This is a genomic window from Sulfuriferula sp. (assembly GCF_054605375.1).
Window position 1 is genome coordinate 1 of sequence record NZ_JBTSEG010000005.1, and the last position, 115343, is coordinate 115343.

At 54.7% G+C, this 115343-nt stretch carries 98 protein-coding genes and 2 tRNA genes (1 of these 100 running past the window's edge); 34 read left to right on the forward strand and 66 right to left on the reverse strand.

What is annotated here, in order from left to right; all coding sequences use genetic code 11:
- The 9 genes from ACYCZJ_RS04640 to smc form a co-directional block, all read right to left on the reverse strand.
- A partial coding sequence (locus tag ACYCZJ_RS04640) for an MMPL family transporter (RefSeq protein WP_461553053.1) occupies positions 1-769 on the reverse strand: 769 nt, incomplete at its 3' end.
- Positions 766-1374, reverse strand: coding sequence for a LolA-related protein (locus ACYCZJ_RS04645; protein ID WP_461553054.1), 609 nt, complete (start codon positions 1372-1374; stop codon positions 766-768). The genes ACYCZJ_RS04645 and ACYCZJ_RS04640, both read right to left, overlap by 4 nt.
- Positions 1371-2252: an LpxL/LpxP family acyltransferase gene (locus tag ACYCZJ_RS04650; RefSeq protein WP_461553055.1), complete on the reverse strand. Its 882-nt coding sequence runs from the start codon at positions 2250-2252 to the stop codon at positions 1371-1373. Before ACYCZJ_RS04650 ends, ACYCZJ_RS04645 begins: the two co-directional genes overlap by 4 nt.
- Positions 2253-2308: 56 nt before the next feature.
- Positions 2309-2614: a 3-hydroxyacyl-ACP dehydratase FabZ family protein gene (locus ACYCZJ_RS04655; RefSeq protein ID WP_461553056.1), complete on the reverse strand. Its 306-nt coding sequence runs from the start codon at positions 2612-2614 to the stop codon at positions 2309-2311.
- Complete coding sequence (locus ACYCZJ_RS04660; protein ID WP_461553057.1) at positions 2611-3951, reverse strand: AMP-binding protein; 1341 nt, start codon at positions 3949-3951, stop codon at positions 2611-2613. Before ACYCZJ_RS04660 ends, ACYCZJ_RS04655 begins: the two co-directional genes overlap by 4 nt.
- Before the next feature lie 25 nt (positions 3952-3976).
- Positions 3977-4615 carry a COG4648 family protein gene (locus ACYCZJ_RS04665; protein ID WP_461553058.1) on the reverse strand — a complete coding sequence of 213 codons (639 nt, stop codon included), beginning with the start codon at positions 4613-4615 and terminating at the stop codon, positions 3977-3979.
- Entirely contained in the window at positions 4616-4906 is a 291-nt protein-coding gene (locus tag ACYCZJ_RS04670; RefSeq protein ID WP_461553059.1) for a phosphopantetheine-binding protein, read from the reverse strand.
- Between the two features lie 297 nt (positions 4907-5203).
- A complete protein-coding gene (locus ACYCZJ_RS04675) occupies positions 5204-5401 on the reverse strand; it encodes a hypothetical protein (RefSeq protein WP_461553060.1) in 198 nt (65 codons plus the stop codon).
- A 24-nt stretch (positions 5402-5425) separates the two neighbouring features.
- Positions 5426-8932: a chromosome segregation protein SMC gene (smc, locus tag ACYCZJ_RS04680; RefSeq protein ID WP_461553061.1), complete on the reverse strand. Its 3507-nt coding sequence runs from the start codon at positions 8930-8932 to the stop codon at positions 5426-5428.
- A gap of 66 nt (positions 8933-8998) precedes the next feature.
- Between smc and ACYCZJ_RS04685 the strand changes: the two genes are divergently transcribed.
- The 6 genes from ACYCZJ_RS04685 to ACYCZJ_RS04710 all read left to right on the forward strand — a co-directional run bounded on the left by ACYCZJ_RS04685 (position 8999) and on the right by ACYCZJ_RS04710 (position 15245).
- Positions 8999-10222, forward strand: a complete 1224-nt coding sequence (locus tag ACYCZJ_RS04685; protein ID WP_461553062.1) for an FGGY-family carbohydrate kinase — start codon at positions 8999-9001, stop codon at positions 10220-10222.
- On the forward strand, positions 10219-10644 hold the full coding sequence (gene arfB / locus ACYCZJ_RS04690) for an alternative ribosome rescue aminoacyl-tRNA hydrolase ArfB (protein ID WP_461553063.1): 426 nt from the start codon (positions 10219-10221) through the stop codon (positions 10642-10644). The genes ACYCZJ_RS04685 and arfB overlap by 4 nt, the downstream gene beginning before the upstream one ends.
- Positions 10645-10743: 99 nt before the next feature.
- Entirely contained in the window at positions 10744-13173 is a 2430-nt protein-coding gene (locus ACYCZJ_RS04695; protein WP_461553064.1) for a thioredoxin domain-containing protein, read from the forward strand.
- A gap of 97 nt (positions 13174-13270) precedes the next feature.
- Positions 13271-14143, forward strand: a complete 873-nt coding sequence (locus ACYCZJ_RS04700) for a cytochrome c oxidase assembly protein (protein ID WP_461553065.1) — start codon at positions 13271-13273, stop codon at positions 14141-14143.
- 2 nt (positions 14144-14145) lie between these two features.
- Positions 14146-14634 (forward strand): copper chaperone PCu(A)C, encoded by a 489-nt coding sequence (locus tag ACYCZJ_RS04705; RefSeq protein ID WP_461553066.1) that lies wholly within the window; start codon positions 14146-14148, stop codon positions 14632-14634.
- Positions 14631-15245, forward strand: coding sequence for an SCO family protein (locus tag ACYCZJ_RS04710; protein ID WP_461553067.1), 615 nt, complete (start codon positions 14631-14633; stop codon positions 15243-15245). The genes ACYCZJ_RS04705 and ACYCZJ_RS04710 overlap by 4 nt, the downstream gene beginning before the upstream one ends.
- A gap of 20 nt (positions 15246-15265) precedes the next feature.
- On the opposite strand, the gene ACYCZJ_RS04715 is transcribed toward ACYCZJ_RS04710, so the two are convergent.
- Together ACYCZJ_RS04715 and ACYCZJ_RS04720 are read right to left on the reverse strand one after the other, a co-directional pair.
- The gene (locus tag ACYCZJ_RS04715; RefSeq protein WP_461553068.1) at positions 15266-15838 is read right to left on the reverse strand and encodes a cytochrome b/b6 domain-containing protein; all 573 of its coding nucleotides are present in this window, start codon (positions 15836-15838) and stop codon (positions 15266-15268) included.
- 89 nt (positions 15839-15927) lie between these two features.
- Complete coding sequence (locus ACYCZJ_RS04720; RefSeq protein ID WP_461553069.1) at positions 15928-16737, reverse strand: polyphosphate kinase 2 family protein; 810 nt, start codon at positions 16735-16737, stop codon at positions 15928-15930.
- Between the two features lie 169 nt (positions 16738-16906).
- Between ACYCZJ_RS04720 and ACYCZJ_RS04725 the strand changes: the two genes are divergently transcribed.
- The 7 genes from ACYCZJ_RS04725 (at position 16907) to ACYCZJ_RS04755 (ending at position 24732) form a co-directional block, all read left to right on the forward strand.
- Entirely contained in the window at positions 16907-17887 is a 981-nt protein-coding gene (locus ACYCZJ_RS04725) for an AAA family ATPase (protein WP_461553070.1), read from the forward strand.
- Positions 17884-18879, forward strand: coding sequence for a DUF58 domain-containing protein (locus ACYCZJ_RS04730; RefSeq protein WP_461553071.1), 996 nt, complete (start codon positions 17884-17886; stop codon positions 18877-18879). The genes ACYCZJ_RS04725 and ACYCZJ_RS04730 overlap by 4 nt, the downstream gene beginning before the upstream one ends.
- On the forward strand, positions 18876-19367 hold the full coding sequence (locus ACYCZJ_RS04735; protein ID WP_461553072.1) for a DUF4381 domain-containing protein: 492 nt from the start codon (positions 18876-18878) through the stop codon (positions 19365-19367). The genes ACYCZJ_RS04730 and ACYCZJ_RS04735 overlap by 4 nt, the downstream gene beginning before the upstream one ends.
- Positions 19364-20350 carry a vWA domain-containing protein gene (locus ACYCZJ_RS04740; protein ID WP_461553073.1) on the forward strand — a complete coding sequence of 329 codons (987 nt, stop codon included), beginning with the start codon at positions 19364-19366 and terminating at the stop codon, positions 20348-20350. Before ACYCZJ_RS04735 ends, ACYCZJ_RS04740 begins: the two co-directional genes overlap by 4 nt.
- Before the next feature lie 4 nt (positions 20351-20354).
- Positions 20355-22253 carry a VWA domain-containing protein gene (locus ACYCZJ_RS04745; protein ID WP_461553074.1) on the forward strand — a complete coding sequence of 633 codons (1899 nt, stop codon included), beginning with the start codon at positions 20355-20357 and terminating at the stop codon, positions 22251-22253.
- Positions 22247-23992, forward strand: coding sequence for a BatD family protein (locus ACYCZJ_RS04750; RefSeq protein ID WP_461553075.1), 1746 nt, complete (start codon positions 22247-22249; stop codon positions 23990-23992). The genes ACYCZJ_RS04745 and ACYCZJ_RS04750 overlap by 7 nt, the downstream gene beginning before the upstream one ends.
- A 71-nt stretch (positions 23993-24063) precedes the next feature.
- Entirely contained in the window at positions 24064-24732 is a 669-nt protein-coding gene (locus tag ACYCZJ_RS04755; RefSeq protein ID WP_461553076.1) for a tetratricopeptide repeat protein, read from the forward strand.
- Here ACYCZJ_RS04755 and ACYCZJ_RS04760 read toward each other — a convergent pair.
- The gene (locus ACYCZJ_RS04760) at positions 24685-25107 is read right to left on the reverse strand and encodes a VOC family protein (protein ID WP_461553077.1); all 423 of its coding nucleotides are present in this window, start codon (positions 25105-25107) and stop codon (positions 24685-24687) included. The genes ACYCZJ_RS04755 and ACYCZJ_RS04760 overlap by 48 nt on opposite strands.
- On the reverse strand, positions 25104-26009 hold the full coding sequence (locus ACYCZJ_RS04765; RefSeq protein ID WP_461553078.1) for a DMT family transporter: 906 nt from the start codon (positions 26007-26009) through the stop codon (positions 25104-25106). Before ACYCZJ_RS04765 ends, ACYCZJ_RS04760 begins: the two co-directional genes overlap by 4 nt.
- A gap of 31 nt (positions 26010-26040) precedes the next feature.
- Between ACYCZJ_RS04765 and dapC the strand changes: the two genes are divergently transcribed.
- The 4 genes from dapC (at position 26041) to ACYCZJ_RS04785 (ending at position 30818) form a co-directional block, all read left to right on the forward strand.
- Complete coding sequence (gene dapC, locus ACYCZJ_RS04770; protein ID WP_461553079.1) at positions 26041-27249, forward strand: succinyldiaminopimelate transaminase; 1209 nt, start codon at positions 26041-26043, stop codon at positions 27247-27249.
- A 12-nt stretch (positions 27250-27261) separates the two neighbouring features.
- Complete coding sequence (gene dapD / locus ACYCZJ_RS04775) at positions 27262-28083, forward strand: 2,3,4,5-tetrahydropyridine-2,6-dicarboxylate N-succinyltransferase (RefSeq protein WP_461553080.1); 822 nt, start codon at positions 27262-27264, stop codon at positions 28081-28083.
- A 52-nt stretch (positions 28084-28135) separates the two neighbouring features.
- Positions 28136-28609: a hypothetical protein gene (locus ACYCZJ_RS04780; RefSeq protein WP_461553081.1), complete on the forward strand. Its 474-nt coding sequence runs from the start codon at positions 28136-28138 to the stop codon at positions 28607-28609.
- A 403-nt stretch (positions 28610-29012) separates the two neighbouring features.
- Positions 29013-30818 carry a putative bifunctional diguanylate cyclase/phosphodiesterase gene (locus tag ACYCZJ_RS04785; RefSeq protein ID WP_461553082.1) on the forward strand — a complete coding sequence of 602 codons (1806 nt, stop codon included), beginning with the start codon at positions 29013-29015 and terminating at the stop codon, positions 30816-30818.
- Between the two features lie 96 nt (positions 30819-30914).
- Here ACYCZJ_RS04785 and ACYCZJ_RS04790 read toward each other — a convergent pair whose 3' ends face one another.
- From ACYCZJ_RS04790 to ACYCZJ_RS04855, 14 genes are all read right to left on the reverse strand, one after another.
- The gene (locus tag ACYCZJ_RS04790) at positions 30915-31490 is read right to left on the reverse strand and encodes a protein-tyrosine phosphatase family protein (RefSeq protein ID WP_461553083.1); all 576 of its coding nucleotides are present in this window, start codon (positions 31488-31490) and stop codon (positions 30915-30917) included.
- The gene (locus ACYCZJ_RS04795; protein WP_461553084.1) at positions 31487-32908 is read right to left on the reverse strand and encodes a glycosyltransferase family 2 protein; all 1422 of its coding nucleotides are present in this window, start codon (positions 32906-32908) and stop codon (positions 31487-31489) included. Before ACYCZJ_RS04795 ends, ACYCZJ_RS04790 begins: the two co-directional genes overlap by 4 nt.
- 4 nt (positions 32909-32912) lie before the next feature.
- Positions 32913-34004 (reverse strand): HEAT repeat domain-containing protein, encoded by a 1092-nt coding sequence (locus ACYCZJ_RS04800; protein ID WP_461553085.1) that lies wholly within the window; start codon positions 34002-34004, stop codon positions 32913-32915.
- The gene (locus ACYCZJ_RS04805) at positions 34005-35588 is read right to left on the reverse strand and encodes a YaiO family outer membrane beta-barrel protein (RefSeq protein ID WP_461553086.1); all 1584 of its coding nucleotides are present in this window, start codon (positions 35586-35588) and stop codon (positions 34005-34007) included. It lies immediately after the preceding gene.
- Positions 35581-36684 (reverse strand): hypothetical protein, encoded by a 1104-nt coding sequence (locus tag ACYCZJ_RS04810; RefSeq protein ID WP_461553087.1) that lies wholly within the window; start codon positions 36682-36684, stop codon positions 35581-35583. The genes ACYCZJ_RS04805 and ACYCZJ_RS04810 overlap by 8 nt, the downstream gene beginning before the upstream one ends.
- Before the next feature lie 538 nt (positions 36685-37222).
- Entirely contained in the window at positions 37223-38239 is a 1017-nt protein-coding gene (locus tag ACYCZJ_RS04815; RefSeq protein ID WP_461553088.1) for an SIS domain-containing protein, read from the reverse strand.
- Positions 38236-39078, reverse strand: a complete 843-nt coding sequence (locus ACYCZJ_RS04820) for a PIG-L deacetylase family protein (protein ID WP_461553089.1) — start codon at positions 39076-39078, stop codon at positions 38236-38238. Before ACYCZJ_RS04820 ends, ACYCZJ_RS04815 begins: the two co-directional genes overlap by 4 nt.
- Positions 39075-40358 (reverse strand): family 4 glycosyl hydrolase, encoded by a 1284-nt coding sequence (locus tag ACYCZJ_RS04825; protein WP_461553090.1) that lies wholly within the window; start codon positions 40356-40358, stop codon positions 39075-39077. The genes ACYCZJ_RS04820 and ACYCZJ_RS04825 overlap by 4 nt, the downstream gene beginning before the upstream one ends.
- Complete coding sequence (locus ACYCZJ_RS04830) at positions 40355-41236, reverse strand: carbohydrate kinase family protein (RefSeq protein ID WP_461553091.1); 882 nt, start codon at positions 41234-41236, stop codon at positions 40355-40357. Before ACYCZJ_RS04830 ends, ACYCZJ_RS04825 begins: the two co-directional genes overlap by 4 nt.
- 651 nt (positions 41237-41887) lie before the next feature.
- Positions 41888-43633 (reverse strand): putative bifunctional diguanylate cyclase/phosphodiesterase, encoded by a 1746-nt coding sequence (locus tag ACYCZJ_RS04835; RefSeq protein WP_461553092.1) that lies wholly within the window; start codon positions 43631-43633, stop codon positions 41888-41890.
- 99 nt (positions 43634-43732) lie between these two features.
- Positions 43733-45310, reverse strand: coding sequence for an ATP-binding protein (locus ACYCZJ_RS04840; RefSeq protein ID WP_461553093.1), 1578 nt, complete (start codon positions 45308-45310; stop codon positions 43733-43735).
- A gap of 29 nt (positions 45311-45339) precedes the next feature.
- Entirely contained in the window at positions 45340-46800 is a 1461-nt protein-coding gene (locus tag ACYCZJ_RS04845) for an ATPase domain-containing protein (protein WP_461553094.1), read from the reverse strand.
- A complete protein-coding gene (locus ACYCZJ_RS04850) occupies positions 46790-47215 on the reverse strand; it encodes a hypothetical protein (RefSeq protein ID WP_461553095.1) in 426 nt (141 codons plus the stop codon). Before ACYCZJ_RS04850 ends, ACYCZJ_RS04845 begins: the two co-directional genes overlap by 11 nt.
- 85 nt (positions 47216-47300) lie before the next feature.
- Positions 47301-56246, reverse strand: a complete 8946-nt coding sequence (locus ACYCZJ_RS04855; RefSeq protein ID WP_461553096.1) for a GH36-type glycosyl hydrolase domain-containing protein — start codon at positions 56244-56246, stop codon at positions 47301-47303.
- A 268-nt stretch (positions 56247-56514) separates the two neighbouring features.
- Between ACYCZJ_RS04855 and nirK the strand changes: the two genes are divergently transcribed.
- From nirK to ACYCZJ_RS04870, 3 genes are read left to right on the forward strand one after another with little or no spacing between them, the layout of a single operon-like run.
- A complete protein-coding gene (gene nirK / locus ACYCZJ_RS04860) occupies positions 56515-57930 on the forward strand; it encodes a copper-containing nitrite reductase (protein WP_461553097.1) in 1416 nt (471 codons plus the stop codon).
- A gap of 50 nt (positions 57931-57980) precedes the next feature.
- A complete protein-coding gene (locus ACYCZJ_RS04865; RefSeq protein WP_461553098.1) occupies positions 57981-58727 on the forward strand; it encodes a formylglycine-generating enzyme family protein in 747 nt (248 codons plus the stop codon).
- Positions 58724-59338 (forward strand): SCO family protein, encoded by a 615-nt coding sequence (locus ACYCZJ_RS04870; protein ID WP_461553099.1) that lies wholly within the window; start codon positions 58724-58726, stop codon positions 59336-59338. Before ACYCZJ_RS04865 ends, ACYCZJ_RS04870 begins: the two co-directional genes overlap by 4 nt.
- Before the next feature lie 61 nt (positions 59339-59399).
- Here ACYCZJ_RS04870 and ACYCZJ_RS04875 read toward each other — a convergent pair whose 3' ends face one another.
- The 4 genes from ACYCZJ_RS04875 to tadA form a co-directional block, all read right to left on the reverse strand.
- Positions 59400-60041, reverse strand: coding sequence for a 4'-phosphopantetheinyl transferase family protein (locus ACYCZJ_RS04875; protein ID WP_461553100.1), 642 nt, complete (start codon positions 60039-60041; stop codon positions 59400-59402).
- The gene (locus ACYCZJ_RS04880; RefSeq protein ID WP_461553101.1) at positions 60038-64027 is read right to left on the reverse strand and encodes a Pls/PosA family non-ribosomal peptide synthetase; all 3990 of its coding nucleotides are present in this window, start codon (positions 64025-64027) and stop codon (positions 60038-60040) included. The genes ACYCZJ_RS04875 and ACYCZJ_RS04880 overlap by 4 nt, the downstream gene beginning before the upstream one ends.
- A 71-nt stretch (positions 64028-64098) precedes the next feature.
- Positions 64099-64596 (reverse strand): L,D-transpeptidase family protein, encoded by a 498-nt coding sequence (locus ACYCZJ_RS04885; protein WP_461553102.1) that lies wholly within the window; start codon positions 64594-64596, stop codon positions 64099-64101.
- Entirely contained in the window at positions 64593-65057 is a 465-nt protein-coding gene (gene tadA / locus ACYCZJ_RS04890; RefSeq protein ID WP_461553103.1) for a tRNA adenosine(34) deaminase TadA, read from the reverse strand. The genes ACYCZJ_RS04885 and tadA overlap by 4 nt, the downstream gene beginning before the upstream one ends.
- Positions 65058-65362: 305 nt before the next feature.
- On the opposite strand from tadA, the gene ACYCZJ_RS04895 reads away from it, so the two are divergent.
- Positions 65363-66382 carry a DUF481 domain-containing protein gene (locus tag ACYCZJ_RS04895; protein ID WP_461553104.1) on the forward strand — a complete coding sequence of 340 codons (1020 nt, stop codon included), beginning with the start codon at positions 65363-65365 and terminating at the stop codon, positions 66380-66382.
- Positions 66383-66404: 22 nt separating this feature from the next.
- Here ACYCZJ_RS04895 and ACYCZJ_RS04900 read toward each other — a convergent pair whose 3' ends face one another.
- Positions 66405-67721 carry a cation:proton antiporter gene (locus tag ACYCZJ_RS04900; RefSeq protein ID WP_461553105.1) on the reverse strand — a complete coding sequence of 439 codons (1317 nt, stop codon included), beginning with the start codon at positions 67719-67721 and terminating at the stop codon, positions 66405-66407.
- A gap of 235 nt (positions 67722-67956) precedes the next feature.
- Here ACYCZJ_RS04900 and ACYCZJ_RS04905 point away from each other — a divergent pair, with 235 nt between their 5' ends.
- Together ACYCZJ_RS04905 and ACYCZJ_RS04910 are read left to right on the forward strand one after the other, a co-directional pair.
- Entirely contained in the window at positions 67957-68811 is an 855-nt protein-coding gene (locus tag ACYCZJ_RS04905; RefSeq protein ID WP_461553106.1) for a cytochrome b/b6 domain-containing protein, read from the forward strand.
- Positions 68798-69568 carry a molybdopterin-binding protein gene (locus ACYCZJ_RS04910; protein ID WP_461553107.1) on the forward strand — a complete coding sequence of 257 codons (771 nt, stop codon included), beginning with the start codon at positions 68798-68800 and terminating at the stop codon, positions 69566-69568. The genes ACYCZJ_RS04905 and ACYCZJ_RS04910 overlap by 14 nt, the downstream gene beginning before the upstream one ends.
- 37 nt (positions 69569-69605) lie before the next feature.
- Here ACYCZJ_RS04910 and ACYCZJ_RS04915 read toward each other — a convergent pair whose 3' ends face one another.
- From ACYCZJ_RS04915 to ACYCZJ_RS04950, 8 genes are all read right to left on the reverse strand, one after another.
- The gene (locus ACYCZJ_RS04915; protein WP_461553108.1) at positions 69606-70631 is read right to left on the reverse strand and encodes a class I fructose-bisphosphate aldolase; all 1026 of its coding nucleotides are present in this window, start codon (positions 70629-70631) and stop codon (positions 69606-69608) included.
- An 87-nt stretch (positions 70632-70718) separates the two neighbouring features.
- Positions 70719-70967 carry a hypothetical protein gene (locus ACYCZJ_RS04920; RefSeq protein WP_461553109.1) on the reverse strand — a complete coding sequence of 83 codons (249 nt, stop codon included), beginning with the start codon at positions 70965-70967 and terminating at the stop codon, positions 70719-70721.
- A gap of 138 nt (positions 70968-71105) precedes the next feature.
- Positions 71106-72452 carry a glutathione-disulfide reductase gene (gene gorA / locus ACYCZJ_RS04925; RefSeq protein ID WP_461553110.1) on the reverse strand — a complete coding sequence of 449 codons (1347 nt, stop codon included), beginning with the start codon at positions 72450-72452 and terminating at the stop codon, positions 71106-71108.
- A 29-nt stretch (positions 72453-72481) separates the two neighbouring features.
- Positions 72482-73123, reverse strand: a complete 642-nt coding sequence (locus ACYCZJ_RS04930; protein WP_461553111.1) for a thioredoxin fold domain-containing protein — start codon at positions 73121-73123, stop codon at positions 72482-72484.
- 171 nt (positions 73124-73294) lie between these two features.
- The gene (locus tag ACYCZJ_RS04935) at positions 73295-74890 is read right to left on the reverse strand and encodes a DHA2 family efflux MFS transporter permease subunit (RefSeq protein WP_461553112.1); all 1596 of its coding nucleotides are present in this window, start codon (positions 74888-74890) and stop codon (positions 73295-73297) included.
- Positions 74891-74898: 8 nt separating this feature from the next.
- Entirely contained in the window at positions 74899-76155 is a 1257-nt protein-coding gene (locus ACYCZJ_RS04940; protein WP_461553113.1) for an HlyD family efflux transporter periplasmic adaptor subunit, read from the reverse strand.
- Positions 76148-77632 (reverse strand): efflux transporter outer membrane subunit, encoded by a 1485-nt coding sequence (locus ACYCZJ_RS04945; RefSeq protein ID WP_461553114.1) that lies wholly within the window; start codon positions 77630-77632, stop codon positions 76148-76150. Before ACYCZJ_RS04945 ends, ACYCZJ_RS04940 begins: the two co-directional genes overlap by 8 nt.
- Positions 77629-78129 (reverse strand): MarR family winged helix-turn-helix transcriptional regulator, encoded by a 501-nt coding sequence (locus tag ACYCZJ_RS04950; protein WP_461553115.1) that lies wholly within the window; start codon positions 78127-78129, stop codon positions 77629-77631. The genes ACYCZJ_RS04945 and ACYCZJ_RS04950 overlap by 4 nt, the downstream gene beginning before the upstream one ends.
- 373 nt (positions 78130-78502) lie before the next feature.
- Between ACYCZJ_RS04950 and ACYCZJ_RS04955 the strand changes: the two genes are divergently transcribed.
- Genes ACYCZJ_RS04955 through ACYCZJ_RS04965 form a run of 3 tightly spaced genes read left to right on the forward strand, consistent with a single transcriptional unit; the run spans position 78503 to position 80731 of the window.
- Complete coding sequence (locus tag ACYCZJ_RS04955) at positions 78503-79012, forward strand: universal stress protein (RefSeq protein ID WP_461553116.1); 510 nt, start codon at positions 78503-78505, stop codon at positions 79010-79012.
- Positions 79013-79049: 37 nt separating this feature from the next.
- Positions 79050-79976, forward strand: a complete 927-nt coding sequence (locus tag ACYCZJ_RS04960; protein ID WP_461553117.1) for a sulfite exporter TauE/SafE family protein — start codon at positions 79050-79052, stop codon at positions 79974-79976.
- On the forward strand, positions 79973-80731 hold the full coding sequence (locus tag ACYCZJ_RS04965; RefSeq protein WP_461553118.1) for a TIGR02186 family protein: 759 nt from the start codon (positions 79973-79975) through the stop codon (positions 80729-80731). Before ACYCZJ_RS04960 ends, ACYCZJ_RS04965 begins: the two co-directional genes overlap by 4 nt.
- 48 nt (positions 80732-80779) lie before the next feature.
- Here ACYCZJ_RS04965 and ACYCZJ_RS04970 read toward each other — a convergent pair whose 3' ends face one another.
- The 5 genes from ACYCZJ_RS04970 to ACYCZJ_RS04990 form a co-directional block, all read right to left on the reverse strand.
- On the reverse strand, positions 80780-82708 hold the full coding sequence (locus tag ACYCZJ_RS04970) for an ATP-dependent DNA helicase (protein ID WP_461553153.1): 1929 nt from the start codon (positions 82706-82708) through the stop codon (positions 80780-80782).
- Positions 82709-82865: 157 nt separating this feature from the next.
- Positions 82866-83597: an RNA polymerase sigma factor FliA gene (locus ACYCZJ_RS04975; RefSeq protein WP_461553119.1), complete on the reverse strand. Its 732-nt coding sequence runs from the start codon at positions 83595-83597 to the stop codon at positions 82866-82868.
- A 290-nt stretch (positions 83598-83887) separates the two neighbouring features.
- Positions 83888-85321, reverse strand: a complete 1434-nt coding sequence (thrC, locus tag ACYCZJ_RS04980) for a threonine synthase (RefSeq protein WP_461553154.1) — start codon at positions 85319-85321, stop codon at positions 83888-83890.
- A gap of 47 nt (positions 85322-85368) precedes the next feature.
- A complete protein-coding gene (locus tag ACYCZJ_RS04985; RefSeq protein ID WP_461553120.1) occupies positions 85369-86682 on the reverse strand; it encodes a homoserine dehydrogenase in 1314 nt (437 codons plus the stop codon).
- A gap of 20 nt (positions 86683-86702) precedes the next feature.
- On the reverse strand, positions 86703-87938 hold the full coding sequence (locus tag ACYCZJ_RS04990; RefSeq protein ID WP_461553155.1) for a pyridoxal phosphate-dependent aminotransferase: 1236 nt from the start codon (positions 87936-87938) through the stop codon (positions 86703-86705).
- 140 nt (positions 87939-88078) lie between these two features.
- Between ACYCZJ_RS04990 and ACYCZJ_RS04995 the strand changes: the two genes are divergently transcribed.
- Entirely contained in the window at positions 88079-88462 is a 384-nt protein-coding gene (locus ACYCZJ_RS04995) for an Mth938-like domain-containing protein (protein WP_461553121.1), read from the forward strand.
- Positions 88463-88480: 18 nt separating this feature from the next.
- Here ACYCZJ_RS04995 and yrfG read toward each other — a convergent pair whose 3' ends face one another.
- The 15 genes from yrfG to ACYCZJ_RS05070 form a co-directional block, all read right to left on the reverse strand.
- A complete protein-coding gene (gene yrfG, locus ACYCZJ_RS05000) occupies positions 88481-89131 on the reverse strand; it encodes a GMP/IMP nucleotidase (RefSeq protein WP_461553122.1) in 651 nt (216 codons plus the stop codon).
- A 6-nt stretch (positions 89132-89137) separates the two neighbouring features.
- Positions 89138-90064 (reverse strand): RNA polymerase sigma factor RpoS, encoded by a 927-nt coding sequence (gene rpoS, locus ACYCZJ_RS05005; protein ID WP_461553123.1) that lies wholly within the window; start codon positions 90062-90064, stop codon positions 89138-89140.
- A 2-nt stretch (positions 90065-90066) separates the two neighbouring features.
- On the reverse strand, positions 90067-91047 hold the full coding sequence (locus tag ACYCZJ_RS05010; protein ID WP_461553124.1) for a peptidoglycan DD-metalloendopeptidase family protein: 981 nt from the start codon (positions 91045-91047) through the stop codon (positions 90067-90069).
- A 4-nt stretch (positions 91048-91051) separates the two neighbouring features.
- Entirely contained in the window at positions 91052-91714 is a 663-nt protein-coding gene (locus ACYCZJ_RS05015) for a protein-L-isoaspartate(D-aspartate) O-methyltransferase (RefSeq protein WP_461553125.1), read from the reverse strand.
- On the reverse strand, positions 91711-92454 hold the full coding sequence (gene surE, locus ACYCZJ_RS05020) for a 5'/3'-nucleotidase SurE (RefSeq protein ID WP_461553126.1): 744 nt from the start codon (positions 92452-92454) through the stop codon (positions 91711-91713). Before surE ends, ACYCZJ_RS05015 begins: the two co-directional genes overlap by 4 nt.
- Positions 92455-92523: 69 nt before the next feature.
- Positions 92524-92600 (reverse strand) — tRNA-Pro (locus ACYCZJ_RS05025).
- 56 nt (positions 92601-92656) lie between these two features.
- Positions 92657-93031: a MerR family transcriptional regulator gene (locus tag ACYCZJ_RS05030; RefSeq protein WP_461553127.1), complete on the reverse strand. Its 375-nt coding sequence runs from the start codon at positions 93029-93031 to the stop codon at positions 92657-92659.
- Positions 93009-93314: an integration host factor subunit alpha gene (locus tag ACYCZJ_RS05035; protein WP_461553128.1), complete on the reverse strand. Its 306-nt coding sequence runs from the start codon at positions 93312-93314 to the stop codon at positions 93009-93011. The genes ACYCZJ_RS05030 and ACYCZJ_RS05035 overlap by 23 nt, the downstream gene beginning before the upstream one ends.
- 7 nt (positions 93315-93321) lie before the next feature.
- Complete coding sequence (pheT, locus tag ACYCZJ_RS05040) at positions 93322-95679, reverse strand: phenylalanine--tRNA ligase subunit beta (RefSeq protein WP_461553129.1); 2358 nt, start codon at positions 95677-95679, stop codon at positions 93322-93324.
- A 9-nt stretch (positions 95680-95688) separates the two neighbouring features.
- The gene (pheS, locus tag ACYCZJ_RS05045; protein ID WP_461553130.1) at positions 95689-96708 is read right to left on the reverse strand and encodes a phenylalanine--tRNA ligase subunit alpha; all 1020 of its coding nucleotides are present in this window, start codon (positions 96706-96708) and stop codon (positions 95689-95691) included.
- A gap of 123 nt (positions 96709-96831) precedes the next feature.
- The gene (rplT, locus tag ACYCZJ_RS05050; protein WP_147073447.1) at positions 96832-97191 is read right to left on the reverse strand and encodes a 50S ribosomal protein L20; all 360 of its coding nucleotides are present in this window, start codon (positions 97189-97191) and stop codon (positions 96832-96834) included.
- 12 nt (positions 97192-97203) lie between these two features.
- Positions 97204-97401 carry a 50S ribosomal protein L35 gene (gene rpmI / locus ACYCZJ_RS05055; RefSeq protein ID WP_087446232.1) on the reverse strand — a complete coding sequence of 66 codons (198 nt, stop codon included), beginning with the start codon at positions 97399-97401 and terminating at the stop codon, positions 97204-97206.
- Positions 97402-97570: 169 nt separating this feature from the next.
- Positions 97571-98089: a translation initiation factor IF-3 gene (gene infC / locus ACYCZJ_RS05060; RefSeq protein ID WP_124705711.1), complete on the reverse strand. Its 519-nt coding sequence runs from the start codon at positions 98087-98089 to the stop codon at positions 97571-97573.
- Between the two features lie 45 nt (positions 98090-98134).
- Positions 98135-100057, reverse strand: coding sequence for a threonine--tRNA ligase (gene thrS, locus ACYCZJ_RS05065; RefSeq protein ID WP_461553131.1), 1923 nt, complete (start codon positions 100055-100057; stop codon positions 98135-98137).
- Between the two features lie 167 nt (positions 100058-100224).
- A tRNA-Val gene (locus ACYCZJ_RS05070) sits at positions 100225-100301 on the reverse strand.
- Positions 100302-100507: 206 nt separating this feature from the next.
- Here ACYCZJ_RS05070 and ACYCZJ_RS05075 point away from each other — a divergent pair.
- The gene (locus tag ACYCZJ_RS05075; RefSeq protein WP_461553132.1) at positions 100508-101209 is read left to right on the forward strand and encodes a pirin family protein; all 702 of its coding nucleotides are present in this window, start codon (positions 100508-100510) and stop codon (positions 101207-101209) included.
- 48 nt (positions 101210-101257) lie between these two features.
- Complete coding sequence (locus tag ACYCZJ_RS05080; RefSeq protein WP_461553133.1) at positions 101258-101533, forward strand: DoxX family protein; 276 nt, start codon at positions 101258-101260, stop codon at positions 101531-101533.
- On the opposite strand, the gene ACYCZJ_RS05085 is transcribed toward ACYCZJ_RS05080, so the two are convergent.
- The 3 genes from ACYCZJ_RS05085 to ACYCZJ_RS05095 form a co-directional block, all read right to left on the reverse strand.
- On the reverse strand, positions 101519-101767 hold the full coding sequence (locus ACYCZJ_RS05085; RefSeq protein ID WP_461553134.1) for an RNA-binding S4 domain-containing protein: 249 nt from the start codon (positions 101765-101767) through the stop codon (positions 101519-101521). The two genes, ACYCZJ_RS05080 and ACYCZJ_RS05085, sit on opposite strands and share 15 nt — an antisense overlap.
- 72 nt (positions 101768-101839) lie before the next feature.
- Entirely contained in the window at positions 101840-104026 is a 2187-nt protein-coding gene (locus ACYCZJ_RS05090) for a RelA/SpoT family protein (protein ID WP_461553135.1), read from the reverse strand.
- An 8-nt stretch (positions 104027-104034) separates the two neighbouring features.
- On the reverse strand, positions 104035-106392 hold the full coding sequence (locus ACYCZJ_RS05095) for a DNA internalization-related competence protein ComEC/Rec2 (RefSeq protein ID WP_461553136.1): 2358 nt from the start codon (positions 106390-106392) through the stop codon (positions 104035-104037).
- Between the two features lie 425 nt (positions 106393-106817).
- Between ACYCZJ_RS05095 and ACYCZJ_RS05100 the strand changes: the two genes are divergently transcribed.
- Both ACYCZJ_RS05100 and ACYCZJ_RS05105 read left to right on the forward strand, forming a co-directional pair.
- Positions 106818-108002, forward strand: a complete 1185-nt coding sequence (locus ACYCZJ_RS05100) for a GGDEF domain-containing protein (protein ID WP_461553137.1) — start codon at positions 106818-106820, stop codon at positions 108000-108002.
- A gap of 317 nt (positions 108003-108319) precedes the next feature.
- Positions 108320-109117, forward strand: a complete 798-nt coding sequence (locus ACYCZJ_RS05105; RefSeq protein ID WP_461553138.1) for a hypothetical protein — start codon at positions 108320-108322, stop codon at positions 109115-109117.
- A gap of 321 nt (positions 109118-109438) precedes the next feature.
- Here ACYCZJ_RS05105 and lolD read toward each other — a convergent pair whose 3' ends face one another.
- Together lolD and ACYCZJ_RS05115 are read right to left on the reverse strand one after the other, a co-directional pair.
- Positions 109439-110119, reverse strand: coding sequence for a lipoprotein-releasing ABC transporter ATP-binding protein LolD (gene lolD, locus ACYCZJ_RS05110; RefSeq protein ID WP_461553139.1), 681 nt, complete (start codon positions 110117-110119; stop codon positions 109439-109441).
- A complete protein-coding gene (locus tag ACYCZJ_RS05115; RefSeq protein WP_461553140.1) occupies positions 110112-111356 on the reverse strand; it encodes a lipoprotein-releasing ABC transporter permease subunit in 1245 nt (414 codons plus the stop codon). The genes lolD and ACYCZJ_RS05115 overlap by 8 nt, the downstream gene beginning before the upstream one ends.
- A gap of 110 nt (positions 111357-111466) precedes the next feature.
- Between ACYCZJ_RS05115 and ACYCZJ_RS05120 the strand changes: the two genes are divergently transcribed.
- The 3 genes from ACYCZJ_RS05120 (at position 111467) to ACYCZJ_RS05130 (ending at position 114211) form a co-directional block, all read left to right on the forward strand.
- On the forward strand, positions 111467-112483 hold the full coding sequence (locus ACYCZJ_RS05120) for a phosphoglycerate mutase (RefSeq protein WP_461553141.1): 1017 nt from the start codon (positions 111467-111469) through the stop codon (positions 112481-112483).
- Between the two features lie 49 nt (positions 112484-112532).
- On the forward strand, positions 112533-113381 hold the full coding sequence (locus tag ACYCZJ_RS05125; RefSeq protein WP_461553142.1) for a PA4780 family RIO1-like protein kinase: 849 nt from the start codon (positions 112533-112535) through the stop codon (positions 113379-113381).
- A 140-nt stretch (positions 113382-113521) separates the two neighbouring features.
- Complete coding sequence (locus ACYCZJ_RS05130) at positions 113522-114211, forward strand: GntR family transcriptional regulator (protein WP_461553143.1); 690 nt, start codon at positions 113522-113524, stop codon at positions 114209-114211.
- 5 nt (positions 114212-114216) lie between these two features.
- Here the strand turns inward: ACYCZJ_RS05130 and uca are convergent, their stop codons facing one another.
- Positions 114217-115343, reverse strand: partial view of an urea carboxylase gene (uca, locus tag ACYCZJ_RS05135; protein ID WP_461553144.1) — the 3' portion only. 2497 nt of this gene lie beyond the right edge of the window; the window shows 1127 of its 3624 coding nt (coding positions 2498-3624); its start codon lies beyond the right edge, outside the window; it ends in the stop codon at positions 114217-114219.

Below are 115343 nucleotides of genomic sequence, written 5' to 3' on the forward strand. Positions count from 1 at the left end.
CAATGAGCACGACGCTGATGATGGACAGCCGGGTGACCTGACTTTTAATGGTATCGCGCGAGGTAACTGAAAACACACCGGGACCGGTCATCACCAGTTTGGCGGCAGGCGTTGCGCTCGGTGCGCTATCAAAAGCATGCTGAATGGCGGCCATGTCGCGCTGCTGGGCATCGGTATCGGAACCGGAAGCACGAGTCTGCATTAATAATAAGGCACGATTTCCGTCGCGAGACGCCCAGGCACCGTTGATCAATTGCGGATGCGAGCCACCATTCAATTGGTCGAGTAATTGCACCATTTCGCCGGTCGGATCGCGTGGTAATAAGGATTTCACCAGCAACCCGGCGGGCGAGGCAAGCAGATCGATGCTGTCGCTCAAGGCAGCATGCAGGCCGGCTACGGTGAAGCGCGCGGGCGTTACTGCCGGGCTAAGCAGATAACGATGATTGAACAGAAATGCACGATCGCGTTCGGCACTGACCGGCTCGCCGTTGTTGACGCTCGCAAAGGCGGGATTAGTACGCAACTTCTGGGCAATTTGTTTGGAAAGTTTGGCGCGTGTGGTGGCATCAGCACCTTCGATACCCACCAGAATCAGGCGTGAGGCCAGGCCGTCGCGTATCTGTTCCAGCAGTAATTGTTGTTCAGGGGTAGGGCTACGCGGTAAGAATGCGGATAGATCGGTGGTGAACTGGGTGCGGCTTATAATAATGCCGCAAACAAGAATAAAAACCAGCCACAGCGCAATGATTACCCGGGCATGCTTCACGGAGTGACCAACTTTTCGATGAGCATTTTCGAGCTGTCTCCATCTGCCTGATTGATTTCCATGCTGCGCACTGCGTCCCGCACCCCGGCGATCTGGATGCGTTTTACCACTGCCTGCATTTTTTCATCGATCGGTACAAGTTGCAGCGTCCAGTGTTCGGCAGTGCCATCGAGGCTGAGTCGATAATTACGCTCCAGCGCCTTGCGGTCACCCGCCAGCGTGCCGCGTATGCTGTCGATAAAAGCAGCCAACTCCGGGTAATCCTCCAGTTGCAGGCGATATTTCTTTTGCCCGCGTTCGATGACGAGCTTGCCGCCATCCACAATCATGGATTCTGGTTTGGGTTTGAGGGTGCGTTTTTCCAGATGGTCAGGCGCCCTGTAAAACAGTTCGCCGGACGATTCCACCGGCCGGTCGAGCATGGCGATGGTTTTCTTTTCGACAAAACTGGCCTGGCCGGTGCGAATTTGCGCCAACCCCTGCATCAGTTGGTCGATATCCCAGTTGGCGGCGTGACTTATCGCAGGCAATAACATCATGGCCAGTGCAACGAGCAGGCGAATGGAGGCAGTCAGTGAAAGAGAGGAGGGCGGTGTTGTAATCATGATGACTTTGGAGGCATGGTTGTGGGTGCGGTCTGCCAGAAATCGAAAAAGTTAAACCAGTTATAGGGTGTCTTGCGGCAATATTGATCGAGCAGTGCTGCGTAACGACTGATGGCCGTCTGTAGGGCAGCGTCCCGTTGATCTCGGGGAACGTCCGAAAAATCCGCCAGCGCATCGAAATGGATGGCATAACGGTTGCCGCCCAGGTACAGACCTGTCATGAAGACCACCGGTCGTTGCAGCAACGCCGCCATGCGAAATGGCCCGATGGGCAAGTTTGCGCTGGCGCCGAGAATATTCACCGGATACAGGGTGTCATTGCCTGGAGTGCGGTCGGCGAGCATGCCGACGACACAGCCTTCATCCAGACGCTCGCGCACCTGGAGCATGGAATCGATGTGCCCCAGGCCGATGATATCCTGTACCGCTTCAGGATTGATAGCCGCCAGCATGGCATTGATTTTTTGGGCGTTATCTTCGTGCATGACCATGGCGACGCGCAAATCCGTGTCTTTCCGGCCGAGTGCACGGATCACTTCAAAGCTGCCCAGGTGCGCCCCCATCAGGAACACGCCATTGCCGTCGGCGATCAGGTGACGCAGCGTGTCTTCGCCATGCACCTCAAAATCGAACAGGTCGAAGCGACGGTTGACCAGATAGACACGGTCATGGATGGTGGCGGCAAAAGTAAAAAAATGCCGGTACATATCCGTCCAGCGGACCGGGCGGTCGAGTGCGCGCTGGAGGTAATTCCTGGAAGCACGTCGGCTGCCGGGGGAAAACAGCACAAAATAGCTGGCGATCAGGTGCAATACCCCGCGTGCAATACGCCGCCCCAGACGCAATGAAATCCACGTCATGATCCGCAGCATGAACATGTTGCTGCGCTCCGGTGTGCGTGCCCAAATAGTTTGGTTGGAGGTTGATGGTGCTGTCATGCAGACGATTTTGCCACAATACTTCCGCTGGCTATTTTGCGCGTACCGGCGGCGATTTCGAAACGGATTACGCCGCTGGCTGAAATGATGTGCTGGATCACCAGTTCATCGCCCGGATTTGCCGGGCTTAGAAATTTGACCGAGCTGATCTCGCAATCATTTAATTCGATTCCACTCGCCTCAGCAATGGCGTGCAGCGCTGTGTCCAGCAGCACCACGCCGGGCAGGATGGGCGTACCTGGAAAATGGCCGGCAAAGGCGGGATGATCGAGCGGGACGGTCCAGTGAATGGCGTTATTCATGTGGATTTTTGTGCGGCATGTGCCTGAAACAGGGCCTGCAATGCTGCGCGCGGCAGTTTTCCCGTGCAGTTGCGCGGCAATTCCTCGACAAACAATAATGGCCGCGGCAGGAAAACCGGGTCGATATGTTCGCGTAACGCTGCCAGCAGACAGGGCGCCTCCAGCCCCGGCGCCACCACGAAAGCCGCCAGCCGCGTAATGTGGCCATGGCCGGATTCATCCGGCATGTAAAAAGCGCCGTCCACGACACCGGGAATGGAATTGAGCAGGTGATTGAGACTGGCCAGCGAATGGCGTTTGCCGGCGATATTGACCAGATCGGCCAGGCGCCCATGCAGTAAAAAATGCTCGTCCGAGACCGGTTCCAGCATGTCGCCCATGGCAATCATGGTCTCGATGTGACCCCCGCAAGCGCGCACGCTGGCGCCATCCGCAATCAATTTTATCCCGGGAAGCAAGCGCCATTCCTCGCTTTGGGTAGGGCGGCGGGTGGCAATCAGGCCGGTTTCGGTGCTGCCATAGATTTCCATGAGCGGCGCATGGCAACGCGCCTCGACGTCCTGCGCAAGCTGGGCAGACAGCGGGGCAGTGGCGGATACCACCAATGCCAGCTCCGGCAATACCAGCCCCGCATCCAGCGTGGCGCGCAGATGCACGGGCGAAGAGACCAGCACGCGCGGCGTGGGTACCGCCGCCAGCGTCTGGCAAATGTCGGCCGGATAGAATGGCTGCGCATGGCTGAGTGCGTTGCCGCTATGCCATGCCATCAGTACCGTGGATTCAAATCCATACATGTGTTGCGGTGGTACGGTGCCAATCAGTGTGTGAGGGATATTGTGCAGCCTCAGTCGTGCTGCCTCGGCCTGCACGCTGCTGACCAGCGCACCCCAGGTTTTGGGATGCGGTTGCGGCGTACCGGTGGAGCCTGAAGTGAATACCACCGCAATGCGCTGGCTGGCGTCAATTTGCGGAATGGCAAATGCTTCAGCCTGACTCGCGCTCATGGCCGGATAGCGCAGTAACGGCAGGTCGACCGTGCACACGTCGCTATCCGTCAAACAAAACACATCCGGGGCAAAAACCTTGATCTGGCGCACGGTTTCCGGTGTGTGGGTTGACGGCAACAGACTGACTTTTCCGGTCACAATAGCGGCCGCCAGACCCACGCTGAAGCGGTAACGGTCGCTGCACATATTGAGCAGATACCTCCCTGCGGGAAACCGGGCGGCAAGCTGACTGACTTCGGCAAGAAACTGCCGCAATGTGACGGCACCCTCGGTGCGCCAGGCGACGATGCTGTCAGGGGAGACGTGAGATACCAGCGGAAATTGTGACATGATCAAGGCTACGGGCTACGGCAAGCTAGCGTGGGCGCGCCGCGTGATTCCGGAATGCACGCACCGCATCAAGGATGCGCATATTCTGGGTATCGGGTAATACCCACCTGCGTACCCAGTATTCGGCAATAAACATCAACGCAACCAGGGGGAGGGTCAGAAAATTGGAAAAAACCGACCATACAGCCAGCGGTGCCAGAAAAAACAGCAAAGTCGAAATCAACGCCATCGCGGCAAAAAACAGGGTCCAGGCTACGGTCACCTGGCGTGCATAATTTTCGTGCTGTGGGGTCAAGGGCGCATGCACGGCTTCTGCAAATCGGGTACACAGCGGTTGACGTCCGGCGACCAAAGTGCGGGCAAAAGTCATGAACAGGATGAGCTGCATAGCCATATATTGTAGCCAGTAAACCAGGCCAAAATGGTGCTCCAGCGTCGACCAGCCAAACCACAATGCCGCACACGCCAGCACCAGCACGCCCAGCATCACGATACGCCGAGATGAGCGCCAGGCCAGGATCAGTGCGATCAAGACTATCGGAGCAATGGCTACCAATGCACCCAAATTAGGGTTGCTTGCGGATTCATTGGTGTAATGAGCCAATACCGGATAGCCGATCACCAGCGCAGCAATGCCCAGCCAGCGCAGGACGCGGAACATCATTTAGCGGGTTCTCTGCGTTGCGATATAGTCTGCAAGACTGCGCAGCGAGCTGAAAATATGCTGATTGTCGGCACTGTCAGCACGCAGTTGGAGACCATAACGCTTGGATACCATCAGCGCGACTTCCAGCACGTCAATGGAGTCCAGGCCCAAGCCCTCACCGTACAAGGGGGCATCAGCGGAGATTTGATCTGCAGTAACTTCAAGGTTTAAACATTCAATCATCAGTTCAGCAACTTCATGTTGCAACTCGGCGGTACTGGATACAGGTGGTTTATGATTATCTTGCATAGTATTAAGAATCGTAATGTTTAAGTGTCGGAAGCAGTAGAGCAGACAGGTGTTTATCGAAGGCGCATTTTACTCGCTGGAACCGCATCGCTTCAATAAATTACATGATTTAACATAATATACATTATGCGAAGTCTAGAATGGCAAACAGATCGGATTTTTCCTCTGTTTGCCTGCGCTCGGCAATACTGCCAAGGCTTATTCCAGCATATTAAAATTCGTTTGCGAAACTTTTGGCAAGCTTATCTTTTTAAGTCGGCGTGATCTGTGCGTTACCGCACCTTGTACAGCTAATTGTCACGCCTTGTGGTTGAAAATGGATGCGGCATCACGCTGAGCTTGATCCTGGTTGCGTAGCGCCGGGACTTCATCGTGCTGGATGAAAAAATCATCCGCTTGTGCCTGCATGACCAGCTTGATCGCCGCATCATCACTCAGGCCGTACAATTCAGTAATCAGCGTGGTAACTTCGTCCAGGTACTCTTCATAGGTCATGCGTCAGTTCCATATTGATGGTGGTCAGGCGGCGGCCAGATTGGCAGCCTGTTCCAGATCCACGGTCACAGTGCGTGAAACACCGGATTCCTGCATGGTGACGCCGATCAACTGGTGCGCGGCTTCCATGGTGATACGGTTATGCGTGATGAACAGGAACTGCACGTGCTCAGACATCTGTTTGACCAGGCGGGCGTAACGCTCTGTATTGCTGTCGTCCAGCGGCGCATCCACTTCGTCCAGCAGGCAGAATGGCGCCGGGGTGAGCTTGAACAGGGCGAATACCAGCGACAGCGCAGTCAGGGCTTTTTCGCCGCCCGACAAAAGGTGAATCGAGCTGTTTTTCTTGCCGGGTGGCTGGGCAAACACCTGCACGCCCGCATCCAGCAGTTCATCGCCGGTCAAGATCAATTGCGCCTGGCCACCGCCGAATAGTGTGGTAAATAATTCGGACATGGATTGATTGACGGTATCGAATGTGGTTTTGAGCAGTTCGCGCGTTTCGCCGTCGATTTTCTGGATTGCTGACTCCAGGGTTGCAATGGCCTGATTCAAGTCATCGCCTTGGGCAGCAAGATAGGTCCTACGCTCCTGCGCGTGCTGTAATTCGTCCAGAGCCGCGAGATTGACGCCGCCCAGGTCTTCTATTGCGCTGGTGAGCCGGGTGATTTCGGCATTCAGGCCGCTGACTCTGGCTCCTTTTTCCATGCTGGCAAGCAATGCGGCTTCGTCAGCCTGCAAAGCCTCCAGTTGTTCTATACACTGAGCTTCCAGCAATCGCGACTCCTGCTCATTTAAACGCAATTCTTCCATGCGGTTGCGCAAGGGTGTTAATTTTTGTTCGAGGTGCATGCGAGCTTCTTCCAGTGCGCGTAATTGGGCATTGGCACTTTCCAGTTCATTACGACGTGCAGCGAGTGCATGTTCTTGCGTCTGTCGTTCGGAAATCGCTTGCTGCAGTGCTGCCTGCTGGTCTGATTCGTCGATATAAGCCTGTTCACTGTCAAGTTGCGCGAGTTGTGTATTCAATCGCTCTTTATTCTCAGAGCTCACTTTCATTGCATTGTTCAAATCATTGATTTTGCTGTCACATGACTGGAGCGTGAAGCGAATTTCTTGTAACTTGCGCTCGCTTGAACGCTGCGCTTCGCGTTTCTGGTTGAGCAGGTTTTCCGCATCACTGCGCGCGCGTCGCGCATCATCCAGATGCTCGCGTACAAAGCCAGCCTGGGTGCGGTGCTCGTGCAGCCGTTCGCTGGCTGCCTGCTGTTCAGTGCGCTCCTGTTCCATCTGCGCTTCGACTTCGCCCAGTTCGGCGGTAATTTGTGCGCTACGCTGGGTGACGCGCTCCAGCGCCTGCTGCACACGCATGGTATCCATCTGTAACTGATGCTGACGCTGCTGAGTCTGGTTGAGCTGGTTACGCAATACACCGAGACTTTGTTGTGCATGGTGCAACGCGTCTTCGCTTTGGGCCAATTGCTCTGCCAGCGTCTCTTTTTGTAATGCTGATTCTTCGGTTGCTAGGGTGAGCCGTTCGATTTCTTTCTGGCGTGCGAGCACGCCCTGCACGGCAGATTGCTCGGCATGAAAGCTCACTGTATGGCGCGTAAATATGTGACCTTCCGGACACACCAGGCAGGCATTGGCAGGCAATTGCTCGCGCAATGTCAAGGCGTCTGCCGCGTTATCGGCTACGTAAACTTCGCCAATCCAGTCCGCCAGCGCCCCGCCCTGCCCTGTTTTCCAGCGTACTTTATCCAGCAGCGACGGCAGACGACGATGGGTAGCTGCAGCTTGCATGGCATGTGGATCATAAAAACTCACCCGGCTGGGAGGGATGTCATTGATGGCGCTGGATATATTCGAGCCGGATTCAGCCAGCGCATTGATGCGTTCCCGTAGAACAGCCTCCAATGCAGTTTCCCAGCCACTCTCCACTTCGATGTGTTGCCATAGGCGCGGTAGTGAGCTGAGTGCGTGTTGATTGAGCCAGCCATCGAGTTTGGTATCGGCATCCAGATGTGCCTGAATCTGGTTGAGGCCGGCGAGTTGGCCTTCTGACTGGTGCTGGCGACGCGTGATCTCTTCCAGTTGAGTGCGCAGATGCTGGCGCTGCGCTTCCAGTGCCGGGAGTTGCTGCTGGGCCCTGTCAGTCTGTTCGCGCAGATTTTCGAGCGTCGTGGTAATGGTTTCGAGTTCGGCCTCGGCCACATTCAGCGCCGCCCGGTCGGGTTCAGGCAGGCCGCGTTGCTCATGGGTCAGGCGTGTATGGCGCGTTTCCAGTTGCTGCAATGTTTTCACGCTATGTTGATGATGCGTTTCATCAATTTGATGCGATTGCTCGCTTAGCGTGAGTTCGCGTTGTAAATCTGCGACGCGTGTTTGGGTATCCGCAAGCAGGCTTTCCATCTCGGGCAAGCTATCGCTGGTTTCGGCAAAGGCGATCTCGGCATCCGCCAATGCGGCATTCGTATCCTGCAAGCGTTGCTGCCATTGCGCCAGACTGGCTGCCATGTCTGCATACTGCTTTTCCAGGCTGTCGCGTTGTTCGGTGAGCTGATGGATTTGAGCCGCCAGGCGCGCGCGCGTGTCGGCAAGATGGCGCAGGTTTTGTTCCAGTCGTGAGACTTCCGCAGATGCAGCGTAAAAATCGCCTTGAGCTGCATTCAGCGCATCGGTAGCTGCATAGTGCGCCGTGCGGGTTTCCTCGATTTGCAGTTCGGTTTGGCGAAATTGGGCGGTTTGCGCTTCAATTTGATTGCTGGTGTCGTCGATCTGGCGCGAAAATCGTTCACGGGCGGCTTCAGCATCCCGTTTTTTGACCAGCCATAACATCTGTTGCGCATGCTTCAGGTCGTTTTGCAGCGTGTGGTACTGCTGTGCAACCAGCGCCTGCGCCTGCAGTCGTACGACCTGCTCTGTCAATTCGCGGCGAATATCATCAACCCGTAACAGATTGTCGCGCGTGTCTTTCAAGCGGGATTCGGTTTCACGGCGGCGCTCCTTGTATTTGGAGATACCGGCCGCCTCTTCCAGAAAACCGCGCAATTCATCCGGTTTGGCCTCGATAATGCGCGAGATCATGCCCTGCTCGATAATGGCGTAGGAAGTTTTGGTGCCGAGACCGGTACCCAGAAAAATATCCGTCAGGTCGCGGCGTCGTACGTGCTGATTGTTGACGTAATAGCTTGAATCGCCATCACGGTTAAGCACGCGTTTGACGGAGATCTCGGCATACTGCGTCCACTGACCGGCGGCACGCCCCAGACTGTTGTCAAACACCAGTTCCACGGAAGCCCGCGACACCGGCTTGCGCGTGCTGGAGCCGTTAAAAATCACATCCTGCATGGATACGCCGCGCAATTGCTTGGCCTGCGATTCGCCCAGCACCCAGCGTACGGCATCTATCACATTGGATTTGCCACAACCGTTCGGCCCCACCACACCGACCATTTGGCCGACAATGGGGATATGAGTAGGGTCAACGAAGGATTTGAACCCGGCGAGTTTGATGGCAGTTAAACGCAATTTTTACGAAGTGGTGCGAGAATGGTTCTTATAATTTTGTAATTTTACCTGAAACGGGCCCATTTGATGTTCTACCTCGGACTGGATTTTGGCACATCGGGTGCGCGCGCTTGTGTCATCAACGCTGCCGGACAAGAGATGTTTGAGGCCAACATTGATTATGTTGTTCCACAACAACAGGATACAGCGGATTGGCGCACCGCTTTATTCGATCTGCTGGCAAAAATACCCCCTGCGCAACGTGCAGCCCTGGCAGCAATTTCCGTGGACGGCACCTCCGGCACTGTATTGCTGACAAATGACGAACTGGAGCCGATAACACCGCCATTGCTTTATAACGATATGCGCGCTGGTACAAACGCTGATGGCGTGGTGTTGCCGGGTAGCCTTGCCAAAGGCGTCTGGTTGATGGCGCAACCGGGTACTGCGCACGCACGCTATTTTTTCCATCAGGCCGACTGGCTGGCAGCCCTGCTGACTGGGGCTGGCGGCGTGAGTGATTATCACAATGCGCTTAAAACCGGTTTTGATCCGCAACAGCTGAATTGGCCAGCTTGGATACAGGCGCTGCCCATTGCGCAATTGCTGCCCCAGGTAGTTACTCCCGGCACCAAACTGGGACGCATTAACCGCCACACGGCCCGCCATTTCAACCTCAACCCTGCCTGTATCGTGCGGGCGGGCACCACCGACAGCATTGCCGCTTTCATTGCCACCGGCGTTGACCAGCCTGGGCACGCGGTGACTTCGCTGGGCACCACACTGGTGCTGAAGCTGCTCTCGACCACGCGAGTCGAATCAGCGGAATATGGGGTATACAGTCATCGCTTTGGTAATTTATGGCTGGCAGGTGGTGCCTCCAATAGCGGCGGCGGGGTATTGCGGCAATTTTTTAACGACGAGGATTTGGTCGCGCTCAGCATGCAAATTCGCTTTGAACAGATCAGTGGTCTCGACTACTACCCTTTGCCCCGTCCCGGCGAGCGCTTCCCTGTCGCTGACCCTGCGCTGCTGCCCCGTTTAACGCCACGTCCACCCAATGACGCGTTATTCCTCCACGGCATGCTGGAAGGCATAGCGCGTATCGAGGCCCAGGGTTATGCGAGACTGGCTGAATTGGGCGCAACGCCTTTGCAGCGCGTGATCAGCGCGGGCGGCGGCAGCAAAAATGAAGCTTGGCGCCACATCCGTGAAAATCTGCTGGGTGTGCCCATTGAGACAGCTCAACAGGGTGCAGCCGCATTTGGTGCCGCCAGACTGGCCCAGGCAGGCGTAGAATTATTGCCATGATCCGCATCACCCGCACACTCGCCATCCCTGACAGCGAAATTCAGGAACAATTTATCCGCGCTTCCGGACCTGGCGGGCAAAACGTCAACAAGGTTTCCTCAGCCGTGCAATTGCGTTTTGATGTCGCCCATTCGCCTTCCCTGTCTGAAGAAGTACGTGCCCGACTGATCGTGCTGGCCGGTCGACGTATCAGCCAGGATGGTGTACTGACCATCGAAGCGCAGCGTTTCCGGACCCAAGGCCGCAATCGTGATGATGCGCGGGTGCGTTTGGTCGAACTTATCCGCAGCGCCACGGAAGTACCTGAACTGCGCCGCGCAACCAAACCGACACGAGCCTCGCAGCGACGCCGTCTGGATAGCAAGCAGAAACGTGGCGATACCAAAAAACAGCGCAGGCCGGTTGGTCAAACGGAAGGATGAGCGCCGGCGCTGTTAACATCAAACCGCTGCACAATTTTTGTAAGCTTGATTCACGCTGTCCGACTAGCGCTAATGGCCCGGTATCGGAAGAAGACAAAAATGAAACCGACTATACAGAATGCGATTCAGTTGAATAGCCCATCAATATGGAAGCACCCTGGCCGGATACTGTCCGGCCTTACGCTGGCAATGGTGCTGATGGTGGCAGGCAGCTGGGTAGCAGGCGCAAATGCAGCTACGACAGCCTCCCCTACCCCGGCAGTAAAGTTTGATGGCAAGACTTATACCAATCGCCTGATCAATAGCCATGATCCCTACCTGCTGTTGCATGCGCATAATCCGGTGGACTGGTATCCATGGGGTGCGGAGGCGCTGGAAGCAGCCAAGCATGAGAACAAACCCATCTTCGTCTCCATCGGTTATTCCACCTGTTACTGGTGCCATGTAGCCGAACGGGAGATTTATTCCAATCCGGAGATCGCCAAACTGATGAACCAATGGTTCATCAATATCAAAGTCGATCGCGAACAACGACCGGATATCGACCGCATCTATATGTTGGCCACGCAGATCATGACCAGCGGCGGCGGCTGGCCCAATAATGTATTTCTCACGCCGGATCTCAAGCCATTTTATGCCGGCAGCTATTTTCCTCCTGAAAATCAGGGCAATCTGCCCGGGTTCCCAACTGTACTGAAAAGCATGCACCATGCCTGGACGGATAATCACGCGGAAGTCGTGGCGCTCGCAGATCAGGTATATCTGGCCTTGCAGCAAGCTGAACGTGGCCAGGGCACGACCGGCTCGGTTGCACTGGCGCCGCCGCAATGGCTGGATAAAGCAGTTGCCGAAGCTGCCAACGGTTTCGATGTGTTCGACGCAGGTTTTGGCAGCGGTGCCAGCAAATTTCCGCAGTCGCCGCTGTTGTCGATGCTGCTGAGTACCTCCGATCGCCATGCAAAGGCACAAGATATGGCCATACAAACGCTGGAGGCAATGGCGGAAGGCGGCGTCATGGATCAGCTGGGCGGTGGTTTCCATCGTTATAGTATCGAGCCGAGCTGGTCCATTCCGCATTTCGAGAAAATGCTTTACGACAACGCGCAGCTTCTGGGTCTGTATGCGCAAGCCTATGCGATCACAAAAAAACCGCTTTTCCGTCAGGTTGCGCTGCGTACTGCGCACTACATGACGACCGAGATGCAGGCGCAGAGCGGTGGATTCTATAGCGCACAGGATGCCGAAGTGGATGAGAACGAGGGGGCCAGTTATGTATGGACACGCCAGCAGATCGAAGCCTTGCTGGGAGCGGCAGATACGCAGCGTTTTCTGTCGCTATATCAATTAGTGCCCATGCCACCGGCACCTGCAGGGCACAAGCAGCCCGAGGGAGATGTGTTGCGCCTGCAACGCGACAAGGCTCAGAAACTGGAACAGAAAAACCAGCTGGCGGCCGCCATCGAAACATTGCGGCCACTGCGTGACAAGTTGCTGGCCGCGCGCCAGAAACGCCCGCAACCGGCGCGCGACGAAAAAATCGTTACCGCCACCAATGCGCTGGCGATCATTGGTTTTACCCAGGCGGGTCACTGGCTGCGCCATCCCGCGCTGACGAGGGTGGCGCTGCGTAATGCCAGCTGGCTGTGGCAACATGCCTTCGATGCAAAGACGGGCGATCTCAAGCATCAATTTTTTGCGGGCCGTGCAGCAGGTAGCGGTTTTCTGGATGACTATGCCTTGCTTGGACAGGCTTTTTTGACCTTGCACAGACAAACCGGGGATGCAGCATGGCTGGCGCGCTCGCGTCTGATTGCCGATGCCATGCTGCAACGTTTTGCACGCCCGGATGGCCGTTTTCTGGAAACACAGGAACAGCACGACCTGTTGCTCGCTCCGCCTGCAGAGGGCGATCCAGTGTTGCCGTCCGGACAGTCTTCTTCCATCGTTCTGTTACTCGAATTATCCGTTGCCACGGGTGATGGGCGTTATGCAAGTGCCGCGCACGGCGGGCTCACCTCAATGTCGGCACAGATCGCTGCCGATCCTTTCATCTGGGGCGCTTTGTTGGCACCGCTCAATCAACCGCAACTGATTGCTGCACTGCAAAAAGCAGCCTCATCGGGTACGGCCAAAGCGGCGACACCGGGTTTCCCGGATTCCGCTGATCATGTACGCGCCAAGGCAAGTCTGGTGCCCACGAAAGCCGGTGCCGATTTGATGGTGAGCATTGATATCGAGGCGGGCTATCACATCAATGCCAACCCCGCATCCGATCCGAATCTGATCCCCACGCAATTCTCGCTGCCGGGCTATCCTGATCTGAAAATGGATTATCCGGCTGCAAAAATGTTCAAGGCACCGTTCGCGCCGCAAGGCATCGCGGTGTACGAGGGGCACATCACCCTGCGCGGACGCGTAACGAAAAAACAGATTCGTTTACCCATCAACGCAACTCTGCGGATACAGGCTTGCAATGACCAGGTTTGCCTGGCTCCGGCAACCGTGACAGTGCCAGTTCAGAGACAGTAATCCGAATGCAAGTTAGGAGGTTTCATGCTGCTGGCCTGATGATCGAGGAAGTGTATAATTCTTGCGCATGTCAACCGTACTGACACATAGCTGATTGATGCAATCCATCATCACCTTTCTGCGCCCATGGGAATTCTCCCCTACCGTACTCGCCAGTTGTGTGATACCGGCAGCAGCGTATATTCGCGGTCTGGCGCTCACTAAACATAAGCACGAAGCGACCGGATTCTGGCGTCCCCTGTCGTTTTTTCTGGGGCTGGGTCTGATCTATATTGCGTTGCAGACGTATTTTGATTTCCTGTCGCAGCATATGTTCTGGGTGCATCGGCTGCAACACCTTATTCTGCATCACGTTGGCCCGTTTCTGGTTGTACTTGCCGCGCCGATGGATATGATGTCTCGTGGTGTGCCGATACGCTTCCGGGAACGGGTTCTGAATCCGCTATGGCACAACCGGGTGGTGCAAGGCATCTACACTTTCCTGCAAAACCCGATCATCGCGCCCGTGTTGTTTGTGGGCCTGATCTATTTCTGGCTGTCTCCGGCAATTCATTTCACCGTCATGCTCAATGAAGACCGTTATCGGCTGATGAACTGGAGCATGGTTGTTGACGGCATTCTGTTCTGGTGGCTGATGCTTGCCCCGCGCACTACCGACGGCCATGCCAATATCAGTTATATGAAACGTATCCTGATCCTGTTCATTGTAATGATTGGTCAGATATTGCTTGGTGCCTATATTTTCATGCACAAGACCATGCTCTACGACGTGTATGGCATCTGCGGGCGTGCCTGGGAAATCAGTCCGATAACCGATCAGCAAATCGGCGGCTTGATTACCTGGATTCCGCCATCCATGATGTGCGTGATTGCCGTTCTTGTCGTGCTGCGCCGCATTCTGCATGAAGAGGAAGAAATTGTGCCGGCATCCCCCGCCCTGGCAGGCGTTACTACTCCGAAAGCAGGTTAACCATGGCCGCATCCCAGCCCGCACTCAATACCCGGTTCGTACGCGAGCGCCGCATCCATCCGCTGGGTATGGTGATGGCGGTGATCATCACCCTGCTCACCTGTTCACTGGCCTTTGCCGCCCCACAAATCAACGTAAGCAATGCACGCATTCGCCTGCTACCGGGAAATCTTCCTCTGGCGGGATATTTCGACTTGATGAACCGCGGGGACGAAGATCTGGTTTTGGTGGGGGCAACCAGTGCTGCTTTCAAAATGGTCCATATGCATCGCAGCATGGAACATGACGGGATATCAAGTATGGCCCCGGTTGGACGACTTGAGATCAAACGGGGCGTCACTGTGCATTTTTCACCCGGCGGTTATCACCTGATGTTGATGCAAGCCGTTGCACCGTTGAAAGTTGGTGAAAAAGTACCGGTGGCACTGCAGTTCGCAGGCGGTCAAACACAGCAAGTGATGTTTACAGTCAACGGCGCGGGGACTGAATGAGCGGAAAATTCCGGAGGTCCCTGAGCCAGGGACGCTGGCTGGCAATCGTCTCGACCTTCGTGTTGTTCAGTCTGACTGCCTGCCAGCAACAGGAACCCTGGGCGCTGGACAACATTACCGGCCTGATGCCCAAACTCGAATTCAATCTGACTAACGATAACGGACAAGCAGTCACTGCGGATGCATACCATGGCAAGCTGGTACTGCTCTACTTCGGCTATACCAATTGCCCGGATGTGTGCCCGACAACACTCGCCACCCTGGCCCAGGCTGTACGCGGTTTGGGTGCAGATGCGGACAAGGTGCGCGTGCTGTTCGTGTCAGTTGATCCGGCTCGCGATACCGCGCCAGTCCTCAAAAGCTATACTGGCGCATTCGGCCCGCAATTTGTCGGATTGAGCGGTAACGAGAAGGCGCTGGATGCACTCACCCGGCGCTATCGTGTGGTTTACAGTCTCGACAAACCTGACGCTGAGGGCAATTACGCGGTCAATCACAGCAGCGGTGTATTCATCTTCGATGGTAGCGGCAACGCGCGTTTATTGGGTTCGAGCACCAGCAAGGCACCGGAAATTACCCAGGATTTACGTCAATTACTCGCCTCCGGCTAAGAAGGCAGTTTCTCCAAGACTCAGCGCCAACTGAACATTTTGGCAATGCTGGCATGGCCGACGAACTGATGCCACAAGGCGATAATCACATGGCCATACAGATAAATCCACATGATTGTCGCCAGGGTCGAATGCACCTCCATCATGTTGCCCACGTTAGGCGTTACAACATCATTAGGCCATAAGCCGATGTAGAGAATGCTGCCGGTGAGGGCCATTGCCGTGGCAATCAACAATCCCAGGCCATGTATGGTCCCGGCCAGCGCTCCGGTATCAGCCAGGGCTTTCCATTTTAATGTCAGAAAGTGACCAGTTTCAGTCATCAATGCTCGACGTCCTGCAGCATTCATCCACGGAAACAGTTGCCCCTGTCCCTCACGCTTGAAATTCGCCAGCCGGTAAATCCAGCTTGCCAGTAAGACGGCCATTGCAGCCAGGCCCACCCATTCGTGCCATTCGAACCAGAATGCACCGGCCTGACTCATTGGTCGTCTGGCGGAAGGGTGTTCCATCACCAGGCTGACGATAAGTTGGAAGGTAATAGTCAGTGCGATCAACGCATGCAGAATGCGTGTTGTGCGGCTGTACGTCATGCAAACTCCTGTTTATTAATTGATATTTAAAATACACATTACACTGCATGCGCTAAGTCAAAGTTGGACAACGCCAGATAAATTAAATTTTACTTCACCATAATTTTCTCAAGTCCTTCTACCGCTTTCGGGTAATCCATTTTCAGGTTTTCCAGCGCGTCACAAATCACATTTGAAATAACCAGGTTACGTTGTAATTTTGAATTGGCAGGCACAATGTACCACGGCGCATGCTCGGTACTAGTGGCAGAGATGGCGTCAGTGTAAGCCTGCATGTAATCACCCCACTGGGCTCGGCTGGCGAGATCGCTGGGGTTGAATTTCCATTGTTTTCTTGGCGTGTCGCGGCGTTCCAGCAGGCGCTCTTTTTGCTCATCCTTGGAAATGTGCAAATAGAGTTTAAGGATCGTGGTCCCATTTTCTGCCAGAAATCGCTCGAAGTCATTGATCTGCTGGTAGCGTGCCTTGCAGGTATCAGCATCAATCCAGCCGTTGACACGGGTGATCAGCACATCCTCATAGTGGCTGCGATTGAATATGACGATTTCACCTTTGGCCGGCGTTTTTGCGTGTACACGCCACAAGAAGTCGTGGGCTAACTCCTCCGCTGTGGGCGCCTTGAAGCTGGCGACTTTGACACCTTGCGGATTGACACCGTCGAACACCATGCGGATGGTCGAGTCCTTGCCTGCGGTATCCATCGCTTGCAGTACGATGAGCAACTTGTGTTTGCCTTCCGCATAAAGCAACTCCTGCAAGGCTTCTAGCCTGACGCGCAAGGCTTCCAGTTCAACTTGCGCATTGTTCTTGTCGCCGTTGATAAGCGCCTTGTCACTGGTTTCGAATTGGCTCAGCTTGAATTTTTTACCGGGTTTGATTTTGTATGCTTTGGTATTCATGTGTACGTGCCTGTTAAAAATTCGGGTCGACGTGAATCTCTCAAGAATACACATAAACTGCACTTCTGGATTTTTAAGGGAATCGAATTACATCAAGGCTACGGAACTATCCAAAAACTCATGAGTCCTGCTATCCATAGTATCCACCACCAAATTGGACACCATTACCATGCCGGGAATATCACTCGCTCACCAAGCATTTCAGTCATTACAGAAACATGTTTCACAACATATCATTGGCCAGGAAGTCCTTGTAGAGCGGCTCCTGATAGCGCTTCTGGCCGATGGGCACCTGTTGGTGGAAGGTGCGCCGGGTCTGGCTAAAACACGCGCCATCAAGGTCTTGAGTGAAGGCATCGACGCCGATTTCCATCGCGTGCAATTCACCCCGGATCTGTTGCCTGCTGATCTGACCGGCACCGATATTTTTCGTCCGCAAGACGGCTCTTTCCAATTCCAGCGCGGCCCGCTATTCCATAACCTGGTGCTGGCCGACGAAGTGAACCGGGCGCCGGCCAAGGTGCAATCCGCCTTGCTCGAAGCCATGGCCGAGCGACAGATCACGGTCGGCACGACGACTTATCCGTTACCCAAAGTATTTCTGGTCATGGCCACCCAAAACCCTATCGAACAGGAAGGTACCTACCCGCTGCCGGAAGCGCAACTGGATCGTTTTCTGCTGCATGTGAAGGTTGATTATCCCAAGGCCGAAGCCGAGCGGCAGATATTGCAACTGGCACGCAATGAAGCGTCGCAACAGTTGCGCAAAACAGCACCGGCAACGATCAAACTGAGTCAGGAATCGCTGCTGGCCGCACGCCAGGAAGTGCTCGAAGTTTATATGGCGGATAATCTGGAACGCTATCTGGTCGAGATCATTCTTGCCACGCGCAACCCGTCTTCCTATAACCCGGATCTGGGTAGCTGGGTGCAATGGGGAGCCAGCCCGCGCGCCACCATTGCGCTCGACCGCTGCGCACGTGCTCATGCGTGGCTGGCTGGACGCAATTACGTGGGGCCGGAAGATATTCAGGCGCTGGCTTTCGATGTGCTGCGCCATCGTGTCTTGCTGAGCTACGAGGCCGAAGCTGATGGCCATACTCCTGACCACTTTATCGAGAAATTGATCGACTTGATTCCGGTGCCATGATGCCTGCATTCGGGCGTAGCCAGCCCTCCTCTATCAGTCAAAATTCCACACCAGCAGGCACGCCGGATCCAGATGATGGCGTGGTATCCGTCAGTTTGTCTTCGCTGATCGCACTGCATCATGATGCAGAGTCGCTATCGCTCAAACCGGGGCGGATTCGTTCGTCCATCAGCGGGGGTTACCGTTCGCCATTCAAGGGGCGGGGCATGGAATTCGATGAGGTGCGGCCCTACATGCAGGGCGATGATGTGCGCATTCTCGACTGGCGCGTTACCGCGCGTACCGGCCGCCCGCATACCAAACTGTTCCGCGAAGAACGCGAACGCGCCGTACTGCTGTGGGTCGATTTGCGCCACAGCATGTTTTTTGCCACCCAGGGTGCGTACAAGGCGGTACGCGCAGCCCAGGTAGCAGCTTTGCTGGGATGGCGGGCAGTCAGTCTTGGCGACCGGCTAGGCGCCCTGCTGTTTTCTGAAGCTTCACATATCGAGTTGCGCCCCAAGCGCGGCAAAGCGGCGCTGCTGCATGTGCTGAGCCAGATTGCCAATCATGTGGCCTGGAAACAGCAAACGGCACACGATGATACGCGATCGGCAACTCACGTCCTGAATCAGACGCTGGTCAGGCTGCGCCGGGTTGCGCAACCCGGCAGCCTGATTATTCTGATCAGCGACTTTGCTCACCTCAACGGCCAGGGAAGCGCGCATCTGGCCCAGTTGTCTCGACACAGTGATCTTATCCTTGCCGACATTCACGATATGCTTGAGATGGAATTGCCGCCACCCGGACATTACCGGGTAAGCGATGGTGCGCGTTTTTTGACCCTGGCAACCGAAGACAGGGATTTGCGTGAAGGCTATCGTCAGCGCTTTATCCAGCAGCAGGCCATGCTGCAACAACTCTGCCGCAAATATGGCATGACCCTGCTATCACTGACGACGGCGCAAGACCCGCTGGCAGCCCTTCGGCAAGGGCTTGGGAAGCGCGTATGAATCCGGCATTGAGCCAACTGCACGACATTCATCTACCGGCGCGAATTTCATGGTGGCCGCCGGCACCGGGCTGGTGGCTGCTGTTTGCACTGGTCCTGCTGCTGGCTGTGGTTTCATATGTGTTGTACCGGTTGCGCAAACGCAACCATTGGCGCCGCTTTGCGCTCGACGAATTGACCCGCCTGCGTGAACAGAATGCATCGCGCCAATCCGACCCGCGCACTGTGATCAGTGAGCTATCCATTCTGTTGCGCCGGGTGGCGGTGAGTCGTTTCCCGCGCGAAGAGACAGCGGCGCTGAATGGAGACAATTGGCTCGCTTTCCTTGATCGCAGCCTGGATGAAAGCACAGCGTTTCAATCGGATACCGGACGCCTGTTGATCACCATTCCGTATCGCCCGGAAATGGTTGTTGATGCCAGTGCGCTGAGCGCTTTGTTCACGCTGGCTGAACGCTGGTTGAAAAAACTGCCGCGAGGCAAAAAATGATCCACTTCGAGTGGCCCTGGCTGTTCCTCATTTTGCCGCTACCCTTGTTATTGCGGCTGCTGATACCGCGTGCCGATGAAGCAAAGGAAGCTGCGTTACGGGTACCGGGGCTTGATCCATTTGCAATGGAAAGCAGCCCGAAACCCGCTCGGCTGACACAATGGCGCGGCCGTGCATGGATCGGCGCGCTGGCATGGTTACTGTTGGTAACCGCTGCGGCACGTCCGGTCTGGGTGGGCGACCCTATCGATTTGCCGGTCAGCGGACGCGACCTGATGTTGGCGGTGGACCTTTCGGGCAGTATGCAAACGCCGGATTTTGCCATTAATGGGCACCGGGTGAGCCGTCTTGATGCGATCAAGGCGATTGCAGGCGACTTCATTGATCGTCGCGTCGGCGACCGTATTGGACTGATCCTGTTTGGCACCCAGGCCTATCTGCAAACACCGCTGACTTTTGACCGGCAAACGGTACATGACATGCTGGACGAATCCGCTATCGGTCTGGCGGGTGAACAAACGGCTATCGGCGATGCCATTGGTCTGGCAGTCAAACGTTTACGCGAGGTGCCGGCAGGAAACAAGGTGCTGATTTTACTGACTGACGGCGTCAGCAATACGGGCGTACTGACCCCGCTCAAGGCGGCGCAACTGGCTGCCAAGGAAGGCGTTACCATTTACACCATCGGTATCGGTGCCAGTGAGATGCAAGTCCCTTCCTTTTTCGGGATGCAAAGCGTCAACCCTTCCAGTGATCTGGATGAAGATACGCTGCGTGCCATTGCCAAAGAAACCGGCGGTCGCTATTTCCGCGCGCGCGACACTGAACAGTTGAACCAGATATACAGCATCCTGGATCAACTACAGCCGCTCGATCAGCAGAAACAAACTTTCCGGCCGCACAAGACACTGTTCTATTGGCCTCTGGCCATCAGTCTGTTGTTGTCCACGCTGCTCCTGATGCCGCTGGCGAGACGGAGATGACGCCATGGAGATGATTTCAGCATTTCATTTTTTACGCCCCCTTTGGTTGATAGCGCTATTGCCTTTGGGCTTGATGCTGTGGATGATGTGGCGGCGGCGCCTGCTCAGCCGCAGCTGGCAGCGGGTGGTGGATCCGCGCTTGCTCGCGCATCTGTTAATTGGGAAAAATGCCCGGCAGGGTCCATGGGCAATGTTTGCAGTGGGCCTCGGCGGTCTGCTGGCGATTCTTGCGCTGGCCGGCCCAGCCTGGCAGAAATTGCCGCAGCCGGTATTCCGACAGCAATCGGCATTGGTGCTGGTGCTTGACCTGTCACTCTCGATGAACGCGACCGATATCCAACCCAGCCGCCTGGAACGGGCAAAACTGAAACTGCGCGATATTCTGAACCGGCAAAAGGAAGGCCAGACAGCACTGATTGTGTATGCGGCTACCCCATTTGTGGTGAGCCCGCTGACCACCGATGCGCAGACTATCGTCAGTCAACTGGAGGTGCTCACCCCCGCACTGATGCCGGCGCAAGGCTCTCATCCCGGACAGGCAATCAGTCTGGCACAGAAACTGTTGAAGCAGGCCGGTGTTGCGCATGGCGGCGTGCTGCTGATTACCGATGGCCTGAACGGCAGCGAACCGGATTCACTCAAGACAGCCATCAGCCGTCTGGTCGGGGCCGGCGACCGATTATCAGTATTGGGTGTCGGCACGACTTCTGGCGCGCCGATCCCGAATCCTGCGGGTGGATTTGTGACCAACGACAGCGGTGCCATTGTCATTCCCCGGTTGGACGATACCAGTCTGGCCGCACTGGCCAGCCAGGGTCATGGGGTCTATCGGCGCCTCAGTCCGGATGACAGCGATTTTCATGCTTTGCTGGCGCCCTTCAAACCTTCCTTTGACCAGCAGCAGGATACCAGGGTCCATGGTCTGATGAGCGATCAATGGCGCGATGAAGGTCCATGGTTGCTGCTGCCGCTACTGCTGCTTGGAGCGCTGGCTTTTCGTCGTGGTTATCTTGTCATGTTGCTGCTGATCATGTTGCCGCAGACGCATCCCGCCTATGCATCAGGATGGAGCAGTCTGTGGCAACGCGACGATCAGCGTGCACAACAAGCCATGGACGCCAATCAGCCACAACTGGCTGCCAAACTTTTCCATGATCCCCAGTGGCGTGCGGTCGCCGATTATCGCGCCGGCAATTACCAGGCAGCGCTGGATAATTTGAAAGGTATCGACAGCGCAGAAGCCGATTACAATCGCGGCAATGCCCTGGCAAAAATGGGCCGCTTGCAAGAGGCGATTCAGGCTTATAACGCAGCCTTGAAACGCGATCATGAATTGGGAGATGCCAGCTATAACCGCAATCTGGTCGAAGCGTTATTAAAAAAACAGCAACAAAAAAAGCAACAGAATCAACCTGAAAAGCGGCAGAATCAGCAAGGCAAAAACAACCAGCAGCCATCTTCCAAAGGCGATCAACAGAAAAAATCCGCAGGACAATCGCAACAGATGCCGCCAAAATCTGCGCAGGGAAATCAGCAGCCCGATCAGAAATCCGGCCAGTCCAAGCAAAGTCAGAGCGAGGCAGGCAAACAGAAACCGGATACCGGTCAGCAGCAGGATAATGCCGAAAATAAGGCCGCGTCGCCACAACAGAACACAGCCACCCAAAAGCAGGCGCAAGATCAAGCTCAGCCACAACCGCAGACGACAGAGCAGCAGTCGGCACCGTCAGGCAGCGCACAGGCAGCAGCCGATGCACAGACACAGCGCAAGCAATTGCAGCAAGCAGATGAACAATGGTTGCGGCGTATCCTTGATGATCCCGGTGGCCTGTGGCGGCGCAAATTTCTTTATCAGTACAAACAGCAACAGCAATTTCAACAGAGTGAAAAACAGCCATGGTAAAAGCTCGTTTTAATCAATTTCTGATTTTTCTGATCGCCGCATTTTGTGTGCTGTACTACACATCGGCATCGGCCACGTTACAGGCTCAGGTTGACCGTAATCCAGTCGCCATGAACGAGTCGTTCAACCTCACACTGCAAAGCAGTGACAGCAATAGCGGAGACCCCGACCTGAGTGCATTGAAGCGTGACTTTGCCGTGCTTGGACAAAGCAAAAGCAGCAATTTTCAGATCATCAATGGTCAGATATCACACAATACCCAGTGGCAGATCAGCCTCATGGCGAAACAGGCCGGGCAATTCCAGATTCCCGCGCTCACCATTGGCAACCAATCCAGCGCGCCGATCAATGTCACTGTGACCGCAGCAAACCAGACAACCACTTCTCAACAAAATAAAGACGTGTTTCTGGAAGTCAGCGCTTCACCGCAGACAGTGCATGTGCAGCAACAGATCATCTTTACCGTGCGTCTGTATAGCGCACTCAGTCTGGGCGATAACAGCAGCCTGAGCGATCCGACGTTCCCCGATATGGATGCGGTGGTCGAACGACTGGGTAAGGATCATCCGTTTCAGGTGATGCGCAATGGCCAGGCTTATTCTGTGATTGAACGGCGCTTTGCCGTATTCCCGCAAAAAAGCGGGCAATTCAGCAGTGCCCCTATCGTATTTGATGGCAGCGTCGTCGAGGCCAACCAGAACGGCGGTTTCTTCGCAATGAATCCCTTCAATCAGAGCACACGGCCGCTGCGTCTGAATTCAAAAACGATTGCGTTCACGGTTAAACCAGTTCCCGCGGGTAATGAAATTAGCCAATGGCTACCGGCCAGCAACCTGCAATTGACGGAGAAATGGTCAGCCAACCCACCCAAATTTACGGTGGGCGAGCCGATCACACGCACGCTGACCATCACCGCAAACGGTCTGACCGCAACCCAGCTCCCGACACTGGATAGCGGAAAAATTGATGGGCTCAAGCTTTATCCCGATCAACCCACGCTGAAAAACGGCCAGGATGGCGACGGCATCATCGGTACACGTGAACAAAAAATTGCCTACATTCCAACGCGCACAGGGAATATCACTCTGCCTGCTATCGAGATCAAATGGTGGAACGTCAATACCCATCAAGCCGAAATAGCACGTTTGCCTGCACGTAGCGTAATGGTTCTACCCGGCAGTGCGAATCCGGCATCCGCTCCGCCCTCCTCGCCTGCTGCGCCCACGATCACAGCCTCGGCACCGGCCACTGCATCCGTTCACGCGCCCCCGTCTTCCGGCGTTTTGACCAGCAGTTCGCAGCGCTGGTGGGTGTGGCTGGCACTGTTGCTTGGAATCGCCTGGCTGATCACGCTGCTTGTCTGGTGGTCGCGCACACGCAGGCAATCGCCTCGAACCCTGAACAATGCTGCAGCTGAAGAACCACTTGGGCAACTGGAAAAACGATTCAGAAAAGCCTGCATGGAGAACAACGCCCCACAGGCCAAAACCGAACTTCTGGCCTGGGCAAAACAACGTTGGCCGCAGACATCGCCAGCCAGCCTGACTGCCATGGCTCGGCTGTGCGAACCTGCGCTGGCCGAGGCAATTGCACAACTGGATAGCGCCTTGTATTCGAATACCCAGGCGCAGTGGCATGGCGATATCTTGTGGAACTTATTTAATCAACATAAACCGGATGGTGCCCGGATTAAAAAAGGAAAGCCTGATTCTCTGGAACCGCTATATAGAAATTCATAAGAATGATGTAGCGTGGTTGGGTATCCGCACCTCGCCTATTCGTGGTTTTATCCACTAATATGAATAAATATATGAAAATGCATTTTATTATTGCGACATTTTGCCTGCTTGGCTTGGCGTCGCCTACGTTTGCAGTCGATGCCGGTTTGATGGCTGGCATTGACGCGCTGAGCCACGGTTTCGCCAAGGTCAATTATCAAACGCCAAAAGAGGCGCGCGTAGCTGCATTTCAACCACTGATCATTAAGGCGAAGCATCTTCTCAAAACCTATCCTGACGCGCCAGAAGCCATGATTATGGATGCGCTCATCCTGTCCAGCACAGCCGCAGTCGAAGGCGGTGTGGATGCGCTGATCAAAGTGAGGGAAGCCCGTGAGTTGCTGCTGCATGCGGAAAAAATCAACCCGCAGGCACTGGATGGTGCTGTTTACACTTGCCTGGGGAGTTTGTACGCCAAGGTGCCGAGTTGGCCAATTTCCTTCGGCGACCAGGATAAAGCCCGCAAGTACCTGAAAAAGGCGTTAAAACTCGATCCGGTCAGCATCGATGCGAACTATTTCTACGCCGATTTTTTGGCTGATCAAGGCGAATATGTCCAGGCCGTTTCTCATCTTCATCTGGCTTTGCAAACCCCGCTGCGCGCGGGCCGCGAAGATGCCGATACTGGGCGTCGCGATGAAGCGGCCAAACTGCTAGCCAAAATCAATATGGCGCATAGACAGGAAATCGCCGCGCACTGAAACGCAGCTCTCGACAAATTCCAGCGCATTGCCATCCGGGTCGCGGCAAAATAGCGCAGACCGGCCGGACTGACTGATGGTGTAGGCCACACCGGCATTGTCGAGACGTGCCTTGAGTTGGGAAATATCTGTGACGGCAAGCGCGATATGGCGGTCGCGCCCGCCATGTTCGGGGCGCGCCAGGCCCGTCTCCGGGTTGGGCAGGCAGATTAAATGTATCTGACATGCACCGATGTCGTACCAGACCCCTGTAAAACTCATCTCCGGACGCTGAGGGCTGGCGCTCAGCCCCAGCACACCTTCGTAAAAATCTCGAGCGCCGCTCAGGTCATCGACCAGTAGCGACGCATGCAGCAAGCGCGTAACAATCGTCATACCGTTTCTTCCTTGTGTTCCATGTGGCCGGAAAACAGGCTGGCGACCACAATCATCGCGGCGCCCAGCCATTCCTTGCCGTGCAGCAATTCGCCCGCCAGAAAATAGGCAGACAGCGCCGCTACCACCAGTTCAAACAGCAGAATCACAATGGCGCGGTTGGCTGCCACCTGCATCAATCCATACTGAATCAACAACGTGACGCCCAGCATGGCAAAAGCCACCAGCACCAGGCCGCCCCAGATCATCGGGCCCAGGTGCGTCAAGCCGGCAAAAGAATACGGTTTGAGCAACAGCAACGGCAGCGAAATCAGGGTTGCACCCAGCCATACGCCGAGCGATTTGGCCTCGATGCTGATATGGCTGGCGCGGCGCGACAACACATTGGTCAGGGCAAAACTGAAACCGGCGGAGAGCCCCATCCATTCCGCCCAATTCGCCGGCAGCGGCAAGCGCCCGTCCGGCTGCCAGAGCATGATCACGGCTCCACCCAACGACAGCAGCATGACGAGGTAACCCACGCGCCCCAGACGCTCGCCCAGAATCAGGCGCGAGAACGCAATGGTCCACAATGGCGCCAGGTAAAACAGCAGCATCACGCGCATGATCTCGCCGTCGATGACCGCCAGCACATACGCGATATTGGTCCAACCCGAACTGAACACAATCGCCAGCCACAGCCACATGCTGCCGCGCAGGGTGCGCAAAGCCTTGAAATAAAATGGCACGCCAATCAGCAGCGCCAGCCCGTAAGTGATGAAGGACGCCATCAGGCCGGACACCCCCGCCTCACTCAGCAGGCGGTAGGGATACCAGATCAATCCCCACAAAGTGGCGCTGGCAAGCAACGCGAGAATAGGTAAAACCGGGTTTTTGTTTGGGTGCTTGGTTGTGTGCTGCATTATAATTACGCTTTTTCCATCGTTTGCGGCCATGAACCCATACCTCGACCGCCTCCAGCCTTATCCGTTCCAGAAATTACGCGAGCTGTTTAACGGCATCACGCCGAACCCGCAATATACGCCGGTCAATCTTTCCATCGGCGAGCCCAAGCATGCCACGCCGCAGTTTATCAAGGATGCGCTGATTGCCAACCTGGACGGACTGGCGAGCTACCCGCTCACCGCGGGTGTGGAAGCCTTGCGTCACGCGATTTCCGCCTGGATCGCCCGCCGTTACGGTATTCCCGCGCCCGATGCCAGCACCCAGGTGTTGCCGGTGAACGGCAGCCGTGAGGCGCTGTTTGCGTTTGCGCAGACGGTGATCAACCCGTGCTTCGCCAGCCCGGTGGTGATTTCGCCCAACCCGTTTTACCAGATTTACGAAGGCGCAGCATTGCTGGCCGGCGCGCAACCGCATTATCTGCCGACACTACCGGAAAATGGTTACCGCATGGATTTTGCCAGCGTACCGGAAACCGTGCTGGCACGCACCCAGCTGGTTTATGTGTGTTCGCCCGACAATCCCACCGGCCGCGTGATGGACATGGACGATTGGCGCGAACTGTTCGAATTGTCCGACCGTCACGGTTTCATTATCGCCGCCGACGAGTGTTATTCGGAAATCTACTTTGACGAAACCCTGCCCCCGCTGGGCGCGCTACAGGCCGCGCAGCAACTGGGGCGCAGCGACTACAGGAATCTGGTGGTGTTCTCCAGCCTGTCCAAGCGCTCCAATGTGCCGGGCATGCGTTCCGGCTTTGTCGCGGGCGATGCGGCGCTGCTCGCCAAATTCCTGCTCTACCGCACCTACCACGGTTCGGCGATGTCGCCGACCATCCAGATGGCCAGCGTGGCTGCCTGGAACGATGAGGCGCATGTGATCGAGAACCGCCGCCTGTACGCGGAAAAATTTGCCGCTGTGCAACCGCTGCTGGCGCAAGTGATGCCGGCGTCGATGCCCGACGCAGCGTTCTACCTGTGGGCACAGGTGCCGGGCGGCGACGACACCGCCTTCGCCCGTGACCTGTACCGCGATTACCATGTCACGGTGCTGCCGGGCTCGTATCTGGCGCGCGATTTTGCCGGGGTGAATCCGGGCAAGGGTTTCATCCGCATTGCCTTGGTCGCTGCGCTGGCCGAGTGCGTGAACGCTACGCAAAAAATTCATCAATTACTCGAACAACACACTTCAACCAATTAAAAGGAAACAAAAATGACCGAAATCCAGCAACTCATTGAAGAAGCCTTCGAGCGCCGTGCCGACATCAACCCGCGTAACGCCGATGCCAAGCTCAAGGACGCCGTCGCCCACGTGATTGAAGAACTCGACAAGGGCCGTCTGCGCGTCGCCAGCAAGGAAAACGGCGAATGGGTCACCCACCAGTGGCTGAAAAAAGCCGTGCTGCTGTCGTTCCGCCTGGAAGACAACTACTTCATCAAGGGCGGCTTCACCAACTATTTCGACAAGGTGCCGTCCAAGTTCGCCGACTACAACAGCCGCGATTTCCGCGACGGCGGCTTCCGCGTGGTGCCGCCCGCAGCTGCGCGGCGCGGTTCATTCATCGGCAAAAACGTCGTGCTGATGCCGTCCTACATCAACATCGGCGCATATGTCGATGAAGGCACCATGGTCGACACCTGGGCCACCGTCGGCTCCTGCGCGCAGATCGGCAAGAACGTCCACCTGTCCGGCGGCGTCGGCATCGGCGGCGTGCTCGAACCGGTGCAGGCCAACCCCACCATCATCGGCGACAACTGCTTCATCGGCGCCCGCTCCGAAGTGGTCGAAGGCGTCATCGTCGAAGACAACGTGGTGATTTCCATGGGCGTGTACATCGGCCAGAGCACCAAAATATACGACCGCGAAACCGGCGAAGTCATGTACGGCCGCGTCCCCGCCGGCTCCGTCGTGGTCAGCGGCAACCTGCCCTCCAAGGACGGCAGCTACAGTCTCTACTGCGCGGTGATTGTGAAGAAGGTGGATGAAAAAACGCGCAGCAAAGTAGGCATTAACGAATTGCTGCGCGGAATTTAAGGTTGTTGTTTGGCTGAAGGATGGTCGCGATTTTTGCTGGAGAAGATCATCCTTGGCCTCATTTATTCATAACCAGCAGATATTGCGTATTTACAAAACGGATATGCTAAAAAATATGAAATGGGCGGCCTTCTCTCTGTTACCCGGTATTCCACTGCTAATAGGGCTAGTGAATTCAACGCAGGCCCAATGGATCCAGGAAACGCAGAAAGCTCAGAATATCCTCGCTACTATCTCGGCCGCTCACCACCTGACGGTTTGGGGAGTCATCGTAGAAAATAAGATTATTTTCAAACAAGGCATGATTGATATTATTGCTCAACCCATACCAAACCAATTGTTTAATACCGGGGATACTACTCTGGATATTTTCTTTGATACTCACCCGCCTGCAGCGCTTGAAATATCAAAAGAAGCAACCACGGATCTTCATGCCCGTTTTGTGAAGCGCAAAGGCGCTCTGAAGTGGGCAGCGGTCAATGGTTGGGCAAAAGCGCTGATCCAGGACAAAATGCCTTGGAAATAGTTGATACCAGTTCCGGATAAAAAATATAAATCCTGGAAGCTTCACGAAATAAATCACGGATTATAAATAATAAGAGGCGATCTACAGTCCCCCGTGCCATCTTTCAAGAACGCCTTGTGACTGAGTGATATGAATAGCTCGCTCAGTTCACCTACATGCCAGCCTGTTGCTGGCAAAGTGTTATCCTGACGAAGAGTTATATACTTATAACTTGTAACCACACTATTTCTTGATGGTTCGTTTCGAGGCCAGTGGCACTAGAAATTGCCACCTGCAAATCACAAAAAACGCTAAAATGTCATTTTAAAACAATGCAATAATAGATAAATTTCGAGGCAACACTTTGTCAAATGGTCCGCTATCCATGGATTACCCATAACCAATAAGACGAAATCCGCCGACAATGGAATTTACTCAAGAACAGCTCTCAATATATAGGGCCCTCCTTACAGCGACTAAAAGTTTGGCTCAGGGCAATACGCCTAATGAGGTATTGAGTGCTGCTTGTGATGCGCTGGTGGCGTCCTCCGCACATATATGTCTGGCTTGGATGTACTTGGGGAATCCCGCATCTGAATCAATTACACCGTCCTATTCTGTAGGCAGAGCATCCGGGTATACCCATGGTTTGGTACTTGATCTTTCTGAAGAAGCGAAGAAAGGCCCCGGCCGTCGTTCATTGGAAAATAACGAACCGGTTCTGGTAAAAATACACACCGATCTTAGTTTTGGTATTTGGCGGGATAATGCAATTCAATATGGTTTACAAGAAGGCCTCACCTTGCCGATTGGTGACCCAAATCATCCTTTTCGGGGATTGATAGTAGTTTTTGTTGACACACCAGATTACTTTGAGCAGGTAGGCATCGAGCCGTTCATAGCTTTTTCAGAGTTGGCAACGGTGTCATTGGATCAGGCGCGTTTAAAAATATCTTTAGAAGAAATGGCTTCAATTGATCCTTTGACTGCGCTTCTCAACCGCCGGGCATTTCAGGAGGTCATTAACCGCGAATACGCGAATTCACAAAGAACAACAAAATCTTTTAGTTTTATTCTCTTTGATCTTGACCGGTTCAAGATGCTTAATGACAATTACGGGCACGACATTGGCGATAAATTTCTGCTCGGTGTCAGCGAAGTAGCTAAGCAAACGCTACGCACCAGCGATTGGTTATGCAGATGGGGCGGTGAAGAATTCTTGGCACTTCTTCCTGATACAGATGAGCAAGACGCTTTCAAAATTGCTGAACGGCTCCGTAATAAAATTGAAAAGCTGTCAATTCAGTTCAATGCGCAAAAAATCAAGGCAACTGCAAGCATGGGTATCGCCAGCTATCCACGTGATGGTGATTCATCTGAATTCCTGATTAAAGCAGCGGATGCTGCGCTGTATGAAGCTAAAAAAACCGGCCGTAATCGCGTGGTAGCCGCTAAAGATAAGCGCGAAATTTATTCCATAGCGGCCAAGCTTAGCCAGGCCATTGAATCGAATCGACTGGTGCCAGCATATCAGGTGATTGTGGACCTGAAAACAAGAATTCCCGTTGCAGAAGAGGCCTTGGCCCGGCTCATTGATGAATCCGGCAATGTGATTGCCGCTGCGGACTTTATTTCGGCCGCAATGGAGTTACAGCTAACCCACCTGGTGGATTATCAGATCATTCGGCAAACCATGCGGCACTGTGCGGAAAATATAGCGGGCGGTGGTGAACAGATCGCCCACTTCGTCAACATTTCCGCGGATCTTATGCTGCATCAAAATTTGATCCAGAATTTGTTCGATGAAGCTCAAGCCGCTTGTATATCGTGCGGGGTGGATATGGGTCCCATGAAACCATTGGTGCTGGAAATCACGGAAAGACAATTGCTCGGTGATGCAAAGGCGGTAAAAGCAAAACTTGCACCATTCATTGATTATGGAATGCGATTGGCTATTGATGATTTTGGTAGTGGTTATTCTTCATTCCAGTATCTTGCCGACCTGCCAGTTTCATTTCTAAAAATTGAAGGCAGTCTCATCAGGCAGGTAAAAGACAAGCGCATTAGAAAAATCGTTAAACGAATAAGCGACATCGCAAAAGACCTGCAGTTGATCTCCGTAGCCGAATTTGTTGAAGATGAAGAGACTGTCGAGATTCTTTGTGATCTGGAGATTGACTGGGCTCAGGGTTATTTCTTTGGCCACCCGACTCTGATTAAGAATTTATAGGATTGCACAGAAAAAATACGCAGATAGATAGCCTCTTGGCATCGTCATTGCAGTAACCCAAAACATCGGGCTCTACAAACGCTCAATACCTTAGCGCTATCTGAGAACCGCATCAGTCAGATCATTTTTTGATCGTACAGCCAGGTCGTTACCCGATCGCTGAGAATGGGTTAGCATCTGTGCAACTTGAGCCGCCCTGTGTTTCCCTAGATAGCAGTGGATATACACTTTATCGTGCGGATGATTTCGTAAAATTTCCTGAATCCTGGTGAGGGCTGTCGCGTTGAGCAAGCTATTGGATGGCTGGCTACTATTCATCGGAGTATTGTATTCAGTGATATCCAATTGACTGGATAGCGCGTTCTCACGTCGGATTAGGGACTTCTCATAAATGAGATTCTGGTCAAGCAGAGAGATGACGACTGTCACACCGCGGTGGCGCAAATTGGTCAATAGGCTCACATCTGGATATGGACCGACGATGACGTTAGGCATGACCTGACGAACCCTTCCCTGAAGTGAATGCAAGGGAAAAAGATAAGGCTCAAACACTGCAAAATTTGACAGCGCAAAGTAAACCGGTGCTGACGCAATCACCATTAGCAATACAACACGCAGCAACACACCGGGAAATCTGGCGAGAATCGATACAGTTTTATTAAAAAATTTCACGGCTTCGCCACTTCGCTGGCTGATTCCACGATGGCTTCACGCTTATGTACGCCCCAATGGCTGCGCCATATCTGGAATGTGCCGATAAGCCGTTCTACAGTTACCAATTGCCTGTAACCAAGATATTCGAGCGTTCCCAGAATGGCAATCTTGTACGAGTCGCGGATTCTGGGATATTTATGCAAGGTGAAGTTATCCAACAATACGGCCGCTGCGTTCAACCACATTCCCCAGGCAATAGAGAGCACAAAAAACAGCGCGGCGTAGGTTGGATTGAGTAAATTAAACAAGAAAAACAGTATAAATCCGAAGTAGCCAATAAATTCAATAATGGGACCGAGTAATTCCACGAAGAAAAAATACGGCATGCCGATCATGCCAGCCTTGCCATATTTGGGATTAAAAAGCATGACCTTGTTATGCCAGAGGCTGTCGACCAGGCCACGCTGCCAGCGATTGCGTTGGCGCAGCAAAGACAGCAGATCTCCCGGTACCTGAGTCCAGCACACGGGCTCCGGAACGTAACGCACCTTATACTTGATTTTATTTTCCACGCAGTGTCGGTGCAGGCGCAAGACCAGATCCATGTCCTCCCCCACCGTCTTGCGGAAGCCTGAAATGGCCAGTACCAGATCCTTCCGAAAAATCCCGAATGCCCCGGAGATGATAAGCAGGCTCTCCATTTCATTAAAGGCTACCCGACCGGCCATGAATCCACGCAGATACTCGGAAATCTGGATGTTACTTAAAATCCCTTTCGGTGCTCGTACCTCTACTACCTGTGAATCCTTCACAGTACAGCCATTAAGCACACGCACAGCACCCCCAGCCGCAATGAGTTCTTTGTCGATCAGGAATTGTTGCCCCATGCGCAACAGGGAGTCTGGCTCCAGCAGAGAATCGGCGTCGATAGCGCAAAAGAGTGGATAGCTGCTGTAGTTTAAGCCAACATTGAGCGCGTCAGCTTTGCCGCCATTGGTTTTATCCACCACCCATAGCCGGGGGTCGCTCCTGGAGCGCAAGACGTTATGAACAGCTGCCGTTTCAAGGGTTTGTTTAGGTGGGCGGTCGATTTGTACAAGATTGAATGCCGCATGTAATTCCTGCATTGTGTTATCGGTCGATCCATCATTAATCACAATGATCTCGAATTCCTCATACTGCAGTTGAAGCGTACCGCGCACGGAATTAACAATGTTCAGTTCTTCATTGTAAGCAGGAACCAGAATGCTGATGGGTCGCAAATTACTTAGGCTGACCAGGTCATTCAGACGGGAAAGGCCCGGAGTCGCTTCAGATGATTGCTTGATAAACAAAAATGCGTAAATTGTGATAATGGTGTATGTGATATTCAGAAACAGAAAATACAGCAGGATGAGTACCTGATACACAATCAAGAATAAGGCGGCTGTTTCCATGCAATTAACCCAAAGCCAATGAAAAAATTGCCATTGTTTTGGCATAAGGATCGGTTTTGTTCTCACCTACTTCGAGCAAGACTCGCTTGCCTCGCTCCTGCATGGAGCGCAGGGTCATCGCGGTCGCGTAACGTACATCGAAGCTTGGTGAGTTCAACAAACTGCCGAGACTGGATTCAACTTGACCGTCGTGGTATTCGCAACTGCGAATGGCAGCAATCTGGACAATGGTGTTGCCGGAGCTCAAGCCTTCGATAATCAGGTCGTCGCAAAGCTTCATGGCGTGCAACGCGCGCATGGCGGAAACCTTGATGATGGTATCTTCGGACTTGATGGCACAGGCAACGATAGCCGGGGCCAGAGCATGAATGTGCTCCTTGCCGATCGATAGAATCAGCGCCGAAAGATTGCCGGGGCTGGTTTCCTTGCGTTCCAGGCTGGCAACAAGAACGGCGTGCACCTGATCGGCGCTATGGGCATCGAGCAAGGCGCGAATAGACGTGCGGAACACGCCTTCGGCAAAACTCGCCGATAATTCCGGCCGGGCATCCATCACAATGGACAGACGCTGGAAATCCTCGGGCTTACCAAGACTGCTGGAACAAGCGTAAAGACAATTGCCATAGACTCGAAGATTTTCTTCATGCTCAGCATATTCAAGCAAGGCGTCGAAAAAAACCGGCATGTGCAAATCGTGTATGGCACTCATGCATTGATAGCGCCTGCCCCAGTCCTTGGCGCTTATGGTTTTCAGCATAATCGTTTTGATGCCTGTTTCGACAATGTCCTGTTGTATCGCAAGCCGGGTATTTACGTCCTTATAGTCCTGATCGCGCAATGCTTCTGCCAGACAAAGCGCCTGCTCGAAAGTCTCCACGTGAGATAAGTTCGATGAGGAACCCGATGCAATGGATATCAGGATGCCCCGATTATGCGCGATCAGTGCAGTGCGTTTTTTCATCTGGCGCAGTACGTGATGTTTGTGCAATCCCAGTCCCACAAATAACGTCAGCAGCGAAATCAAGAAAAAATAGATACTGGCATGCATCACCCACAAGGTGAGCGCAGGAAATACAAGACCGTCAATCGTCTCCACTTACCACCTCTTCGTCACGGCAAATTCAAGGCCGGAACGGTTGTACAGCGCCGCCCGGTGCTCATAAAACGCATCCAGCATCAATGCCACATCCGGCCTGATGTTAAACACGCGACCAATTTTGATGCTGTAGGTGGGCGTCTTCACAACAGACGAGGCAATGCCAAGCTGTTCTCCAGCCATACCACCCGTCAAATAGGCAAATGTGCGACCACCATCGGCGTTCAGCCAGACAGGGTTGAACATGAGGCTGTAGGCGTTGGTTTCCGGCACATAGAACATGCCGGTGCGTAAATTGAATGTGTCATTGATGGGAAAACTCACGCCTGCAAACAGCACATTGGCAACCGTATTATTGAAAACCAAATGTCTGACACTGCCTTCCAGGCTGAGACTGCCGAGTTCCTTGGACAATGCCAGGGTAATCGATTCGCGCGCAAGAAAAGTGCCGGACGGGCTATAAGTGACGGCAACTTCGCCGCTATAGCCGTTACCAAGTGCCCGATAGATATGTACGCCATAGGCAGTGGCGGATTGTCCAAAGCGGCGGGCCTGGTCTATCGTACCCACGACCGTCCCCAGGTGGGTGTCCATGCGCAGTTGCAATCCAAAATTGTTGTCGCCCGGCAGATTGCCGGTAGAGGATGCGACGCTGCCGCTGACGGTCACAGCCATGGGATACAGTGCGCGCGTATCGCCGGCCAGAGCAGCCAGTACCGGGCGCTGTTGCTCTGCAGAAAGCCTGGAGAAGGCTTGTTGAGCCTGTCTGGAATGATGACCTTGCGCCAGAAGGATGACGGATTGCACCGCAAAATCCGTATCTTTTGGATAGCGTTGGGCCATCGCAGCATAGATTTGTTGTGCCTGATCGGCCTGGTGGTTCGCCATATAGGCCTTGGCCAGAATCAGGCCCGCCCGGTAGGCATCCGGCCCTGAGGTATACAGTGGTTCAGTAATGATGATCGCCCCCGCCGCATCGCCGCTATCAAGCAGGTGCCGGGCTTGAGTCAGTGCCAGATCGGATTCGAGTAACCGAGCTTGCGTGGCAAGCCCGGTATCTTTCGGATAACGTTGAGCCATCGCAGCATAGACTTGTTGCGCTTGCTCGGTCTGTAGATTCACCATATAAGCTTTGGCCAGAATCAGGCCTGCCCGATAGGAATCCGGGCCCAGGAGATACAAGGGCTTGGCGAGACCAATCGCACCCGCAGCATCACCGGCATCAAGCAGATGTTGGGCTTGGGTCAATGTCATATCTTGACTGCAAGACTGTAGAACTCTTTGTAATTCCGGATACCGGGTCTTGCGCTCTTTCAGACTGAGTTGCTGGTAACCCTGGAATTGTCCTTGTGCGCACTGCAGCCGTAACCAGATAGCGGTGACCTCCGGATTTCCCGGGTATTTTTTGCGCAGCTGCTGAGCAAGACGATTGGCTAAATCAGCCTGCTGCGTCTGCAACGCGTGCGAAATTGCCCGGATATCATGGTCGTAACCCTTTACCGGTGCGGCTAGAGCGAAGGGAGCAACCGGCAGGCTAAGGGCGGCACTGGCCAGATACGCGCAAATTTGTTTGAATTCAATCATGGGTCCATACCTCATCAAGACCATTGATGATCCATCCGTGAAAACTGCGATAGGGCACGGGCGAATTGGTCATCGCAAACAACTTTTGTGTGTCAGGAAAGAAAGACAGCCGGGAGGCAGGAATATCCACACGCTGCACGACGGGATGCAGGTCGCGAGGATCGCGGGTAAGGAAAATTTGATCACCTTGAGTACGGATGGCTGTATCGATCAGTGCTTTGCTCAACACGATGCTGGATTCATCCGGCAGCCGGGTAACTTCCAGGCCGAGGTCAACCGGTTTGCCGAACATCTCCCCGATGCACAAGGCATTGTTGGCTATATCCAGAACCTGGTTCAATTGCGTGCGATAACTCATGATGGCGAGACGATCCACATTCGCGGCGACCAGCCCCATCAGATTGTTGCCGTGCAAAGTCTTGTGAGCAAACCAGAAAGGGACAGCGGCACCAAGTTCGATGCGCCCCGCAGCCGCGGCTTTCAGGGAGGCGAGTAACTGGATGTATTGATCAAGAATTAAGGTTTCCTGCGCTCTATAGGATTTGATCAGATAGGGCTCAATATCGAACTGGATTCCGGAAAACCCTTGCTGATGAGTGGCGTTGTACTGCAGTACGTTGTGCACTATACGCAGTGGCGCCTTTGGGTCCAGAACGTCGTCTGGTGAGCCGGCAAGCGCCACTACCCGGATACCTGACTCGTTGGCCAGATTCAGCAAATGCGCGAACGAAGCCAGATCGGGCTGAACCTGGACGTTGATTTCATTGATGCCGTGTGCGTGTGCTCGCTGAATAAATAGCACGGCTGCCTCATTGTTTCGTACAAGTTCCGAAGAGCGCCACACCCAGGCACTGAGGTTTCTGGCTTGGCCCGGAGCTGGCGATACTTGTGTGCATGCCATGCGTGGTACGGATTGCTCGGCTTGCGGCTGCTGATCCAGGTAGCTTACTTTTTTGAGTTGGTGATCAAGATAGGAAAATTCGACAAATCGGGCTTGCTGCAGTGGCCTGGCTTCCAGTGCGATAGAAGGTGATGAAGAGGATGGGATGTTGCTGGCGCAACCTTGAAGAAGCACAAGACAGATAATCCACAGCATCCCCAAAAATCCATCTGCTTTTGACCTGCTTTTTATTATGTTCGCTCGAAACAACATTATTATTATCCAGTTATGAATGCATTCACTTGCTACTTACGGCACGTCAAAATCAGTAAATCAAAGACCGTGCGCCGGATGCGCATAAAGCGTGAGTATCAGTTCCAGTGAATTGAGCATTAATCATGCCAATCAAATATTTGGCTGTTTTATAACTTGTCTCCAGTTACAAGATGAAAAATGTAAATAACCCTGGACGTTACTATGGTTATCTGAGAACGCGTAGGTTGGATAAGAATAGAAATTAAGCGGGAAACGACTAATTGCTGATGAAGATAAGGAAAAAACCGGTCTGGCAGAAATTTGGTGCAGAGAATTTTCTGGCCTTCGAAATGATGAGAAATAATGACAGGTATGCCAAAATCTCGACAAACGCACCCGTATGGGATGGCCTGAATTTAACAACCCATAACCCAGCTGATACGATCAGTAATGAGATGGGGATGGAAAGAGCAGGATGCTCCTCCCATTTTTATTTTTACTATAGTGTCTCTGTCACCTTGTTAAGATTGGCCGGCGCATCGGGATTGAGCCCCATACGCTGGGCCAATTCTTCACACGCGAGTTGGGCCAGAAAGGCAAACACCGGTACGCGGGCCCAACGGTCTTCCGGCAACTGGATCGGTAGCCCGGCCTCGTGGGTGGAATCCGTACCGATGGTGACGAAAGGCACGCCCCGGGCCAGCAGCGTGGTCACTACCGCCTGTTTGCTGGCCATGGGTTCGTCGGTGCCGGAAAAAATCACTACACGATCGGATGAATTGAACATGCCGATGGGCCCGTGCAGGAATTCAGCGGTGGAATAACCTGTCGCCGGCATCCCCAGACTTTCCTGGACCTTGAGCGCGGCATCCAGCGCACCGGCATAGGATGGTCCCCGCGCAATCCAGGCCACGGTTCGAGCGCCGGCCAGGAAAGTGGCCAGTGAAGATGCTGCCTCGCTATTCAGGATGGCATCCATTGCCTGGGCAGTCTGTTCCGCCGCCTGCACCAGCGGATAACCCGCCACCGCTGCCGCAGCGAATAGTTGCGCGGTAAAGCTTTTGGTGGCCGGCACCGCTTTCTCGGCGCCACAATTCAAACGGAAGATCGCATCGGCATGTTCGGCCAGACGTATCTCATTCCCAGCAGCGGCGGTGACGCCGACTGCCAAAGCCCCTTTGGATTTTAGCCAGCGCAGGGCATCGGCTATATCGGTACTCTGTCCGGAGGCTGAGAAAGCGTAGGCCACGGAATCGCTCCAGTCGGCATCGGGCAGTTCCTGAGTCGTCACCCAAGGGCGAAATTCCACCGGATGGTGGCCGGTTCGCAGCATGAACAGATAAGCTGCGAAGGTACAGGCATTGCCCGAGCTGCCTCGGCCAATCAATACTACGTTGCGACGCTGATTGCTGCGCTCATGAATCGCTATGGCCTGCACTTCCCAGCCGGCGGCTTCCCGGCGCAACATGGCGGGTGTCTCTAGTATTTCCTGTTTCATATGGCTTTGAGTTGTCATTCTTCTTCCTTCCTGTGGGTGCAGAGCCCTCTGACTTTCCAGAAAAACTCGCACGGGGCACCCGCATGCTGGCGTGCGTGAAGCGCATTCAGAATGCCCTCCTCGTTGCCGAACAAAGGGAGTACCTGGGTGTGGTAATGAGAAATCAGTGCGGCCTTGGCCGGCACATCAACCGGCAGAAACATGCGTGAGGAGGATTCACGTCCCAGGCGCTGAAGCGCGCGTAGCGGGTCGTCTTCCGCTCCGCTCCCTATCTCGCGATTGACTACGTAGGGAAAGTCCTCATAAAACAGCAGGGATGGCCCCAGCTCCGCCAGTCGCAAAGCTACCCTGGCCACGATAGTATGGTCCACGTGCTGGCCGATACCCATGGGACTCACCAGCAGGATGCGTCCCAGATTCAGGCATAGCCGCTGGAGTATCAGGTAGAGCTCCTCCACATGAGCAAGATCGTCCACCCGTGGGGCGACCCATTTTTCGTGTGCATGGCGATAGATGAACTGGTTGGTGAGCGGGCTGCGGCGATAGATGCCATCGGGAAAGCCGAGATGGACAAAATCCGCATCGGCGGCATGCATGGCGGCAACGTCTTCCCGGCGCCTCAATTTGGGATTTACATAGCCTTTGCGCTGCGGTGTCCGATGTGTGCCATCGCGATTCTGTACCACCGGCGGATTGCCGCAATAGATGCTGATAACCAGACAAGAGGCCTTGCGCCCGGTCAAGAAATTGAGCAGCCCTCCGCAACTGAGCGCCGCATCGTCGAGGTGAGGCGATAGGATGACTACCCGCTCAATATCATCCCAGGGTAAAGCGGTGGCGAGCGCGGCAGTCTTCATGCCAATACCGGAAGCAAAGTGCCGTATTGCTGGCGGGCGAGCTCCCAAAGCTGTTTCGCCCTGGCAGCCGTACCCACCAGCGGGTTGGCCTCCAGGGCATTGAGGATACTTGTCTCAGCGCCGCTGCGGGCGGCGTCAGCGGCAAGATGCTGGTAGGTTTCCAATTGTTTCAACAGAGCGCTATGGTCTGGCGGTATCCCGGGGGCGGCGACGCGCTCCCAGCCATCAGGGCCGAGCTTGCCACGCGTTTCCACCACCGTGCTGGCGGAAAAAAATTCCGTGGCACCCTGGTTTTCGACATTCAGCACCAAGGCGGTACTCTGCTGGTTTTTCAGCGCCTTGATCACTGTCACGGCCAAATCGCCAAACCCTGCGGTTCCGCGGTGATGCACGAGATGGGGTTGATCCTTGGCGGCTTCTTCGCGGAAATGCGCATAATAAGAAGGGAGCTTCGCTACGATTGCGTCGCTACGCGGCCCCTGCTGCCTGGACAAACGGACGAATTGTTCCGGGTACAGGTAATAGGGAAGATAGGAATTGGGCCAGTAACCGGGCGTTTGGCGTGCCATGGCCAATGACAATTCGAAGCGCAGCCGATGTTCTTCGTTCACATCCGGCGGTGCGTCGAGTACAGCGGGAAGTTCCTCAAGCGGCACACCGCCGAAACTCAGCTCGCTATACCAGGTTGCATGGTTCAATCCATTGCAGCGGTAGGAAATCGGTTCACCCGGATGCCCCAGGGATTGGGCCAGGGCCTGCAAATCTTCATCAGACTGGTCGCAGAGTCCCAGCACGCGGACCCCACCCCGATCTACCAGCGCCTGGGTCACAATATTACTGGGGTTGGTGTAGTTGAGCAGGAGTGCGCCCGGTGCGACGGCCGCCATCGTATCGGCCACCCGCAGCGCTTCCGGCACGGAACGCAAGGCGAAGAAAAAACCGCCCGGGCCCACGGTTTCCTGACCGGGAATGTTCAGTGCCAGGGGCAGCGTCTCATCGATGCGGCGCGCCTCGAAACCGCCTGGTCGCGTGCTGTTGAGTATGGCATCCGCACCTTCCAGCGCCGATGCCAAACTGAAAGCGGTTTCCACCTTGAAGCTCGCGCCCGCACTCTGTACCATCGCTTGTCCCAGACGTCCCACCAGTTCCAGATGCTCGACGTGGATATCGTAAAGGCGTATGCGCTCCAGACCCAGTGCGTTCCCTTGATGAATGAGTGCTTGTAGCAGGCCGGGTGTATAAGCGCTCCCGCCCCCCAATATCACAAAATCTTTAATCACTTGTTCATCTCCAGATTAGCTAAAAGTTCGGGATCTTCTACCACGCCGCCGGATTGCGTCAGGAGCCGGGCGGCAACGCGGCAACCATGGCGCAGCGCATCTGCGCCGTCCATGCCGTGCAGATGCGCTGCCAGAAAACCGGCGCAAAAGGCGTCGCCGGCACCGGTAAAGTCCATGGCGGTCACTGGCTCCGCCGGGCAGCTCACCCATTTGCCGTCCAACAGCCCGAAAGCGCCTTCGGCCCCGGCGGTCACTACAATGCTGGATGCGGCCCCCTGTAGCAGTTCGGGTGCTTTGCGCGGATCGCCGGCGGCACAGGCGGCTTCTTTATCGTTAAGGATCAGCAGATCCCAGGACGGACAGGAATGATGCTGCAAGGCCGCCAATTCCGCCGGCGCCCAACTTCCGGATACGCTGATCCTGGCCCCGCTCGCCCGCGCCGTGGCCAGTGGCTTTGCCAAATATTTTGCTTCCAGCAAACCGGGGACATGGATCCATTTCGCCGGGCAAAGGGATTCGCAATGCTGCAGGGAGTCAAAATCGGCGGCGCTCACAAAGGCCCGGTCTTCAGGCCCGGAAAACACCAGCGATACTGCAGGGTCGGTGCGCGCAGGCCAGTGCATTGTTGAAATGCCCAATCGGGCAATACGCTGTGCAATGGCATCGTCGGATAGCCCCTCCCCGCGCGGGTAGGCCAGCACGACATCCAGGCCAAGAGCAGTGGCGACCGAAGCGGTATTGAGTGCGCCACCCAAGCCAAGCCGGATGGCATCCGCAAATACCTCCTGGCCGGGAGCCGGCATTGTGACCGGGGGTACAAAGACCTCGAAATATACAAGACCGGCGACGCAGAGTTCTACTTGTGATTCAGATGGCATAAGCCCTTCCTGACAACTTGATGGGCTTGCTGCATGAGGAGTCATTACAAAAAATCAATAATCTGCTTTCCTGACAGCGTATAAAAAGAATATTTGATCAACCATGTTCATTAAATTCAGAAGCGGCTGAAAATTCATCAAGCGTGAGTTATCTACTGCTGTTCGATACGAATCGCTTGATTGATCAAAGCAGACCTTGGCACGATTTATGGTTGAAATCGTCAAGCAGACAACATGAACTGCAGGGTGTACGTCTACGACGGTTTACCCATATTGGAGGACGCCATCCCGCTCCGTATTGCTGCTAGCGTTCTGGTTTATGGCGAGGCCGCAGCATCCATACAGCAACTATAAACCGCTGACTTACATCCTTGGCCTTGTCTACCATGATACGCATGCTTGGGGAGCCATGTCACCTTTCAAGGCCTTTCAGTTTGCATAACGACACGCCACAGCAGGCATATCCTGCTTGCATGCATTCGGCTACAGCGGGATTTATATTAAAAATATGTATTTGAACATGCTATTAGAATATTTTTATATATAAAGCCATAAATAGTTTATTTAATATGTTGAATAATATAAATATATTTAATATGCGGATTTGTCTCAGGCTATGGGAATAGAGGAGTATCGGGCGAATAGCCAGTATCAGCGGCCAGTTCTCAGCAAGGTGGCAAGCGCGTCTGCGGTCATTGGATGCCCAAAAAAATAACCTTGGCCCTGGTCGCACTGTTGCGCCAGAAGAAATGCGTACTGTTCCGCTGTCTCCACGCCCTCGGCGATGACGCTTTGCCTGAGATTTTTACCTATGCCGATCACGGCACTGACGATGGTGGCATCATCAGGGTTGCTGGTTATCTGATTTACAAATGACTGGTCGATCTTCAGAGTGTCGATCCGAAACCGCTTCAGATAACTCAGGCTGGAATAGCCGGTGCCGAAGTCATCGATCGCGAGCTTTACGCCCAGATCTGCGAGCGCATGCAGCACGGAATCGGTAGCGGCGGCATCGCGCATGAGTACGCTTTCAGTCAGTTCAAGTTCCAGATAGCGCGGCTCCAAATGGGCTTCTTCAAGCGTCATATGCAGATATTCCAGAAAATCCTTGGCGCGGAATTCGAGTGCGGAGGTATTGACGGCGACGGTGATCGACGGTAAGCCCGCATCCTGCCAGACCCGGGCCTGGAAGCAAGCCTCGCGCAGCACCCAGCGGCCTATCGGCAGGATCAGGCCACAGTCTTCGGCGATGGGCACAAACTGCGCCGGCAGTAGCAGCCCGAGTTCCGGATGCTGCCAGCGGATGAGCGCTTCGACACCGGCCATCGTGCCGCTGTGAAGATTTATTTTCGGCTGATAGTGCAATACAAATTCATGCCGTTCCAGTGCGCGGCGCAGGCTGGCTTCGACTGATTGTCGCTGGACCGCCCGGGCATTCATACTCTGATCGAAGAGTTTGTAATTGTTGCGTCCGTTTTCCTTGGCATGGTACATCGCGGTGTCCGCATTCTTGATCAGGGCTTCCGCATCCTGACCGTCGCCGGGGTAGATGCTGATACCGATACTCACGCTGATATGGAGTTCGTGCTGGTCGATGTGATGAGGCGGTATGAGCGCCGCGAGCAGCTTTTTGGCAGACAGCGCCGCGTCTTCTGCATGCTCAATAAGGGGAAGCAGCAGCACGAATTCATCGCCACCCTGACGACTGACGGTATCCGACTGCCGCACGCAAGTCAGCAGGCGTTGTGCCACCGACTGCAGCAACTGGTCGCCAACCGCATGCCCCAGCGAGTCGTTGATATGCTTGAATTGATCCAGGTCCATGAACATCACCGCAAGCTGCGTACACTGGCGGTGAGCCAGCTCAATCGCCTGGCTCAGCCGGTCTAGCAGCAGTATTCGATTCGGCAGGCCAGTGAGTGCATCGTGATGGGCCAAATGATCCAGCTCAACTTTAGCCGTCTGGACTTGTTCAGCCAGTTTGTGAGCTTCAATTGTAGCGGTGACCAGGTGGGCGTTCGCTTGCTGCAAGCGGACCATCTGATCATCGGACGCTGCCTGTGTCATCTCTGCCGCGCGAATTTCCCGCTCGCGCGCGGTGGCGGCCCCTTCGCGCGCGTGGGCTTCTCCTTCCCGTGCCTGCGCCGCTCCCTCGCGCAGATGCGCAGCGTCTTCACGCAAATCAGCGGCGTCCTCACGTAAGTCAGCCGCATCTTCTCGTGCCGTGGCCGATTTCTCGCGGCTTGACACAGTCGCCTCATTGCCCATGGCAGCGCCATCCCTGCGCCGCCTGTCGGCGCCACGCGCAACATGCAGGCGGCCTTTGCCCTGACTGGCTATGCCAGGTTGATCCGGTCCATCGACATCGGAAGCGCCCTCATTGTCGTTTCTGTTCATCGACGCGCTCCGTCGCCATGCAGAGGTAAGGCTGCAATAGCCATTAGGGTTTTCTCCAGCAATTGCACCGCAATTTCCTGATCGTCCAGAATACTGAAGTTAAGCATTACCGGCGGGAAAAGAAAATTCCGGGGTGATTGCGCGATCAAATTTTGTTTCAGAAAGCTCCAGCGCCATGTTCAGCGTATCCATAAACTCGTCTATTTTGATCGGCTTGGTGAGATAGCGGAAGAATCCTGCCTCCAGGCCTTTCTCGATATCGTGGCGCATTGCGTTGGCGCTCAGGGCAATAACGGGGATGTGCGCGGTGACCGGGTGTTCGCGCAACAGATGCAGCACTTGAAAACCACTGATGCCAGGCAGATTGATGTCCATCAGGATAACATCCGGGAGATGGAGCTTGGCAAGCGCAATGCCGAGTTCACCACTGCGCGCGCTCAATATGCGCAAATGCGGGTACCTTGCAATGATCTGTTCGACCAGCATCAGGTTGGCCGGATTGTCTTCCACATAGAGCAAAGTGCGCAGCGCTGCGTTCGCTTGAGCCTGAATAATCCCTGCAGGCATAAGCTGCCTGGAAGCCAATTGTGGCGCAGTGTCCCGGATCAGTTCTATCCAGAATTCGCTACCCACGTCGACCGTGCTTTCCACGCCGATCGTTCCTCCCATCAGCTCGATGAGTTGCTTGGTCACCACCAGGCCTATGCCTGTTCCTTGCTCGGCACCATTTTCCTGCCCAAGCCGATTGAATGGCTGGAATAGCTGCGCCAGCTTTTCGGGAGGCAGCCCCGCACCGCTGTCTTTGACGTTGATGCGTATACATTCCGGAACAGGTGTGCTGCATGCCACCACCACGCTTCCCTGCTCGCTGTTGTATTTGATTGCGTTGGTAAGCAGGTTGATCAGCACCTGCTTTAGCCGGGTTCGATCGGCACTGACAAACAAGGTATGATCGAACGGAATAAAATCCATCTGGATGCCACGTTGTTGCGCCTGGGGCTCCATCATGGTTTGGCATTCACGCACCACATCAACCAGCAGCAAGGGTTCTCGCAACAGCATCAGCTTGCCCGACTCGATCACCGCGAGATCGAGGATTTCGTTGATCAGTTCCAGCAGATACCATCCAGCCTTGATGATCTGGTGCAGCCTGACCATCTGCACGTCGGTTGGCGCTGGTGAGCCGGCTTCCAATAACTGGGCGAAGCCGAGGATGGCATTGAGCGGGGTTCGCAGCTCATGGCTCATGCTGGAAAGAAAATCCGATTTGGCGAGGCTGGCCTGTTCCGCCACCATCTTGGCATTTTCAAGCTGAACCTGAGCAATTTCAATTTGTTCGACCAGCTTTTGTGCCTCAATGGCTGTAACAACCAGATGAGTATTGGCTTGCTGCAACGCCAGCATGTGGTCGCCGGATGCTGCCTGGGTCGCCTCGATCGCACAGATCGCCAGTTCACGCAAGCTGACCGCCGTTTCGCGCAACTGGACAGCCTCTTCGCGGGCAGTGGCTGAATTCTCCCGGTTTAGAACAGCCGCCTCATCGTCAATAACAGCGGCTTTCGTGCATGAGTGACCTTTTCCCAGGCTGCTTGGCAAGCTGGCATGATGCTGTCCAGTTATCGCTGACTGGCCTCGGTCATTGATATCGGAAGCGCCATCACTGTCATTTTTGCCCATCGCCGTCCTTTATCACCGAGACGTTCTGGCTACGGGCTGACCGTGGGCCGGCCCGACATGATGCCGTTATATTCAGACAGTGCTGCGCCAATAACGATGCCTGCGTCGTCAATGTCGAACAATCGAATGTCCTTGCTGTGCGCGCTAGCGCGAACTTTCACGACCGACAGTACGCGTTTGAATTGACCGCCGATTTCAATATAGCGCTGCACAATAATGGCATCGGCGAGAAATGCGCTTCCGAATGAGCTAAAGCGCAAATCGGTATAGCGGTCTTCCAGTTCGGAGGTCATTAATATGGTCACGCCCATGTTGGTCAACTCGGCGACCATCCGATACAGTGACCCGCGAAAATCTTCCTGAAACTCGGGTGCCAGTGCCAGCTCAAATCCGGACAGTGAGTCGATAACGACGCGTTTTGCCTGCTTTTGCTTAATCATGACGATCAGATCATTGAGGGCTTCATCAATCGACAAATCCAGTGAGCGCGTGTCGATCACCCCCACGTGCCCCGCCTTGACCAGAGCATGCAGCTTATTGCTCAGTAATTGGCTGGGGCTCTTCTCAAACGCCGCAATGACACCTGTTTCGCCGAGGCGTACGCCTTCAGCGAGAAATTCCGTCGCCAGGACGGTTTTTCCGGAGCCGGATGGCCCGACCACGAGTAGCGAATATCCGGCCGGCAAGCCGCCGCCCAGCATTTCATCCAGGCCTGCGATGCCCATCGAAACACGCTCCTCCCCAGCGGAGACCTTGGGGGCTGATCCTACTGCTGCGTTCCGTTGGATAATCGCGCGCGGGAAAACCTGTATGCCTGCATCGTTGATACGGAAGGTATGCAAACCCGGCGCCTGGGCCTGGCCGCGCATTTTGACCACTTGCATTTTGCGCACCATGGAATTGTGGTGCAAATTTTGCGACAGCCAGAGGATGCCATCCGCCACGGTAAACACCGGGCTGGACTCGGCTTCCGGCAGCAAATATTCACCGATCAGGAAGGTGGTGGCCTGCCAACTGGTCATTTGCATGCCCAGATGCTGCACGAAGCGCTGCAGCTCGGTTGCTCCTTGTTCCTCCTGCCTGGCAGACTGCACCACGGATCGAAACGAATCGACAAAGACCAGGCTTGGGGCAAAGGCTTTCACTTCTTCGGCGATGCGTTCCAGGACGCGGTCAAAATTGCCCTCGAGGAGGTCCGCAGACAGGTTGACGAAGCGGATCGATTGATTGACTTTGGTGATATCGAAAAACGAAAATTGCTGCTGATAACGCAGCATTTTCAACGCGGGTTCGCCAAGTACCGTGAAGAACAGCGCACGGTTATCCGGTTTGGCCAGCGAGAACATGATCTGGTGAGCCAGCGTGGTTTTACCGCTTCCCGGCGTGCCGGCAATCAGATTGAACGAGAATTCCGGCAGGCCGCCGCCCAACATATTGTCCAGGCCAGGCACGCCGGTTGGCAAACGACGTATGTTTACTTTATTGCTCATTTTTGAATTCCTTGTTGGCCGTATCCGAAACGTCATTACCCCAGGCCGAACCTAAAATACTGGTCGTTAACGGCTCGCCAATCAAAGCGGCCATGATGTCGGTGAAGGTGATCAAGAGCAGGCAGTTTGCTGCGCTGGCTTGCTCGGGTGTTTGTCCTGCAAGACTGGTTTTCAATTGGGCGAACCGGTGATCACGCTGAGGTGACAGTGCGGCCACGGCGAGCCACGGAAAGCTTGCCTGGGTAAGAAAGACACTGCGCGCGTAAAGGGAATTGAAACCGCCTTCACCGACGATGGAAATGATCTGGGTGGCCATCTGCTCCCATAGGTCAATCGCGGCATCTGCAATTTTTTCGGGGCGCTGTGCCATAAGGCTGATGATTTTCTGATGCCTTAGCAATTCACTGTTTGCCATAAATCAATCTCAATAATGGGTCGATATCACGACATTGGAGAAATACGGCCGTTGTTTCAATCCGAAACAAGTATAGAACATTTGCTTAGCCAGGTACGGCATGTACTTTCACTTCGACTGTGTGTGCTTGCTGATCGTCTATCAACGGCAGAGTGTTGTCGTGTTGCTCAGCCCCATCCAGCGTTACGCTGATTGTGACCGTGCTGTCGTGCGTTTGCAAGACTTCGATGTGGTAGACCGTTTCGCGATAACGATAGTGGATTTTGAACGACTGCCACGCCACAGGCAGACACGGGGTGAAATGCAGTTTGTCCACATCCAGCCTCAAGCCGAGCAGCGATTCCACGATCAGCCGGTACATCCATCCCGCCGATCCCGTGTACCAGCTCCACCCGCCGCGGCCAACATGGGGCGACACCGAGTACACATCGGCTGCGATCACGTAGGGCTCAACCTTATAGGTCGCCACACCCGCCGCATCCCGGGCATGGTTGAGGGGGTTGATCATGCTGGTGAGTTCCCACGCACGCTGGCTGTCGCCCAAGGCTGCGAACGCCATGGCAGCCCAGATCGCGCCATGGGTGTATTGGCCGCCGTTTTCACGCACGCCGGGCACGTAGCCGCGGATGTAGCCGGGGTCGAGTTCGGAATTATTGAAGGGTGGATCGAGCAACTGGATCAGGCCCGAATCGCACCGTACCAGACGCTTGTACACCGCATCCATGGCGCTGCGCGCACGCCGGGCATCACCTGCACCGGACAGCACGGCCCAGCTTTGCGAGATGGAATCAATCTGGCACTCGGTATTGCTGGACGAACCCAGCGGCGTGCCATCGTCGAAGTAGGCGCGGCGATACCACGCGCCATCCCAGGCATTTGCCTCGATGTTCTGGCCGAGCTTGGCGGCTTCTGCATCGCACAATGCGGCGAAGTCTGGGTCGTTGTGCAGACGCGCGACCTTGGCGAACTGTTTCAGCACCTCGCACAGGAAAAATCCGAGCCAGACGCTTTGGCCCTTGCCCTGCAGCCCGACCAGGTTCATGCCGTCGTTCCAGTCACCGGAGCCCATCAGCGGCAGGCCGCGATCGCCGAACCGGAGCCCGTGTTGAACGGCGCGCACGCAATGCTGGTAGAGGCTGGCGACGTCTGCGGATTGGCCGGGCAGATCGTAGTAGGAGTCGTCGCCGGGGGGGACCAGACGGCCTTCGAGGAAATGCAGCGGTTCATCCAGCACCGCAGCATCGCCGGTACCCAGAACGTAGCGGCTTGCCACCATGGGCAACCACAGATAATCGTCGGAACAATGCGTGCGCACGCCGCGGCCCACGGGCGGATGCCACCAATGCTGCACATCGCCTTCCGTAAACTGGCGCGACCCGCTCAGCAGCAACTGCTCGCGCATCAATTGCGGCTGGGTGTGAATCAATGCCATGACATCCTGCAGCTGGTCGCGGAAGCCGAACGCCCCGCCGGACTGGTAGTAGCCGGTACGCGCCCACAGGCGACAGGCGATGGTTTGATACATCAGCCAGCCGTTGCTGAGTACGTCCAAAGATTTATCCGGCGTCTCGATCTGCACCGCGCCCAGGGTATGCCGCCAGTGCTGTTGCACGGCCTCACGCACAGTCCGCGCTACGCTGGCGCCTCGGAAGCGCGACACCAGCGCATTGGCATCACCGGTATTGAGCCCAAGCCCCAGCCTGAACACAATCTCGCGCGTCTCTCCATCGCCCAGCTCGAATTGAACCTGAATGGCTGCGCACGGGTCGAGGGCAGCACCCACCTTACCCGACAGACGAGCGCGCAGCATCGCCGCCGGACTGGCCAGGGTGCCGTTGCGCCCGAGGAACTCGGCACGGTCTCCGCTCAGCGTCAGGACTGTGTCGTCCGCATCCACATCGAAAAACGCAACCCGCTCAGAGAACTCGGTGTTATACGAGTTTCTGGCGTAGAGCGCACCGTTATTGCGGGAGATTTCAGTGGTGACGTGCATCACCGACTTCGCCCGCAGATCGCCCAGCACCCACTCCACATAACCCGTCGCCGACAGCCGGCGTGGGCGGCCCGATTGGTTATGCAGTTTCAGCACGGAGAACTTGACCGATGCATCCAGCGCTACATAAACCATGAGCTCCGAGGAAATGCCATCCTCGCCATACTCAAACACGCTGTAACCGAATCCGTGGCGGCTGACATAGGTGCCCGAACCGCTGGCGGGCAGCGGTGTCGGCGACCAGAAATGGCCGCTCTCTTCGTCGCGCAGATAGAAGGCTTCGCCGCCGGCATCGCTCACCGGATCATTCTGCCAGGGAGTGAGACGAAACTCGTGGGCATTCTCGCCCCAGGTGTAAGCCATGCCGTTTTCGGAAATGACCGTGCCGAAACCGGGGTTCGCCAGCACGTTAACCCATGGCGCCGGCGTCACGCGCTCGCGCGTGGTGGTGATGACATATTCCTTGCCGTCGGGAGTAAACCCGCCCAATCCGTTGAACAGGATCAGGTCGCGTGGCGCGACAGCATGTGCTGCCTGTGGTCGATGAATTCGGGTAGGTGCGTGATGGGGAATGTAGGCTCCTTTGACGACGATACGATTCAATTGATCTTCAAGCGTTCCTCGCACATCGCTGATAATGGCACGCGCCACTGACTGGAACAGGATGCGATCCTCATCCGATATCTGGTCTGCGGAGCGCACAAAAATACCACCGGGGTGGTCCAGGGAATGGGATTCGATACCCGCAGTCACCAGTCCCATGATTTGTTCTTGCAGCAATTGCCGGTAACCGGCGCGGTCTTCGTTCCATATCACCAGATCCACCACCAGTCCCTTCAGGCGCCAGTATGCGTGTGCCTGAACCAGTTGCCGGACCAGATCGAGATTGGCTACATCGCCGATCTGCAATAGGACGATGGGAAAATCGCCGGAAATGGCATAGCCCCATAGGCCGGATTGACCGCGGCGGTTCCTCAGTAACACACTCGCGTCGGCGCGCAGCGTGGCACTAGCGTAGATCACCGAACTGGCAAGACGGCCATATAATTGTGCGTCCGACTCACTGGCATTGATCTGACGCAGTACGACCTGGCTATGGGTCCAGGCCAGATCGAAAGCGCGACTGGCAAGCCGGCGATCCTGATATTTCTCGACTAGACTGATTGCCGCTTCGCGGTTTTCAGCAACACCCGTCACGATATCGATGGTCGCCGTCTGATCCGGATCGAGCGTGATGCGACAGCGGATGGCGACAATCGGATCCAGTACGGAGCCGAAACTGCCTGACAGATTCGCCGTCTGCTCCGATGTTGATGTCGCACCGTTCAAGGATTGGGGATTGACCACCGTATTGCAGCGGCCGATGAAGCGCATGCGATCCGTTTCATAAGAAACGACTCCGCTAACGGCACCGTGCACTCTCATCAAATGCAACATCCACGGCACCTTCTCATCACGAGATCGCGCACGGCGCGTGCACAGGATTGCCCTGTGCTCGGCGAGTATTTCGGTCTGCACAAACAGATTGCTGAACGCCGGATGCGTCGCGTCCGCAGCGGGCACAGCCAGCACAACCTCCGCATAGCTGGTCACCTCGATGGTTCTGCGGATGCGCGAGCGGTTGGTAATGCTGACCCGGCGCAGTTCGATGTCATCCTCCGGCGAGACCACGATTTCGGTATGCGTATCGATGCCCTGATCGCTGCGACGGAACTCAGCGCGCCCCTCGGAGAAGATGGCTTCATATTTTTGCGCAGACCTGAGCGTGGGCTGATAGGCAGCTGACCATAAATCGCCGCTTTCAGAATCGCGGATGTAGCAGAAGCTACCCCAGTTATCGCACGTACTGTCTTCGCGCCAGCGTGTGACCGCGAGATCCTTCCAGCGGCTGGAGCCTGCTCCGGCATTGGTGACCATGACGTGGTAACGGCCATTGGACAACAGTTGTACTTCCGGTATCGGCGTATCCGGGGTGCTGAAAATACGCATCGGCATCTCCAGCTCTTTGGCAGCCGTTGGAATGTCGGATAGCTGGCCGGTATGGAAGAAGAAAGCCGATTCCCTTGGAATACGCTCCTGCAGTAACAGCATGGTCGCCTGGAACAGCGGATCAGATTCGAAGCGGCGCTGCATCGGGCGGTTCAGCAGCAGGTAGGCCAGAGACAACAGGCTCATGCCCTGGTGATGCGCCATGAACGAACGTATTACGGTGCTAGATTCGCCCCGCCGTTGACGCGATGCGGTGTAATCGATGGCCTCATAAAATCCGAATTTTCCTTCCAGGCCTATGGCGGCGAGCTGCTGCAGATTCTGGCACGCCGCTTCCGGCGCCACCATCAATGCGAGCACCGAAGCGTAGGGTGCCACCACCAGGTCCGCGGCGAGGCCGCGTTTGAGCCCCAGACCGGGCACTCCGAATACGCGGTACTGGTAATTGAGATGAACGTCGACCGTATTGTAACCGGACTCCGACATGCCCCACGGCACCCCGCGCTGCTTCCCATAGTCGATCTGTCTCTCCACCGCCGCCTTGTAAGTCTGATCGATCAGCGTGTTATCAAAAGTGGGCATCACCAGCAGCGGCATCAGATACTCGAACATCGAGCCGCTCCACGACAACAGAGTCGGATCACCGCCGGCGCTGGTAAGCAGGCGCCCAAGTGCAAACCAGCTTTCCTGCGGCAGTTGTCCTTGCGCAATCGCGACGAAATTGCACAAGCGCGCTTCCGAAGCCAGCAGGTCGTAGTAACTCGCGTCGCGGCGCAGCTCATCCACGTTGTAGCCGATCGCCAGCAAACGGCGCGATTTGTCATACAGAAAGTCATACTCCATGCGTGCAATCTCACCGAATTGCAATGCCAGGCGCTCAATGGCCGCGATGCGCTCATCGGCGCGCTGGCTGGCCTGGGTAATGCTGCGTCGCAGCACTTCGAGCCATTCGCGTTCTTCGGCTGTCACAGCGGCAGTCAGGCGTTGTTCAATGACTGGCTGCAATCGCTGGTTCAGTCCTGCCAGTTCACGCAACGTCGGTATCCCGCTGATACCGGGCAAGTCGCCAAGACTGTCCGGTGCGGTCGGCAACACTAACCAGGGAACAAGAAACCTCAACTCTTCCAGGACGCTGCGGCATTGCCGGGCAAGTTTATGTGCCCACCAGTTTGCATCCGGCTCGGAGGCCAGTTCTGAAATCGCCGCATTGGCGTGATCCAGGGCCGGGGGGTGCGCAGAATTCTTCCGTGCCTCCCTGTATGCGCCCGTTTCTTCGCGCCTCTGCTCTGCGGCGGTTGTCCTGGGATGATCATTTTGAGCCATGTCGACACCCAGGCTAGCGCTAACCGACTCAGCACTTACCGCCAGTTGCTCAAGCTTCGACTGCACTGCTACCAGCGTGGCTGGCCGGAAAGCGCATGCCGATTCGATATCTGACTGCAAGCGGGTGAGCGCGGCCGAAGTACCGCCCTGGGCAGCATCCACCAAAACCACCAGCGTGTCGTGCAGCCCGTCAAACCAGCGCGCCCCGACAATTTTGTCGTCAGTTAGCGCAAGCAGACCCGGACCAAGCGTCATCAGATGACCGGCGAGATTGCCGCTGTCCACCGACGAAATGTAGATGGGATGCAGCGGTTTCAGCGACAGTGTGTCGTACCAGTTATAGAAATGCCCGCGATGCCGTTCCATGCCTTGCATGGTATGCAGTGTGTTCGCGCTACGCTCGATGAGTATTCCGGCCGGGATGTAGCCAAAGTCGTACGCAGTCAGGTTCGCCAGCAGTGCCAGCCCCATGTTGGTCGGCGAGGTGCGATGCGCCAGTGCGGCACCTCGATACTCCTGATAGTTATCCGGCGGCAGCCAATGGTCTTCCGGCCCGACGAAGGTTTCAAAGAACGCCCAGGTCTTGCGCGATATTTTCTTGAGAAAGCGTGTCTGCTCGGCTGTCAGTTTTGCTTCGCGACGCGCAAGGGGCGTGCTGAGCCACCAGGCGATCGCGGGTGAAGCCAACCACAGCAGCAGGATAGGCCCAGCGACAACCAGTATAGTCGGCGACACCAAAGTCAAGTAGATCACCGTCGCAGCCGCTAACAATGGCGCAATCCACATCGCTCGATACTGGCTAAGCATATCTGTGCGAGCGGCGCATGCCGACTCGCCGGACGGCGCCCATTCGAGGCGCCGGCGGTGCGTCACGAGCATGCGCCAGAGCGTGTGCAGGATCGCATCAAGACTGATAAACGCCTCATACGGCAGCCAGGCGAGCGTAAACAGCGCCTGCACCAGATGCCCGCCCATGGAACGGCTTGCGGCACTGAGATGTTGCTTCAGCAAAACGTCCGTTGGTTTGCGAAACATCTCCACGATGCCAGCAACCAGGGACGGAACCAGTAGAACGGCGATCACCGCCACGGTCCACAACCAGGCTGGTGCAACAAGCGTCCAGCCAAGCAGCAATAACAGGGTCAACGCGGCAGGCGCGAGACTGCGCCGCAGGTTATCGAACAACTTCCATTGTGACAACCATGACAGCGGATTTTTCCGGCGCCCGCCGCCCAACTCCGGCACGCTCCGCAATAACCACTCAAGCAGCTGCCAGTCGCCGCGAATCCAGCGATGACGACGATCCATATCCGCGTTGTAGCGTGCCGGGTAATCCTCATACAACTGCACATCGCTCAACAGCCCGGAGCGTGCGTAACAGCCTTCCAGCAGGTCGTGGCTGAGTATCCTGTTTTCCGGGAAGCGGCCACTCAGAGAGCGCTCGAAGGCATCCACATCGTAGATGCCTTTGCCGATGAAAGACCCCTCGTGAAACACATCCTGATAAACGTTGGAGACTGCACGCGTGTAAGGGTCGATACCGGCCTCACCGCCGTGCAATCGGGCATAGTGCGAGCGATTCGCACCCGGCAGACTCACACTTACCCGCGGCTGCATAATGCCGTATCCGATGGTGACGCGTTGTTTGCGTTCATCGTAGTGCGGGCGATTCAGCGGATGCGCCATGGCGCCCACCAACTGGCGGGCGGCATCGCGCGGGAGTTGCGTGTCCGTGTCCAGGGTGATGACGTAACGCACCTCCGACAGGGTGGCAAGCTGACCGACGATCAGCGCGAAACAATCCGCCGCCCCACCACGCAATAGCGAATTCAGTTCCGCCAGCTTGCCACGCTTGCGTTCATAGCCCATCCACAGTTTTTCCTGTGGATTCCAACGGCGCGGGCGGTGGAATAGGAAGAATGGGGCGGCACTCGATTCATCCGTTGCGCTGCCGTATTTTCGATTCAGCTCGTCAATTCTTGTCTGCGCCAACTGCAGCAGCAGCGCGTCTTCGGCCAGCGTTTCCTGCTGTGCATCGCGAAAATCGGTGAGCAGGCCAAACTGCAGGTGATCGTCCCGATTGGCCAGGAAACGGACTTCCAGCATCTCGATTAAAGCCTCGATGCCAGGCTCGCTGGCCAATATGGTGGGGATGATGACCAGCGTGCGAAATGCAGGAGGAATACCTATGGAAAAATCCATTCTGGGTAATGGATTGGGCGACACCAGCAAGGTCGCCAGCCAGTTCACCAGCGCTACCGCCATCTGGCTGGCAGATATCAGCGCAGCGATATTGACCAGCACTAGCAGCCAGGTGGGGATGCCGCTGGCATAGGCGATTAGCGCCAGGCCCCCGGCGAGCAACAGCGCGATCAGTGTGATGGCTCCGAGATATAGCGGCAACGGGAAACGTTGTCCGATTCTGTGTAATGGCGCGAATAAGCCAGGGCGCACCGCTACTCTCCTCTCGAGTTCCGCACAGCCCTGGTCGATCAAGTAAAATCCCACATGCGCGGCACGATTATCGCTGCCTTTTCTGGCTGCCGTCCCCGCCAACTGGATAGCCTGGCTTGCCACTTCGCCCTCGGACAAAGCGCAACGTTTGGCGATTTTCTCGACCTGATGGCGATAGCGGTCGCGTGTCGCGAAATCCATCCCGGCATATGCTGCTCCCGGATCGCTACGTAACAATTGTTCCACCACACTCATGGATTCCACAAACTGACGCCAATCTGCTGCGCCGAGGAAACGCAGGCTGCCAATAGTATTGCTGATTGACACTTGATCGGCGGCTTGTTGCTGGTTTCCAGTCTGGATGAGTTGTTCGATAGTCAGGTTTGATTCAGCAAGCCGCTGTTCAATCCAAATTAGCGGCAGCGCTAGCGCGGCACCCTGTCCTTGCAGGCGACGCGCAAATTCAGAAACGAACGGCGTGGTCGTGGGGGGATTAGATCGCGCCATATCGGCAGTCAGCAGAATTAGGCTTTTGGGGTCGGTTTCCGCAATCACGATCATCTGATCTATCCAGGCATCGGCTAGATTTCGCTCGACTCTGCCGGTAGCGATGCGCACAGCGACGCGCCGCAGATTCTCGATCAACGCCAGTCTCAGCATGATCGGAATTGCCCACAACTCACCCAGGTCAAGTGGCGCAACCGTTTGGTAAGCCGCTACAAAACGGCTGAACGCTCTCCGATCCACTCTGCCATCGCCATGTGAAATAGCCTCCAGCGCGATAGCATAGACGCGCGGCAGCCCGGTTGCCGTGCCTTGAGCCAGGCGCGGTAGTTCCCGGCTGTAGCCCTTGGGCAAATGGCGCTTGGCCGTGCGGATCTGTTCTTCGATCAAGTAGAAGTTATCCAGCAGCCATTCTCCGGCCGGCGTAATACGGCGTTTCGCCGCGACCGCCGCAGTCAGCAGATTGCTCACGCTGACCAGAACCTCTTCGTTGGCCGCGAGTCTTGCCAGCAATGGATTCGGAGCACGTACCGAGGTCAACCTGTGCATGGCCGCAAGATTTTTGCCGTGCTGTTCCAGCTGATCTGCACTGAACAACTCCGAGCGTAGCGGAGGTTCTTCGTCGGGATAGATACATTGCGTGGTGCGTTCTCCCAGGCGCGTTTTTATTTGATGCACGAGACCGGAGAAATCGCTGCTACGATTTTTCAATTTGGCAATACCAATAATTTTTGCAACAGAATCGATTGCCCGGGTAGCGCGCTTCAATACGCCTCCGATTTCTGGCGCGATTTTGACTAATGCGTGTGTCGGCAGCACTGATACGCTGGCTCAGTCAGAAGCTGTACGCTCGAGATGAGAATAAACAAATAATAAACGTTAAACCCAGCGCAGTCTGTGCGCTATCGTACGTACCCTGCCCAGGATGCGTACCTAAGGAAATTCATCCCGGTTTTTTGAAATTCCTTGATGAAAATCAAGGAAAGCCTCCCCTGCAGCACATATAGTGGGCTTGCCACCCAAGGGGAGAATATTCATGAGAGCCAAATACAAGCTTGCAAGCACCATCATGGCAATTACCTGGGCTATGTTCGCATTGCCTTCAGCTAATGCCTTTGCCACAACCGAAGCCGCGTTGCCGATCATCAAGGAGAAGCTGGTCGCGCCACCTGCAGTGCCCCCGCAAATCACACGAAAGACTCCTGCGCGAGTGGTCGTGGATCTGACAATAGAGGAAGTCGAAAAGGAAATCGCCCCGGGAACCCGTTATACCTTTTGGACCTTTGGAGGCACTGTGCCAGGGAAGATGATCCGGGTACGCGAGGGCGATAGTGTGGAATTACACTTAAAAAATCTCCCCGGCAATAAACTGCCGCACAATATTGATCTGCATGCAGTCAGCGGCCCGGGCGGCGGTGCCGCGCAGACCCTGATCGCTCCAGGCAACGAAGCCATATTTACTTTCAAGGCGCTCGCGTCGGGCCTGTATGTATATCACTGCGCGACTGCACCGGTTGCCATGCACGTGGCAAACGGCATGTACGGCATGATATTGGTCGAGCCCAAAGAAGGCCTATCCAAAGTGGACCGTGAATATTATGTGATGCAGGGTGATTTTTATACATCCGGCGCCTATCGTGCCGAAGGCCTGCAAACTTTCGACATACAGAAGGCGATTGATGAAAAACCAACCTATGTCGTGTTCAACGGTGCTGACGGTGCGCTGACGGGTACACGCTCTCTCACCGCGAATACGGGTGAGAAAGTGCGGATATTCTTCGGGGTTGGCGGGCCTAACATCACGTCCAGCTTCCACGTGATCGGGGCCATTTTCGACAAGGTTTATACCGAGGGCGGTACACACTATCAGGAAAATGTACAAACCACGATGGTGCCCGCAGGAGGATCGGCCATTGTTGAGTTTGTGCCGAAAGTACCTGGAAATCTCACGCTGGTAGACCATTCTCTCACCCGCGCTTTCAACAAGGGCGCCATCGGCCTGCTGGCAGTCAGCGGCGCTGAGCAACCGGACATCTACAGCAAAGGCGTGATAAAACCACTGCCCGGCAGCCTGGCGAAGCCTGCCGCCACTGCAGCGCCTGTTCCAGCAAGTAGCGATACGCTCCTGGTCAAAGGCAAGGCAGTCTATGACCGTACTTGTGTTGCTTGTCACCAAGCGGATGGCAAGGGAGTCGCCACGGTGTTTCCACCTTTGGTAAATTCTGACTTTTTCCAGCAACGCCCTTATGAAATGGCGCACATTGTGTTGTATGGCCGTAGCGGGGAACTGGTGGTCAACGGCCAGCATTACAACTCGGTGATGCCACCGCAGAACCTCAACGATGAGGATATCGCAGCAGTGATCAATTACATCAGCGTCTACATGAACAACGGCAAAGCCATTCTCACCCCAGTGCAGGTCAAGGAAATGCGTCAGGTGAAACAACAGTGACAGCGATACCTCGATTCATCGTCGCCTTCCTCATATACGGGGGATTAACGATGGGCGCAACTGCAGCAGAGTACATTGCCTTACCGGGTGGTGAATTCCGCAGTGCATTACCGGTGGACGGGAAAACGGAGCCTGCAAAAATCGCACCCTTTCTGTTGCGAACGCGGCCCGTCAGCAATGCGGAATATCGCGACTTTGTAATAGCGCATCCTGCATGGCGCCGTGGCAATGTTCCTACGGTGTTTGCAGGAGCGGACTACCTTATCGACTGGGCCGGTCCGACGGATCCGGGCACACTTGATCCGTCGGGGCCGGTCACCGAGGTCAGCTGGTACGCAGCTACGGCATTTTGCGAAAGCGAACAGGCACGACTCCCTTTCTGGTACGAGTGGGAGTTTTCTGCCGCAGCGGATGAGACCCGCACCGATGCTCGCGATGATCCTGCATGGCTCAGCAAAATTCTTGCCTGGTATGCCCACCCCGCCACTTTGCCTCCACAGCAGATTGGTTTAACCCCTCCTAACCGTTACGGCATTTATGATATGCACGGACTGGTGTGGGAGTGGGTGGAGGACTTCAATGGGCTGTTTGTCAGTGCCGACAGTCGCGCCCAAGGCGAGCAAAAAAAACTCGAATTCTGCGGTGGTGCGGCTTTGTCGCTTGGTGATCGGAGAAATTATGCCGTGCTGATGCGGCTGGCCCTGCTGGCCGCAATGGAAGGTAATCAGACTGGCCGGTATCTCGGATTCCGGTGTGTTCGCGATCCTGTTGCAAGCAAACAAGGAAAAACGTCATGAATGCAGACAAAGTACTGAAACGAGTGCTACTGGCAGTAGCCTTAATCGTTGCCATGCCCTGTTCCTTAATGGCACAGGCGGCCGGCACCACTGATACAGCCAAGACGCTACCTGCAGACTCGCTCTACTGGCTATCCATGCCACTCACCGACTCGCAAGGCAAACATTTTAAATTGCGTGATCTGGCCGGACATCTGGTTCTGGTTACGATGTTCTATGGCGATTGCAATACCGCCTGCCCCATCGTGCTGGAAAATTTACAGCGAACGATTGCCGAGGTACAGCCTCGGGATAATAAACTGACTGTGTTGATGATCAGTCTGAACCCAACCCAGGATACGCCTGCCTCGCTAGCCAGGCTGGGCGAATCTCACCATCTGGACAAAAAGGTGTTCCGGCTTTCCATTAGCGACAACGATGCACATACCCGAGCCATAGCATCCGCGCTCGGCGTTAAATATCGCGTGCTGGGGGTTGGTGAAATCAACCATAGCACCCGCATTGTGCTGCTTGACGCGACTGGCAGGATCATTGCCAGCAGTACTCAACTCGGCGCGAAACCCGACCAGGATTTCCTAAAGCAGATACGTGCTGCATTAAAGCCGTCCTGATTGGCAACGTGTTTCCGGGGTGTGCTTTGTACTCAGTGGGCTGGAACACGGTTTGTCTGACTTAAACAGCAACTGCAATCAGCCATTCCGTTTCCAGGTAATGATGCGAAACACGGAGGCTTTGATTCCCGCTCACCGTCTCCGCTTCTACCAGCCGCAAACCAAGCCGCTTGCAGCTGGCTTCCAGTGCTGTCCACAACTCGAAGAAGCGTCTCTGTTTCACCGCCCCCCCCAATTGATTCAGTACCATACAGTCATTAGCACTGAAATATACTGCTGCAGCATCTTCCATACCCATTAACTCACGCACCTGTTCAATATCCACCCCCACCGGATGATTGCGGCACAGGGCAATGGCACACCAGCCGTTACGCCGCGCGAGATTGAAATGCAGCTGACCGGTGTGAGGTGCTGCGAGAGTGGGTTTGCCTTGGTTTTGCTCGGCGTAGCCGATGGCAGCCGGGGCGCAGCAGAGGTAGTGGCTGAGCACGGCTCGCAACAGCACGTGCGAAGCAATGAATTGCTGCGCAGTCACACGGTTGCCATAAGCCATGGCACGCTGCCGTTCGCTGGCGTCGAGACTCCCGGCCGGTGCGTCGTGCGGGAGCGGGACAGCGACATACGCAGCCCCGCCTGCCAGCTTTGGCAGAGATTCAGGGGTGAGGCCGAAATGGGCAAGCAGCGTGGCGCTATTGATCGTCAAGCAGCTTCTTTCTGCGCGGGGGCACCGATCCAATGGGTGTTTTCGGGCAGCGTTTCGCCTTTCATCATCAGTGACAGCGCACCCAGGCTGGAGCCGGGTTCCATCACGGTATCGTAGAGCACCACCCCGCTCTCGCCCACACTGCAATGATCGCCTACCCGCACATGGGACATTTTCATGATGCGGTCTTCGAATAGATGCGTTTGCAGCGACACATCGGGTGAAATGATGGCATCATTGCCGATATGCACCAAGTCAAATTCGGTGAAAAAGGTACTGGCAATGAAAGTGCGCTTGCCGACCTTGACACCGAATAATCTCAATATCCAGCCGGCAAACGGCGTACCCAGCAATGGTGAAAGCAACAAGGGGGCTGCTGTATTCTCATATAGGCCGGTAACGAATTCGGAACGCCGTACGAAGTGGCTCCACAGCGGTGCGATACGCGGCCGGTACGTGCCGACCATGAGCCATTTGATCGCCGCGGCGAACAGGGTAATGGCGACCACAACAGCAATCGATACCAGCGGCAACAACGCCAGCACAATGGGCAGATCGTAAGTATCGTCGAGCCAGTCCTGGGCATGCAATATCACGGCCACAGCGCCAAATGATAATGCAGCCGGCAGAATAATCCGCAGCAGTTCATAGGCATAGCGCATGGCGACTTGGCGACGGCTGGGACGATAGGTATCTGTTTCGCTGAACCCTTCCACAATCTGCCGGCGCGGCAAAAAGAAACTCGGCAAACCGACCCAGGCACTACCGGCCGCCATGGTCTGGCGCGGGGGCGTGGACAATACGCCGATCAGGCTGCCGTCCGGTACGGTTGCACCCACAGGCAGTGCAGCGGCATTGCCAATGAATGCACGTGCGCCGACGCGTACCGGTTGCAATGTGACGAGGCCATGATGAACGCGTGCAGCGCCGATTGAAACCTGGTCGGCCAGAAACGTTTCCTCTCCGATTTCGAGCAGGTCCGGCGTGATATTGGAAACAGTGGAAATTTCTGCGCGCGCCCCGATTTTGGCGCCCAGCATGCGCAGGAACGGTGGCAGATAAAGGGTCGCGTACATACCCTGATTGAAAAGCAGGCTGGTTTCGGCAAGCTTGTCCACCAGCCATTTGCGCAGATAAAAAGCGGATTCAACCGGATACACGCCCGCTTCCATCTTCGGCAGGATCAGTCTTTTGAGTGCCACTACCAGCGCCGACAAGGCGATGACGTACAGCAGGCCTGCGGGCAGCAAGGCCGTGAGATAACCGGCAACGCCGGCATGGTGAGTCAGGAACAGGATCAACGCCAGCCCGGGTACGATCGCCAGTGCAGGTACCAGGGGCAGGACGGTGAGCGCGGCGATCCAGTAACCGGCAAGCATGGACCAGCCGGTCAGCGGTTTGGCTGCGCGTGCCTGATCGCCATTCAACAGGATTGAGGATAAACCCACTGGCCGGGCAGGCGAGCCCTCCCATGCCTCGTTGGCGGGGATCATCGCACCGGTGGGCAACAGCGATTTTTCCAGCAGCGCCGCGTTATCGCCAATCTGTGTATGAATACCCACCACAGCCTGACTGCCGACGTGGCTGCCTGTACCCAGTACGATAGGCCCGAGTTCCAACTGGCCGTCTCGTACCGCATAGCCGAGCAACTGGGCATTGTGGTTGATGCTGGCATCCGCACCGATTTCCAGCATGTCAAAAGCACTGATCTGCTGGGTTCCGATGTGGCTATGTTTGCCAACCTTGGCGCCCATCAAACGCAGATACAAACGCATCAGCGGGGAACCGGCAATCAGATGCAACGGTACCAGTGCCGCGACCCGATTGGTCAGCCAGAAGCGGAAATAATAGCTGCCCCAGAGCGGGTAGCTGCCCGCACGGTAACGGCCGATCACCAGCCATTTCACAGCCGCTGCCAGGATGATGGTGAGCACCGGATAGGTGAGCGCGATCAGGCTTACCGTACCCAACAGACCCACTGCCTGCATCAGGCCGTTCTCGGTGAGGATGACGCCGCCGACAATGGCCAGCATCAATGCCGGCAGGAAAAACAGCGCGTAGAGCGCCAATGCTTGTCCTGTTCCAGTCAGGAAATAGCGCAGATTACGCAGCCAGTCAGGTGTTGCAGCAGTATGCGTGATGAGAGCCAATGCGCTCGCTTGTGGACGTGCCTTGGTCAGATAATGAGCCAGGCGCTGCACGGTAGGATGGGTATAAAGATCCGACAGGCTGACATGCGCCATGCCAGGATGTTTGCGTAGCTGCGACACGGCCAGCGCAGCAAACAACGAATGTCCACCCAGATCGAGAAAGAAATCATCTGCGGCAGATACTTTGGTCAGCCCCAGCACCTCCCCCCAGACGCCTGCAATGGTGGTTTCCAGCGTGCCCTGCGGGGCAATAATCCGGTCGCTGGCAACCAGACGGTGGAATCCGGGTTGAGGAAGCGCATTACGGTTGATCTTGCCACTGGATAGCGTGGGCAGGTCACCCACAATCTCGAAGTATGCCGGGATCATATAGGCTGGCAAATCCTGACGCAGCAGTGCCGCCACGATCTTGTGATCGATAGCGTTGCTGTTTTTCGGCACAATATAAGCCACCAGCTCTTCGATGCCATCGTCCTGTTTGGCAACGGTAACGGCAACAGCCTGAATGTCGGGCGCGCGCAGCAATACCGATTCGATCTCGCCCAGTTCGATGCGATAACCGCGTAATTTTATTTGCAGATCGGCACGTCCCAGGTATTCGATTTCGCCTTCCGGATTAAGCCGGCCCAGATCGCCGGTACGATAGAGGCGCTCGGGCTCCAGTGACAAGGGGTTCGACAGGAAACATTCGGCAGTCAGTTGAGGGCGATTGGTATAGCCACGCGCCACCCCCACACCGCCGATATAAATTTCACCGATGGCCCCGTCCGGTACAGGTTGCATCGCCTCGTCCAGCAAATAAATCGTGTAGGTGGGCAACGCCCGGCCGATAGTCACCGGCTTGTTCGGGGAAAGCTCGGCCCAGGTAGCCGACGCGGTGGCTTCGGTCGGGCCATAAGTATTGATAAAGCGCAGCCCCGGGCGTGACCAGCGCTTGACCAGATGAAGCGGGCAGGCCTCACCGCCTACATTGATGAACCGCAGCGTGGGTATGTTTTTATCGATCAGGGATAGCAAGGTGGGTACGGTACACAACACCGTCACCTGATTCGCATTGAGGAAATCCGCCAGGCGGTCGCCCAGCGCCGCTTCCTTGTCCGCAGGGCCGGCAATGAGTGCCGCACCGGCGTTGAAAGTCGTCCAGATTTCCTCAATGGAAAAATCAAATGAGATGGACAGTCCCTGATATACACGGTCTGACTGTTCGATGCCGTAAATCCCGGTGGCGACCTGAATGAAATTGATCGCGCTGCGATGCTCGACTTCCACCCCCTTGGGTTTGCCGGTCGAACCAGAGGTATAGATGATGTAGCACAGCATGCGTTCCAGATTATCCGGCAGCTTGCTGGCTAGACGGGTGGCAGGAAGCGCGCGCAGGCGCTCGGTTTCCTTGTCCACCAGCAGACAGCTGCATGGCAGATCGGTTAATAATTGCACGTAGCGTGAATGGCTGACCAGCATGCTGAACGCGGCATCTTCCGCAATATAAGCGATACGTTCGGCGGGAAAGCTTGCATCCAGTGGTACGTACGCAGCCCCGAGCTTGAGGATGGCAATCACCGAGGCATAGGTTTGCAAAGAGCGGTCCAGCAGAACTCCAACTTTATCGCCCGCTCCTACCCCATGGCTATGTAGAAGCCAGGCCATGCGATTGGCAAGCCAATCCAGTTCCAGGTAAGTGTATTCAACCCCTTCGCATACCAATGCGATACGATTGGGTGCGGTATCGACGGTATTTTCAAATAACTGATGCAGACCCTCGGTATGCTGCGCTTGAGGGTGGAGAAATATCCTTGACGCAGCATCGGCTGCTGTCTGAAAAACCTGCGAATTCATTTGTCGCTACCTAAAATTTGGACTGGCACGGCTATTAACGAGCCAGCAAGCTAAAGGTTTACACGACCATGTTAAATAAAGGTTTCTGTGTCACCGTGTATCCATACCGGTGTCCCTGCCGGGATGCGGTCAAACAAATCCGCCACATCCGCATTATTCATGCGGATACAGCCATGCGACCCGGGCACACCCATCGGCTGGTCATCCGGTGTGCCGTGAATGTAGATATAGCGACGCATGGTGTCCATGTTACCCAGACGATTAAAACCGGGTTCTCTGCCTGATAGCCAAAGTATCCGGGTCAATATCCAGTCGCGCCCTGGACATTGCGCGGCCAGCTCCGGCGACCAGATTTCACCGGTAGGACGGCGACCAACGAACACGGATCCAAGTGGCAGGCCAGCACCTATTTTGGCGCGCACCATATGCTGTCCGCGTGGGGTTTGATAACTGCCAAATAGCTCGCCAGCCCCGTTGGCTGCGGTGGAAACCTTGTAATGCCGGAGCAATTGATCAGCCTCATCGAACAGATCAAGCGTTTGTGCGGGGAGGGAAATCTCGATTTTCATGCTTGTTTAGCCATTAAGCGTCGTTCAGTGAAAAAATCTGACAGCATTGCTCCGCATTCAGCAGCCAGCACTCCGCGGGTCACGCTTGCATGGTGATTCAGGCGTGGTTCAGCAAACAGGTTCAACACGCTGCCTGCCGCACCCGTCTTGAGATCCGCTGCGCCGAATACCACCCGCGCCACGCGCGCATGCATGATTGCCCCTGCACACATTGCACAGGGTTCCAGCGTCACATACAAGGTCACACCTGGCAGCCGATAATTGCCGAGCTGTTGCGAGGCATCGCGCAGTGCCATCATCTCTGCATGGGCAGAAGGATCGTGGCGTGAAATCGGGGCATTATAACCGCGGCCGACAATGACATCGTCCAGCACCACGAGCGCCCCCACCGGTACCTCGCCAGCATCCCATGCCTGGCGTGCCAGTTGTAGTGCCTTATGCATATAAAATTCATCATCCATGAACAAATGATAGCGTTTGCCCGACCATACTGGTTAGGTAAATTTGTTACAATAAACCCGTTGCATAAAAGTTCGTGAGTCTCTGCTGTGCTGAAAGTCAGTCAGCCCCTCAATCAATATGAGTGTTGCAGCCACCTATTTCCGAGCATAAATCGTTTACGGTTTTTTTCATTCGCGCATATAACGCGAGCCTCTGTTTCCAAATTGCACTTTTTGGGTAAGTCATGCCCTAAAAGGCTGTATTAATGAATTCAGCGTGCCGCACAGGCATCGATTTGCATAAACAATCGTATTGGAGTCAAACCATGAACATCCGACAGATGCTGCCATTATTTTGCCTTTTAATTTCATCCGCACACGCCGATCAGATAACACTCAGCAATGGTGACCACATCAGCGGGAAAATCCTGCGCATGGAAGCTGGAAAACTGACACTCAAAACCACATGGAGCATGCCTGAAAAAGAAATTACTGTGTCATGGTCTGCAGTCAGGCAAATCAAATTAAGCAAGCCCGCGCATGTTGTATTGCAGACGGGAGAATTCGATGGCACGGTTGAATCCGATAGCCAGGGGAAAATGCAGATTGCAACCGGGCCAACAAAAGGTGAGCAATTACGTCGCGATGACATTGTGGCGATCAACCCGGTAAAACCAGTCGATCCGGATACCTTTAAGTATTCCGGCCGACTGGATGCCGGACTTGGTTTTGCGCGGGGCAATACGGAAACCAGCAATTACTACTTCGGCGGGCAGATGAAGGCGGAAAATCGCTTGAATCGCACTATTGTCAAAGGCGATTTGCGTCATGAGACCGGTGCCAATTCCGTTGTGACCACAGACCGCAGCCGTCTTTCCGGAAAATATGATCGTTTTCTCAGTAAACGCCACTATCTCTACACCCAAGGCATCCTGGAACAGGATAGGCTCGCCAGCATCAACTTACGCACGACTTTGGGTGCCGGATCGGGTTACCAAGTATATCGTGGTGAAAACCTGAATCTGGGGCTGGAAAGTGGCTTGAGTGCGATTCGTACCAACTTCAAGAATGCATCCACGGTAAATGAAGCCGCGCTGCGCCTTGCTGTGGAATATGATCAATATTTCTGGAACAGGAGCTTGAAAGTAGAAAATTCCAGCGAGGTATTCATACCCGTGACCAGTTATGATGATTTGCTCTTGCGCAGCAAGACCGCGTTGCTGATCCCCGTTGGAAAAAGCATTACCACCGGCCTGACATTTACTGTCGACTGGGATCACAAGCCTGCTGCGGGGAAAAAATCCCTGGATACAAGTCTGCAAGCCACACTGGGATATGGGTTCTGAACATAGGCCCCGGAAAAGCATTCTAGGGCATTGATATCTGTTTTTTGCGCCGCCAGAAACGGCCCATCAATGGCTTGACACTAATACCATGGAGAAGAATGGAGAGCGCGACCACAATCAGGGTCATCTGGATTAATTCCAGCGCCAGTGTTTTCGGTAAACCATGCTGTATGGCGTACATCAGATAATAGAGTGAACCGATCCCGCGTACCCCGAACCAGGCGGTCATGCCACGTATCCGCCATGGTGTACGCGTACCTATCAGGCCGATCAGGACACTGAGCGGACGCGCTACCACAAATAAAAACAGGGCGAGCCCCACTGCCTCCCAACTCCATGAATTTATAAACAGCGTGCCACCGATCAACAAAATCAGGATGACTTCCGAAAGTCTCTCCAGGTGCTCCTTGAATACCAGGGAGCCTTCGCTCACGGTTGGCTGTGGTTCTGGGTCAGGCGCAGCATTTGTATCTGTGCGTATAATCTCCTGAGTTGTACGCCCAATATTGCTGATCAGCGCTTTTTTTGCCAGCTTCAGTTCTGTCTGGCGTAACGCAACGGCGGCGAAAAAAACTGCCAGAAATCCCCAGGCATGTACCAGCACAGCCAAACCATATACCACACCAATCAACCCGAGGCCGAGAAAATCATCCATCAGCTCGTGATTCAGAGGGGCGCGGCGCAATTTCCAGCCTAAACGTGCCAGGCCAATTCCGGCGACCACCCCGATGGCAATACCAGCCAGCGTGGCCCATAACACATCAACCAATATCCAGTTCAGGGAAAAATCACCCAGTTCGTGCAGTCCCAGCAACCCCATACCCAGCATCACGAACGGAAAAGCACTGCCATCGTTCATGCCTGCCTCACAGGTCAGGGTAAAACGTAACTGATCCCGATCTCCGGGATGCCGGATTTGCACATCGGTTGCCAATACTGGGTCGGTTGGGGCCACAATTGCACCAAGCAGCACGCCTGCTCCCAACGGCAACCCCATCACATAATAGGCAAAGGCTGCAATCATCGCGACAGTCAGGGACATGGACACGGTCGCCAGCAGGATTGGCGCGCGCCAGCGGGAAAAGCTGAACGGCACCGGCATTTTTACACCGGCGGAAAACAGCGAAATCAATACCGCCACTTCAGTCAAGGCCTCCAGTAATGCCGATTCCTTGAGTGGGTTGAAATGAAATAAATTGAGTATGGTCGGGCCGACCAGCACACCCACGGCCAAGTAGATGATCGCTGAAGTGATCGGCAAACGCTTGAGTATGGAAGTGGTCAGCCCCATGGTAAGCAGTAAACCGCCTACCAACATGAACCACTGCGCGTTTGTCATTGTTGTAACTGCTGTATTCAAGAGTGATATTGTTTGGGGAGAGAGCCGGGAATTGTGTCACATATTTACTTTCTCGGGCATTGAGACACGCAGGAAAATGCGATGTTCAATCCAGCGCCGGACTCGGCAGGATTGATTTCTGACCATAATCACCTATGGTATTAAGATCGTACGGGTTCTTTAATTCAATGACTAAATCCATGCAGCGCCAATAATTTTTTGGAAAGCAAAAATAATGTCATCGCAAGACGCTGGCAGTGCCGACAATAATCATTTTTACTATCGACATACTCTGGCGATGCGAATGATGCACTGGATCGGTGCAATCGCTTTTTTCTTGCTGCTGATGAGCGGTTTGCAGATTTTTAATGCCCATCCGGCACTAAACTGGGGGGAATCATCCTACACAGGTCGGCCTCCAGTACTGGAAATGGGTGCCAAACAAACCAACCAGGGCAATATCATCGGTGTGACCACTATTTTTGGCCATGAATTCAATACCACCGGTATATTCGGGTGGACCGAGGGCGCAGATGGAGAACTGACTGCACGCGGGTTTCCTGCCTGGATAACGCTGCCGGGCACGCAATGGCTGGCCATGGCACGCCGCTGGCATTTTTTCTTTGCCTGGGTGCTAGTGATTGATGGTGTCGCTTATTTACTTTATTCATTGTTCAGTCATCATCTGAGGCGCGATCTGGTGCCAACCCCGCGCGACTGGCGCTCAATCAGGCAGTCCATCAAAAATCATTTACGCTTACATCACCCTTCCGGCGAGGCTACTCGACGCTACAACATTCTTCAGAAACTGGCTTACCTGAGCGTCATCTTCGGATTGTTTCCGCTAATAATTTTGATGGGCTGGGCCATGTCGCCGGGGTTGGATGCATTGATCCCGGGTTGGGTCGATATTGTCGGAGGGCGACAATCGGCACGTACCATCCATTTCATGGTGGCCTGGGCGTTGGTGGTGTTTGTATTGATTCACCTGTTCGAGGTCATGATTAGCGGCGCATGGAATAATCTGCGATCAATGATTACCGGACACTATCGCGTCACTGCCGAGGAGCCTGATCATGACCGCGAATAAGGCCAATCGACGCACCTTTCTTCTACGCGCGTTGACTTCAGGCAGTGTATTGCTGTTGTCTGGATGCGAGCGGCTGTCGTATAGCGAATGGTTCCCGAAGGTTCTCGATAGCGCAGAAAAACTCACTTATGCCACTCAGCGCCTGATTACACCGCGCAAGGCCATGGCCCAGGAGTTCACCGCAGCCGATTTGTCGCCAGCGTTCCGCAGCAATGGCACTTCGAATCCTGAAAACCTCCATTATCAGGCGCTTGCGGCCAACAATTTTGCCGATTATCGATTGCAGGTTGGCGGGTTGGTGGCGCACCCAGCTACGTTTTCACTAGCCGACTTGCATAGCCTGCCCAGTCGCACGCAGATTACCCGCCATGACTGCGTGGAAGGCTGGAGCGCGATAGGCAAATGGAAAGGCACGCCATTGAGCATGGTGCTCAATCAGGTGCAACCTAAACCAGAAGCACGCTATGTCGTGTTTTACTGTGCCGATCCGATGGATGCACAAGGCACGCGCTATTACGAGAGCATCGATATGGACGATGCACGTCATCCGCAAACCATACTCGCCTATGAATTGAACGATCAGCCTTTGCCTATTGCCAATGGCGCGCCAATTCGCGTCCGTATCGAGCGACAGCTTGGTTACAAGATGGCGAAATATATTACCGGCATTCTGCTTGTAGACAGCTTTGCCAGTATCGGGGGTGGAAAAGGCGGCTACTGGGAAGACCAGGGCTATGAATGGTATGCGGGAATTTGATCAGGGTTGAATACTTGATCGGGACGGTAAAGGCCTGTCAACCCGCTTTTTCCATCTCTGGCTGATATGTTCCGTAACGTGCGAAACCATTTAGCTTGGCACGCTGATGCAGCGCCTGTTGTGCGACGAGCACATTTTCCGCCCTGCCCGACCAGGCTTGAAGGACCGGTTCCTGTAGGGCACGTCCGTAGGAAAAAGACAGTGCCCACGGCTGACCGGGAAACAAAGCGTTCATCGCGCTCAAATTAGCGGTGGCCTCCGTGGGACTCAAGCCTCCCGACAGGAAATTGATACTTGGCACTGCAGCAGGCACCGTGCGTCGCAGTACCTTGATTGTGGCCTCGGCAATTTGCTCGGGGGTAGCCTTGGACGGATGCAGTTTGCCGGGCAACACCATATTGGGCTTGAGTATCATGTATTCCAGCATTACCTTGTGACGATACAGTGCTTGAAATACGGCATGCAGCACTGCCTCAGTCACCTCAAGACAGCGTACCAAACTATGCTCCCCGTCGATGAGTACCTCGGGCTCGACGATGGGAACAAAACCTTCTTCCTGACAAACGGCAGCATAACGCGCCAGCATCTCTGCGTTGGCATCCATGCCAAGCTGAGTAGGATTGACGGTACTGATGGCATAGACTTCGCGCCACTTGGCGAAACGTGCTCCCTGTCCTTTATAAACCCTGAGGCGTTCAGCCAAGCCATCGAGGCCTTGGGTAATCTCGTCCCCAGGCGAGTGGGCTAGTGGTATCTTGCCTTTGTCGACCTTGATGCCCGGTACAATATTCTGACGTGACAGGACTTCGGGTAGCGGCGTGCCGTCATCGGCACGCTGTTCAAGCGTTTCTTCGAATAAAATAACGCCGCTAATGTATTTATCAATTTCTGGCGTAGTGAACATCAACGAACGATAGGCACGACGAGACGCCTCTGTGGATTCAACGCCGATCGGTTTAAAGCGCTTGGCTATCGTGGGCAGACTTTCATCCGCAGCAAGTATTCCCCTACCCGGTTGCACCATCGCCGTGATGGTCGCCTGCAGTTCCGCTTTAACGCTCATGCTGTGCCTTGTAATGATGCTGATCAATCGAAGATATGCAACTGGTTACTGCCGTCACTTAATCAGCGAGTCTGTGCAAGCGCCAAATCATGCGCTGCTATATGCTTTTGAATCCTGGAGTGAGCAAAATTCTGCGGCAAGGTCTTTTGTTCGATAGAGAATCGGGATAAACCAATCGTATTGAGGCTTGTAGGGCTCGCACAGCAGCAGCCCCTTCTCTCTTTCGGCCCATTTCAGGAATTCAGTGATGATTTTTGTCGTTTCGCTGACCTGTTTGCTGTGAAAAGAAGACAATTTGGTATCCGATACAGCAACAGGAAAAAAATTGGCAACCATTTACATACCCTCCAGTAATGACAGTTGGAACAGCTGGACGTGATTACGCAGCCGAATAGTAAATGTAGACCATCAATTTGCACTCTGCCATGACAAAAATATAATATATTTATTTCATCCGGCACAACATGGTTTGATTCAACGCAAGGTCACCAGTTCTTCCGCACTGGTCGGGTGTATCGCGACCGTATTATCAAAATCCGCTTTGGTCGCACCCATGCGAATTGCCACGGCAAAACCCTGCATCATTTCATCCGCACCGTCGCCAATGATGTGGCAACCGATAATTTTCTCGTCTACCCCTACCGTTATAAGGCGCATGGCAGTTTTGACCTTGCGTTGTGTGAAAGCATGAAACATGGGGGTGAAACGCGTCTGATATACCTTTACCGCATCACCATGGATGTCACGTGCCTGGGTCTCACTCATGCCGATGGTTGCTATGGGAGGATGGCTGAATATGACCGAGGGAATATTGGTGTAGTCGAGATGACTATCCGGTTTCCCACCAAACAAGCGGTCGCTGAGCCTGCGCCCGGCGGCAATGGCAACGGGGGTCAAGGCAACACGCCCACTGACATCACCCACAGCATAGATGCCGGATATCACGGTATTCTGGTACTCATCAGTACGTACATAACCCTGTTTATCCGGGATGATGCCTGCTGCTTCAAGATTCAGATTTTCAGTGTTCGGTGCACGTCCGATCGCCCAGATCAGGGTATCGAAACCTGGATTATTGCGCTCATCTTCGCAACGCAGGGTAAGTTTTCCGGATTCACGCACGACTTCAATGATCTGGGTACGCGGCAGGATTTCGATCCCGTCCTCAAGCATCTCTTCCATCAATGCTTCACGCAGCATCGCATCAAACTGATCCAGGAAATGTCCGCGCCGGAGCAGCAGGGAAACGTCACTACCCAGCGCTTTCAGCATTCCTGCCAGTTCGACAGCGATATAACCCGCGCCTACGATAGCAACACGTTTTGGACGCTGTTCCAGCTCGAAAAACCCGTCTGAAGTGATGCCCAATTCTGCGCCGGGAATTCCCGGCACTACTGGTCTTCCACCAGTAGCGATCAATATGTGCTCCGAAGTATACTGCTCCCCATCAACTTCAACAGTATGGGCATCCACAAAGCGGGCTGAGCCGTGTACAAAACTCACTTTGTTGTCTTCCAGCGTAGTCTGGTAGTGTCGGTTCAGATTCTGGATGTAAGTATCACGCGCCTGCTTCAACTTTGGCCAGTGAAACTCGTGCCCGGTCAGCTCGAATCCATAATCTTCAGCGTGCTCCAGTGCATGGGCGAGTGCCGCCCCATTCCACATGACTTTTTTGGGCACACATCCGACATTGACGCAGGTACCACCCAGTCGGGCTTTCTCAATCACGGCACATTTTGCACCGTGGCGTGCTGCACGGTTGGCAGCGGCGATTCCGCCACTGCCGCCACCAATTGCCATAAAATCGAAATGGTTTGACATTGTTAACTCCAGGTTGGCTGTCGGCGCGACTATTTTTTTACGCTGCGGAACATTTCATTCAGCAGATGCGGCGATGGTGCCCCGTCCACAATATGTACCTTGCCCGAGGCCTCGCGGAACATTATTACCGGAACGCCGGGCATGCGAGTCTGCTTGAACAGCTCGGCATTGTGCAGTAAATGTTTGGTGGATTGTGTGGATGGAATGATCTCTGCGATGCCTCCAAATTTAGGCGCCGGGCCAAATTCATCTTCGTTTTGATGGAATGCCGCCAACGGGTCCTTCGATTCCAGAATAGCGGCCGCTTTGCCTGCGCTGCTAGGCATCAGTATGCCTACTGGGATCCAGCGAAGTTGCAGGCCATCCTTACCGATCCAGGAACGGGTCGCCTGGTAGACTTTATGGCAATAAGGGCATTCCGGATCAAAGAAAATATATACCAGGCGTGGTCCATGTCCCTCCGCTATCCAGGTGGCGTCTTTTGCAGCATTCAGGGTTTTGTCCAGCGCCAACTGTTGCGCAGACTGGCTGGGACCATCTGCTGCAAATGACTGCGTCGCAACCGCCAGTGCCAGCACACTCAAAAGCAACATGCCAACAAGTGGTAAAAGCGCCTTTCTGATCATGCCGATTCCCTGCATTTCCGGCTGGAACGATGCATTGTTTTCCAAAGTATTCTCCAATGATAATAAAATCGATATTACGGTTAATTCAAGATTGACATTCGGATAGCTGAAAAGATCGTACCGATCCTTCAGTTAGAGGAAGTATTTTTTAGTCGGACACGAATGTCTTTTCTTACAAGGCTTGCCCGGCCAGTCTTGCTCCTGAAGTGATTCTGATTAGTGTGCAGCCGAAGCTTCTACAGACGGCGGCGTTGCCTTGGCCGGGCGTGCCAGCCAGATCAAGCCGATGAGTCCGATAAACAACAGTGCGGAAACCCAGAATAGTTCGTCTGCCGCCAGGGTGAACGCCTGTTGATTGATGAGGTTGTTAATCTGGCCCAACGCTTGTTGCTGGCTCATACCGGAATCAGTCAATTGTCGGATTGTGGCCTGAGTCGTCGGGCTGGCGTAATTAATGTGATCCACTAGAGAGGCATGATGAAAAGTTGCGCGATTTTCCCACAAGGTGGTGTAAATGGAGGTGCCAATAGCCCCGGCAGTAATCCGCGCAAAATTCGACAAACCCGAAGCAGCCGGAATTTTATCCGGCGTCAATCCGGAAAAAATCAGCGTCATCAATGGGACAAAAAAAGCCGCCACAGCGATGCCTTGAATCAGGGACGGAATCATGATGGTTATGAAATCCGTCTCTACTGTAAATCGGGAGCGCATCCACAGTATCAAGGCAAAAACAATGAAGGCGAAACTGGCAAATAGGCGCGGGTCATACTTGTGAACATTTTTTCCTACCCAGGGTGAAAACAGGATTGCCAGCAGGCCGACCGGTGCCAATACAGCCCCGGCAATGGTGGCGGTATAACCCATGTCTTGCTGCAACCACAGGGGCATCAGCACCACATTGCCAAAAAATACGCCATAGCCTACAGCGAGTGCCAGCGTTCCCGACCAGAAATTACGGCGACGCAGCAAACTCAGATCGACAATGGGATGGGCCTCGGTTAATTCCCAGATCAGGAAAAAACAGAAACCCACGGCAGCCACAATGGCAAGAAACACAATTTGCGTGGAAGCAAACCAGTCCAGCTCATTACCCTTGTCCAGCATGATTTGCAGAGCACCAACCCAGATCATCAAGGCCGCCAGGCCAACGTAATCAATTGGTACCTGACGCGTGGGTGTTTCCCGGGTCCGGTACAACATCCAGGTCACACTCGCGGCAAGGAGTCCAACCGGGACGTTGATATAGAAAATCCACGGCCAGGAAATATTATCGGTAATCCAGCCGCCCAGCAGTGGCCCGACAACCGGTGCAATCAACGTCGTCATCGACCAGATTGCCAATGCCGATCCAGCCTTGGCTTTCGGATAACTCGCCAGCAATAAGGATTGCGATAGCGGGATCATGGGGCCTGCTACCGCACCCTGAATCACCCGAAATACAATCAGCATACCCAGGCTGGTAGCCATGCCGCACAACCATGAGGCGGTAACGAACAGCAGGATGCTGGTGACGAACAGCCGTACTGCACCAAAACGCTGGGTCAGAAATCCGGTTAATGGGACTGCGATTGCATTGGCTACTGCGAACGATGTAATGACCCAGGTGCCCTGGCTGGCACTCACAGCCAAATCTCCGGAAATTGCCGGAATTGACACATTGGCAATCGAGGTATCCAGCACGTTCATGAAGGTTGCCAGCGCCAACGCAGTGCTGGCCAGAACCAGCATGCCACCCTTCAGTGGCGCTGGTCCAGCACCAGGCCCTTGTCCTGTTGTCTGGAGTGGATTACCGGCGTCAGACGGTGTTGTCATTTCGATTATTAGAGGTTTGGAGCCTTGCGTATATCCGGGTGAGCTGATTTTTCGCCCAGATTGTTCGATATGATCTTGTTAACAAGTATGTCGGCAGCGTGTTCAAAATTGCTGTACACCGCAGTTTCAGCCACCATTTTCCCGGGTGAGGCAGTTGCCAGCATGCTGCCATCCAGATTCGAAACATCTACGGTTGCTTCCATGGATAAGCCGACGCGCAAGGGATGTGCGGACACTTCTTCAGGATCGAGCGCGATACGCACTGGAATGCGCTGCACCACCTTGATCCAGTTACCCGTGGCATTCTGCGCCGGCAACAAGGCAAAGGCGGCACCGGTGCCTGCTCCCATGCCCAATACATGGCCATGATATATCACGCTGCTGCCGTATAAATCAGCATGCAGACTGACTGGCTGGCCGATGCGCATCTTGCGCAACTGGGTTTCCTTGAAATTGGCATCCACCCAGACTTGCTTCAGCGGAATAAGCGTCATCAGTGTGGTGCCAACGGCCACGCGCTGGCCGAGCTGGACAGCCCGTTTGCCAACATAGCCGTCCACTGGCGCTAAAATCGCATCACGTTTTAAGTCCAGGTAAGACTGGCGAACCTGGGCCGCGGCGGCCATCACCTTCGGATAGTTACGCACTGTGACACCAGTCGTCAGTACCTGATTGGACAGTAGCTGTTCTTGTGCGGCATTCAGCTGTGCTTTGGCAACAGCGACATGGCTACGCGCATTGTTGGCTGCTGTCTGAGCGTGTTGTAATTCCTCTTGCGATACAGCACCTGAGCCTGAAAGCTTTTGCCGGCGTAGCAAATCGGTTTGGGCGCTAGTCAGATCAACCTGTGCCTGGCTTAATTCTGCACGATAGCGGCTCACAGCCGCGGTCAGACTGCCATTATTCGAATAAACCGTACGCACTTCACGTACGGTTTGGGCAAGCTGGGCTTCGGTCGCTTGCAAATGCAACAGGGCATTCGTGCCATCCAGCTGGGCTAATACGTCTCCTGCTTTCACATAATCTGTTTCGCTCGCACCAATTGCAACCACAGTACCGGCCACCTGTGGCGTAATTTGTACGATATCTCCGGCCACGTAAGCGTCATCGGCATATTCAAAATGGCGCCCCAAAATGTACCAATGCACAGCGTAAGCGATTGCTGCCAGTACGCAGACGGCAACCAGAATCAGCAGCCATTTCTTACGCTGCCGCGGTTTTCCCTGGGGGCTGGCTGGTTGTTCAGCTATGGTCTGCTCACTCATTCTGGTTCCCCGTATGGCGGCGATTGTTGGATAATTGATGCGCTTTATCTGTCACGACGTAGCCTCCGCCGAGCGCCTGCATCAGCGCCACATCAATTTCATAAACACGGGCTTGCAAGCCGATGAGTGTGCGGCGTTGTTGCTGCACAGCATTCTCGGCAGTGAGTAGATCCAGATAGTTGGTCAGACCACCTCGATACCGCGCCAATGCCAGGTCATACGCACTGCTCACCGCAGCTTGAGCTGATAGTTGTTCCTTCAATTGGGCTTGCAACGCGTGCCAGGAGGACAGTTGATCAGCCACATCCCGCATCGCGTTCAATACGGCCGCGTTATAACTTTCAATGGCGGCATCCGCGCGCGCTGTATTCCCTTGAAGCCTGGCGCGCAGCAGACCGGCATCAAAAATCGGTAAGCTGAGTGCCGGCCCGACACCAAACGTACGGCTTCCTGCGCTCAACCACTTTGACAAACCAAGTGACTCGAAACCGATAAAGGCGTTGAGGTTAATGTTGGGATAAAATTCCGCGCGCGTTTCCTGTATGCCATGCAGTTCACTCTCTACACGCCAGCGTGCGGCAACAACATCCGCACGGTGCCCCAGCAACTCGGCAGGAAGGTGGCTGGGTGCCGTGGGCAGTGTCACAGTGGGCAAGTGTGCGGCCAGGCTGTCCGTAGCATTGGGTTCTTCACCCAGCAAGGTAGCGAGGCCATGCCGGGCGAGTGCGACCTGTTCATCCAATGCCGCCAGATCACGACGGATTTGCGGCACTTCGGCTTGAGCCTGACGCTGTGCCAGTGTGGTATCCAGACCGGCAGTGACGCGCTGCTTGACCAAATCCAGTGCGTGTTCACGTTGCCGCAACATGGCACGATTCAGATTTTGTTGCATCTGCAAACGCGCCAGGTTGAAATATTGTTGCGCAACATTGGCCGCCACCAGCACGCGCGCCGCCTGCGCATCCGCTTCTGCTGCCCGGGTCTGGCCAATTGCCGCATCCAGTGCGGCGCGATTCTTGCCAAACAGATCGAGCTGCCATTGACCGGTCAATTGAGCGGCATTCATCGTCACCGTACTGCCTCCCAGCGGAGGCGGATAAACACTGGTTGCGCTCAGTCGTTCCCGTGTTGTTTTGGCTTCACCATTCAACTGCGGGTAGCGCGCACTGCCAATTGCAGTCGCAGACGTTTGCGCCTCGATGACGCGGCTCTGAGCAATTTTGAGACTGGGGTTGGCAATAATGGCTTGCTGAATCAGCGCGTCCAGCTGCGTATCGGTATATCCTTCCCACCAATTTTTACTGGGGAACACATCGGAATTAACGCCATGTTGCGCGGCTGAACTCAGTAATTGAGGTTGCAGCATTTTCGCCTGAGTATGGATTCCGGCAAAACTCGCACACCCGTCAAGCCCCAGAAGCAAGAGGGTCAAACCCAGCGCGGGTATCGTGCGATGCATAGTGAATACAAATTTCATATGGTACTGTTTGATGTACCGCCATTCGCCGTGAAACGACGCAGCATTTGCTTGAACTGCTGGAATTCGACTTCGCTAAAACCTTCCAGATGTCGATTGAGCACCTTGACCAGATGCGCAGGTATTTTTTGAGTAACCTCTTGTCCCACTTGGGTTAACTCAATATTTACAACCCGCCGATCTTCCAGATTACGTACCCGACGGATCAGGCCTTTGCTTTCCAGCCGATCCAGCATACGTGTCATCGCACCGCTATCTGTGTAATTCGCTTGGGCACAGGTTGCGACACTATCGCAACAACCCTTGGCTATAAGTAACAGTGGCCCCCATTGCATGCAGGTCAAATCAAGTATCTGCATTTCAGTATCAATGTTTTTGAGTAAAGCCTGCCAAGCACCACGTAGCAAGTAACCCACCGACTCTTCAGGCGTGTAGTTCACTTCAGTATAAAAATCTTCCTTGAGTAAATTCACTGAGTACACTTTTCTGTCAGACATTGAATGACTGCTATATTAGTGCCTAGGCAATTATTGTCAAGGCATGTTGTTTGGCGCCACAAGATATACACGGTGCTTTCCAATTCCTTCGCGTTTGGCGGCAGCAATTCCGTGCTGATTGCACACAGATATGAAGGTCATCCCACCCGTTTCTGAACGGATTTACCCGAAATCCCCGACTCGATCACAGATACATTACAAACAGACGTTTTCAGTCAAATAAACGACGATCGTCACCTCCACTTTATTTGCGTGTAAAATAGCCCGCTATTTGCCGCCTCTGGCCAAGCCAGCGGGTATTCAAAATACTTCATACTTGCCCAAGATAGACTGATTGGTCCGGGCAAGACATCCCTCAGGAGAGATACCAGACATGACTTCTACGGGAACGATCCTCGTTGCTATCGACGGTTCCAGGAATTCCATTATTGCAGCGGGCGCTGCTGCCCAAATGGCGAAAATGCTCGGTGCCCATCTGGGCCTGCTTCACGTCCTGGATTCTCCTCCCTTCGCTTTTTGGGCGGGTGTTCAGGAACAGATGAAAGACGACATCCGGCATCAGGCTGAAGTCACACTAAAAAACATCTCCGGAAAAATCAGTGCCGCCTGCAACATCATTCCCGAGTTCTACCTGATCGATGGCGTACCCGAAGAAGAGATCCTGCGCGTCGTCAATCAAGACGACAAAATTCTGATGGTGGTGATCGGTCGCGCAGGAATAGCCACCGAGAAAAAAGCGCACCCCGGCCTGCGCAAGGCTTCAGGCCGTCTCGGAACCAGACTTTCCGAATTATTGCCGATTCCGGTGGTCATTGTCCCTCCTGATATCGCGCCCAACAGAATATGTCCAGCCATGACTCCCGAGGCCGGAGATTCTGATTAAACCAGCACCAACCTATAAAATAACAGGCATATAGTTTATGGACATTTTTCTTCCCATCGCACACATGGATGTCAACCTCTGGTTGACCCTGTTTTTTGGCGGCATTGTCGGCTTTCTTTCGGGGCTGGTCGGCGTAGGGGGCGGTTTTCTGATTACCCCGCTGCTCATCTTCATAGGGGTACCGCCCATCGTTGCGGTGGCTACCGGTGCGGCTCAAATCGCCGGCACGTCGGCAGGTGGCAGCTATGCCCACTGGCGCCTGGGCAATATCGACTTCAAAATGGGTATCCTGCTGCTGTGCGGGAGCTGGCTAGGCGGTGGCGGCGGCGTGTATCTTGCCAAGCTGTTACAGGCGAGCGGGCAGTTCGGTAATATCGTGACATTCCTGTACGTCGGCCTGCTCGGCTTCATTGGTTCCAGCATGCTGATTGAATCTCTCGGCGCCATCCGCCATGCCGGCACAGCCGTCAAGAAAAAAGAAGGCGGGCTTGGCGCCAAGCTTGCCGTGTGGATGGAAAATCTGCCTGGCCAGATGAATTTCCCGGCTTCCGGATTACGCGCTTCGATTGTGCTGATTTTCATTTTAGGCGGAGCGGTAGGCGTGTTGACCTCATTGATGGGCGTCGGTGGCGGCTTCGTCATGGTCCCGGTAATGATTTACATGCTCAAGATGCCGACCAAGATTGTGGTCGGCACGTCGTTGTTCCAACTGCTGTTCACCACCGCAGCCGTGGCTGTCATGCAGGCTGGCGTCAATCACGCCGTGGATCCTTTCCTGGCCCTGATCCTGATTTTCGGTTCGGCATTCGGCACTCAATGGGGTGCCAAACTGGGCACGAAACTGCCGGGGGAAAAATTACGCCTCATTCTGGCGTTGGTGGTTGTGGCGGTCGCCGTGAAAATGCTGATCGGGCTGTTGATTACACCCCATGAGGTTTACTCCATGACGAGGTCCGCAGTATGAAACACTTTGTCCTGCTTATTGCTTTTATCGCCTTCTCGCTGCAGGCTGGTTTTTCAGCAGCCGAAGACAATCTCATCACCCAGCTCGACTCGGACCATGTCGACATCACGGCTCATTTCACCGGCGAGCAAATCCTGGTATTTGGTGCCATCGCCAATAAAGGGGATGTCATTATCAAGGTGACTTCACCCGCCCAGGATGTGGTCATGTCGCAGAAGGTTCGAAGTGGACCTATCTGGCTGGATAGCGGGCACATTACCGTCAAAAACACACCGGGGATCATGTACCTGCTATCCAGTCACCCAATTAGCCGGATTGTGGCACCGCAAACGTTGACAAAATACGGTCTGAATCTGGAAAGCGGATTGGGAAGCAGTGTTCTCGAAGGGCCGACGCATGGCATGGAGGATTGGCAAACCGCGTTTTTGCGACTCAAACAATCCAAAAAATATTATAAGGAATTCGATAATGCGGTTACAGTCGTGGGGGATCGGCTGTTTTTTGCCAAACTCACGCTGCCAGCCAAACTGCCCCTGGGCGAGTATGCACTGGATACTTACCTGGTACGTGACGGAAAGGTCACCGCACATCAATCCAGCAAGCTGGAAGTGCGCCAGGTACAGTCAGAGTTATGGGTATCCAATTTTGCCCATCAGAACCCCTGGCTATATGGTGCCACATTCACCCTGCTGTCCATCTTCATAGGTTTGGCACTAGGCATACTGTTGCGGCGTAACAGCAATAAGGACGATTGATATAGCAGGTGCCCGACAAGATGCCGAATAGCGGCTGACCTTGGTCAGCTAGCTTTCCCGTGCAAAAAAATCCAGTACTTCCTTGAGTTTCCGGCTACGGCGCATTGGTGGCAAGCTTTGCCAGATACGCCGCCCGTATGGTTTTGACAACAAGCGCGGGTCGCAGATCATCAGCACGCCACGGTCAGCTTCGTCGCGTATCAATCGGCCCGCACCCTGCTTGAGCGTAATGACCGCATGGGGAAGCTGATACTCCATGAAAGCGTTACCGCCTGACTGGTTGATATGACTGATACGCGCCGCCAATACAGGATCATCCGGCGGCGCAAACGGCAGTTTATCAATCACCACCAGGGACAATGCTTCACCCTTCACATCCACGCCTTCCCAAAAACTCTGGCTACCCAGCAACACGGCATTCCCCAGTTGACGGAAACGCTCAAGCAGTTCGGTACGGGATTGCTCACCTTGCATAAGAATCGGGTAATCAAGTGATTTCAGCTCAAAGGCCTGACGCAATAAATCATGTGCTTCTTTCATCGCTCGTAGCGATGTAAACAGCATGAACGCCCTACCCTTGCTGGCTGCGATGACAGGCAATGCCGCTTCCACAACTGCGTTGGTATAAACAGGCGTGTTGGGTTCAGGCATGTCTGGCGGCACATAAAGCATGGCCTGCTGATCGTAATCAAAAGGGCTATCCCATGAGGAGCTGGTCGCCTCCATCAGCCCGAGCTGTTTTCGGTAGTGCGAGAAATCGCCTTTGACTGACAGTGTCGCGGAAGTAAAAATCCAGGCTCTGGCACTCCCATCAATCTGTTTTTTGAATATTTCCGCAACAGACAGCGGCGTGGTGTTGAATCCCAATGCATGGCTGAAAGCCTCAACCCAGCGCACACTCTCGGCAGGCGCCGGTCCTTGCCATTTTGCATACATGTTTGCCAGTTCGCGCCCGCGCTGCCAGCAACTTTCCAGTCCGGGTGCTCGTTGTGCCTGTGTTTCCAGATGTGCTACCAGTTCATCCAGTGCCGTGCCGGCATCAATAAAAGCAGCTTCGAATCCATGGCGGCTACTCACTTTTTCCAATGGCCAGCGACCACTGTCTTCCTTAAATATCAAACGCAGATCGCGCGCTGCCTTATCCAGTTTTTGTGCTGATTCCGGGAGTGCGGCGTAATCTTTGCATGACTGTATCCCTTCCAGCCGGGCATCGCGTGCCAATTCGACCAACTGGCCGGTAGTGAGCGTTTCCCCAAAAAACAGCCCCGCAGTTTCAGGTAGTTGATGTGCTTCATCGAAGATGACTGTATTGCATGCCGGCAGCAATTCAGCCACGCCTTCATCGCGCAGCCATACATCCGCAAAGAACAAATGATGATTGACCACGACAATATCTGCCTCCAGCGCTTTTTTACGCGCCTCCAGCACAAAACATTTTTTATGGTGCGGGCAATCGCCACCCAGGCAATTTTCCCGGCTGGAGGTGACATGACGCCAGATATTGGCGTCCTCGGCCACGCCATGCAGTTCGGCCTTGTCGCCACTGCGGCTGGATTCGGCAAAACGGTTTACTAGTTCCAGATGCGCCACATCTTCACGTGACATGAAACGGCCTTCTTCACGCGCACGTTCCAGATGATAATGGCAGACATAATTGGCCCGCCCCTTGAGCAGCGCCACCATGGCGGGCACTTTAAGGGCATTTCGCACTGTGGGCAAATCGCGTCGGTAGAGTTGGTCCTGCAGGTTTTTGGTGCCGGTCGAGATGATCACTTTGCCGCCATGCAATAAAGCTGGGGCTAGATAAGCGAGGGTCTTTCCGGTCCCTGTGCCCGCCTCGGCAATGAGTACGCCGCGGGATTCAATGGTCTGTCCAATGGCATTGGCCAGTTCCAGTTGTTGCACACGTGCCCGGTAGCCTGGAATAGTTGCTGCAAATACGCCCTCGGCGCTGAATACGGTGGCCAGGTCGTTCATCATGGATGGCTATTTGGATAAGTGCGCATGTTACCACGCCACATACCCGGCTTCACCTGATCTGTCTTTGCAGCACTTGCAAGCTTTGCATTTATGCCTCTCCGGTTAGAAACCCGGGGAGGCTATGACTACGGAATTGGCTTACCTGAAAATTTTCTTAAAAATCCGCAACCCAGGTCTGGGTACGGAGCATGGCACGAATACGGGCTACTGACTGTCCATGCAATTGACACACACGTGATTCGGATACGCCCATTACCACGCCAATTTCCTTGAGGTTCATTTCCTGCTCGTAATAAAGCCCCATCATCTGTTTTTCACGCTTGGGCAGGCGTCTGATCGCATCAATTACCGCACCCTTGAAACCGTGATCAATCATGCATTGCAAAGGATCGCTTGAAGTATCCATATGATTCCGGTCCAGGAAATTGGAGTGCCCGCCTCCCTCATGGAAATCTTCGTAATACAGTAACTGATGCCCCCCCCCTTCGCACAACATAAGCTGGTACTCGGCCAGCGTCATTTTGAGATGTGCGGCAATTTCAGTTTCGCGCGGCGCACGCCCCAGGCGTTGCTGCAAGGCGCTGATGGCTACCTCGATTTTCCGCATGTTCTGACGGGCAGTGCGGGGCATCCAGTCGTTGCTGCGCAGTTCATCCAGCATGGCGCCGCGGATACGCTGTACAGCGTAGGTTTCAAACTGGGCACCGTTGGTTTCTTCATAGCGGTTTACCGCATCCAGCAAGCCGATCATACCGGCTTGCACCAGATCGTCCATTTCAACGCTGGGCGGCAATTTTGCTTTCATGTGATAGGCCAGGCGCTTCACCAGGATGGCGTGTTGCGCTATATGATTATTTTTACTGGCTGTCTGTGTGATGGCTGGCATGATTAACCTCCCTCATGGATCTTACCGAACGTGGGCCAGAACCGGGGAGACGAGAAAGGCTGGCATGAATATGCAGCAATTGTGCTGCACTCGCCGCAAGGCGTATCGTGCTCAGGAGCATTACGCCTTCCCTTGGCTATCTCAATTCGGTTCATCAGTGATATCACTGGTTGTACGAATATTGGCGTTTATTCTTATAATCGAAAATCAGCGTAGCACGGTATTTTACGTAGGTAATGACAGCCTTTTTCATGTAAGGGTTTGTCTTACATCACCAATATTTTTCCATTTCAGCTCTTGGTATGCGTGGCTACAAAATTTTTAATTTGTTCTGTATCTGCAGGCATTCTCTCAAAACGCTGCGGCCGCCGCTCCATATCCTGCATAGTCGGCGGGCGTTCCGGATTGCATCCAAGCGCCTCGTGAATGGCATCTTCAAATTTGGCAGGCAACGCGGTTTCCAGGCACAGCATGGGCGTTCCCGGCTCATGATATTCCAGTGCGACCTTGACTCCATCCGCAGTGTGGGTATCGATCATGACACCATATTTTTGCCAGGTATCGCGAATGGTTTCCATGCGATTGGCATGATTGCTGGAGCCGGATACCAATCCGAAATCCGCTATTTTTTCAAACAAACCATCCTGGTTGAGATCAAACGCTCCACCCTGCTCCACCGAATTCCACCAACTGCGTAATTTTTCACTGTCACGTCCACTCAGGTCGGCAACAAAGCGCTCGAAATTCGATGCTTTTGATATGTCCATTGAGGGACTGCTGGTATGGTAGGTATTTGCTGCACTACGAGGGTGATAAATACCGGTTTTGAAGAATTCATCGAGCACATCATTTTCGTTGGTTGCCACGATCAGATTTTTGATTGGCAGCCCCATCATGCGCGCGATGTGGCCAGCGCAGACGTTGCCGAAATTACCCGATGGAACTGAAAAATTGACCAGCTGGTCGTTGCTGTGTGTCGCAGCAAAATAGCCCTTGAAATAGTACACAATTTGCGCAGCAACACGTCCCCAGTTGATGGAATTAACGGCGCCTATTTTGTATTGCGCCTTGTAGGCATGATCGTTGGACACGGCTTTGACAATATCCTGACAATCATCAAACACGCCTTCCACAGCAATATTGAAAATATTATTATCCTGTAGCGAAAACATCTGCGCGGTCTGAAAGCGGCTCATCTTGCCGTACGGCGAGAGCATGAACACGCGAATGCCCTGCTTGCCGCGCATTGCGTATTCAGCAGATGAGCCGGTATCCCCCGAAGTCGCACCGAGAATATTGATTTCCTGCCCGGCTTTGTCGAGCACATACTCGAACAGGTTACCCAGCAATTGCATTGCCATATCCTTGAATGCCAGTGTGGGTCCATTGGACAGGCATAACAGATGAACCCCCGGTTCCAGGGTATGCAGAGGCGTAATATCTGCCGGGTTTTCATCCGGGCGTGCGTTGCAGTACATCTCGGGCATGTAGGTCTTATCGATAATGGCACGTAAATCATTCGCCGGAATATCATCTGCATAGCGAGACAATATTTCATACGCCAGCTCACGATAATTCATATCGCGCATGCGTGCCAAATCATCCATGGAAAACCGTGGATAAGTCTCGGGCAAATACAAGCCGCCATCCGGCGCAAGACCACCAAGCAGTATTTCGGTGAAGGTTTGTGCAGGCGCTTTGCCGCGCGTGCTGATATAACGCATGACCATGGTATTTACCTCAGGAGCCTGTTTGCCGGCCACGCAAAAAATTATTTGCCCAGTTGTTCTACACGAATCCGTGCAATTTTTCCGCAAATCGCTGGCAACGCTTCAATTTTCATCATCGCTGCATTAATATTTTTCTCTATGCTTTGATGTGTGAGCATGATGATATCCACTTGCTCCTCCCCTTCATGCGGCTCTTTTTGCATCATCGCATCAATCGAGATGTCCAGATCGGCCAGAATACGCGTGACATCGGCCAGCACGCCGGGTTTGTCCAATGCACGCAGGCGCAAATAGTATGCCGTACGTACTTCATCCATCGGCAGAATGGGTTCATCGGACAATGCGTCCGGCTGGAATGCCAGATGCGGTACACGATTATGCGGATCAGCGGTGTGCATGCGTGTAACGTCCACCAGATCGGCAACCACCGATGAGGCCGTAGGCTCTGCCCCTGCTCCGGCACCATAGTACATCGTCGCTCCCACCGCATCGCCTTTGACCAGAATGGCATTCATCGCACCATCTACATTGGCAATCAAGCGGCGTGCGGGAATCAGCGCGGGATGGACGCGCAACTCGATCCCCTTGGGGGTGCGTTTGGTAATTCCCAACAGCTTGATGCGATAACCCAGTTGTTCCGCATATTTCACGTCATCGCCGGTAAGCCTGGTAATCCCTTCGACATGGGCCCGGTCGAATTGCATGGGAATACCAAATGCAATCGCCGACATGATAGTAAGCTTGTGCGCAGCGTCCACACCCTCCACATCAAAAGTTGGGTCAGCCTCTGCGTAGCCCAGGCGTTGCGCTTCTTTCAGCATTTCGTCAAAACCGGCTCCCTTGTCACGCATCTCGGTCAGAATGAAATTGGTGGTGCCATTGATGATCCCGGCTATCCATTCGATGCGATTGGCCGTGAGGCCCTCGCGGATTGCCTTGATGATGGGAATACCGCCGCCGACAGCCGCCTCGAACGCGACCATCACGCCTTTTTTCTGCGCAGCAGCAAAAATTTCGGTACCGTGATTGGCAATCAGCGCCTTATTGGCGGTGACCACATGTTTGCCGTTTTCGATCGCCATCAGGATCAACTCTTTGGCGGGGCTGATTCCTCCCATCATTTCGACCACGATGTCGATATCAGGGTTATCCACCACTGCAAACGGATTATCAGTGAGCACCAGGCCGGCCGATGCGTAGGGTTTGGCCTTGTCGAGATCGCGTACTGCCGCCATGGTCACGCGAATCTCGCGTCCCGCGCGGCGGGTGATTTCCGCCGCATTACGACGCAACACGGTGAGCGTACCGCCCCCGACCGTGCCCAGACCCAGCAGGCCTACATTCATTGGTTTCATTACGGTTTTTTCCATTATTGTCAGTTGGCGGTGCCGTGCTGTTTGCGATAGCTTTCGAGGTAACGCGCAATGCGTTCGATGGCTTCGCGCAGATGGTCTTCATGAGGCAGGAAGACCACGCGAAAATGATCTGGCTGGTGCCAGTTGAAACCACTGCCCTGTACCACCAGCACCCGTTCTTTTTCCAGCAGATCAAGAATAAAATCCTGGTCGTCCTGAATCGGGTATATCTTGGGATCCAGACGCGGGAATAAATACAATGCGGCTTGTGGTTTGACGCAGCTCACCCCGGGTATGGCTGTGAGCAGATCCCAAGCCAGGTCGCGCTGACGGGTGAGGCGGCCATCGGGTGCCACCAGATCATTGATACTCTGATATCCACCCAACGCAGTTTGAATTGCATACTGGCCCGGCACATTGGAGCATAGGCGCATTGACGCCAGGATGCCCAGGCCCTCGATATAATCCAGTGCGTGGCGTTTGTCACCTGATATCACCATCCAGCCCGCACGATAGCCACAGACGCGATAATTCTTGGATAAGCCATTCAGCGTAACGCACAGCACGTCCTCGGCCAGCGAAGCGATGGAGGTGTGACTGCGGCCATCATAGAGAACCTTGTCGTAAATCTCGTCTGCATAAATGATGAGTTGATGCTGGCGAGCAATTTCCACAATTTCCTTGAGCAACTCAGCTGGATAGAGTGCGCCGGTGGGATTGTTTGGGTTGATCACTACGATGGCACGTGTATTGGGGGTAATTTTTGCGCGAATATCAGCCAGATCCGGCATCCAGCCAGCGCTTTCGTCGCAGATATAATGACGCGGCGTGCCCCCGGCAAGGCTCACTGCTGCAGTCCACAATGGATAATCCGGTGCCGGCACCAGCACTTCATCGCCGGTATTGAGCAAAGCCTGCATGGCCAGTACGATCAGTTCGGAGGCGCCATTACCGATGATGATGTCATCGATATGTACACCGGCAATATTTTTGCCCTGGGTGTAATGCATGATTGCCTTGCGCGCGGCGAACAATCCTCTGGAATCGCTATACCCCGAGGCATTGGGCAAATTGACGATTACATCCTGGATGATTTCTTCGGGAGCATCAAAGCCAAACGGTGCCGGATTGCCGATATTCAGCTTGATAATGCGCTGTCCCTCCTCCTCCATCTGCTTGGAACGGGCGAGCACAGGTCCGCGAATGTCATAGCAGACATTATCCAGCTTGGAAGATTTGCGTACCGGCCGCAGCATGGGTGCCTCTGTAGTTTTCAAGGTGGTAGCCCGTAATAATGTTTTTCAGCCGCGCTCAGAAAATCAACGCATTGCTGTATCAGTTTCAAAATGTATAATCTTACCCGAGCGCAAGCCCCTGCTGCAATTGGAGAACCAGCTTGAAGTTCCATCTCACCCAACCCGAAGGTCTGAACCTGTTCACAGGCTATGGCAAGGACTTTGTCAGCATCAATGGGCAACGTTATGATGCGCCCAGCCTGATCGTCACACCGAACGAAATTATTGAGGATTGGCGTGTCGTCGATTTCGCCCAGCTCAATGAAAATCACTTTCAGGCGTTCCTGGCTCTCAAACCGGAAATCGCCTTGTTCGGCACCGGCTCATCATTGCGCTTTCCTCACCCACGTTTATCTGCCTGCCTGACCAACGCAGGTGTTGGCCTCGAAGTCATGGACACCGGCGCGGCATGCCGCACTTACAATATCCTTGTAGCTGAAGGACGACATGTCGTAATGGGTTTATTACTCGACACCAGCTCCTGATTCGCATCGATTTGCACCTCAGGGCATGATGTCCTTAAAGCTCGCAATCGCACGAAATTCTTCCACATCCTTGCAACCTTCTTTGCTGTCCGGATTATATATCGCAAGCAGATACGCTATGCCGTAAGTTTGCGCTGAGCGCAGTACCGGCAGACTGTCATCAATCAGTAGCGTTGTGAGCGGGTTATACGACTCTGTACTTTGTAACTTATGCCAGAAATCCGGGTGTTCCTTGGGTAAACCAATCTGGTGTGAGGTGATCATCGCATCAAAATGGATGTCAAGCCGCGTTCGCTGCATTTTCAGGCCCAGACTTTTATGATGTGCATTGGTAACCAGCGTGACACGCTTGCCGGCAGCTCGAATGGCGCGCAAAAACTCGGGGACCTGCGGATGGATGGCAATCAGGTGCTGAACTTCTGTTTTTAGCCTGGCAATATCAAGCTGGAGCTCACGGCTCCAGAAATCCACGCAGTACCAGTTGAGTGTTCCAAGATGGCGTTGATAGCGCCCGGACAAGTCGGCATTTGCATCTGCCAGCGGTATGTTGCGCAACTCGGCATAACGCTTTGGCACATGTTGGCGCCAGAAAAAATTATCGAAGTGGAGATCCAGCAAGGTCCCGTCCATATCAAGCAGAACGGTATCGATCGCCTGCCAGTCAAGCATACCGGATCACAACAGCGCATCCTTGTTGACGCCGTTGCGTTTCAGCATGCGGCGCAAGTGGTGCAAGGCTTCCATCTGAATCTGGCGTACCCGTTCACGCGTGACATCAAGGCTTTCTGCCAGTTGTTCCAGGGTATGTACATCCTGTCCGCCCAATCCGAAACGCCGTTCAATCACCCAACGTTGCTTGTCGTTCAGATCATTCAGCCAGAGACGTACGAAGGTTTCCGTTTCGGCATGCTCCAGCATGTCTTCCGGCAATTCACTGCTGTCATCAGCGATAGCCTCTCCGATGGACAGGCCGGGATCAATATCAAGCGGCGCATCAAGCGATGCAACCCGGTCGTTCAGGCGCAACATGCGTCGCACCTCTTCAATCGATAGCCCGACAAGATGTGCGATGTCTTCGTCACTCGGGTCGCTGGCACCATGCTTTTCCAGATGACGGCGCGCCCGCAAAATGATATTGAGTTCCTTGATCACATGCACTGGCAGACGTATCGTGCGCGACTGATTCATGATTGCACGTTCGATATTCTGCCTGATCCACCACGTGGCATAGGTCGAAAAACGAAAACCCCGTTCCGGTTCAAATTTTTCCAGTGCATGGATCAGTCCGAGATTGCCCTCTTCGATCAGATCCAGTAGTGCCAGCCCGCGATTGGCATAATGCTTGGCGATATTCACCACCAGGCGGAGATTGTGTTCGATCATTTTTTGCCGGGCGTCAAAGTCGCCGGCGCGGGTAAGTTCAGCCAGATGCCGCTCTTCAGCCGGACTGAGCAAAGCGTTGTGACCGATTTCGTTGAGATACATCTGCGTTACATCCGTATGCAGATCTTCAGTCAATCCCGTCTCGACATCGGCTATTTCGGCCTGGGGTTTATCCTCCGGGATGCCGGCGTAGTCTTCCTGCTCGTTATCGTCGTGCATTGCTATTTTTGTGCTCCGGGAAGATACGTCATCGGATCAACTGGTTTGCCCATTTTCCTGATTTCGAAATGCAGCTCGACTTGATCAGTACCGCTGTCGCCCATTTCGGCAATTTTCTGTCCACGTGCAACCGTCTGCCCCTCTTTCACCAGAATCAGTTGATTGTGTGCATAGGCGCTCAAGTAAGTCGGGTTGTGTTTGATGATAACCAGCTTGCCATAACCACGCAAACCTTCCCCACTGTAGACAACCTTACCTGCTGCAGAAGCAAATATTGCTTGCCCTGCCTTACCGGCGATATCCAGCCCCTTGCTGTTCTTGGCTTCATCAAATCCGGCAATAACCCGACCTTGTGTCGGCCACATCCAGTCAATACCACTATCGTTGCTTGTTGTGGGCGCGGGGGGTGCCTGAGGCGGTGCAGCGGCAGGTGCAATCTCGGGTGCCGCTGCTGCGGGTGCAGCATTCTGTGCTGCCGGCACAGCCGATGTACCCCCACCTTGTGCCAGCTGCGCCAATGCTGCGTCAGAATAGGGTAATTTAACAATCGTTGGCTGCGTTATCAGGGGCACGTTACTTGCTGCCTGACCTTGCGGGAGCGGCTCTATCCTGAGCGGGATCGTCTGCACTGTTGATTCCGCCGGAACTGTTTGAATTCCATCACCCGGTTGCTGGGGCGCGGTCAGTTTTAATACCTGCCCAATATGGATCAGGTAATTGTCAGGCAAGCCGTTCCAGCGCTCCAAATCGCGATAGTCCAGTCCATATTGCAGTGCAATGCTATAAAGCGTGTCGCCCTTTTGCACAGTGTGGGTGGCAGCTTGCCCATACTGCAACGTTGCGGTACCGGCAGACTTGGGAATATTTTTTACCATCGGCCGGGTACCATCTACCACTGGCACAGAGCGTTGTGTAGCACACCCGCCCAATGCGAGAAGCACAACCAGCAGATAGGTAGGGAAAGGAAGCTTGCCAATTGCCATCACGTCAACGTACCCCGGGTAACAGTGGAACAAAATGCACCATTTCCAGAACTTTCTCCTGAAAACCATCTGAAGTGCGCTCAATCAGCACCATTTGTTGCGTTTCACCTACTCCTCGCGGCAATACCATACGCCCTCCTTCCGCCAGTTGTTCCAGCAATGCCGCAGGGGGTACAGGAATGGCGGCAGCGAGGATAATGCCATCAAATGGCGCTATATCTTTTAACCCAATGCTACCATCACCATGCTTAAGTTTGATATTGCCAATCCGCAATTCGCGTATGGTACGGCGCGCACGACCGAGCAGTGTGGCAATACGTTCGACCGAGTACACTTCACGTGCCAGCTTGGCGAGCACTGCCGCCTGATAACCGCAACCCGTACCCACTTCCAGCACACGTTCCATATCCGCACCGGCACGTAACACCTCAATCATGCGCGCCACGCTGTAAGGGCTGGAAATGGTCTGACCAAAACCTATCGGCAATGCGCTATCTTCATAAGCGCGGATGGACAGCGCTTCATCAACGAAGATATGCCGCGGCACCATGCCCATTGCGGTCAGCACGTTATTGTCCTTGATCCCCTGCGCACGCAAACGTTCAACCATGCGCGCGCGAGTACGCTCGGAAGTCATGCCAATACCACTGTGACGCGTCACGCTCATGTCTGCAACCACACCTGTAGCGGCGCCAATTGATTGAACTGGGTCAGATCCATCTGCAGCGGCGTGATCGATACACGTTTTTTCGCCACCGCATGGAAGTCCGTCCCCTTGCCTGCATCCTGCGCCGCACCGGCTGCGCCTACCCAATATACCGTCTGTCCGCGTGGATTGGTCGATTTAACAACAGGCTCGGCTTTGTGGCGGCGGCCAAGCCGGGTGATTACGGTACCTTTCAAATCCTGATATGGCACATCCGGCACGTTCACATTGAGCAGCAGCGGAGTTGTAAAAGGACGAGCCATGACACGTTGAGCGAGTTCACTGGCAACGCGTGCGGCGGTCGCGTAGTTACCCGCCGAAAAACTCGCCAGGGAAATCGCCAGTGATGGCACCCCCAGTAAAAAGCCTTCGGTGGCCGCAGCAATGGTGCCCGAATAAATGGTGTCGTCGCCCATGTTGGCACCGTGATTGATACCCGAAATAACCATGTCAGGAAGGTGATCCAGCATGCCGGTGACTGCAAGATGTACGCAATCGGTCGGGGTCCCGTTGACGTAATAAAATCCCGAGCTCGATTGTCGCAACATCAGCGGACGATCCAGGGTCAGGGAATTGCTGGCGCCACTGCGATCACGTTCTGGAGCGACTACTGTAATTTCTGCAATCTGTGAGAGAGTCTCGGCCAGAATGGCGAGACCGGGAGCAAAGTAACCGTCGTCGTTGCTTAGCAAAATACGCATAGTGGACGGCTTACTCAAAAATCCCCGTGAATTACTTTCTAAAAAAGGAGTGACACCCGAGTGTAGTCCTGGTCGGGGCGAGAGGATTTGAACCTCCGACCACTTGCACCCCATGCAAGTACGCTACCAGGCTGCGCTACGCCCCGAAGGCCGCGATTATAGCAGAGTCTATGATGCGTAGACACAGACCCAGGCTAAAAAATCACACACGCAACAGTTCGACGATCGCCATCATTTCACGACGCAGCGCTGAATAATCCATCACCGGATCAGCTGCGGCAGACGTATCTTCGGCAGCAGCGGATGTAGCCAGCACGTCCAAACGATGACGTGCGCCATTGATGGTGAATCCTTGCTCGTAAAGCAGTTCCCGGATGCGGCGAATCAGCAGCACTTCGTGATGCTGGTAATAGCGTCGATTACCACGTCGCTTGACCGGTTTGAGCTGGCCAAACTCCTGTTCCCAGTAGCGCAGCACGTGCGGTTTCACCCCGCACAATTCGCTGACTTCGCCGATGGTGAAGTAGCGCTTGGCCGGGATCAATGGCAGCTGATTAGTTGGCTGGTGTTCCGCCATGGGCATCTTCTACCTGCGATTTAAGCTTTTGACTGGCATGGAATGTCACCACACGACGTGCAGTAATGGGCATTTCTTCACCGGTTTTGGGATTGCGGCCGGGACGCTGCGGTTTGTCGCGCAGCTGAAAGTTGCCGAATCCGGAAAGCTTTACGGTATCTCCCGATTCAAGTGCGATACGTATTTCTTCGAAGAACGATTCCACCATATCTTTGGCTTCACGTTTATTCAGTCCAACTTTTTCGAACAGCATGTCTGCCAGTTCTGCCTTGGTCAGGGTCATGACTACCTCAGGAACGTAATTGTGCGTTGAATTTTTGTTTTAGCAAATCGGTGAAAGACGCCATGGCAGCATCCACTTCAGTGTCTGTAAACGTCTTTTGAGTATCTTGCAACAACACCCGGAATGCAAGACTTTTTTTATCAGAATCAATGCCTTTGCCTCGATATACGTCAAACAACGCTATCTCGGCAACCCCTTCTATCTGCGCTGCATACATTGTTTCGATCAAAGCCTGTACCGGAACAGACTCATCAATGATCACGGCAAGATCGCGGCGCACACTTTGGAAACGCGAGACTTCTCCATGACTGGGCAAGGTCCGTGTTAACAATGCGGGTAGCGAGAGTTCAAACAGGACCGGCGCAGTATCCAGATCGTATTTTTGCATCAACCGCGGGTGTAGCGTGCCCAGCCAACCTGCCTGGACACCATCCAGCCACACTTCGGCACATTGCCCCGGATGCATGGCCGGATGTACTGCTTTTTCAAAACGTGCAATTTTCGGCCAGCACAGTGCTTCGATATCCGCCTTGGCATCAAAGAAATCCACGTTTTGCGCTACGCTTCCCCATTGCTCGGGAACTGCATTACCATAAACCAGCCCGGCCAGACGTTGAGGTTGATCGAAGCCATCTTCCGTCGTAAGAAAACAGCGTCCGCTTTCAAAAAGACGCACGCGTTCCTGGCGCCGGTTCAGGTTACTGCGCAACACATCCATCAGCCCACCCAATAGCGTCGAGCGCATCACGCCCATCTGACTGGCAATGGGGTTTTTTAAGGCAACTACTTGAACACCCGGGGCAAAATCCGTTTCCCATGCTGCATCCACAAAGCTGTAGGTAATTACCTCCTGGTAATCGCGCGCAACAAGCACTGAACGCAAGCCATCCATCCCTCGCTGATGCTCTGGCTGAGGCAGCATATTCAGGTGAGCAACGGGTGCCTGTGCCTGAATATTGTCATAACCATACACGCGTGCCAGTTCTTCAATCAGGTCTTCTTCAATGTTCAAATCAAAACGATAACTGGGGGGCGTCACCCGATAAACCGCGTCATCGCGATGATAAGTGAAGCCCAGCCGCTCCAGTGTTTTTTCCACTTGCGCATCGTCCAGCGCCACACCTAGCACTTTACTGGCCCGCGCGGCACGCAAGCTAACCGGTACACGCTCGGGCAATATGCCACAGACTTCAGTGATGGGGCTGGCTTCGCCACCGCAAATCTCCAGTATCAATGTGGTGGCGCGCTCCAGGGCGTTGCGTGTGGATGCGTAATCCACCCCACGCTCGAAACGGTGTGATGAATCGGTCGACAAACCCAACCGGCGTGCACGGCTGACAATCGCATCCGGGCTGAAATAGGCCGCTTCAAGAAAAATTTCCGAGGTATTTTCATCCACGGCAGTGGCTGCTCCACCCATGATCCCGGCGAGTGCCTGCGCGCCATGATCATCGGCAATCACCAGCATGTCGGCATCCAGGACAGCGCGCTGGTCATTCAACAGCGTTAAAGTTTCACCCGGCGTGGCTAAACGCACCTGAATGTCGCCCGAGAGCTTGCCCAGATCAAAGGCATGTAAAGGCTGGCCCAGTTCCAGCAAGACATAATTGGTAATGTCCACTACCGCACTGATACTACGCAGACCACTACGGGATAGACGTTCAGCCATCCAGGCCGGTGTTCGGGCCATATGATTGAGCAGACTAATGACCCGCCCGCAATAGCGTGGGCAGGCCGGGCCGGCGGTTATCTTCACGTTGCGGATGACACTGCCATTGACCGTTGCAGGCGCAATCAATGGCAGGCTTAACGGACTACCGGTCAACGCAGAAACTTCACGTGCCAGACCGATCATGCTCAGGCAATCGCTGCGATTGGGGGTCAGTTTGAGTGTGTACAGCCTGTCATCAAGATGCAGATAATCGCGGATATTACTTCCTACTGGCGCATCGTCCGGCAACAACAGCAGGCCATCGGCTTCTTCTGCCAGCCCCAGTTCGCGGGCCGAGCACAACATACCAAACGACTCAACGCCTCTCAGCTTGGCTTTCTTGATTTCAAAACCTGGCAATTTCGCACCAACCAGTGCGCAAGGCACGCGTACGCCTTCCCTTACATTGGGTGCGCCACAGACGATTTGCAATGGACTGCCGGTGCCAGCCTCCACCTTACAAACACGCAGACGATCTGCATCAGGATGCGGCGCTACCGACAGTACTTGCCCTATCACCACACCGGAAAAGTCTGCTGCAACCTCTTCCAGCGCCTCGACTTCCAGTCCGGCCATCGTCAGAAGATGAGACAGTTCAGCGCTTTGCAGCGCAGGATTCACAAGCGTACGTAACCAGCGTTCAGAGAATTTCATCTTGTCGGATCAGTTGAATTGTTTCAAAAAACGCAAATCATTGGCGAAGAACAGGCGTAAATCGTCCACGCCATAGCGCAACATGGCCAGTCGTTCTACACCCATGCCAAACGCGAATCCAAGGTATTTTTCGCTATCCACATGCACATGCCCCAACACATTGGGGTGCACCATGCCGCAACCCAGCACTTCCAGCCAGCCGGTATGACTACACACCCGGCATCCATCGCCACCGCACATCACACAGGCGATATCCATTTCTGCCGATGGCTCGGTAAATGGAAAAAACGATGGGCGGAAACGCACTTTCAGGTCATCACGCTCAAAAAATCGCTGCATGAAATCGGCCAGCACTCCTTTCAAGGCCGCGAAACTCACCTCCTCATCCACCCATAGTCCCTCAACCTGGTGAAACATGGGCGTATGGGTCACATCGGAATCGCAGCGATACACACGTCCAGGCGCGATGATTTTTACCGGCGGCTTATTCGTCTGTAAGTAATGTATCTGTACCGGTGACGTATGGGTGCGCAGCAAGTGCTTGTCATCCACGTAAAATGTATCGTGCATGGCGCGTGCGGGATGATTTTCGGGGATATTGAGCGCTGTAAAATTATAGAAATCGGTTTCTATCTCCGGGCCTTCCGCCACTTCGAAACCGATCGAAGCAAACAAGGCCTGGATACGAGCCAGTGTGCGTGTCACAGGATGCAGTCCACCCGTACCCAAACCACGCCCCGGCAGCGTCACATCCAGCGTTTCCGCCGCCAACTTGCTATCCAGATGCGCCTGCGCCAGCGTTGCACGACGCGCTTCCAGCGCCTGCTGAATCTGCTCCTTGGCCTGATTGATCAAATTTCCTGCTGCCGGCCGTTCTGCGGCCGGCAGTTTACCAAGCTGCTTCAACTGCTCGGTAAGCAAACCCGATTTGCCCAGATAACGGGATTTTGCCTGATCCAGCTCGGCCCCTTGGTTGGCTGACGAAAATGCCGTTAATGCTTCGGCAACAATAGTATCGAGATTTTGCATGGTGATTTGTCTCTGGAGAGCATTTCTAGAAATTCAACCTGCATTGGATATGCCGGATTGAATTTTTGGAAGCGCCCATAAAAAAGGAGGCCGCTGGCCTCCTTTTCCAAGGTTTACTCAGCTTTAGGCTGCCAATTTAGCTTTAGCCTGCTCGGCGAGCTGCGCAAAGGCAGGCTTGTCGAACACAGCGAGATCAGCCAGAACCTTGCGATCCAGCACAATTTCAGCTTTTTTCAGGCCGTTCATGAATACGCTGTAACGCATTCCGCACTCACGAGCCGCCGCATTGATACGCGCAATCCACAGGGAACGGAACTGACGCTTGCGTTGACGACGATCGCGGTAGGCATACTGCCCAGCTTTCATTACTGCCTGCTTGGCAACCCGGTAGACGTTTTTACGGCGACCACGATAGCCTTTGGCCAGGTCGAGAACTTTTTTGTGACGCGCGCGCGCCGTTACACCACGTTTTACTCTTGGCATGTGATCTCTCCTTTATGCGTAGGGCAACATGGCGCGAACGGAACGCATGTTGGTCGCATCGACCATCAGCGTACCACGCAACTGGCGCTTGTTCTTGGTGGTTTTCTTGGTGAGAATGTGGCGCTTGAAAGCCTGACCGCGCTTTACGCCTCCATTCGCAAGCGCTTTGAAACGCTTGGCTGCACCCGATTTTGTTTTCATCTTCGGCATTGCAATACTCCTGTTGTGCATAACGCCGGGCAGTCTCACCACGAGACATTTAGGAACCCGGACATCTGCGACTTATCCGACGGTTCTCGCCACCGGATAGTTTTCGCCGGACTTCGGCGAAAATGCTGCAAATCAACCAGGCTACATGAGCCTGGTCAACAATCTCTATTTACTTCTTTTTCGGCCCCAGCATCATGACCATCTGCCGGCCTTCCATCTTGGGAAACTGTTCAACTACAGCCTGCTCAGCCAGGTCTGCTTCCACACGTCTTAACTGCGCCAGGCCGATTTCCTGGTGCGCCATTTCACGACCGCGAAAGCGCAAGGTTACTTTCGCCTTGTCACCTTCTTCAAGGAAACGAATCAGGTTGCGCAGCTTGATCTGGTAATCACCTTCATCGGTATTGGGCCGGAACTTCACTTCCTTGACCTGAATCTGCTTTTGCTTGACCTTGGCCTCGTGCTGGCGCTTGCTTTGCTGATATTTGAACTTGCCATAGTCCATCAGGCGGCATACTGGTGGTTTGGCTTGCGGGGCAATTTCCACCAAGTCCACTTCGGCTTCCTCAGCCAGTTTCAGCGCTTCGGCGGCGCTGACGATACCAAGGGGTTCTCCTTCCAGCCCGACCAAACGAATCTCTGGCCAGGTGATTTCATCGTTGACCCGTGTTTCTTTATCCTGAGCGATAGCTGCAACTCCTGTAAATCAAAAGGCAAGAGGAGTGAGAAAACCTCACTCCTCGCTTGGTTTGCGCAGCACTACAGCTTCCCTGAGTTGTGCCATAAACACTTCCAAAGGCATCTGGCCGAGATCCTGGCCCGTGCGGGTACGCACTGCAACCATGCCTGCGGCCATTTCCTTGTCGCCGACGATCAACTGATAAGGCAGCTTTTGCAAACTATGTTCCCGAATTTTATAGGTTATTTTCTCATTTCTCAAGTCTGTCGTAACGCGCAGACCTTCCTGACGCATCGCATTGCAGACTTTTTGTGCATATTCTGCCTGATTGTCGGTGATATTCATCACAACTGCCTGCACCGGCGCCAGCCATAGAGGGAAGTTGCCTGCATGATGTTCAATCAGAATACCGATGAAACGCTCCATGGAACCCACGATGGCCCTGTGCAGCATCACGGGAATCTTGCGAGTATTGTCTTCGGCCACATATTCCGCGTTCAGCCGCGCCGGCAGGTTGGGATCCAGCTGGATTGTGCCGCATTGCCACAAGCGTCCCAGACTGTCCTTTAGCGTGAATTCAATTTTTGGCCCGTAAAAAGCCCCCTCGCCGGGCTGGAGATCAAAAGCCAGTTTGTTCTGGTTAAGCGCGGCAGCGAGGGCCCCTTCGGCTTTATCCCAATCGGCATCCGATCCAATCCGCTTTTCCGGGCGGGTGGAAAGCTTGACCAGCATGTCATTAAAGCCGAAATCGGCATAGACAGCTTGCAACATCACGATAAAAGCCGACACTTCTGATTGGACTTGATCTTCAGTGCAAAAAATATGCGCATCATCCTGGGTAAAGCCGCGCACCCGCATCAGCCCATGCAGCGAACCAGACGGCTCATTGCGGTGGCATGAACCGAATTCCGCCAGGCGCAGTGGCAGGTCACGGTAACTATGCAGGCCACGATTGAATATCTGCACATGGCCGGGGCAGTTCATCGGTTTGACCGCGTACTCGCGGTTTTCCGACGCGGTGGTAAACATGTTTTCGCGGTAATTTTCCCAATGACCGGATTTTTCCCACATATGCCGATCCATGATGGTTGGCGTACGCACTTCCTGATAATCATATTCGCGAAATTTTTCACGCATGTACTGCTCGATCTGCTGCCAAATCACCCAGCCGTTAGGATGCCAGAACACCATGCCCGGCGCTTCATCCTGCATGTGAAACAGACTCAGTTGTTTGGCGAGCTTGCGATGATCGCGCTTTTCGGCTTCTTCGAGGCGAAACAGGTACGCCTCAAGGTCTTCCTTTTTCGCCCAGGCAGTCCCGTATACACGTTGCAACATTTCGTTGCGGTGATCCCCGCGCCAGTACGCACCTGCCAGCTTCATCAGTTTGAAATGCTTGAGTTTGCCGGTGGAAGGCACATGCGGGCCACGGCATAAATCGGTGAAATCACCTTCACTGTACAGCGATACATCCTCATTGGCAGGTATGGAAGCGATGATTTCCGCCTTGTAATGCTCACCCAGCCCTTTGAAATAGGCCACCGCTTCATCACGGGGCAGCACCTTGCGGCTGACCGGGATATCACGCTTGGCCAATTCGGCCATTTTTTTCTCGATGGCCAGCAGATCTTCCGGCGTGAACGGCCGCTTGTAGGAAAAATCGTAGTAGAAGCCGTCCTCGATAACCGGGCCGATCGTCACTTGCGCATCCGGATAAAGTGTTTTCACTGCGTAAGCCAGCAAATGCGCGGTGGAATGGCGAATCATGTCCAGCCCATCGGCATCGCGATCGGTCACAATAGACAGCTGTACATCTTGTTGCGCGATGACGAAACTGGTATCCACCAGCACGCCATCAACCCGGCCGGCCAGCGCTGCCTTGGCCAATCCTGCACCAATCGAGGCGGCGACTTCCGCTACCGTTACCGGTTGGGGGAAACTGCGGACAGAACCGTCCGGCAAAGTGACATTCAACATTGATTTCTCCGGCACAAAACAAAAAAGCGCGGATAGCCCGCGCTTTTCTTTACAGATAAAAACCTACTCAGGGATTAACGCGATGATGGTGACTTTGTTATCGTGCAAGTTCGCGGTGTCATAACGCTACCTTTCCGTGTCCCACTCATTATCTGTATTGAATCCGTTGGTAGGCGCGATTGGACTCGAACCAACGACCCCCACCATGTCAAGGTGGTGCTCTAACCAGCTGAGCTACGCGCCTGAGGAGGCCGCATTGTAACGGAGTTAAGCCCGGCTTTCAATGTACAAATCCGAACTCGCCTATTATTAACGGAACAATTAAGAAGCATTGCGTTATTTACAATATCTAAAATCATGAGTTACTGCTGTTTAACTTTACAGATGCCAACCCCATACCATAATAGACTAGCGGCATTACGATGAACCAATGAAGGAAGGAGTAGAAACATGATCCAGATACGTAAAGCCGATACCCGTGGGCACGCCGAGCATGGTGGCTGGCTGGAGAGTTGGCACACTTTCTCATTCGCCGATTACCACGATCCCACGCATATGGGCTACAGCGTGCTGCGCGTCATCAACGACGATCTGATCGCACCCGGCGCCGGATTCCCGATGCATGCGCATCAGGATATGGAGATCGTCACCTATGTGCTGGAAGGCGCGCTGGAACATCGCGACAGCCTCGGTAATGGCGACGTTATCCGGCCCGGCGATGTACAGCGCATGAGCGCGGGTACCGGCATCCGCCACAGCGAATTCAACCCTTCGCAAACCGAGCCGGCACGTTTGCTGCAAATCTGGCTACTGCCGCAAAAAACCGGTGTGACCCCCAGCTATGAACAGACCCGCTTTGATCCGGCGCAACTGCAAGGCCGGTTTCGCATTGTGGCGTCGCCCGATGGCCGCGACGGCTCAGTACACATTAATCAGGACACCTTGCTCTATGCCGCCAAACTTGACCAGGGTGAAACTGCCCGCTTGGAACTCGCGCCCGGCCGGCGCGCTTATCTGCAAGTGGCGCAGGGCAAGGTTGAATTGAAAGGCCATTCCCTGCAGCAAGGCGATGGCGCAGAAATCAGCGCGGAAACAGAAATCACACTGACGGGTATTCATGCTGCCGAAGTGCTGGTGTTTGACCTTCAATAATCCAGCCAAAGGAGATAAACATGACCACACTGAATAAATACGGCCCTCATGTTTGGACGCTTGCTGATTGCCCAGATATTCCTGATCGCCGGATTCGACAAGCTTGGCCACTTTGCACAAACTGCAGGGTATATGTCGAGCCTGGGTCTGCCTATGACCAATATATTGCTGACACTTACCATTGTGATCGAGATTTGCCTTGTGGCCACCTCCATGGATTTGCACGGCTTCAAACCCGAGGACATGATGCCAGGCATACCGGCAATGAGCGTTGCTGCTGCGTTGCCTTATCTGGAAGCAGCCAAGAAACTACTCAGTTTCTGAGCATTGATCCGGTGCCGTGGCTGCCGCCACGGTGATCCTTACATCCCCCAGACTCACCACCTGCCCGGCGCGGATCTTGCAGGTTTTGCGCAGCTCTGCCTGACCATCAACCGAAACCGCTCCGGACGCAACCAGCATTTTTCCCGCCCCACCACTATCGCAAACGCCAACCAGTTTCAATAATTGATTCAGCTCGACATAATCACCTTCAAGGGAAAATTCTAGCGTTTGCATGTTTTCTTTCGAATGAATTTGAACGACCTGCGCAGCAAGATGGAAGGAGGTTCGGGTCAGATACGGGAAAACTCAGTTCTTGCATACTGCTTCAAGAACATTATTCAAATTTTTAATGCGTGCCAGCGCACGATTAAGCGGTTGCAGGCTGGCGCTATTAACGTGGAAATGCATCATCGCCATATCATTTTTGGATTCGGTGTTCACGCGAACCACCGCCAGGCGCTCTTTTGCCAGCACGTCGGAAATGTCACGCAACAGGCCGTACCGGTCAAACGCAGTCACGAAAATTTCGCTTTCCAATGCGCTATCCTCGCCCCATGTTGCCGCCAAAAGCCGTGCCTGGCGATCGCCCGATATCCGCTGAATGTTGGCGCAATCGCGCCGATGGATCGTGACGCCGCGTCCCTGCGTGGCATAGCCGGCAATCGCATCGGGTGGCGTTGGTTTACAGCAACGCGCCAGCGTGACCGGCAAATCGCTCACCCCTTCGATAAGAATCCCTTCTTCGGGTTTATCTCCCGGCGCTTTACTCGCCCGGCGTTTGACAGGCGCTTCCGGCGCAGGCGCAATTTGTTCCTGCATGGCGCTCGTTACCTGGTGCGGAGTGATATCGCCACGTCCCAGTGCCGCAAGGAACTCATCTACCCGGGAGTCGCCAAACTTTTGCGCCAACTTGTCCAGATTGACATCCGATGCGCCCAGGCGATGTGATTCCTTGTCCAGTATGGCGCGACCCTGGGTGATGTTTTCTTCGAAGTGCAGATACTTGAACCAGTGCCGCACCTTGGCACGAGCGCGCTGCGTGACCAGGTAACCCAGCGTCGGATTAAGCCAGTCACGGCTCGGTGCACCCTCTTTCACGGTGAGTATTTCAACACGCTGGCCGTTTTTCAACGCCGTATTGAGCGGCACCATCACACCATCCAGCTTGGCGCCCCGGCAGCGATGTCCCAGATCGGAATGCACATGGTAGGCAAAATCAACCGGACTGGCGCCTGCGGGCAAATCAATCACTCGACCCTGCGGGGTCAGCACATACACGCGATCCTGAAACAGTTCATTCTTGAACATTTCAGCCAGCTCCGTGCTGTCCGCCACTTCGTCCTTCCATTGCAGTATCTTGCGCAGCCAGGCGATCTTGTCTTCCGCCCCCGTCGCGGCACCACTTCCCTCCTTGTAACGCCAGTGTGCGGCGACACCCAGCTCAGCATGCTTATGCATCTCGAAAGTGCGTATCTGCACCTCCAGCGCCTTGCCTTCCGGACCGATCACGCCAGTATGCAGCGAGCGATAGTCATTGCTCTTGGGCTGGGCGATGTAATCGTCGAATTCCCCGGTAATCGGCTGCCACAAATTGTGTACGATGCCCAGCGCGGTGTAGCAGTCACGCAGCTCTGGTACCAGAATGCGTACCGCACGGATATCATAGAGCTGATCGAATTGCAGCTGCTTGCGCTTCATCTTGTTGATGATGCTGACGATATGTTTGGGGCGCCCCGTGACTTCAGCCGCCACATTGACAGCACGCAATTCAGCCTGCAGCTTGCCCACCACCTCCTGGATATAACGCTCGCGGTCGAGGCGCTTTTCGTCCAGCAAACGTGCGATACGCTGGTAATTTTCCGGTTCCAGAAAACGGTATGACAAATCCTCCATTTCCCATTTCAGTTGCCATACACCGAGGCGATTGGCCAGTGGCGCAAACAGTTCGCGCACTTCGCGCGCCACTTGAGTACGCGCCGATTCGTCCTCACTCTGCACCAGACAACGCAGGGCATGAGCACGCTCGGCCAGCTTGATCAGTACCACGCGGATATCTTCCACCATTGCCAGCAACATCTGGCGCAAGCCCTCAACCTGATTCTGTCCATCACGGCGCAGCGTTTCCCGGCCACCGACCAGTTGGCCGATTTCATCCATACGCACCACGCCGCGCGCCAGCTTGACCACCTGTGGGTTAAGTTGCGCACTCAGCACATCGTCCTGCCAATTGTCCGCCAGTCCGATGAGCAACGCGGCTGCCACACTATCGGCATCCAGGTGCAGATCGGCCACTTGTGCAGCACTGCCTAAAGCATGGCTGAGGCGCGCGGCGCCAAATCCGGTAAGCAGATCCGGCTCGACCCGGATCAACTCGCCTGCCGCATGAATCAGGGCAGCACCATTGTCGTCGAACCGCGTGGACAGCCGCGCAAGCGCCGCATCGAAATCAGGATCGTCATCGCAGCTGGTGATGGAGGTATGTGTAGTAACCATGAACCGAATTATCGCACGGTCGCCTGCCAATATCGCATTCGTGTTTGTCGCCAGCCAATCAGATCGGGGGGGTGATCGGCCGCGAACCGCACCTCTACTGCGCCATTGTGATCAGATCGCATCAATTGCCCACCCTGTCTTGCGTAACGTGCCACGACATCACCGCGCGGATGGCCATAGCGGTTACGGTAGCCGACGGTGAATACCGTGATGGCAGGATGCACAGCTGCGATAAAATCCGGCGTTGATGAGGTGCGGCTGCCGTGGTGCGGTGCCACCAACAAGGTTGCGGCAAGTTGATCGGGGTCCTTGTTCAACAACCAGGTTTCATCGCGCGCTTCGATATCTGCGGACAACAATGCGCTGCCGCCTGCCGAATCAATTTTCAGCACACAGCTGCGATTATTGTCTTTCAAACGGGGAATATCATAGCTGGCCGCAGTTGGGTACAACATGGCAAATCTTACTCCGTCCCATTGCCAGTGCTGACCAGCCACACAGCGCAGGCTGCGCACTCCGGCCGCGTGTGCCGGATGCGAAGCCGGTAATGAACTGGCAAACCAGCCGACCGGTACTTCATGCAACACGGACAATGCCCCGCCGCTGTGGTCGTTGTCGTCATGCGACACAATCAGGCCATCCAGCCACGCCACACCTTCGCCGCGCAGATACGGCACGATAATGCGGCTACCGCTGTCCGACTCGGCCGTATAGCGCGGCCCGGTATCGAACAGCACGGCATGATGCGCTGTGCGAACCAGTACCGCCAATCCCTGCCCCACATCCAGCACGCTCACCCAGAGCGCGCCCGGCACAGGCTGCGGCGATGGTGTCAGCAAGGCCGGTAAAATCAGCACCGCGCCCAACCAGCGCGCTGGAAAGCCGCGCGGCAGCAATAACCACAATGCACCCAGCAATGCCAGCAACACAGCCGGCGTAGACGGCTCGGGCTGTTGCCACAAGGCCAGCGGCAGATGCGCCAGCCAGTTCAGCGCCCAGACACAAGCAGCCATCAGCCAGTGTGCCGCATACAGCAGCCAGTCCATGCCCGGTATACTGCCCGCCAGCGCCAGCGGCGTCACACCGAAACTTACCAGTGGAATGGCAAACGCATTGGCCAGCGGCGAGACCAGCGACAGCTGGCCAAACAGCAACAGCAGAACCGGCGCCAGCGCCAGCGTTACCGCCCACTGAGTGGTCAGCCAGGCACGCAGCCAGTGCGGCTTGCCGACGCGGGCGGTCGTGGCAAACAGCATCGCCGCAACCGCCCCGAACGACAGCCAGAAACCTGCCGACAACACAGCCCATGGGTCGAGCAAAACAACCACCAGTAATGCCCACGACAGTACGCGCGTCGGCGCAATCACGCGCCCGGACCAGAGTGCCAATGCCACCACCAGCAACATATAAAATGTCCGCTGCGCGGGGACCGCAAAACCTGCCAGCAGCACATAGAGAAACGCCGTGATCGCCCCGGCAAGAACCGCCGCGCGCCGCGCTGGCAACCATGAAGTCAATCGCACGCTACGCCGCCACAACCAGTACATCAACGCAAATGCCAGCCCGGACAGCATGGTCACATGCAAGCCTGAAATCGAAACCAGGTGCGTAATCCCGGTGCGTTGATACAACACCCATTGCGCGGGCGGGATGGCGGACTGATCTCCAATCACCAGCGCTTTCAACACACCAGCATAAGGCTCTCCAGCCAACACGCGATCAATGCGCAAGGCAATCGTTTCGCGCATTGCCTCCACCACATAGTCCGGACGCCATACAAAATCGCTCAATCGCCGATTATCCGGGCTGTCTCGCACATGGCCGAGCGCGCGCAAATTGCGTTCCAGGAACCAGGCCTCCATGTCGAACACATGGGGATTGGCATTCGCATGTGGACGACGCAAGCGCACCGTGAAGGACCAGCGCTCCCCGGCATGCACGTGCGGCGCATCGGGTAACGGTTTTCCATTAAAAGAGGTCGTGTAAGTATTGAGCTGGATGTGTCGCGGAACCTGTGCGCCGGGTGTGTTGACATGCTCCACATCGAATTCGAAACGCCGTCCATGCTCGGTTTTAACCGGCAGGCTGGCAACTACGCCGATCAACGTTACATCCATACCCTCCCACGCTGGCGGTAGCGCATCCTGCATGCGTTGTTCGGCAACAGCCGCTGCAAACAGGAATCCTGCCCCAAATAACGTGCCCAGCAATAACCCGTGGCGCAATGCACTCAACCATCCGTGACGCGGCAACCAGTAGGCGCTCGCCAATAATGGCAGACCCCATACCCAGGCCAGATCAGGCAAAACCGATTGCTGTTGCAATAGCCAAACGCCAGCGACAAAAGCAAGTATGCTGCTGCGCATCAGTTAACCGACTTGCCGGGAAAACCGGAATCTCATGCGGCCAGTAAGCATGGTAAGGAGAGGCAAAAAAAGGAATTCAGTCAGGATATGCAGAAAATGACCGGATGCAAAGCGTATCTTGATCATTCCATACGCAAATTTGATATTTCAACTACCGGGCAAATCCGATAGTCAGAAAAATATCAGACCAATAAAACAATACGCTGACCATCTTCTTGCATCAGCTTGATGCCCGCGTGTACAGGCTGGGGGATCCCACGCAAGCACCGATGCAAACATCGCATTCACCGGATCTAACTTGTCACCAGATCGCCTTTGGCAGACAAAAAGCCAATATCGAATACCGGACAAGGCTGAGTTGCCGCATAATGGTGCGTATAAAAATACGGGAAATAGCCTGAAAGATGATCCTGGATCTTCACACCATGATGTTAATGATCTCCATGCTGACCCTGCTGCTGGCAGGACTGCTGGCATTGGCAGGATTGCATGCAGGCAATATTCGGGGAGTGCGGCTGTGGGCGCTGGCGAGCTTGTGCTATAGCCTTGCCAGCTTTATCACCTTCGCGGGTTTGACATCGACCAGCAGCGGCTGGCTGATCGTGCTGGGGGTTGTATTGGTGATGACCGCCAATGGATTGCAATTGTGCGGCATCCAGGCATTCAAGGGAGAACGCATCCGCTGGCGCATGCCCTTGCTGATTGCGACAGCCGCTCTGGCCTTGAGCATCTGGTTTACCATCATTGATCACAATGCCGATGCGCGTGCCATCACCAACTCATTGGCATTCGCCCTGATCAACCTGCTCTGCGCGCGGGCCCTGCTCATCCGTATCGAACAACCCTTGCGTACCGCCTACTGGTTTACCGGCATATCCTTTGTGGTCATGGCAGCGGCGGCACTGACCCGGGCGGCAACGATCCATCTGGTCCCAGCCGGTACTTTTGCAGGCCTGTACTCGCAGATTCCCCTCGTGCCGACACGCTTTCTTTTCCTCAGCCTGATCCTGATGTGCGTGACATTCGGCTTCATCCTGATGCTGAACTATCGGCTCATTACCAACATGCAAGCCATTGCATTGCGCGATGGTTTGACCGGCGCACTCAACCGGCGCAGCCTGGAAGAAGAGGCCATCCGCCTGCAGGCACGCTGTACCCGCAACGGTAATACGCTGGCGATCATGATGATTGATGTGGACCACTTCAAATTAATCAACGATCACAGCGGCCATCAGGTAGGCGACCAGGTACTGCAACGCCTGGCCGCTGTCGCGCAGGCATCCATTCGCCGCGACGATTACTTTGCACGCTATGGCGGCGAAGAATTCTGCATCCTGCTGCCCGACACCACCGAAGAAAAAGCCGAAGTATTAGCCGATCGCCTGCGCGAGGCTTATGCGGCTTTGACGATGGAGTTCGGTGGTGCAGTCCTGCAAAGCACCATCAGCATCGGCGTGGCAGATTCCAACCATGTTGGCCTGGAATTCAGCGCACTCGTCACTGCTGCAGACCAGGCGCTGTACCACGCCAAACAGGCAGGCCGCAATCGCGTGGTGGCCCACTCGGTGCTAGAGAATAACGTGCAGACGCAGGGGATGGTTACCGCTTGAATGAAGGAGTCGGCTCATTGCGGTCAGTCATGCCAACCACAATGAAGGTCCGCATTTCGGTGCGGATTCAACCGGTGGAACCCTCTGGGGGATTGCCAAAGTTCGCTTTCCGAAACCATAATCCAATGCCCGCTCTGTGCCCCCTAAGCCGCCCTTGATTAACGCTTTTAATATCGAATTTAGTGATAGATTTCCATTGTGGCTTCTGTCCGTATTATTAATACATATACGGACAGGCAAAGAAGTCACAATCCCATACTTCGCGACCCGTGCCGCCCTGAGACCTGCGACCAAAGTCGCTTGAACCGGAGAACTAATTGCACCGAGCCGGAATATTCAAGTCGAGCGTACTAATCGATGTCGTCAACTATGCTGGTTTGCCGCTGTTAGCGATCTACGGCTTCTCGATGTTTGCCTACCCATGGATATCCGGCAGTGGAAGCTGGCAACATGTACAAGCCGTCTGGGACAGGTGGCAAAGCCTAAATGCCGCTGCAATTGCCTTCGTGGCAAGCCTGGTTGCATTCAATATCTCAAAGTTCAACGAAAGCCGTCAGCGCGAGCGTGATTTCGTAGCGGCCAAGGCATTCTTGCCTTCCACCTTCAGTGGTTTGATGGAGTACTGCTCTCGCTCCGCACGCATCTATTCGGCTCTGTGGGAACGGGACGGTAAGACGCCGCTTGTCTTCGAGCATCCAGACCTGCCACAGGGTTACAGAGAGGTCTTCAGCAACTGCATTCGCCATGCAGATCCCTCAGTCGGTTCCTACCTCTCGAACATCCTGGTGCGATTGCAGGTTCACGACGCCCGTCTGCGGGACGCAATAGGCGAAACGACAAAAGGGCTTGATCGCGTGGTCGGCAAACACACGCTGATCGCATATGTATTGCGACTAGGCGAACTCTACGCCCTGATGGGCAATCTGTTTGGCTTTGCTCGAGGAGAAGAATCGTTCCAAGCAAAAAGCCTGACTTGGGAAGACTTCCGTAACGCTTACTCGATCCTTGACCTTGAAGTCGACGAATTTGTCATTGACGAGAGCATGAATCTGCAGGCCTTTACGAAGCGGTGGATTGAACGAGCCAAAAGCCAGACGGCTGCAGGCGAAAAGTGACGCCCAACCCTTCCATCGAGGGGATGCCCAAAATGCTGCAATCGCCGATATTGCGGAGCGCAAAAGCGTCGAGGCTGTATTTAATGGTATGACGCAGGGGATCACCTTGTAATTACTGCCGGTGGTTTGCACGTGGGCAAGCTGGCTGATTCCGATCCGAATCAATTACTCGTCGAGATCCAACACAGAGTCTATGTTGATGTCCATTTTTAAATTGCCCACCGGCTGTTTTGGCCGAGGAGCAGATTTTCGGGGTTATCACTCTGACTGACCATTCCTGGCACATCAAAATTATTCCTGATACCTATTCAATCAAGTACTTCAACCCTCTACCAGTACCCCATCTGCCAGTTGCAGCACACGCTGCATGCGCCCGGCCAGATCGGGGTCGTGGGTGACCACCAGAAAGCTGGTGCCGTGTTGCTGGTTCAGTTCCAGCATCAGTTCCTGAATGCCTTCGGCGGTATGGCGATCAAGGTTGCCGGTCGGCTCGTCTGCCAGCACGCAGGCGGGTTGCGTCACCAGTGCGCGGGCAATGGCGGCACGCTGGCGTTCGCCGCCGGAGAGTTCGCCGGGGGTATGGTCGAGGCGGTGCGCGAGACCCACCTCCTTGAGCACCTTGGCGGCGCGCTCGTGCGCTTCGGCAGTGGGTATGCGCCGGATCAGCAGCGGCATGGCGACGTTATTCAGGGCGGTAAATTCGGGCAGCAGATGATGAAACTGGTAGACGAAGCCGAGCGATTCATTACGCAGTTTGCCGCGCTCGGTTTCGCCCAGATGCTGAATGTCGCGTCCCATGATTTCCACGCTGCCGCTGCTGGCGTCATCCAGACCGCCCAGCAGGTGCAGCAGAGTGGATTTGCCGGAGCCTGATGCGCCCATGATGGCGATCCGCTCGCCTGCTTCCACGATCAGGTTGACGCCCGTCAGTACGCGCACTTCCTGGCGGCCCTGACGATAGGTTTTTTTCAGGTCGCGGCAGGCGATCACCTGCTTATTCATAGCGCAAAGCCTCCGCCGGATTGGTGCGCGATGCACGCCAGCTTGGATAGATGGTCGCCAGCCAGGAGAGCACCAGCGACACGATGCCTATCACCCATACGTCGTGCCATTCCAGCCGAGAGGGCAACTCGCTGATCTGATACACATCGGACGACAGGAAATGCACACCGAACGTGCGTTCGATGAATGGCACCACGGTGCCGATATTGAGTGCCAGCAATACCCCCGAGAGCAATCCCATGGCGGTGCCGATCAAACCGATGATCGCGCCCTGCACCATGAAAATTTTCATGATACTGGCCGGCGACGCGCCCAGCGTGCGCAGGATGGCGATATCCGGCTGCTTGTCGGTGACCACCATCACCAGCGTGGAAACGATATTGAACGCGGCGACCGCCACGATCAGCAGCAGGATGATGAACATCACGCGCTTTTCCATCTGCACTGCGCTGAAGAAACTGGTGTGCGACTGGGTCCAGTCGCGGATGGAATAATCGCCATCCAACATGCTGGAGAGCTTTCTGGCCACTTCCGGCGCCCGGTCCAGATCGTCCAGTTTCAGGCGCAGGCCGGAGACATGGTCGCCGGTGCGGAACAGCTTCTGCGCATCCTGCAGATTGATCAACGCCAGGCCGGAGTCGTATTCGTACATGCCAATCTGGAAAATACCGACCACCTTGAACTGTTTCAGCCGCGGTATCATGCCTGCCGGGGTGATCTGCCCCTGCGGGGTGATCACTGTCACCTTATCGCCCAGTTGCGCCCCGAGTATGCGCGCCAGGTCGGCACCCAGCACGATTCCCCACTCGCCGGGACGCAGCGCAGAAAGACTGCCCACGCGCATCTTGTGGCCGATATCGGTCACGCTGTCTTCCTGATCCGGCAGGATGCCGCGCACCACCGCGCCCTGCACAGCCTGATCGTAGGCCAGCAGGCCCTGGCCCATCACATAGGGGGCAGTGGCGATCACCTCCGGTTCCTTGCGGCTTTCGGCGGCAACCTTTTGCCAGTCGCCCAAAGTATTGTCGAAACCGCTGATCTCGATATGCGCGACGACGCCCAGGATGCGGCTGCGCAGTTCGCCCTGAAAACCGTTCATGACGGACAGCACGACAATCAGCGCAGCCACACCCAGCGCGATGCCCAGCATGGAAATCAGCGAAATGAAGGAAATGAAATGATTGCGACGCTTGGCGCGGGTATAGCGCAAGCCGATGTAGAGTTCGTATGGGCGCACTGGAGATTTGAGTTGAATTTGCTGCCAGCAGTTTGCCACAGGCGCACGTCTGCCGCCAGAAAATCGCGCATGTTGTGAATGACAGGGGGCCTGAATGATAAACTGCAGCGATGATCATCACTCTGCTTATTCCCGATTTGATCGCGCCGCCCGAGATGCGCGATGCCGCTTTGGACAAGCTTGCCCTGCCCGCCCTGCAAACCCTGCTGGCGCGTGCCAACAAAACGACTGTATCGGCTGAAGGCGGACTGGATGGCTGGCTGTGCCGTGCTTTCGGCGTGGATAAGCAGCAGGATTGGCCGATTGCTCCTGTCACGCTGCAAGCCGATGGCGGCAATGCTGGCAGCGATTACTGGCTGCGTGCCGATCCTGTCCACCTGCGGGCCACGCGCGACAAACTCATGCTGGTGGACAGCGGCGCGTTCCAGATCAATCAGGCCGAAGCGGAAACCTACGCCCAGGCATTCAATGCGCACTTCGATGAAGAAGGCTTCATCCTCTACCCGCTGCGCCCGGATCGCTGGTACCTGAAACTGGATCGGCCGCCTACCCTCACCACCCAGCCACTCACTGCGGTAACCGGCAAGCATGTCGACCCCTACTTGCCGCGGGGAAAAGATGGCCTCAAATGGCATCGCCTGTACAACGAAATCCAGATGCTGTTTTTCAGCCTGCCACTGAACGACGCGCGTGAAATGCGTGGGGAGTTGACGGTAAACAGCATCTGGCTGTGGGGCGGCGGTACATGCCCTCAAATCGCAGCGGCAAGAATGACCGTCTTGGCGAATGACTCCACGGCCCGCGCGATCGCCTTTGCTGCCGCCTGCCCCAACGATACCGTGCCACAGGACGCCAACACATTGGCCGGTAGTATGGACGACACCCTGGTGTTGCTGGAACACTTGCGTGGCGCAGCGCAATACGGCGATATCATTGGCTGGCGCGAAGGCATGCAGCAATTGGAAACCGACTGGTTTGCGCCACTGGTGAAGATGCTGAAATCCGGCAAAATTGCCGAACTGCGCATCATTGCACCGGGCGTAACGGAGAATACGGAATGGCGGGTAACGCGCAGCGGCCTGCTTAAATTCTGGAAACGCGCCAGCCTTGCAAGCTTGCTACGATGAATATTTTTAACTATCCAGCCATCGCTGGATCTGCTCGACGCATACCATTATGAAAATACCCAAAAGACTTGAACCACTGATTGAAGATGGCCTGATCGATGGCGTGATCCGCCAGCTGATGAGCGGTAAGGAGGCCATGGTCTTTGTCGTTCAATGCGGCGGCGAAGTGCGCTGCGCCAAGGTATACAAGGAAGCTAACAAACGCAGCTTCCGCCAGGCCGTTGATTACACCGAAAACCGCAAAACCAAAAACAGCAGACAGGCGCGTGCCATGGCGAAAGGCACACGCTACGGGCGCAAGGCCCAGGAAGAAGCCTGGCAAAACGCCGAAGTCGATGCCCTGTATCGCCTTGCCGGCGCGGGGGTGCGTGTACCCAAGCCGTACAATTTCCACGAAGGCGTACTGCTGATGGAGCTGGTGACCGACGCGCACGGCGACGCCGCCCCTCGGCTCAACGATATGGAATTCACTGCGGAACAGGCCCTCGCCCACCATCATGCATTGATGATGGAGGTAGTGCGCATGCTGTGCGCCGGGATCATCCATGGCGACTTGTCCGAATACAACATCCTGATCGGTGTGGACGGCCCGGTCATTATCGACTTGCCCCAGGCGGTGGATGCCGCGGGCAACAACCACGCCAGCAGCATGCTGGAGCGCGATGTCGGCAACCTGACCAGCTACTTTGGCCAGTACGCACCGGTGCTGCTCGATACCAACTACGGCAAGGAAATCTGGGCACTGTTCGAGCACGGCGAGCTGCATCCGGAGGTCGTTCTCACCGGTCATTTCGAACGCAGTACCGACGCCGTTGATCTGGATAGTGTGATGCGTGAAATTGATGATGCGCGCGCTGAAGATGCGGCACGGCGATTGCGAAAACTGGCTGCGGAATAAGTTCTCGATGCTACGTGTGAATCGCCACAAAACAGGCTGCTTTACGCCGCGCCAAAATTATCTTGCATGAATCGGTTGTCGAGACTTCCCGCATCAGCCTACAATCAAGTCAGGCAGCAAAATCCACTCCAGAGGTGCTTGTGTCGGAAGCCAAAATCAGTTCAAAAGACCTATATAAACAGTTGCGTGAAAGCATCATCAATTTCGAGCTTTATCCCGGTACACGGGTAACCGAATCTGAACTGGCTGCTCAATATGGTGTAAGCCGCACCCCGATTCGCGGGGCATTGCAGCGGCTTGAGACAGAGGGCTATTTACGCATCCTGCCAAAGCAGGGGTGCTTTATCCGCAATCTCGATATCGCAGAACTCGCGCATTACTATCAGGTTCGCATCACACTGGAAATGCTGTCGCTACAGCTGGCCGCCGAATTCATGTCCACAGCCGATCTGGAAAAACTGGCCCGGTCCTGGGACCCTGCCCGGCAGGAGGAACGCAGCAATGACGCGGAAGAAATGGAAGCCCGCGATGAATCTTTTCACATGACACTGGCGGAAGGCAGCGGAAACATCGCCTTGAAGCATTATCTGGAAGATATTAACGGGCGCATCCGTGCAGTCCGGCGCCTCGACTTTACCGACGCTACGCGCATCGACCGCACCTACGAAGAGCATTACCAGATTTGCCAGCAATTGCTCCAGCGCGACCTGACTGAAGCGCAAAGACTGATGAAAGCGCACATCAGCTACAGTGAGAATTTTGTCAAGAACCTCACCCTGACCCAGCTCGAGCGTGCACGTCGCGGCGGCAACCGCAACCGCTCAACGTAATCGCGCTACGCAGGTTCGATCACAACCAGCGCATCTCCCGCAGTAACCTGTTTGCCGGCACGGCAATGCAAAGCGCACACTGTCCCGTCGACCGGCGAATAAACGGAAAACTCCATTTTCATTGCCTCGACAATCAGCAGCGGATCACCGGCCTTGACCACGGAACCCGCTTCAATCAGCAACTTCCAGATACTGCCGCTGATATCCGATGCCACGATATGGCCGCTGCTGTCCTCGATGAGCGGTGCCTTATCCGCCTCCTCGATATGCGCACCATCTGTCTCGTAAGTTTGCCAGTGCGCAATTTCTGTGTTGAAAGCAGCCTGCTGCTGCACCCGGAAATCGGCGATGCTTTCCGCATTGTCGTGCAGGAATGCATCGTATTGAGCGAGGTCAAACACGGCGTCTTCAATGCGGATGTTGGCCCGCCCTTCGCGGAAATCCTCACGTAGCTGATTTAGCTCCGTTTCACTCACCGGGTAATAGCGCACCTGATCGAAGAAACGCAACAGCCACGGCGCACCCTGTTCGAATTGCGAATTTTTCAGAAACTTGTTCCAGATCGGCAGGGTGCGTCCGATCAGCTGGTAGCCGCCGGGCGAATCCATGCCGTAGATGCACATGTAGACGCCACCGATGCCGACCGTGCCTTCGGCCGTGTAGGTGCGTGCCGGGTTGTATTTGGAAGTGAGCAGGCGATGGCGTGGATCGATCGGGACCGCACACGGCGCACCCAGGTACACATCACCCAGCCCCAGCACCATATAACTGGTATTGAACACGATATCGCGCACCGCATCCTGACTGGCGAGGCCGTTGATACGGCGAATGAATTCAACATTACTCGGTAGCCATGGCGCGCTGTCCTTGACTGATTGCCGATAGCGCGCCACCGCATCCAGCGTGGCGCTATCTTCAAACGCCAGCGGCAGATGCACGATCCGGCTGGGTACGCGCATGCTTCCGGCAGGTGGCAATTGTGCTTCTAGCGCGCACAGCGTATCGAGCAATGCAGTCTGATGCAGGATGCGGCTGTCGTAATGGATCTGCAGCGAGCGCACGCCCGGTGACAACTCCAGAATGCCGTCTACCGGATGGGTCTTGAGTGCCTCCATCAATGCATGGATACGCA

Bases quoted from the DNA above. Each gene is read 5' to 3' on its own strand.
- ACYCZJ_RS05085 (WP_461553134.1), bottom strand. From the start codon at position 101,767: ATGCAAACGCTAGAATTTTCCCTTGAAGGTGATTATGTCGAGCTGAAT.
- surE (WP_461553126.1), bottom strand. From the start codon at position 92,454: ATGCGTATTTTGCTAAGCAACGACGACGGTTACTTTGCTCCCGGTCTC.
- ACYCZJ_RS04765 (WP_461553078.1), bottom strand. From the start codon at position 26,009: ATGCAGCACACAACCAAGCACCCAAACAAAAACCCGGTTTTACCTATT.
- ACYCZJ_RS05090 (WP_461553135.1), bottom strand. From the start codon at position 104,026: ATGGTTACTACACATACCTCCATCACCAGCTGCGATGACGATCCTGAT.
- ACYCZJ_RS04665 (WP_461553058.1), bottom strand. From the start codon at position 4,615: ATGATGTTCCGCGTCCTGCGCTGGCTGGGCATTGCTGCGCTGGTGATC.
- ACYCZJ_RS04905 (WP_461553106.1), top strand. From the start codon at position 67,957: ATGTCATCGCAAGACGCTGGCAGTGCCGACAATAATCATTTTTACTAT.
- ACYCZJ_RS04810 (WP_461553087.1), bottom strand. From the start codon at position 36,684: ATGCTGTGGATTATCTGTCTTGTGCTTCTTCAAGGTTGCGCCAGCAAC.
- ACYCZJ_RS05095 (WP_461553136.1), bottom strand. From the start codon at position 106,392: ATGCGCAGCAGCATACTTGCTTTTGTCGCTGGCGTTTGGCTATTGCAA.
- ACYCZJ_RS04965 (WP_461553118.1), top strand. From the start codon at position 79,973: ATGAAACACTTTGTCCTGCTTATTGCTTTTATCGCCTTCTCGCTGCAG.
- ACYCZJ_RS04830 (WP_461553091.1), bottom strand. From the start codon at position 41,236: ATGCCATCTGAATCACAAGTAGAACTCTGCGTCGCCGGTCTTGTATAT.
- ACYCZJ_RS04910 (WP_461553107.1), top strand. From the start codon at position 68,798: ATGACCGCGAATAAGGCCAATCGACGCACCTTTCTTCTACGCGCGTTG.
- ACYCZJ_RS05125 (WP_461553142.1), top strand. From the start codon at position 112,533: ATGAAAATACCCAAAAGACTTGAACCACTGATTGAAGATGGCCTGATC.
- ACYCZJ_RS05075 (WP_461553132.1), top strand. From the start codon at position 100,508: ATGATCCAGATACGTAAAGCCGATACCCGTGGGCACGCCGAGCATGGT.
- ACYCZJ_RS04795 (WP_461553084.1), bottom strand. From the start codon at position 32,908: ATGGAAACAGCCGCCTTATTCTTGATTGTGTATCAGGTACTCATCCTG.
- lolD (WP_461553139.1), bottom strand. From the start codon at position 110,119: ATGAATAAGCAGGTGATCGCCTGCCGCGACCTGAAAAAAACCTATCGT.
- ACYCZJ_RS04820 (WP_461553089.1), bottom strand. From the start codon at position 39,078: ATGAAGACTGCCGCGCTCGCCACCGCTTTACCCTGGGATGATATTGAG.
- ACYCZJ_RS04670 (WP_461553059.1), bottom strand. From the start codon at position 4,906: ATGCAAGATAATCATAAACCACCTGTATCCAGTACCGCCGAGTTGCAA.
- ACYCZJ_RS04805 (WP_461553086.1), bottom strand. From the start codon at position 35,588: ATGATTGAATTCAAACAAATTTGCGCGTATCTGGCCAGTGCCGCCCTT.
- ACYCZJ_RS04700 (WP_461553065.1), top strand. From the start codon at position 13,271: ATGCAATCCATCATCACCTTTCTGCGCCCATGGGAATTCTCCCCTACC.
- arfB (WP_461553063.1), top strand. From the start codon at position 10,219: ATGATCCGCATCACCCGCACACTCGCCATCCCTGACAGCGAAATTCAG.
- ACYCZJ_RS04840 (WP_461553093.1), bottom strand. From the start codon at position 45,310: ATGGGCAAAAATGACAGTGATGGCGCTTCCGATATCAATGACCGAGGC.
- ACYCZJ_RS04675 (WP_461553060.1), bottom strand. From the start codon at position 5,401: ATGACCTATGAAGAGTACCTGGACGAAGTTACCACGCTGATTACTGAA.
- ACYCZJ_RS04920 (WP_461553109.1), bottom strand. From the start codon at position 70,967: ATGGTTGCCAATTTTTTTCCTGTTGCTGTATCGGATACCAAATTGTCT.
- ACYCZJ_RS04685 (WP_461553062.1), top strand. From the start codon at position 8,999: ATGTTCTACCTCGGACTGGATTTTGGCACATCGGGTGCGCGCGCTTGT.
- ACYCZJ_RS04945 (WP_461553114.1), bottom strand. From the start codon at position 77,632: ATGAAATTTGTATTCACTATGCATCGCACGATACCCGCGCTGGGTTTG.
- yrfG (WP_461553122.1), bottom strand. From the start codon at position 89,131: ATGCTTGACTGGCAGGCGATCGATACCGTTCTGCTTGATATGGACGGG.
- ACYCZJ_RS04870 (WP_461553099.1), top strand. From the start codon at position 58,724: ATGAATGCAGACAAAGTACTGAAACGAGTGCTACTGGCAGTAGCCTTA.
- rpmI (WP_087446232.1), bottom strand. From the start codon at position 97,401: ATGCCGAAGATGAAAACAAAATCGGGTGCAGCCAAGCGTTTCAAAGCG.
- ACYCZJ_RS04710 (WP_461553067.1), top strand. From the start codon at position 14,631: ATGAGCGGAAAATTCCGGAGGTCCCTGAGCCAGGGACGCTGGCTGGCA.
- rpoS (WP_461553123.1), bottom strand. From the start codon at position 90,064: ATGCACGACGATAACGAGCAGGAAGACTACGCCGGCATCCCGGAGGAT.
- ACYCZJ_RS04990 (WP_461553155.1), bottom strand. From the start codon at position 87,938: ATGCTGCGGCCGGTACGCAAATCTTCCAAGCTGGATAATGTCTGCTAT.
- ACYCZJ_RS04850 (WP_461553095.1), bottom strand. From the start codon at position 47,215: ATGGCAAACAGTGAATTGCTAAGGCATCAGAAAATCATCAGCCTTATG.
- gorA (WP_461553110.1), bottom strand. From the start codon at position 72,452: ATGTCAAACCATTTCGATTTTATGGCAATTGGTGGCGGCAGTGGCGGA.
- ACYCZJ_RS04660 (WP_461553057.1), bottom strand. From the start codon at position 3,951: ATGTCACAATTTCCGCTGGTATCTCACGTCTCCCCTGACAGCATCGTC.
- ACYCZJ_RS04750 (WP_461553075.1), top strand. From the start codon at position 22,247: ATGGTAAAAGCTCGTTTTAATCAATTTCTGATTTTTCTGATCGCCGCA.
- ACYCZJ_RS04940 (WP_461553113.1), bottom strand. From the start codon at position 76,155: ATGAGTGAGCAGACCATAGCTGAACAACCAGCCAGCCCCCAGGGAAAA.
- ACYCZJ_RS04845 (WP_461553094.1), bottom strand. From the start codon at position 46,800: ATGAGCAATAAAGTAAACATACGTCGTTTGCCAACCGGCGTGCCTGGC.
- ACYCZJ_RS04865 (WP_461553098.1), top strand. From the start codon at position 57,981: ATGGGCGCAACTGCAGCAGAGTACATTGCCTTACCGGGTGGTGAATTC.
- ACYCZJ_RS04745 (WP_461553074.1), top strand. From the start codon at position 20,355: ATGGAGATGATTTCAGCATTTCATTTTTTACGCCCCCTTTGGTTGATA.
- ACYCZJ_RS04835 (WP_461553092.1), bottom strand. From the start codon at position 43,633: ATGAACAGAAACGACAATGAGGGCGCTTCCGATGTCGATGGACCGGAT.
- ACYCZJ_RS04655 (WP_461553056.1), bottom strand. From the start codon at position 2,614: ATGAATAACGCCATTCACTGGACCGTCCCGCTCGATCATCCCGCCTTT.
- pheT (WP_461553129.1), bottom strand. From the start codon at position 95,679: ATGAAATTCTCTGAACGCTGGTTACGTACGCTTGTGAATCCTGCGCTG.
- ACYCZJ_RS04720 (WP_461553069.1), bottom strand. From the start codon at position 16,737: ATGAATACCAAAGCATACAAAATCAAACCCGGTAAAAAATTCAAGCTG.
- ACYCZJ_RS04755 (WP_461553076.1), top strand. From the start codon at position 24,064: ATGAAAATGCATTTTATTATTGCGACATTTTGCCTGCTTGGCTTGGCG.
- ACYCZJ_RS04985 (WP_461553120.1), bottom strand. From the start codon at position 86,682: ATGAAACCAATGAATGTAGGCCTGCTGGGTCTGGGCACGGTCGGGGGC.
- ACYCZJ_RS04970 (WP_461553153.1), bottom strand. From the start codon at position 82,708: ATGAACGACCTGGCCACCGTATTCAGCGCCGAGGGCGTATTTGCAGCA.
- ACYCZJ_RS04645 (WP_461553054.1), bottom strand. From the start codon at position 1,374: ATGATTACAACACCGCCCTCCTCTCTTTCACTGACTGCCTCCATTCGC.
- dapD (WP_461553080.1), top strand. From the start codon at position 27,262: ATGACCGAAATCCAGCAACTCATTGAAGAAGCCTTCGAGCGCCGTGCC.
- ACYCZJ_RS04960 (WP_461553117.1), top strand. From the start codon at position 79,050: ATGGACATTTTTCTTCCCATCGCACACATGGATGTCAACCTCTGGTTG.
- ACYCZJ_RS04705 (WP_461553066.1), top strand. From the start codon at position 14,146: ATGGCCGCATCCCAGCCCGCACTCAATACCCGGTTCGTACGCGAGCGC.
- ACYCZJ_RS04735 (WP_461553072.1), top strand. From the start codon at position 18,876: ATGAATCCGGCATTGAGCCAACTGCACGACATTCATCTACCGGCGCGA.
- ACYCZJ_RS04785 (WP_461553082.1), top strand. From the start codon at position 29,013: ATGGAATTTACTCAAGAACAGCTCTCAATATATAGGGCCCTCCTTACA.
- ACYCZJ_RS04975 (WP_461553119.1), bottom strand. From the start codon at position 83,597: ATGCCAGCCATCACACAGACAGCCAGTAAAAATAATCATATAGCGCAA.
- ACYCZJ_RS05035 (WP_461553128.1), bottom strand. From the start codon at position 93,314: ATGACCCTGACCAAGGCAGAACTGGCAGACATGCTGTTCGAAAAAGTT.
- ACYCZJ_RS04885 (WP_461553102.1), bottom strand. From the start codon at position 64,596: ATGAAAATCGAGATTTCCCTCCCCGCACAAACGCTTGATCTGTTCGAT.
- ACYCZJ_RS04715 (WP_461553068.1), bottom strand. From the start codon at position 15,838: ATGACGTACAGCCGCACAACACGCATTCTGCATGCGTTGATCGCACTG.
- ACYCZJ_RS04760 (WP_461553077.1), bottom strand. From the start codon at position 25,107: ATGACGATTGTTACGCGCTTGCTGCATGCGTCGCTACTGGTCGATGAC.
- ACYCZJ_RS04895 (WP_461553104.1), top strand. From the start codon at position 65,363: ATGAACATCCGACAGATGCTGCCATTATTTTGCCTTTTAATTTCATCC.
- ACYCZJ_RS05015 (WP_461553125.1), bottom strand. From the start codon at position 91,714: ATGAGCGTGACGCGTCACAGTGGTATTGGCATGACTTCCGAGCGTACT.
- ACYCZJ_RS04915 (WP_461553108.1), bottom strand. From the start codon at position 70,631: ATGAGCGTTAAAGCGGAACTGCAGGCGACCATCACGGCGATGGTGCAA.
- ACYCZJ_RS04900 (WP_461553105.1), bottom strand. From the start codon at position 67,721: ATGACAAACGCGCAGTGGTTCATGTTGGTAGGCGGTTTACTGCTTACC.
- ACYCZJ_RS05030 (WP_461553127.1), bottom strand. From the start codon at position 93,031: ATGGCGGAACACCAGCCAACTAATCAGCTGCCATTGATCCCGGCCAAG.
- ACYCZJ_RS04935 (WP_461553112.1), bottom strand. From the start codon at position 74,890: ATGACAACACCGTCTGACGCCGGTAATCCACTCCAGACAACAGGACAA.
- ACYCZJ_RS05080 (WP_461553133.1), top strand. From the start codon at position 101,258: ATGTTTGGACGCTTGCTGATTGCCCAGATATTCCTGATCGCCGGATTC.
- ACYCZJ_RS04695 (WP_461553064.1), top strand. From the start codon at position 10,744: ATGAAACCGACTATACAGAATGCGATTCAGTTGAATAGCCCATCAATA.
- ACYCZJ_RS05100 (WP_461553137.1), top strand. From the start codon at position 106,818: ATGATGTTAATGATCTCCATGCTGACCCTGCTGCTGGCAGGACTGCTG.
- ACYCZJ_RS04740 (WP_461553073.1), top strand. From the start codon at position 19,364: ATGATCCACTTCGAGTGGCCCTGGCTGTTCCTCATTTTGCCGCTACCC.
- ACYCZJ_RS04955 (WP_461553116.1), top strand. From the start codon at position 78,503: ATGACTTCTACGGGAACGATCCTCGTTGCTATCGACGGTTCCAGGAAT.
- ACYCZJ_RS04725 (WP_461553070.1), top strand. From the start codon at position 16,907: ATGCCGGGAATATCACTCGCTCACCAAGCATTTCAGTCATTACAGAAA.
- thrS (WP_461553131.1), bottom strand. From the start codon at position 100,057: ATGTTGAATGTCACTTTGCCGGACGGTTCTGTCCGCAGTTTCCCCCAA.
- ACYCZJ_RS05120 (WP_461553141.1), top strand. From the start codon at position 111,467: ATGATCATCACTCTGCTTATTCCCGATTTGATCGCGCCGCCCGAGATG.
- ACYCZJ_RS04650 (WP_461553055.1), bottom strand. From the start codon at position 2,252: ATGTTCATGCTGCGGATCATGACGTGGATTTCATTGCGTCTGGGGCGG.
- ACYCZJ_RS04730 (WP_461553071.1), top strand. From the start codon at position 17,884: ATGATGCCTGCATTCGGGCGTAGCCAGCCCTCCTCTATCAGTCAAAAT.
- dapC (WP_461553079.1), top strand. From the start codon at position 26,041: ATGAACCCATACCTCGACCGCCTCCAGCCTTATCCGTTCCAGAAATTA.
- nirK (WP_461553097.1), top strand. From the start codon at position 56,515: ATGAGAGCCAAATACAAGCTTGCAAGCACCATCATGGCAATTACCTGG.
- pheS (WP_461553130.1), bottom strand. From the start codon at position 96,708: ATGCAAAATCTCGATACTATTGTTGCCGAAGCATTAACGGCATTTTCG.
- rplT (WP_147073447.1), bottom strand. From the start codon at position 97,191: ATGCCAAGAGTAAAACGTGGTGTAACGGCGCGCGCGCGTCACAAAAAA.
- ACYCZJ_RS04950 (WP_461553115.1), bottom strand. From the start codon at position 78,129: ATGTCTGACAGAAAAGTGTACTCAGTGAATTTACTCAAGGAAGATTTT.
- tadA (WP_461553103.1), bottom strand. From the start codon at position 65,057: ATGGATGATGAATTTTATATGCATAAGGCACTACAACTGGCACGCCAG.
- ACYCZJ_RS05010 (WP_461553124.1), bottom strand. From the start codon at position 91,047: ATGGCAATTGGCAAGCTTCCTTTCCCTACCTATCTGCTGGTTGTGCTT.
- ACYCZJ_RS04815 (WP_461553088.1), bottom strand. From the start codon at position 38,239: ATGACAACTCAAAGCCATATGAAACAGGAAATACTAGAGACACCCGCC.
- ACYCZJ_RS04880 (WP_461553101.1), bottom strand. From the start codon at position 64,027: ATGAATTCGCAGGTTTTTCAGACAGCAGCCGATGCTGCGTCAAGGATA.
- thrC (WP_461553154.1), bottom strand. From the start codon at position 85,321: ATGCGTTATATCAGCACGCGCGGCAAAGCGCCTGCACAAACCTTCACC.